85 protein-coding genes, 1 tRNA gene, 1 rRNA gene and 2 pseudogenes (1 of these 89 running past the window's edge) are annotated in these 115,343 nt (G+C 71.5%); 28 read left to right on the top strand and 61 right to left on the bottom strand.

Translation table 11 applies throughout. The features are described from left to right. Nucleotides 1–187, bottom strand: partial view of a M16 family metallopeptidase gene (locus tag ACH5AC_RS33625; RefSeq protein ID WP_398866077.1) — the beginning only. The gene continues 1,205 nt to the left of window position 1, outside the view; the window shows 187 of its 1,392 coding nt (coding positions 1–187); its start codon is at nt 185–187; its stop codon lies off the left edge, out of view. 268 nt (nt 188–455) lie between these two features. Between ACH5AC_RS33625 and ACH5AC_RS33620 the strand changes: the two genes are divergently transcribed. Beyond that, nucleotides 456–2,912: a DNA topoisomerase (ATP-hydrolyzing) subunit A gene (locus ACH5AC_RS33620; protein ID WP_398866076.1), complete on the top strand. Its 2,457-nt coding sequence runs from the start codon at nt 456–458 to the stop codon at nt 2,910–2,912. Here ACH5AC_RS33620 and ACH5AC_RS33615 read toward each other — a convergent pair. Beyond that, nucleotides 2,909–3,970 carry a CobW family GTP-binding protein gene (locus ACH5AC_RS33615; RefSeq protein ID WP_398866075.1) on the bottom strand — a complete coding sequence of 354 codons (1,062 nt, stop codon included), beginning with the start codon at nt 3,968–3,970 and terminating at the stop codon, nt 2,909–2,911. The genes ACH5AC_RS33620 and ACH5AC_RS33615 overlap by 4 nt on opposite strands. A gap of 147 nt (nt 3,971–4,117) precedes the next feature. Between ACH5AC_RS33615 and ACH5AC_RS33610 the strand changes: the two genes are divergently transcribed. From ACH5AC_RS33610 to ACH5AC_RS33595, 4 genes are all read left to right on the top strand, one after another. After that, nucleotides 4,118–5,380, top strand: a complete 1,263-nt coding sequence (locus tag ACH5AC_RS33610; protein ID WP_398866074.1) for a citrate synthase — start codon at nt 4,118–4,120, stop codon at nt 5,378–5,380. Nucleotides 5,381–5,469: 89 nt separating this feature from the next. Next, on the top strand, nt 5,470–6,414 hold the full coding sequence (locus tag ACH5AC_RS33605) for a sucrase ferredoxin (RefSeq protein WP_398866073.1): 945 nt from the start codon (nt 5,470–5,472) through the stop codon (nt 6,412–6,414). Between the two features lie 136 nt (nt 6,415–6,550). Continuing rightward, a complete protein-coding gene (locus ACH5AC_RS33600) occupies nt 6,551–8,218 on the top strand; it encodes an ATP-binding protein (protein ID WP_398866072.1) in 1,668 nt (555 codons plus the stop codon). Further along, nucleotides 8,218–8,898 carry a response regulator gene (locus ACH5AC_RS33595; RefSeq protein ID WP_398866070.1) on the top strand — a complete coding sequence of 227 codons (681 nt, stop codon included), beginning with the start codon at nt 8,218–8,220 and terminating at the stop codon, nt 8,896–8,898. Before ACH5AC_RS33600 ends, ACH5AC_RS33595 begins: the two co-directional genes overlap by 1 nt. Nucleotides 8,899–8,980: 82 nt before the next feature. Here the strand turns inward: ACH5AC_RS33595 and ACH5AC_RS33590 are convergent, their stop codons facing one another. The 3 genes from ACH5AC_RS33590 to ACH5AC_RS33580 form a co-directional block, all read right to left on the bottom strand. Then, nucleotides 8,981–10,576: a cation acetate symporter gene (locus ACH5AC_RS33590; protein WP_398866069.1), complete on the bottom strand. Its 1,596-nt coding sequence runs from the start codon at nt 10,574–10,576 to the stop codon at nt 8,981–8,983. Beyond that, nucleotides 10,573–11,133: a DUF485 domain-containing protein gene (locus tag ACH5AC_RS33585; protein WP_398866068.1), complete on the bottom strand. Its 561-nt coding sequence runs from the start codon at nt 11,131–11,133 to the stop codon at nt 10,573–10,575. Before ACH5AC_RS33585 ends, ACH5AC_RS33590 begins: the two co-directional genes overlap by 4 nt. Nucleotides 11,134–11,286: 153 nt before the next feature. Continuing rightward, nucleotides 11,287–13,410: a type IIA DNA topoisomerase subunit B gene (locus ACH5AC_RS33580; RefSeq protein ID WP_398866067.1), complete on the bottom strand. Its 2,124-nt coding sequence runs from the start codon at nt 13,408–13,410 to the stop codon at nt 11,287–11,289. A gap of 443 nt (nt 13,411–13,853) precedes the next feature. On the opposite strand from ACH5AC_RS33580, the gene ACH5AC_RS33575 reads away from it, so the two are divergent. Further along, nucleotides 13,854–14,084, top strand: coding sequence for a hypothetical protein (locus ACH5AC_RS33575; RefSeq protein WP_398866066.1), 231 nt, complete (start codon nt 13,854–13,856; stop codon nt 14,082–14,084). Between the two features lie 117 nt (nt 14,085–14,201). Here the strand turns inward: ACH5AC_RS33575 and ACH5AC_RS33570 are convergent, their stop codons facing one another. Beyond that, complete coding sequence (locus ACH5AC_RS33570; protein WP_398866065.1) at nt 14,202–15,068, bottom strand: S1 family peptidase; 867 nt, start codon at nt 15,066–15,068, stop codon at nt 14,202–14,204. Between the two features lie 177 nt (nt 15,069–15,245). On the opposite strand from ACH5AC_RS33570, the gene ACH5AC_RS33565 reads away from it, so the two are divergent. Then, nucleotides 15,246–15,437: a hypothetical protein gene (locus ACH5AC_RS33565; RefSeq protein WP_398866064.1), complete on the top strand. Its 192-nt coding sequence runs from the start codon at nt 15,246–15,248 to the stop codon at nt 15,435–15,437. A 59-nt stretch (nt 15,438–15,496) separates the two neighbouring features. Here ACH5AC_RS33565 and ACH5AC_RS33560 read toward each other — a convergent pair whose 3' ends face one another. The 7 genes from ACH5AC_RS33560 to ACH5AC_RS33530 form a co-directional block, all read right to left on the bottom strand. After that, nucleotides 15,497–17,035, bottom strand: a complete 1,539-nt coding sequence (locus ACH5AC_RS33560; protein ID WP_398866063.1) for an RNA polymerase sigma factor — start codon at nt 17,033–17,035, stop codon at nt 15,497–15,499. Nucleotides 17,036–17,461: 426 nt separating this feature from the next. Further along, nucleotides 17,462–18,349, bottom strand: a complete 888-nt coding sequence (locus ACH5AC_RS33555) for a FadR/GntR family transcriptional regulator (RefSeq protein WP_398866062.1) — start codon at nt 18,347–18,349, stop codon at nt 17,462–17,464. A 162-nt stretch (nt 18,350–18,511) separates the two neighbouring features. Next, entirely contained in the window at nt 18,512–20,371 is a 1,860-nt protein-coding gene (locus ACH5AC_RS33550; RefSeq protein WP_398866061.1) for an ATP-binding cassette domain-containing protein, read from the bottom strand. Nucleotides 20,372–20,430: 59 nt separating this feature from the next. Continuing rightward, nucleotides 20,431–21,189, bottom strand: coding sequence for an NUDIX domain-containing protein (locus ACH5AC_RS33545; RefSeq protein WP_398866060.1), 759 nt, complete (start codon nt 21,187–21,189; stop codon nt 20,431–20,433). A 141-nt stretch (nt 21,190–21,330) separates the two neighbouring features. Then, on the bottom strand, nt 21,331–23,250 hold the full coding sequence (locus tag ACH5AC_RS33540; RefSeq protein WP_398866108.1) for a glycogen debranching N-terminal domain-containing protein: 1,920 nt from the start codon (nt 23,248–23,250) through the stop codon (nt 21,331–21,333). 562 nt (nt 23,251–23,812) lie between these two features. Further along, on the bottom strand, nt 23,813–25,375 hold the full coding sequence (locus ACH5AC_RS33535; RefSeq protein WP_398866059.1) for a DUF4192 domain-containing protein: 1,563 nt from the start codon (nt 25,373–25,375) through the stop codon (nt 23,813–23,815). Nucleotides 25,376–25,503: 128 nt separating this feature from the next. After that, nucleotides 25,504–27,663, bottom strand: a complete 2,160-nt coding sequence (locus ACH5AC_RS33530; protein WP_398866058.1) for a RecQ family ATP-dependent DNA helicase — start codon at nt 27,661–27,663, stop codon at nt 25,504–25,506. A 290-nt stretch (nt 27,664–27,953) separates the two neighbouring features. On the opposite strand from ACH5AC_RS33530, the gene ACH5AC_RS33525 reads away from it, so the two are divergent. Then, nucleotides 27,954–28,574: a hypothetical protein gene (locus tag ACH5AC_RS33525; protein WP_398866057.1), complete on the top strand. Its 621-nt coding sequence runs from the start codon at nt 27,954–27,956 to the stop codon at nt 28,572–28,574. 274 nt (nt 28,575–28,848) lie between these two features. Here ACH5AC_RS33525 and ACH5AC_RS33520 read toward each other — a convergent pair whose 3' ends face one another. The 5 genes from ACH5AC_RS33520 to ACH5AC_RS33500 all read right to left on the bottom strand — a co-directional run bounded on the left by ACH5AC_RS33520 (nt 28,849) and on the right by ACH5AC_RS33500 (nt 33,060). Then, nucleotides 28,849–29,481 (bottom strand): hypothetical protein, encoded by a 633-nt coding sequence (locus ACH5AC_RS33520; protein WP_398866055.1) that lies wholly within the window; start codon nt 29,479–29,481, stop codon nt 28,849–28,851. Between the two features lie 68 nt (nt 29,482–29,549). After that, a complete protein-coding gene (locus ACH5AC_RS33515; protein WP_398866054.1) occupies nt 29,550–30,251 on the bottom strand; it encodes a ribonuclease HII in 702 nt (233 codons plus the stop codon). Between the two features lie 478 nt (nt 30,252–30,729). Then, nucleotides 30,730–31,635 (bottom strand): ADP-ribosylglycohydrolase family protein, encoded by a 906-nt coding sequence (locus ACH5AC_RS33510; protein ID WP_398866053.1) that lies wholly within the window; start codon nt 31,633–31,635, stop codon nt 30,730–30,732. A 13-nt stretch (nt 31,636–31,648) separates the two neighbouring features. Further along, entirely contained in the window at nt 31,649–32,308 is a 660-nt protein-coding gene (locus ACH5AC_RS33505; protein ID WP_398866052.1) for a histidine phosphatase family protein, read from the bottom strand. A gap of 146 nt (nt 32,309–32,454) precedes the next feature. Continuing rightward, nucleotides 32,455–33,060 carry a YdbC family protein gene (locus ACH5AC_RS33500; protein WP_398866051.1) on the bottom strand — a complete coding sequence of 202 codons (606 nt, stop codon included), beginning with the start codon at nt 33,058–33,060 and terminating at the stop codon, nt 32,455–32,457. 157 nt (nt 33,061–33,217) lie between these two features. Between ACH5AC_RS33500 and ACH5AC_RS33495 the strand changes: the two genes are divergently transcribed. After that, complete coding sequence (locus ACH5AC_RS33495) at nt 33,218–33,751, top strand: TerD family protein (RefSeq protein WP_398866050.1); 534 nt, start codon at nt 33,218–33,220, stop codon at nt 33,749–33,751. A 141-nt stretch (nt 33,752–33,892) separates the two neighbouring features. Here ACH5AC_RS33495 and ACH5AC_RS33490 read toward each other — a convergent pair whose 3' ends face one another. After that, nucleotides 33,893–36,784, bottom strand: a complete 2,892-nt coding sequence (locus ACH5AC_RS33490; protein WP_398866049.1) for a vitamin B12-dependent ribonucleotide reductase — start codon at nt 36,782–36,784, stop codon at nt 33,893–33,895. A gap of 165 nt (nt 36,785–36,949) precedes the next feature. Next, complete coding sequence (nrdR, locus tag ACH5AC_RS33485; protein WP_398866048.1) at nt 36,950–37,519, bottom strand: transcriptional regulator NrdR; 570 nt, start codon at nt 37,517–37,519, stop codon at nt 36,950–36,952. A 594-nt stretch (nt 37,520–38,113) separates the two neighbouring features. Here nrdR and lexA point away from each other — a divergent pair. Beyond that, the gene (lexA, locus tag ACH5AC_RS33480) at nt 38,114–38,893 is read left to right on the top strand and encodes a transcriptional repressor LexA (RefSeq protein WP_398866047.1); all 780 of its coding nucleotides are present in this window, start codon (nt 38,114–38,116) and stop codon (nt 38,891–38,893) included. Nucleotides 38,894–39,013: 120 nt separating this feature from the next. On the opposite strand, the gene ACH5AC_RS33475 is transcribed toward lexA, so the two are convergent. The 4 genes from ACH5AC_RS33475 to ACH5AC_RS33460 all read right to left on the bottom strand — a co-directional run bounded on the left by ACH5AC_RS33475 (nt 39,014) and on the right by ACH5AC_RS33460 (nt 46,183). Continuing rightward, nucleotides 39,014–40,990: an ATP-dependent DNA helicase gene (locus tag ACH5AC_RS33475; RefSeq protein WP_398866046.1), complete on the bottom strand. Its 1,977-nt coding sequence runs from the start codon at nt 40,988–40,990 to the stop codon at nt 39,014–39,016. A 340-nt stretch (nt 40,991–41,330) separates the two neighbouring features. Then, nucleotides 41,331–42,116 (bottom strand): GNAT family N-acetyltransferase, encoded by a 786-nt coding sequence (locus ACH5AC_RS33470; RefSeq protein WP_398866045.1) that lies wholly within the window; start codon nt 42,114–42,116, stop codon nt 41,331–41,333. Nucleotides 42,117–42,186: 70 nt separating this feature from the next. Continuing rightward, entirely contained in the window at nt 42,187–44,106 is a 1,920-nt protein-coding gene (locus ACH5AC_RS33465) for an IucA/IucC family protein (RefSeq protein ID WP_398866107.1), read from the bottom strand. 286 nt (nt 44,107–44,392) lie between these two features. Next, nucleotides 44,393–46,183: a diaminobutyrate--2-oxoglutarate transaminase family protein gene (locus ACH5AC_RS33460; protein WP_398866044.1), complete on the bottom strand. Its 1,791-nt coding sequence runs from the start codon at nt 46,181–46,183 to the stop codon at nt 44,393–44,395. A gap of 1,112 nt (nt 46,184–47,295) precedes the next feature. Between ACH5AC_RS33460 and ACH5AC_RS33455 the strand changes: the two genes are divergently transcribed. Beyond that, complete coding sequence (locus tag ACH5AC_RS33455) at nt 47,296–48,522, top strand: trypsin-like serine peptidase (protein WP_398866043.1); 1,227 nt, start codon at nt 47,296–47,298, stop codon at nt 48,520–48,522. 209 nt (nt 48,523–48,731) lie between these two features. Beyond that, nucleotides 48,732–49,934: a hypothetical protein gene (locus ACH5AC_RS33450; RefSeq protein ID WP_398866042.1), complete on the top strand. Its 1,203-nt coding sequence runs from the start codon at nt 48,732–48,734 to the stop codon at nt 49,932–49,934. Nucleotides 49,935–49,998: 64 nt separating this feature from the next. Here ACH5AC_RS33450 and hflX read toward each other — a convergent pair whose 3' ends face one another. From hflX to miaA, 6 genes are all read right to left on the bottom strand, one after another. After that, entirely contained in the window at nt 49,999–51,495 is a 1,497-nt protein-coding gene (hflX, locus tag ACH5AC_RS33445; RefSeq protein ID WP_398866041.1) for a GTPase HflX, read from the bottom strand. Between the two features lie 188 nt (nt 51,496–51,683). Then, entirely contained in the window at nt 51,684–53,354 is a 1,671-nt protein-coding gene (locus ACH5AC_RS33440; protein WP_398866040.1) for a M1 family metallopeptidase, read from the bottom strand. Between the two features lie 686 nt (nt 53,355–54,040). Beyond that, a complete protein-coding gene (locus ACH5AC_RS33435) occupies nt 54,041–56,260 on the bottom strand; it encodes a RelA/SpoT family protein (protein WP_398866039.1) in 2,220 nt (739 codons plus the stop codon). A 297-nt stretch (nt 56,261–56,557) separates the two neighbouring features. After that, nucleotides 56,558–57,427, bottom strand: a complete 870-nt coding sequence (dapF, locus tag ACH5AC_RS33430) for a diaminopimelate epimerase (protein WP_398866038.1) — start codon at nt 57,425–57,427, stop codon at nt 56,558–56,560. Nucleotides 57,428–57,513: 86 nt separating this feature from the next. After that, complete coding sequence (locus tag ACH5AC_RS33425) at nt 57,514–58,041, bottom strand: hypothetical protein (RefSeq protein WP_398866106.1); 528 nt, start codon at nt 58,039–58,041, stop codon at nt 57,514–57,516. Between the two features lie 108 nt (nt 58,042–58,149). Continuing rightward, nucleotides 58,150–59,088, bottom strand: a complete 939-nt coding sequence (miaA, locus tag ACH5AC_RS33420; protein WP_398866037.1) for a tRNA (adenosine(37)-N6)-dimethylallyltransferase MiaA — start codon at nt 59,086–59,088, stop codon at nt 58,150–58,152. 282 nt (nt 59,089–59,370) lie between these two features. Here miaA and ACH5AC_RS33415 point away from each other — a divergent pair, with 282 nt between their 5' ends. Both ACH5AC_RS33415 and ACH5AC_RS33410 read left to right on the top strand, forming a co-directional pair. Next, nucleotides 59,371–59,604, top strand: a complete 234-nt coding sequence (locus tag ACH5AC_RS33415; RefSeq protein ID WP_398866036.1) for a gliding motility protein — start codon at nt 59,371–59,373, stop codon at nt 59,602–59,604. A gap of 24 nt (nt 59,605–59,628) precedes the next feature. Then, the gene (locus ACH5AC_RS33410) at nt 59,629–59,889 is read left to right on the top strand and encodes an antitoxin (protein WP_398866034.1); all 261 of its coding nucleotides are present in this window, start codon (nt 59,629–59,631) and stop codon (nt 59,887–59,889) included. Nucleotides 59,890–59,986: 97 nt separating this feature from the next. Here ACH5AC_RS33410 and ACH5AC_RS33405 read toward each other — a convergent pair whose 3' ends face one another. The 3 genes from ACH5AC_RS33405 to miaB form a co-directional block, all read right to left on the bottom strand. Next, nucleotides 59,987–60,700, bottom strand: a complete 714-nt coding sequence (locus ACH5AC_RS33405; RefSeq protein ID WP_398866033.1) for a class III extradiol dioxygenase subunit B-like domain-containing protein — start codon at nt 60,698–60,700, stop codon at nt 59,987–59,989. Nucleotides 60,701–60,746: 46 nt separating this feature from the next. Beyond that, complete coding sequence (locus ACH5AC_RS33400) at nt 60,747–61,139, bottom strand: hypothetical protein (protein ID WP_398866032.1); 393 nt, start codon at nt 61,137–61,139, stop codon at nt 60,747–60,749. Nucleotides 61,140–61,221: 82 nt separating this feature from the next. Continuing rightward, complete coding sequence (miaB, locus tag ACH5AC_RS33395) at nt 61,222–62,751, bottom strand: tRNA (N6-isopentenyl adenosine(37)-C2)-methylthiotransferase MiaB (protein WP_398866031.1); 1,530 nt, start codon at nt 62,749–62,751, stop codon at nt 61,222–61,224. Between the two features lie 100 nt (nt 62,752–62,851). Between miaB and ACH5AC_RS33390 the strand changes: the two genes are divergently transcribed. Beyond that, the gene (locus tag ACH5AC_RS33390) at nt 62,852–63,649 is read left to right on the top strand and encodes a VOC family protein (RefSeq protein ID WP_398866030.1); all 798 of its coding nucleotides are present in this window, start codon (nt 62,852–62,854) and stop codon (nt 63,647–63,649) included. A gap of 39 nt (nt 63,650–63,688) precedes the next feature. Here the strand turns inward: ACH5AC_RS33390 and ACH5AC_RS33385 are convergent, their stop codons facing one another. After that, nucleotides 63,689–64,171: a MarR family winged helix-turn-helix transcriptional regulator gene (locus ACH5AC_RS33385; RefSeq protein ID WP_398866029.1), complete on the bottom strand. Its 483-nt coding sequence runs from the start codon at nt 64,169–64,171 to the stop codon at nt 63,689–63,691. A 174-nt stretch (nt 64,172–64,345) separates the two neighbouring features. Between ACH5AC_RS33385 and ACH5AC_RS33380 the strand changes: the two genes are divergently transcribed. Beyond that, nucleotides 64,346–65,710 (top strand): pyridoxal phosphate-dependent decarboxylase family protein, encoded by a 1,365-nt coding sequence (locus ACH5AC_RS33380; RefSeq protein ID WP_398866028.1) that lies wholly within the window; start codon nt 64,346–64,348, stop codon nt 65,708–65,710. A gap of 10 nt (nt 65,711–65,720) precedes the next feature. On the opposite strand, the gene ACH5AC_RS33375 is transcribed toward ACH5AC_RS33380, so the two are convergent. The 5 genes from ACH5AC_RS33375 to ACH5AC_RS33355 all read right to left on the bottom strand — a co-directional run bounded on the left by ACH5AC_RS33375 (nt 65,721) and on the right by ACH5AC_RS33355 (nt 72,020). Then, the gene (locus ACH5AC_RS33375) at nt 65,721–66,665 is read right to left on the bottom strand and encodes a TIGR03619 family F420-dependent LLM class oxidoreductase (RefSeq protein ID WP_398866027.1); all 945 of its coding nucleotides are present in this window, start codon (nt 66,663–66,665) and stop codon (nt 65,721–65,723) included. Nucleotides 66,666–66,681: 16 nt separating this feature from the next. After that, a complete protein-coding gene (locus ACH5AC_RS33370; RefSeq protein WP_398866026.1) occupies nt 66,682–68,379 on the bottom strand; it encodes an amidohydrolase in 1,698 nt (565 codons plus the stop codon). An 81-nt stretch (nt 68,380–68,460) separates the two neighbouring features. After that, the gene (locus tag ACH5AC_RS33365) at nt 68,461–69,441 is read right to left on the bottom strand and encodes an ABC transporter permease (protein ID WP_398866025.1); all 981 of its coding nucleotides are present in this window, start codon (nt 69,439–69,441) and stop codon (nt 68,461–68,463) included. Next, on the bottom strand, nt 69,438–70,970 hold the full coding sequence (locus ACH5AC_RS33360; protein WP_398866023.1) for a sugar ABC transporter ATP-binding protein: 1,533 nt from the start codon (nt 70,968–70,970) through the stop codon (nt 69,438–69,440). Before ACH5AC_RS33360 ends, ACH5AC_RS33365 begins: the two co-directional genes overlap by 4 nt. Nucleotides 70,971–70,979: 9 nt before the next feature. Then, a complete protein-coding gene (locus ACH5AC_RS33355; protein ID WP_398866022.1) occupies nt 70,980–72,020 on the bottom strand; it encodes a sugar ABC transporter substrate-binding protein in 1,041 nt (346 codons plus the stop codon). A gap of 228 nt (nt 72,021–72,248) precedes the next feature. On the opposite strand from ACH5AC_RS33355, the gene ACH5AC_RS33350 reads away from it, so the two are divergent. Continuing rightward, nucleotides 72,249–73,283, top strand: a complete 1,035-nt coding sequence (locus ACH5AC_RS33350; RefSeq protein ID WP_398866021.1) for a response regulator transcription factor — start codon at nt 72,249–72,251, stop codon at nt 73,281–73,283. Between the two features lie 27 nt (nt 73,284–73,310). Here ACH5AC_RS33350 and ACH5AC_RS33345 read toward each other — a convergent pair whose 3' ends face one another. Together ACH5AC_RS33345 and ACH5AC_RS33340 are read right to left on the bottom strand one after the other, a co-directional pair. After that, nucleotides 73,311–74,636, bottom strand: coding sequence for an MFS transporter (locus ACH5AC_RS33345; RefSeq protein ID WP_398866020.1), 1,326 nt, complete (start codon nt 74,634–74,636; stop codon nt 73,311–73,313). Nucleotides 74,637–74,844: 208 nt separating this feature from the next. Next, on the bottom strand, nt 74,845–75,249 hold the full coding sequence (locus tag ACH5AC_RS33340) for a MazG nucleotide pyrophosphohydrolase domain-containing protein (RefSeq protein ID WP_398866019.1): 405 nt from the start codon (nt 75,247–75,249) through the stop codon (nt 74,845–74,847). Nucleotides 75,250–75,731: 482 nt separating this feature from the next. On the opposite strand from ACH5AC_RS33340, the gene ACH5AC_RS33335 reads away from it, so the two are divergent. Next, nucleotides 75,732–76,730 (top strand): TAXI family TRAP transporter solute-binding subunit, encoded by a 999-nt coding sequence (locus tag ACH5AC_RS33335; protein ID WP_398866017.1) that lies wholly within the window; start codon nt 75,732–75,734, stop codon nt 76,728–76,730. A gap of 42 nt (nt 76,731–76,772) precedes the next feature. On the opposite strand, the gene ACH5AC_RS33330 is transcribed toward ACH5AC_RS33335, so the two are convergent. Continuing rightward, entirely contained in the window at nt 76,773–78,182 is a 1,410-nt protein-coding gene (locus ACH5AC_RS33330) for a sensor histidine kinase (RefSeq protein WP_398866016.1), read from the bottom strand. 9 nt (nt 78,183–78,191) lie between these two features. Beyond that, on the bottom strand, nt 78,192–78,878 hold the full coding sequence (locus tag ACH5AC_RS33325) for a response regulator transcription factor (protein WP_398866015.1): 687 nt from the start codon (nt 78,876–78,878) through the stop codon (nt 78,192–78,194). 338 nt (nt 78,879–79,216) lie between these two features. On the opposite strand from ACH5AC_RS33325, the gene ACH5AC_RS33320 reads away from it, so the two are divergent. The 5 genes from ACH5AC_RS33320 (at nt 79,217) to ACH5AC_RS33300 (ending at nt 84,383) form a co-directional block, all read left to right on the top strand. Continuing rightward, nucleotides 79,217–79,993: an amino acid ABC transporter ATP-binding protein gene (locus ACH5AC_RS33320; protein ID WP_398866014.1), complete on the top strand. Its 777-nt coding sequence runs from the start codon at nt 79,217–79,219 to the stop codon at nt 79,991–79,993. A 79-nt stretch (nt 79,994–80,072) separates the two neighbouring features. Beyond that, on the top strand, nt 80,073–80,912 hold the full coding sequence (locus tag ACH5AC_RS33315; protein ID WP_398866013.1) for a glutamate ABC transporter substrate-binding protein: 840 nt from the start codon (nt 80,073–80,075) through the stop codon (nt 80,910–80,912). A gap of 117 nt (nt 80,913–81,029) precedes the next feature. Further along, on the top strand, nt 81,030–81,695 hold the full coding sequence (locus tag ACH5AC_RS33310; RefSeq protein WP_398866012.1) for an amino acid ABC transporter permease: 666 nt from the start codon (nt 81,030–81,032) through the stop codon (nt 81,693–81,695). Beyond that, on the top strand, nt 81,692–82,600 hold the full coding sequence (locus ACH5AC_RS33305; RefSeq protein WP_398866011.1) for an amino acid ABC transporter permease: 909 nt from the start codon (nt 81,692–81,694) through the stop codon (nt 82,598–82,600). The genes ACH5AC_RS33310 and ACH5AC_RS33305 overlap by 4 nt, the downstream gene beginning before the upstream one ends. 175 nt (nt 82,601–82,775) lie before the next feature. Then, on the top strand, nt 82,776–84,383 hold the full coding sequence (locus tag ACH5AC_RS33300) for an FAD-dependent monooxygenase (protein ID WP_398866010.1): 1,608 nt from the start codon (nt 82,776–82,778) through the stop codon (nt 84,381–84,383). A 244-nt stretch (nt 84,384–84,627) separates the two neighbouring features. On the opposite strand, the gene recX is transcribed toward ACH5AC_RS33300, so the two are convergent. From recX to ACH5AC_RS33280, 4 genes are all read right to left on the bottom strand, one after another. Continuing rightward, nucleotides 84,628–85,353: a recombination regulator RecX gene (recX, locus tag ACH5AC_RS33295; RefSeq protein ID WP_398866009.1), complete on the bottom strand. Its 726-nt coding sequence runs from the start codon at nt 85,351–85,353 to the stop codon at nt 84,628–84,630. A 5-nt stretch (nt 85,354–85,358) separates the two neighbouring features. Continuing rightward, nucleotides 85,359–86,486, bottom strand: coding sequence for a recombinase RecA (gene recA, locus ACH5AC_RS33290; protein ID WP_398866008.1), 1,128 nt, complete (start codon nt 86,484–86,486; stop codon nt 85,359–85,361). Nucleotides 86,487–86,759: 273 nt separating this feature from the next. After that, the gene (locus ACH5AC_RS33285) at nt 86,760–88,031 is read right to left on the bottom strand and encodes an AI-2E family transporter (protein WP_398866007.1); all 1,272 of its coding nucleotides are present in this window, start codon (nt 88,029–88,031) and stop codon (nt 86,760–86,762) included. 60 nt (nt 88,032–88,091) lie between these two features. Beyond that, a complete protein-coding gene (locus ACH5AC_RS33280; RefSeq protein WP_398866006.1) occupies nt 88,092–88,286 on the bottom strand; it encodes a DUF3046 domain-containing protein in 195 nt (64 codons plus the stop codon). Between the two features lie 79 nt (nt 88,287–88,365). Here ACH5AC_RS33280 and ACH5AC_RS33275 point away from each other — a divergent pair, with 79 nt between their 5' ends. After that, nucleotides 88,366–89,310 carry a hypothetical protein gene (locus tag ACH5AC_RS33275; RefSeq protein WP_398866005.1) on the top strand — a complete coding sequence of 315 codons (945 nt, stop codon included), beginning with the start codon at nt 88,366–88,368 and terminating at the stop codon, nt 89,308–89,310. 376 nt (nt 89,311–89,686) lie between these two features. Here the strand turns inward: ACH5AC_RS33275 and ACH5AC_RS33270 are convergent. Further along, nucleotides 89,687–89,941 (bottom strand): annotated as a pseudogene (locus ACH5AC_RS33270) (AzlD domain-containing protein); the annotation flags it as partial. Further along, nucleotides 89,940–90,281: pseudogene (locus tag ACH5AC_RS33265) on the bottom strand (AraC family ligand binding domain-containing protein); the annotation flags it as partial. The pseudogenes ACH5AC_RS33270 and ACH5AC_RS33265, both read right to left, overlap by 2 nt. Nucleotides 90,282–90,385: 104 nt before the next feature. Here ACH5AC_RS33265 and ACH5AC_RS33260 point away from each other — a divergent pair. The 3 genes from ACH5AC_RS33260 (at nt 90,386) to ACH5AC_RS33250 (ending at nt 97,040) form a co-directional block, all read left to right on the top strand. Continuing rightward, the gene (locus ACH5AC_RS33260; protein ID WP_398866004.1) at nt 90,386–95,332 is read left to right on the top strand and encodes an ATP-dependent helicase; all 4,947 of its coding nucleotides are present in this window, start codon (nt 90,386–90,388) and stop codon (nt 95,330–95,332) included. A gap of 76 nt (nt 95,333–95,408) precedes the next feature. After that, nucleotides 95,409–96,242: an Fpg/Nei family DNA glycosylase gene (locus ACH5AC_RS33255; RefSeq protein ID WP_398866003.1), complete on the top strand. Its 834-nt coding sequence runs from the start codon at nt 95,409–95,411 to the stop codon at nt 96,240–96,242. 33 nt (nt 96,243–96,275) lie between these two features. Further along, nucleotides 96,276–97,040: an SDR family NAD(P)-dependent oxidoreductase gene (locus ACH5AC_RS33250; RefSeq protein WP_398866002.1), complete on the top strand. Its 765-nt coding sequence runs from the start codon at nt 96,276–96,278 to the stop codon at nt 97,038–97,040. On the opposite strand, the gene ACH5AC_RS33245 is transcribed toward ACH5AC_RS33250, so the two are convergent. The 9 genes from ACH5AC_RS33245 to ACH5AC_RS33205 form a co-directional block, all read right to left on the bottom strand. After that, nucleotides 96,988–97,224, bottom strand: coding sequence for a hypothetical protein (locus tag ACH5AC_RS33245; protein ID WP_398866105.1), 237 nt, complete (start codon nt 97,222–97,224; stop codon nt 96,988–96,990). The genes ACH5AC_RS33250 and ACH5AC_RS33245 overlap by 53 nt on opposite strands. A gap of 225 nt (nt 97,225–97,449) precedes the next feature. Then, nucleotides 97,450–97,830, bottom strand: a complete 381-nt coding sequence (locus tag ACH5AC_RS33240; RefSeq protein ID WP_062700236.1) for a helix-turn-helix domain-containing protein — start codon at nt 97,828–97,830, stop codon at nt 97,450–97,452. A 109-nt stretch (nt 97,831–97,939) separates the two neighbouring features. Then, nucleotides 97,940–98,485, bottom strand: a complete 546-nt coding sequence (locus tag ACH5AC_RS33235) for a CinA family protein (RefSeq protein WP_398866001.1) — start codon at nt 98,483–98,485, stop codon at nt 97,940–97,942. Further along, complete coding sequence (pgsA, locus tag ACH5AC_RS33230; protein ID WP_398866000.1) at nt 98,482–99,201, bottom strand: CDP-diacylglycerol--glycerol-3-phosphate 3-phosphatidyltransferase; 720 nt, start codon at nt 99,199–99,201, stop codon at nt 98,482–98,484. Before pgsA ends, ACH5AC_RS33235 begins: the two co-directional genes overlap by 4 nt. Continuing rightward, a complete protein-coding gene (gene rimO, locus ACH5AC_RS33225; RefSeq protein ID WP_398865999.1) occupies nt 99,198–100,670 on the bottom strand; it encodes a 30S ribosomal protein S12 methylthiotransferase RimO in 1,473 nt (490 codons plus the stop codon). Before rimO ends, pgsA begins: the two co-directional genes overlap by 4 nt. An 85-nt stretch (nt 100,671–100,755) precedes the next feature. Continuing rightward, nucleotides 100,756–101,595 carry a helix-turn-helix domain-containing protein gene (locus ACH5AC_RS33220; RefSeq protein ID WP_398865997.1) on the bottom strand — a complete coding sequence of 280 codons (840 nt, stop codon included), beginning with the start codon at nt 101,593–101,595 and terminating at the stop codon, nt 100,756–100,758. A 256-nt stretch (nt 101,596–101,851) separates the two neighbouring features. Beyond that, the gene (locus tag ACH5AC_RS33215) at nt 101,852–104,578 is read right to left on the bottom strand and encodes a DNA translocase FtsK (protein WP_398865996.1); all 2,727 of its coding nucleotides are present in this window, start codon (nt 104,576–104,578) and stop codon (nt 101,852–101,854) included. Nucleotides 104,579–104,723: 145 nt separating this feature from the next. Continuing rightward, a complete protein-coding gene (locus ACH5AC_RS33210; protein ID WP_398865995.1) occupies nt 104,724–105,410 on the bottom strand; it encodes a two-component system response regulator in 687 nt (228 codons plus the stop codon). A 273-nt stretch (nt 105,411–105,683) separates the two neighbouring features. Then, entirely contained in the window at nt 105,684–111,140 is a 5,457-nt protein-coding gene (locus tag ACH5AC_RS33205) for a HAMP domain-containing protein (RefSeq protein WP_398865994.1), read from the bottom strand. Between the two features lie 384 nt (nt 111,141–111,524). Here ACH5AC_RS33205 and ACH5AC_RS33200 point away from each other — a divergent pair, with 384 nt between their 5' ends. Then, nucleotides 111,525–114,266 carry a SpoIIE family protein phosphatase gene (locus ACH5AC_RS33200; RefSeq protein WP_398865993.1) on the top strand — a complete coding sequence of 914 codons (2,742 nt, stop codon included), beginning with the start codon at nt 111,525–111,527 and terminating at the stop codon, nt 114,264–114,266. A gap of 63 nt (nt 114,267–114,329) precedes the next feature. On the opposite strand, the gene ACH5AC_RS33195 is transcribed toward ACH5AC_RS33200, so the two are convergent. The 3 genes from ACH5AC_RS33195 to rrf all read right to left on the bottom strand — a co-directional run. Further along, nucleotides 114,330–114,402 (bottom strand) — tRNA-Thr (locus ACH5AC_RS33195). A 75-nt stretch (nt 114,403–114,477) separates the two neighbouring features. Beyond that, nucleotides 114,478–115,155 (bottom strand): DegT/DnrJ/EryC1/StrS family aminotransferase, encoded by a 678-nt coding sequence (locus ACH5AC_RS33190; RefSeq protein ID WP_398866104.1) that lies wholly within the window; start codon nt 115,153–115,155, stop codon nt 114,478–114,480. Nucleotides 115,156–115,252: 97 nt separating this feature from the next. Next, nucleotides 115,253–115,343 (bottom strand): 5S ribosomal RNA (gene rrf / locus ACH5AC_RS33185); the annotation flags it as partial.

Genomic DNA, 115,343 nt, shown 5'->3' with positions numbered 1-115,343 from the left:
GGTGAGCCAGGCCGGTACGTCCCTTGACTTCGTGGCGCGAACCGACGTCGTACCAGAGGCACACCGCCGCGACGGGGGTCAGGTGGTCCTCGGAGAGCACCACGCGCAGGCCGTTGGCCAGGCGGTGCTCGGTCGCTGTCAGGCCCCCGGAGCCTGCCTGGGCTGTGGCCGTGTGACCCATGGGCATGTACGTCCCTTCGATCGCGGACGCGGTCGTCGAACCGCGGATTTCCTGCCGGTCCTGTCACTGTATGCAAGCGTGCGGACGGTCGGCGAAGTTCCCGCGGGACGTACGCCGAGAGCGGATCGCGTAGCCTGCGGGCAGCCGCGCGGAGGTGATCGCGCTGCGGGGCCGGGACGAGCGTGATCGGGTCCCTGCCCGCGTTGTCAGTGCCGCGGTCCACAATGGTCCGCGTCAGAACCCGTCACACGCTTCAGCAAGGAGCCAGGCAGCGATGGCCCGCCGCAGCACGAAGACCCCGCCGCCCGACGACTCGTACGAGGAGAAGATCCTCGACATCGACGTCGTCGACGAGATGCAGGGCTCCTTCCTCGAGTACGCGTACTCGGTCATCTACTCCCGCGCCCTGCCGGACGCCCGCGACGGGCTCAAGCCCGTGCACCGCCGCATCGTCTACCAGATGAACGAGATGGGCCTGCGCCCCGACCGCGGCTATGTGAAGTGCGCGCGCGTGGTCGGCGAGGTCATGGGCAAGTTGCACCCGCACGGCGACGCGTCGATCTACGACGCCCTGGTGCGGATGGCGCAGCCCTTCTCCATGCGCGTGCCGCTGGTCGACGGCCACGGCAACTTCGGCTCGCTGGGCAATGACGACCCGCCGGCCGCCATGCGGTACACCGAGTGCCGCCAGGCAGCGGCGACCAGCCTGATGACGGAGTCGATCGACGAGGACACGGTCGACTTCACACCGAACTACGACGGCCAGGAGCGGGAGCCGGTGGCGCTGCCCGCCGCCTTCCCGAACCTGCTGGTCAACGGCTCCTCCGGCATCGCGGTCGGCATGGCGACGAACATGCCGCCGCACAACCTGGGCGAGGTCATCGCCGCGGCCCGCCATCTGATCCGCTTCCCGAACGCGGATCTGGACGCCCTGATGAAGCACATCCCGGGCCCCGACCTGCCCACCGGCGGCCGGATCGTCGGCCTGTCCGGCATCCGGGACGCCTACGAGACGGGCCGCGGCACCTTCAAGATCCGCGCCACGGTGTCGATCGAGTCCGTGACGGCCCGCCGCAAGGGTCTGGTGGTCACCGAACTGCCCTTCACCGTCGGCCCCGAGAAGGTCATCGCCAAGATCAAGGATCTGGTCGGCTCGAAGAAGATCCAGGGCATCGCGGACGTCAAGGACCTCACCGACCGGGAGCACGGTCTGCGCCTGGTCATCGAGATCAAGAACGGCTTCGTGCCGGAGGCGGTCCTGGAGCAGCTCTACAAGCTGACGCCGATGGAGGAGTCCTTCGGCATCAACAACGTGGCGCTGGTGGACGGCCAGCCGCTCACACTGGGCCTGAAGGAACTGCTGGAGGTCTACCTCGACCACCGCTTCGACGTGGTGCGCCGCCGCAGCGAGTTCCGCCGTGGCAAGCGCCGCGACCGGCTGCACCTCGTGGAGGGCCTGCTCACCGCGCTCGTCGACATCGACGAGGTGATCCGGCTGATCCGCTCCAGCGAGAACAGCGCGCAGGCCAAGGAACGCCTGATGGAGCGCTTCTCCCTGTCCGAGGTGCAGACCCAGTACATCCTGGACACGCCGCTGCGCCGCCTGACGAAGTACGACCGGATCGAGCTGGAGGCGGAGAAGGAGAAGCTCACCGAGGAGATCGCCGAGCTGACCCGGATCCTGGAGTCGGACACGGAGCTGCGCAAGCTGGTCTCGGCCGAACTCGCGGCGGTGGCCAAGAAGTTCGGCACCGAGCGGCGTACGGTCCTGCTGGAGTCGGCGGGCGCCCCGGCCGCGGCCGTGCCGCTCCAGGTCGCCGACGACCCGTGCCGGGTGCTGCTGTCCTCGACGGGTCTGCTGGCCCGCACGGCGAGCGATGAGCCCTTCGCGGTGGAGGAGGACGCCAGACGCGCCAAGCACGACGTGATCGTCTCGGCGGTGCCGGCCACCGCGCGCGGTGAGGTCGGCGTGGTCACCTCAGCGGGCCGTCTGCTGCGGGTCGACGTCGTCGACCTGCCGCGGCTGCCGGAGACGGCCGCGGCGCCGAACCTCTCGGGCGGTGCCCCGCTGTCGGAGTTCGTCTCCCTGGAGGACGGCGAGAGCGTGGTCTGTCTGACGACGCTCGACGAGTCGTCGCCGGGTCTGGCGCTCGGCACCGAGCAGGGTGTCGTGAAGCGGGTGGTGCCCGACTATCCGGCCAACAAGGAGGAGCTGGAGGTCATCACCCTCAAGGAGGGCGACCGGATCGTCGGCGCGGTCGAGCTGCGCACCGGCGAGGAGGACCTGGTCTTCATCACGGACGACGCGCAGCTGCTGCGCTACCAGGCGTCACAGGTGCGTCCGCAGGGCCGCCCGGCAGGCGGTATGGCGGGCATCAAGCTCGCCGAGGGCGCGAAGGTCATCTCGTTCACGGCCGTCGACCCGGCGGCGGAAGCGGTGGTCTTCACGGTGGCCGGCTCGCGCGGCACGCTGGACGACTCCGTGCAGACCACGGCCAAGCTGACGCCGTTCGACCAGTTCCCGCGCAAGGGCCGGGCGACCGGTGGTGTGCGCTGCCAGCGGTTCCTGAAGGGCGAGGACTGCCTGGCCCTGGCCTGGGCGGGTGCGACGCCGGCGCGCGCCGCGCAGAAGAACGGCGCCCCGGCGGAGCTGCCGGAACTCGACCCGCGCCGGGACGGCTCGGGTGTGTCGCTGCCGAAGACGGTCGCCGTGGTGGCGGGACCGGTCTAGGCCGGCGGCTCCCGGGGGTCCTCCTCGGGATCGCGTACGTAGCGCAGGACGCCCCACATGCCGTGCTCGTCGGCGTGCGGGGCGCCGCTCTTGCACGCCTCCAGCTCCTTGCGGAGCGCGTCGGCGTCGATGCCGGAGCCGATGAGGACGAGCTCGGTGAGGCGTGCGCCGGCGTCCGGCCAGAGCTCGGGGCAGAAGCGCAGGAAGCGTCCGACGGCGTGCACGGCGTACCGGTTGCGGACGTCGTGCGGGCCGAAGTCGACGTAGCCCTTGATCCGGTACAGCCCGTCGGGCCTGCTGTCGAGGAACTCCATCAACCGGCGCGGGTCCAGCGGCACTTCGGAGACGAAGGACACGCTGTCGTAGGCGGTGTGCAGATGGCCGGCGTGGTCGTCGTCCTCGGTGTGGTCGTGCAGGTCGTCGAAGGAGAGCTGCCCGACGCGCTCCTCACCGGGCCGGCAGTCGAAGAGGAACTCGGGGTCGATACGGCCGTAGGTGGCGGGGACGACGGCGGCCCCGGCGGCCAGCGACCGCACCAGCCCGAGCACCCGCTCGCCGTCCTCGGCCCGGTCGAGCTTGTTGACCACCACCAGGTCGGCGAGCGCGAGATGCCGGTCGATCTCGGGATGCCGGCCGCGGGTGTCGTCGAACTCGGCGGCGTCGACGACCTCGACGAGTCCGCCGTAGACGATGCCCGGGTGCTCGCTGGCGAGCAGCATGCGCACGAGTTCCTGGGGCTCGGCGAGTCCGCTGGCCTCGATGACGATGATGTCGATGCCGACGGTGGGGCGGGCGAGCCGCTCCAGGTAGAGGTCCAGTTCACTGGCGTCGACGGCGCAGCACAGACAGCCGTTGCCGAGGGAGACGGTGGAGTCGCCGAGCGCTCCGGCGACGGCCATGGCGTCGATCTCGACGGCGCCGAAGTCGTTGACGATCGCCCCGATCCGGCTGCCGCCGCTGCGGTGCAGCAGATGGTTGAGCAGGGTCGTCTTGCCTGACCCGAGGAATCCGGCGAGTACGACGACCGGGATCTGCTGCGGGCTCTGGCGCTGCGCCAACGTGCGACCCTCTCTCACGACCGCGGATGTGCGTGCCGCCTCAGGATACGAGCCGGGAGGATCACCACGAGGCGTCACTGCACGTACTCAACCCGATGTCCACTGTTGATCCGATCAATGCATGTGTCCTGCCGATAGCGTGACCCCATGCGTGATCACGACCCCGGCCCGGGCCACCCCGAACGACGGCTGAGCACCAAGGAGGCCGCCGAACTGCTCGGCGTGAAGCCCGAGACGGTGTACGCGTACGTCAGCCGCGGTCAGCTCAGCAGCCGTCGGGTGCCCGGCGGCCGGGCCAGCACCTTCGATCCGAAGGAGGTGGAGGCGCTCGCCCGGCGCAACCGGCGGGAGAGCGCGACGGGTCCGGGCTCCGGCGGTGAGCTGTCCGTGCGCACCCGCGTCACGTACATCGGCAGGGACCGGTACTACTACCGGGGTGTCGACGCGACCGAGCTGGCGGCCCGCCACTCCTACGAAGAGGTCGCCGAGTGGCTTTGGACCGGCAGCCTGCGGCCCGGCGTCACCTTCACCGCGCCCGAGTCCTCCGTCGCGGTGGCCCGCCGCGCGGTCGAGGCACTGCCCGAACACACCGGCCCCACCGACCGGTTGCGGGTCGCCGCCATCGCCGCCGGGGCCGCCGACCCGTTGCGCTACGACCTCTCCGAGGGTGCCGTGCTCGGCACCGCGCGCACCCTCATCCCCACCCTGGTCGCCGCGCTGCCGCCGCAGGGCCACGAGCACCGGGACGACGGCCCGCTGGCCCGGCGGCTGTGGGGACGACTGACCGGCCGCGCCGTCGACGAGGCGGCCCTGCACGTCCTGGACACGGCCCTCGGCCTGCTCGTCGACCACGACCTGGCCGCCTCCACCCTCGCGGTCCGGGTCGCCGCGTCGGCCCGCGCGCACGCCTACGCTGCCGTCTCCGCCGGGCTGGGCGTGATCGAGGGGCCCCTGCACGGCGCGGCCAGCGGACTGGCCCACCGGATGCTGCTGGAGGTCCTCGACCAGGGCGACGCGGCCCCGGTGATCGCCGAGGAGCTGAGGGCGGGTCGGCGCATCCCGGGCCTGGGCCACCGGCTCTACCCGGGCGAGGACCCACGCGCGCGTGCCCTGTTCGCCCTTCTGGCGGACATCCCGCGCGCCCAGCCGGCCCTCGCCGCGGCCCAGGACATCGTCGCCACCACGGCCCGCCACGCCCCGCTGCACGCCAATGTCGACCTGGCGCTCGCCGTCCTCACCGCGTCCTGCGGCATGCCGGCCACGGCGGGCGAGACGATCTTCGCCGTCGCCCGCACGGCCGGCTGGATCGCCCACGCCCTGGAGGAGTACGGCGAGCGGCCCCTGCGGATGCGGCCCAGCGGGCACTATGTGGGCCCGCGGCCGCCCCAGCCCCTGCCGTCGTCGGAGTAGCGCGCAGCAAGAGGTGCTAAATCCGCCCGGAGCAGGACACACCGGCCCCCGGAGGTCGCCCTGCGCCAAGTCAGGTTAGGCTCACCTCTGTGAGTACGTGCGCGACCGTCTCGCGGGACCTCGACGAGCCCATTTCCGGAACCGCGGCCATGGCAAGTACCTGGATCCTGCTGGAGCAGCCCGGCCCCTGGGGTGCCGAGGCGCTCATCTCCAGTCACCTGGATCCGGCGGTCGGCCGCGCGCTGAAGCGGGCCGTCAAGGGCACCGGCGTGCGTATCGCGCTCATCCGCCGACCGGGCCGCCACGCGGACTTCGGCACCCCGCCGGTGCGCCGGGTTTTCGCGGCGCACACCGTGCCGGGCCGCGTCTGGCTGCGCAGCGCCTCGACCGGCGATCCGCGCCGGCTGCTGGACCTCGACTTCGGTGCGCTGGAGCGGGGCGACCACCGCTCGTTCGACGCCGTGCTCGGGGGCCGGGCGCACACCGGCGGCCCGCTGGCCCTCGTCTGCACCAACGGCAAGCGGGACCGCTGCTGCGCCCTTCTGGGCCGCCCGCTCGCGGCCGAGCTCGCCGCCTCGGGCGTGGAGGGCGCGTGGGAGGTCACTCATCTGGGCGGTCATCGCTTCTCGCCGACGGTGCTCGTCCTGCCGTACGGATACGCGTACGGCCGCGCCGAGGCGCACATGGTCAAGGAAGTGCTGCACGGCGCCCAGGAGGGACGGATCGTCGTGGAGGGGTGCCGCGGCAGCTCCGCCTGGGAGCGGCCCGGCCAGGCGGCCGAGCTGGCCGTGCGCACAGCGGCCGGTGAGTACGCGGCCGAGGCGCTCAGCGTCGTCGGTACGGTCGGGGGGGCACCGCGCTGGGAAGTGACGGTCGAGCACACGGACGGACGCCGGTGGCGGGTCGTCGTGGCCCATGGTGCCTCCCTTCCGCCGCGCCCGGAGAGCTGCGGGGCGTCGCTCCTGGGTTCACCCGCCCGGATGGACGTCGTCGAGGTGCGTGAACTGACGGCGGCTGCCGCACTGGCGAGTTGACGCCGCCGTAAAGCCCGTCCGGATCACCCAGCAATCAATGGATCCGATCAAGAGATCAAGTGATCCATGTCGCGTCTCAAGAGATCCATGCCACACCCCTACGGCAGATCCGGCCGGTGCACGTACCGTCGTGCCTATGAGCCCCGCTCCCCCCGCACGCCGTCTGCGTCTCGGTCTGCCGCGACGGGCGTTCTCCCAGGTGCTGTTGATGCAGGTGACGATCGCGGCGGGGGTCGCGGTCCTCGCGACCGGACTGTTCCTCGCCCCGCTCAGCGACCAGCTGGACGACCAGGCGATGCGCCGGGCGCTGGCGATCGCACAGACCACCGCGTCGGTGCCGCAGGTCGCCGAGGACCTCCACACCACGCCGCCGACGCCCGACGGCCCCGTGCAGCGGCAGGCGGAGCGCATCCGCAAGGCGAGCGGCGCCGAGTACGTCGTGGTCATGGACCTGGACGGCACGCGCTGGTCGCACACGGATCCCCGGCAGATCGGCGGGCATGTCTCCACCGACCCCAGGCAGGCCCTGGCCGGCAAGGAGGTCATGCAGATCGACACGGGCACCCTGGGCCGCTCGGCACGCGGCAAGGTGCCGCTGCGGGACCACGAGGGCCACATCATCGGGGCGGTGTCCGTGGGCATCGAGTACGACAGCGTCCGCTCGCGGCTGATCCACGCGATCCCCGGCCTGTTCGCGTACGCGGGCGGGGCCCTGGCCGTGGGCGCGCTGGCCGCCTGGCTGATCTCCCGGCGGGTCCAGCGGCAGACCAGGGACCTGGCCTTCTCGGACATCTCGGCGCTGCTCGCGGAGCGTGAGGCGATGCTGCACGGCATCCGGGAGGGTGTCGTCGCCCTCGACCGGTCCGGCAGGGTCCGCCTGCTCAACGACGAGGCGCAGCGTCTGCTGGGCATCGGGGACGAGGCGGTGGGCCGCTCCCCCGACGAGGCGCTGGGCGAGGGCCGCACGGCCGATGTGCTGGCCGGCCGGGTCGTCGGCACGGACCTGGTGACCGTGCGCGGCCAGCGCGTCCTGGTCGCCAACCGCATGCCAACGGACGACGGCGGCGCCGTGGCCACCCTGCGCGACCGCACCGAACTGGAGCAGCTCGGCCGCGAGCTGGACTCGACGCGCGGTCTGATCGACGCCCTGCGCGCCCAGGACCATGAGCACGCCAACCGCATGCACACGCTTCTCGGGCTGCTGGAGCTGGAGATGTACGACGACGCGGTGGAGTTCGTGGGCGAGGTGGTCGGCGACCACCGGGCCACCGCCGAGCAGGTCACCGAGAAGATCGGGGACCCCCTGCTGGCCGCCCTGCTGGTCGGCAAGGCGACCGTCGCGGCAGAGCGCGGGGTCGCCCTGTGGGTCTCGGACGGCACCCGGCTCCCGGACCGCCTGGTCGACCCGCAGGGCATGGTCACGGTCGTCGGCAACCTGGTCGACAACGCCCTGGACGCCGTCGCCGGCACGCGCCACGCGCGTGTGGAGGTCGAGGCGCACGCCGAGGGACGGACGGCCGTGCTCCGGGTGCGCGACACCGGTCCCGGGATCCCGGCCGACCAGCGTGAGCTGGTCTTCACCGAGGGCTGGTCCACCAAGAAGCCGCCCGCGCACGGCAAGCGCGGTATCGGGCTCTCCCTGGTGCGCAGGCTCGCCGAGCGGCAGGGCGGCAGCGTGTCGGTCGGCGCGGCGGACGGCGGGGGCGCGGAGTTCACCGTGGTCCTGCCCGAGGCCCTGGCCGAACCGGACCCGCGGCCCGCCCTGGCCGCGTCCGCGCGGAGTACCGTCGAGGAGGAGTCCTGATGATCGAGGTCCTGGTCGTGGACGACGACACCAGGGTCGCCCAGGTCAACGCCGCGTACGTGGAGAAGGTCCCGGGCTTCCACGTGGCCGGCGCGGCGCACAGCGCGGCCGACGCGCTGCGGCAGATGGAGCTGCTGCCCCATCTGGACCTGATCCTGCTCGACCACTACCTGCCCGACGAGACGGGCCTGGAGGTCGTCCAGGAGATGCGCCGGCGCGGCCACCAGACCGACGTGATCATGGTGACGGCGGCCCGGGACGTCTCCACGGTCCAGGCGGCGATGCGGCAGGGCGCGCTGCAGTACCTGGTCAAGCCGTTCGCGTTCGGGGGCCTGCGCGCCAAGCTGGAGGCGTACGCGGATCTGCGCCGCACCCTCGACGGCGGCGGTGAGGCCGAACAGGCCGACGTGGACCGCATCTTCGGTGCGCTGTCCGCCCCGTCGGAGCCCGGGCTGCCCAAGGGCCACTCCCCCACCACCGCGGAACTCGTACGGCAGGCCCTGATGAGCGCCGACGGGCCGCTGTCCGCCCAGGAGATCGCCGAGCGCACGGGGGTGAGCCGGCAGACCGCCCAGCGCTATCTGAAGCTCCTGGAGCGCACGGGCCGGGCACGGCTGACCCTCAAGTACGGCGACGCGGGCCGCCCGGAGCACCGTTACGTGTGGGCGACCCGCGCCTGAGGGTACGGCTGGGGCGGGGGTAGGGGCCGTACCCGATCTGGAGTACGCAGCAGGGCCGCGGTTGTCTCGACGGTCGCGTCTCCTACACGGCTCCCGCCCCCGTCAGCGAGCGCACCTCGGTCTCCGCGTGCTTGGCCTCGTCGGCGGCCTCCACCGAGGTGACCGTGCCCAGCCAGCCCGCGAGGAAGCCCAGCGGGATGGACACCAGACCGGGGTTCTGCAGCGGGAACACCTGGAAGTCCACATGCGGCAGGAACGATTCGGGGCTGCCCGACACCACCGGCGACAGCACCACGAGCAGTACGGCCGGGACCAGTCCGCCGTACACCGCCCAGACGGCGCCGCGTGTGGTGAAGTTCCGCCAGAACAACGAGTAGAGCAGGACGGGCAGGTTCGCGGACGCGGCGACCGCGAAGGCGAGGCCCACCAGGAAGGCGACGTTGAGGTCGCGGGCCAGCAGGCCCAGGCCGATCGCGGCCGCGCCGATGCCGACGGCGGCGACCCTGGCCACGGCGACCTCGCTGCGGGGGGTGCTCCGGCGCCGACGCCGGAGCGACGCGTACAGGTCGTGGGCCACGGACGCCGAGGAGGCGAGGGTGATCCCGGCGACGACCGCGAGGATCGTGGCGAAGGCGACGGCCGCCACCACCGCGAACAGAACCGTTCCGCCGGTGGAGTCCGCACCGCCGCCCAGGTCGAGCGCCAGCAGGGGAACGGCCGTGTTCCCGGCCGCGTTGGAGCCGCGCACGGTGTCGGGGCCGACGATCGCCGCCGCGCCGAAGCCGAGCACGATCGTCATCAGGTAGAAGCCGCCGATCAGCCCGATCGACCACACCACCGAACGCCGTGCGGCGCGCGCGGTCGGCACGGTGTAGAAGCGGGACAGGATGTGCGGCAGACCGGCCGTGCCCAGCACCAGCGCCAGGCCCAGGCTGATGAAGTCGAAGCGCGCGGTCCAGTCCTCGCCGTACTTCAGGCCCGGGGCCAGGAAGGCGTCCCCGTGGCCGCTGCGCTCGGCGGCCGTGAGCAGCAGCCGGTCGAAGTCGCCGTGGAAGCGCGCCAGGACGAGCACGGTCAGCGCGATGGTGCCGCCGAGCAGCAGCACCGCCTTGACGATCTGGATCCAGGTGGTGGCCCGCATCCCTCCCAACGACACATAGATCACCATGAGCGCACCGACCCCGACGACGGTCCAGCACTGCGCCGCCGCGCTCGTACGCCCCAGCAGCAGCGCGACCAGGCTGCCCGCTCCCACCATCTGCGCCACCAGATAGAGAACGGACACGGTGACCGAGGAGGTTCCCGCCGCGATCCGGACCGGCCGCTCGCTCATCCGTGCCGCGACCACGTCGGCCAGCGTGAACTTTCCGCAGTTGCGCACCAGTTCGGCGACCAGGAACAGCACCACCAGCCAGGCGACGAGGAAGCCGACCGAGTAGAGCAGCCCGTCGTAGCCGAAGAGCGCGATGAGCCCGGAGATGCCGAGGAAGGAGGCGGCGGACATGTAGTCGCCCGCGATGGCAAAACCATTCTCCATCGGCGAGAACAACCGCCCGCCGGCATAGAACTCCTCCGCCGAGCCGTGCCGTTTGCGGCTGACCCAGGTGGTGATCGCCAGCGTGACCGCGATGAAGGCGCTGAACAGCACCAGCGCCAGCGTCTGATGGTCGCCGGTCATGACGCACCGCCCCTCGCCCCGCGCGTCAGCTCCTGGGTGTCCCAGCGCAGTTCGAGCGCCGCACGGTCCCGGCGCAGCCGGGCGTGCCGGGCGTAGGCCCAGGTGAGCAGGAAGGTGGTGAGGAACTGTGCGAGCCCGGCGAGCAGCCCCACGTTCACCGATCCCGCGACGCGGTGCGCCATGAGGCCGGGCGCGGTCGTGGCGGTCACGACGTACGCCACGTACCAGAGGAAGAACCCGGTGGCGGCCGGGATCACAAACCTGCGGTAGCGGCTGCGCACCTCCTGGAAGGCCGCGCTGCGCTGCACCTCCAGGTAGATCTCGGCCACCGCAGGCGCGCCGTCCTCCCGCTCCCGGCGCGCGGCGGGAACCGCTGTCCCGGGGGCGGCGACGGGGCCCGGCTCACCCCAGCCGGCGGCAAGCGCGTCGTACCAGGGGTCGTCGTAGCGCACCTCCCCCTGAGCCCTGGCAGTGGCGGGGGCCCGGCCCCCGTCGTGGTCGCCCGATGTCTCGGGACCGTCCCCGCCGCCGCGAAGACGACCATTGCTGAAGTGCATGCCCAAGGATGGACAGAACGGGAAGATCTCCGACTCTTCTTCCCTGCCCTCTTCACCCCATCAGGTGACGTGACCGCTTGGATCGCCGCAGCCCGGGATTCTTCGCCCCATGAGGGGAGAAACCCGGGCCGCAGGCCGTACGGAGGTTCGGGGTCAGGCGTCGATGCGCGACCGGTCCAGGGTGGCGGCCGAGCTGGAGATGAACTCCTTGCGCGGAGCCACGTCGTTGCCCATGAGCAGGTCGAACACCTGCTCGGCGGCCTCCAGGTCGGAGAGGTTGATACGGCGCAGGGTGCGGTGGCGCGGGTCCATGGTGGTCTCGGCCAGCTGGTCGGCGTCCATCTCGCCCAGACCCTTGTAGCGCTGGATGGAGTCCTTGTACCGGATGCCCTTGCTCTGCAGCTCCATGAGCTTGTCGCGCAGCTCGCGGTCCGAGTACGTGTAGATGTACTTGTTCTGGCCCTTCTTCGGCTGGACGATCTCCACGCGGTGCAGCGGCGGCACCGCGGCGAAGACCCGGCCGGCCTCGACCATGGGACGCATGTAGCGCTGGAAGAGGGTCAGCAGCAGGCAGCGGATGTGCGAGCCGTCCACATCGGCGTCGGTCATCATGATGATCTTGCCGTAGCGGGCGGCGTCGATGTCGAAGGTCCGCCCGGAGCCCGCCCCTATGACCTGGATGATCGCGCCGCACTCGGCGTTCTTCAGCATGTCGGTCACGGACGACTTCTGGACGTTGAGGATCTTGCCACGGATCGGCAGCAGCGCCTGGAACTCGGAGTTCCGGGCGAGCTTGGCCGTACCGAGCGCGGAGTCGCCCTCGACGATGAACAGCTCGCTGCGGTCGACGTCGTCACTGCGGCAGTCGGCCAGCTTGGCGGGCAGCGACGAGGACTCCAGGGCGGTCTTGCGGCGCTGCGCGTCCTTGTGCTGGCGGGCCGCGATACGCGTGCGCGCGGCGGCGACCGCCTTCTCCATGACGACACGGGCCTGCGCGGCGGCGTCGCGCTTGGTGGACGTCAGGAACGCCTTGAGCTCCTTGGAGATCACGGTGTTCACGATCCGCCGGGCCGCCGAGGTGCCGAGGACCTCCTTGGTCTGCCCCTCGAACTGCGGCTCGGCGAGGCGGACGGTGACGACGGCGGTGAGGCCCTCCAGAGCGTCGTCCTTGACGATGTCGTCCTCGGCAACGCGCAGCAGCTTCTTGGCGCGCAGCACCTCGTTCATCGTCTTGGCGACGGCCTGCTCGAAGCCGGCGACATGGGTGCCGCCCTTGGGGGTGGCGATGATGTTGACGAACGACTTGACCGTCGTGTCGTAACCGGTCCCCCAGCGCAGGGCGACATCGACGCCGAGTTCGCGTACGACCTCGGTAGGCGTCATATGACCGCGGTCGTCCAGGACGGGGACGGTTTCCTTGAATGTGCCCTGCCCCTGGAAGCGGAGAACGTCGCAGACCGGCTTGTCGGTGGCCAGGTACTCGCAGAACTCACTGATGCCGCCGTCGAAGCGGAAGGACTCCTCGCCCTTGCTGCCGCCCTCGCCGAGACCGAATTCGTCGCGCACGACGATGGTCAGGCCCGGCACCAGGAACGCGGTCTGACGGGCGCGCTGGTGCAGGTTCTCCAGCGAGAGCCTGGCGTCCTTGAGGAAGATCTGGCGGTCGGCCCAGTACCGCACGCGCGTGCCGGTGCGGGTCTTCGGGATCTTCTTGGCCTTGCGCAGCCCGCTCGCCGGCTCGAACCGGGCGTCCGGCCCCGCGGCCGCGAAGGCGCCGGGGACACCGCGCCGGAAGCTGATCGCGTGCGTGTGCCCACCGCGGTCCACCTCGACGTCCAGGCGGGCGGACAGGGCGTTCACGACGGAGGCGCCGACGCCGTGCAGACCGCCGGAGGCGGCGTAGGAGCCACCACCGAACTTGCCGCCGGCGTGCAGCTTTGTCATGACGACCTCGACGCCGGACAGGCCGGTCTTGGGCTCGACGTCGACCGGGATGCCCCGGCCGTTGTCGCGGACCTCCACCGAGGCGTCGTCGTGCAGGACGACCTCGATGTGGTCGCAGTAGCCGCCGAGGGCCTCGTCGACGGAGTTGTCGATGATCTCCCACAGGCAGTGCATCAGCCCGCGGCTGTCGGTGGAGCCGATGTACATACCCGGGCGCTTGCGTACGGCCTCGAGCCCCTCGAGGACGAGCAGGTGCCGCGCGGTGTAGTTGGAACCGTCCCGGTCTGCTCCTGCCAGGAGAGCTGTGGACGGCACGGACGTCTCGGCGGTCACGCGGTTCGCTCCTCGCTGAATTTCAGGTGGGGCCCTGCTGGGTAAGGGCGCGGCGTCGGTTGCCGCTCCGAGGGTACCGATGCCTGGTAAAGCCGTTGTCACGCCACCCTCTTCCGGACTTCAGACTAGTCCAGAGTCGCATGCGTGTTCGATCCCTCGATGGAGTGAAGTACATATCACGTTCCCTTCCAGGCATGAACCATTTAGGCTCCGGGCACGTCCTCATGAACAAACCGGCAACCCGGCCGGGAGGACCGAGCCATGATCGACAGAGCGAAACCGTAGGCACCACAGAGACGCAATACGGCACATTCGCCGCCAAACCGGCAGCAGCCGGCCGCCTCGGAAGATTTTTTCGAGGGAAAGCCACGAGCGGGAACGTTTTGGGGCTGGTTGGATGTTGACCCTGGTACGACAGCTCGTCGAGCTAGAGAAGAGGCGACGTGACTACTGTTCTGACCCCCGCGAGCCCGCTGACGGCCGCTGATCGATGCGACCGCTGCGGCGCCCAGGCATACCTGCGCGTCGTGCTGCTCAGCGGCGGAGAACTGCTCTTCTGCGCCCACCACGGCCGCAAGTTCGAGCCGGAACTCAAGAAGATCGCCGCTGAGATACAGGACGAGACGGAACGGCTGACGGCCGTTCCCGCATCCGCCTCGGACGAAGAGCGCTGACCCGAAGAGCGACCCTTCGCATCCACGACGAGCCAGATCCGGCACAGGCCGGCAAGCGGGCGGCCGCCCCTGCTCCCAGGGGCGGCCGCCCGCACTCGTGACGCGGCGGCCCCGCCCTCAGTCCCCGCCTGGCCCAGCCGTACGACCGCCCCGGGCCGCAGACCCACCCAGTACGCGGACGACGTCGGACACACGCGTGTAAACGCCCGGGCTCCCGACCCGCCCGCACCCCCTCCCCCACGACACCAGGCCGATCAGCCGCCCGTTCGCCACCAGGGGACCACCGCTGTCGCCCTGGCAGGCGTCCGGCCCGCCCCGCTGCTCCCCGGCGCACAGCATGGCGTCGGCGCGATAGACGCCGTCGGCGGAGCCCGGGTACGCCCGCTCGCAGAGCGCGTCGGGCAGTACCCGCAGGCGTGCGGCGCGCAGGCTGTGCGCGTACCCCCCGGTCCCGGTGGCGTCCCCCCAGCCATAGACCATGGCCTGCGTCCCCGGCGTATACGCCGGGTCGCCCGCCGCGGCCATCCGGATCACCGCCGATTTCGGCACGGACTCACCGAGGGTGAGCACGGCGAAGTCCCCGGCGTTGCTGACGCTGTCGTAGCCCGGATTCACCCGGACCCCGCGCACCGGGATCTCACGCCCCTGGGTCGAGTGCAGGTTCGTGCGCCCCACGACGACCTTGAGGTCGCGTGCGCGGTGCGGCGGCACCCCCAGGACCTCCTCGGCCATGCAGTGGGCCGCGGTGAGCACCATGGTCGGCGCGACCGCCACGCCCCCGCAGAACTGCCCCGAGCGCGTACCTCCGAACCGGTCACGGCTGGACAGGGCCACGGTCCAGGGACTGTCGGAGACATCCACCGGGAAACCGCCCACCACGACGCTGTCTGAGGCCGCGGGGGCGGCGGACACCAGCGGTATCGTCATCGCCGCGGCCACCAGGACCAGCGGCCGGGCCAGCGCCCGGACAAAGAGACGACGCATGCGCGCTCCTCACTCTGGGTTGATGATGTAACACCCAGAGTGATTCGGTGGAGGTCGCCCCGCACCCGCGAAACACCGCGCTCACACACGACCGCGACCTGGTCGAGGCAGTCGCGCACTATGGATGGGTGAGCGCTGTGCTCGAATACGTGGATACCTGGATCGAGATGACCCGCCATGACTCTCCGCACGATCGCCCACCACCTCGGTCTGCCTGTCCGGCGCGACCCGCAGGAGGTGGCGAAGATCATCGAGGGACTCCAGCCCACCCTGGACGAGCTTCCTGACGACAAACGGGAGCACCTCGCCGCTCAGTGGACGAAGGTCCTCAGCGAACGCCACTGGCACCGGCCCTACCTCCGGGACTGAGCAGCAAAGCGCCCCCGACCCGCGTGACAGCGGGTCAGGGGCGCAAGGGCACGCTCGCCCTAGTCGAGGTAGTCGCGCAGCACCTGCGAACGCGAGGGGTGGCGCAACTTCGACATGGTCTTGGACTCGATCTGGCGGATGCGCTCACGCGTCACGCCGTACACCTTGCCGATCTCGTCGAGGGTCTTCGGCTGACCGTCGGTGAGACCGAAGCGCATCGAGACGACGCCCGCCTCACGCTCGGACAGGGTGTCGAGGACGGAGTGCAGCTGCTCCTGCAGGAGCGTGAAGCTGACCGCGTCGGCCGGGACGACGGCCTCGGAGTCCTCGATGAGGTCACCGAACTCGCTGTCGCCGTCCTCACCCAGCGGGGTGTGCAGCGAGATGGGCTCGCGGCCGTACTTCTGGACCTCGATGACCTTCTCCGGGGTCATGTCGAGTTCCTTGGCCAGCTCCTCCGGGGTGGGCTCGCGGCCCAGGTCCTGGAGCATCTGACGCTGCACGCGCGCGAGCTTGTTGATGACCTCGACCATGTGCACCGGGATACGGATGGTGCGGGCCTGGTCGGCCATGGCGCGGGTGATCGCCTGGCGGATCCACCAGGTGGCGTACGTGGAGAACTTGTAGCCCTTGGTGTAGTCGAACTTCTCGACCGCGCGGATCAGGCCGAGGTTGCCCTCCTGGATGAGGTCCAGGAAGAGCATGCCGCGGCCGGTGTAGCGCTTGGCCAGGGAGACCACCAGACGGAGGTTGGCCTCCAGGAGGTGGTTCTTGGCGCGGCGGCCGTCCTCGGCGATGATCTCCAGCTCGCGCTTGAGCTTGGGGGCCAGCTTGTCGGCGTTGGACAGCTTGTCCTCGGCGAAGAGACCGGCCTCGATGCGCTTGGCGAGCTCGACCTCCTGCTCGGCGTTGAGCAGGGGGACCTTGCCGATCTGCTTGAGGTAGTCCTTGACCGGGTCGGCGGTGGCACCGGCGGCGGCGACCTGCTGGGCGGGCGCGTCGTCCTCGTCCTCGTCGGAGAGCACGAAGCCGGCGCTCTCGGCGCCCTCGGGCTCACCCTCACCGGGCTTGGCGTCCTCGAGGACCTCGTCCTCGAGCAGCTCGACGTCGTCCTTCTTGGCCGTGGTCTTCTTCGCCGCGGTCTTCTTGGCGACTGTCTTCTTCGCGGCCGCCTTCTTGGCGGTCGTCTTCTTGGCGGCCGCCTTCTTGGCGGGCGCGGCTTCCTCGGCGGCGGGATCGGCCGCAGCGGGCGCGGTCGGGGCGGCCGTGGTGGCGGTGGCCTTCCTCGTGGTCACCGTCTTCGCCGCGACGGTCTTGGTGGCGGTGCGCTTGGCCGGACTCTTCGCTGCGACGCTCTTTCGGGTGCGCTTGGGCTCCGCGGCACTGACCATCAGCGTCACACCCTCTTCCTCGAGGATCTGGTTGAGGCTGCGCAGTACGTTCTTCCACTGAGTGGCCGGAATCTGGTCAGCTTCGAAGGCCCGACGCACATCGTCGCCGGCGATCTGCCCCTCAGCCTTTCCCCGCTCAATGAGCGCCATGACAGAGACGGACTCGGCGATCTCCGGCGGGAGCGTACGGGATGTGCTGGCCGACACGAACAACCTCTCGGAACGTTGGAAAACGGCTTCCGGCCCCGTCCACAGTGGACAGGAGCCGACCACCGGCCTGGGGATGGGCCGACGGTGCGGGCGGGGGCCGGGAAGATGCACAGCGCCTTGAACGGCGTCCGTATTCCCTCCGCGGCTGTCACCTCTTAGGTCATCGCGTTGTTCCCGCGAGCGTTACGCCCAATCTGCGTGGCCCGAGTCACACCCCGTAAGCACTCAAAAGTGGTCAGACGCGGTCAGAGGTGATCACCAGGGGCTTCGACCGGGACCGCCCGCAGTCCCCGGCGCGCCGCACCGTCGGACCCCGCAGGGCCCGGGACGGGTCTGCGGGGTCCGACGGAGGGGCGGGTCACCGGCCGAGAGATGACACAGGAGGGGGAAGACATCCCTGCCGGCACCGCCCTCGGGGCTCGGTCAGTGCTCGCGTGGCGCCGGCACCACGCGCTCCACCTCCGGGTGGACGGCGAGGAGCTGGCGCATGGCCGCCTCGGCCGCCGAGGCGTCGCCCGTGGCGAGAGCGTCGACGATCCTCGCGTGGTGTGCCAGCGACGCATCGTTGGGCCGGTCACAACCCGTGACCGGCCCACCGGAGACCTGGAGGGCCGCCGACACGATCCCCGACAGATGCTCCAGCATGCGGTTGCCGGCGACCTGGATCAGCAGGGTGTGGAACTCGGCGTCGGCGCGGGAGTAGGTGAGCGCGTCTCCCTGCCCCATCGCGTGCCCCATGATCTCGACCATGTCGCCGAGCCGCTGCTGGACGTCCTCGCGCCCGTGCCCGGCCGCGAGGCGGGCGGCGAGCGGCTCGATCGTCCAGCGTAGCTCGCTCAGCTCGCGACGCTGGTCGTCACGCTGCGGACCGAAGGCCCGCCACTCGATGATGTCCGGGTCGAGCAGATTCCAGTCGCTCACGGGACGCACACGCGTGCCGACGTTCGGCCGGGCGCTGACCAGACCCTTCGCCTCCAGGACGCGGAGCGACTCACGGACGACGGTGCGGGAGACCTCGAAGCGCTGGCCGATCTCCTCGGGGACGAGCGGACGGTCGGCACCCAGGTCGCCCGAGACGATCATCTGGCCGAGCTGCTGGACGAGTTGGCCGTGCAGCCCGCGCCCGCGGCTGCCCGCGGCGCGCCGGCTCACCCGGCCCAGCTCGGGGTCCGCGCCCTCCCAGGCGGGAGTTCCGACGCGCTCGGCGGCAGGGGCCTCGGCGTAGGGGTAGCGGTCGAGTTCGCCCGGGCCTGCCAGACCGGAGTCGGCGGAGCGGGCGGCGGTCATCATGGTGTGCGCAAGGGTACTCACGGATCCTTTGTCGGCGCCGTCCCCAACTCCCTTGAGGTCTTTGGTGAAAAGCACACGAAAGGGTGATCGCTCACCCCGTCGCAATTGACGCCTTATCGGAAAGAAACGGGCTTTCTGCGGGGAGTTGTGCGCAGGTGGGAACGCAAAGCGCACGGAAGGCCGTCATCGGACCCTGCTCCGCAAGGTCATGAACACATACGCGCTCAGCAGGACGGTCAGCGACAACGCCAGGGCCCCTCCCACAGGTTGGGCGAACACCCGCGCCACGTCCGCCACATGACGCTGACCCCCGAAGGGCCACTGCACCAGGAACACCTCCCGCAACCGCACCGGCAGCCCGGCCGCCGTCCGCACCGACGCCCCCTCCCACACCTCGCGCACCAGCGGTACGACGACGACGGGCACCCCCACCACCGCCGCGAGCCCGGCCGTGGCGGACCGGAACACCCCCGCGGCCAGCACCCCCGCCCAGGCACAGCCGACCACGAGCCCCGCCCAACCCGCACTCAGTGACAGCCAGTCCTCGGGAACTTTCGCAAGCTCCCGACCGTAGACGAGATAGAGAACCTCGGCGTCGCACCCCACCGTGAGAGCAGCCAGCAGCAGCGCGGTGACGGCGGCGACGAGCAGCTTCGCGGCGAGCAGTCCCAGCCAGCGGGGCACGGTGCCGCGATCGGCCGCCAGGGCGGGATGGCGGAACTCGTCCCCGAAGGCCAGCGCACCGAGCAGCCCCGCACCGAGCGCGGCGGGCGGCAGCGGCAGCTCGACCGGCCAGGCGGCCAGCAGCCGCGCCTGCGGGGTGTGCCCGATCCGCGCCAGGAGTACGGCGGTGAGGGCGGAGGTGACAAGCACCGCGGCACCGACGAGAAAGCCGGTGCCGATGCCGGTGGCGCGCCGGAGTTCGTAGCGGAGGGGACGGAGGGGGCTGGGGGCGGGGCGGACGGAGATGGGGGGCGGGAGGGTGGGGCGGGGGGAGGGGGGAGGGGACGGGCGAGGAGAGGCACCGCTCTCGGCATCCGACACCGCCCCGCCGTGCGCATCGCCCGGGGTACCAGTGCCGTCCGCCCGCTCGCCGGTGGGGCGCGGTTGCTCGCCGCCTGTGCTGTCGCCGCCGTTCTCGTCGTCCTGGCCGGCTCCGCCCGCCCCCGGTCCCATGTCCCCCACCTCGTCGGCGAGTTGGTGCACAAGGACGCCGTTGCGGAACGCGGTCTCGCCGACTTCGGCGCATGTGCTGCCGTACACGGAGAGCCGGTTGCCGCCCTCCTGCACGATCTCGACGGAGCGTTGTGCCGTACGTGCCTCCTTGGCCAGCAGGGCGGCGAGGCGGGCGGCGTGCGGGCTGCGGACGGCGACGCGTGGGCGCAGGCGGGTGCGGGCGAACTCGGCGGCCTCCTGGTCGGCGACGAGCCTGCCCTGTTCCAGGGTGACGACCCGGTCGGCCGTGCGTGCGGCTTCCTTGGGGTCGGCGGTGGTCAGCAGCACGGTGCCGCCGTGGGCCGCGTGGGCGCGCAGCATGCCGTACAGCCAGCGGCTCTCGCGGGCGGCGAGTCCGGCGACGGGGGCATCGAGCACGAGGGTGTGCGGGTCCGCGAGGAGGGCGCAGGCCAGGCCGAGCCGACGGTCCATGCCGCGGGAGAGGGTGCCGAGGCGTTCGTCGCGCAGGTTGGCGAGGCCGACCACTTCGAGGACTTCGTCGGCCCGCCGGACCGGGACGCCGGCGGCGGCGCACAGCATGCGCAGATGGCCGCGCACCGTACGCCCCGGGTGCCCCGGCACGTCCCCCAGCACCACACCGACCTCGCGCGACGGGTGGGCGATGCGGTGCAGCGGGCGCCCTCTGAAGTAGGTGATGCCCCGGCCCGGTTGGAGTTCGAGCATGAGTCTCAGTACCGTGGTCTTGCCCGCGCCCGGTGCCCCGAGCAGTGCGGTGACGCGGCCCGCGCGTGCCTCGAAGGAGATGTCGTCGACGGCGGGCGGAAGGTCCTTGCGGGGGTTGCTGGTCAGTCCGAGGGCCTGGATCACCCGCAGCAAGATAGCGCGCTATGTCCGGTTTTCCGGGTATCGCTGGGGCGTCTCGGGGCTCACACCTCGGGGCGAAGCATCGGCGGGTTGAGCAGCGTCGCCCCGCCCGCGCGGAACAGCTGGGCCGGGCGGCCGCCCTGGCGGGTGGTGGTGCCGCCGGTGGGGACCAGGAAGCCGGGGGTGCCTGTGACCTTGCGGTGGAAGTTGCGCGGGTCGAGGGCGACGCCCCAGACCGCCTCATAGACGCGGCGCAGCTCACCGACGGTGAACTCGGTGGGGCAGAACGCCGTGGCCAGCGACGAGTACTCGATCTTGGACCGGGCGCGTTCCACTCCGTCGGAGAGGATCTGGGCGTGGTCGAAGGCGAGCGGCGCTACGGGTTCCCCGTCGCGGCCGTATCCGCCCTGCTGCAGGAGTTCCTCGACCGGCGCCCACCGCGCGTTGCTGGCGTCGCCTCCGGCGCGCGGTGCGGGCAGGTCGGGAGCGAGTGCGAGGTGGGCGACGCTGACCACCCGCATCCGGGGGTCGCGCTTGGGGTCGCCGTAAGTGGCGAGCTGTTCCAGGTGGGCGCCGTTGCCCTGGACGGGGACGGCGGGGTCGTGGGCGCGCAGTCCGGTCTCCTCGGCCAGTTCGCGCGCCGCCGCCTGGGCCAGATCCTCGTCGGCCCGCACGAAACCGCCGGGAAGCGCCCACCGCCCCTGGAACGGTGGTTCGCCCCGGCGGACCGCCAACGCACACAGGGAGTGGCGGCGCACGGTCAGCACGACCAGATCCACGGTGACGGCGAAGGGCGGAAAGGCTGACGGGTCGTAGGGCATGCCGCGATCATAGTCGTCTGCCTGACGATAAACACTCCCTTCATCGGTCGCATCGGTGGCTGATCCACTTCGGTCCTGCGGGGCGTCCCGATCCTGTACGGACGGATGTCCGGTTCGCTGTCGTTCGATCGTTGTTCGAGGTCATACCCCCAGTTGCAGCCCGTCGGCCGCTTCCTCGACCATGGCGACACCCAGCCGGCTGACACGTACGGAGAAGGGGGCGCCGCCCACCCGTAGTCCGGTCAGTCCGATCTCGCCCAGGGGCGCGCTGCGCACGGGGCGCAGGGTGACTGTCCCGGCGGGGGCGTCGGGGCGGATACCGGCCAGGGTGGTCAGCAGCAGGACGCCGGCGGCCGCGGCGGTGGCGGCGGGGCGGCAGGCCGCCGGGTGAGGCAGGGGAGCGCTCCCCTCGGTGCGCGGCTCGCCGGCGTACATTTCGGGCAGGCGGTGTCCGAAGGCGTCGGCCGCCGCCAGGACACCCTTCAGCAGCGAGCCCGCCTCGCGTTCGTACCCGGCAGCCGTCAGGCCGGCGACCGCGATCGCCGTCTCGTGGACGCGCACGGCGCCGCCGCGGTGGCCGAAGGGGTTGTGTCCGGCTTCCTTGGTGCCGAGTCCGCGCAGGCCCCAGCCGGAGTCCATGGCCGGGCTGCCCAGCAGCCGCGCGAGGTGTTCGGTCTGCACCTTGTCGAGCAGGCCGGGCGCCGTCTCGCCACCGCCCAGCAGACCGGTGTCGAGGAGGTGGGCGGCGGTCGCCGCGAGGTGCGGTGCCATCCGGCCGTCGGGAAAGCGCGCGACCGCTGGACGGCCGCCGGAGGGATCGTCGATCCAGAAGTCCGCCCGGAACGCGGCCCGCAGCGTCCCCGCCCAGTGCCGAAGCCCCACGCTTCCCGGTCTGCCGCAGGCGTCGAGCAGGTCGGCGCCGAGCAGGGCGGCCCGGTGGGCCTGCGCCTGGGTCTCGCAGCGCACGGGTCCGCCGGGCTGTGGGTCGCACAGGTAGGGGCCCGTGTCCACGGAGGCGGTCAGCCAGGTCAGACAGCGTTCCGCGGTCGGCAGGAGTTCCTCCGTCTCGGTCTCGGAGAGGCCCCAGCGGCGGGCCTCCGCGAGGAGCACAGGGAAGAGGAGGGTGGCCTCGGTTCCGGCGCAGGCCGGCGGCAGGTGGGCGCCGGCGTCCCGGCGGGGACCGGGGATCATGCCGTATCGCGGTCCTTGGCCGGTGAGTTGGGTGCGGGCGAGGGTGCGCAGGGTGCCCGCGGCGAGGCGAGTGCCCAGGGGCAGGGCCATCCGGGCCGCGGCGAGCGCCTCGGCCGGGGCCAGGCCGCAGCGCCAGGGCGCTCCGGCCGCGAGGTGCAGGTCCGTCGGATGGGCGGGGTCGCGCACCAGCAGGGCCAGGAGGTCCTCGACGCTGGTCCGCAGGAGCGCCTCGGCCCGTGGGTCGTCGCCGCTCGCCCGGGCGTGGGCCAGGGGGCTGGTCGCCGTACGGCCGGCGGACCGGACGGGGCCGCTTCCGTCCAGGCGGATCCGCAGCTCCACTCCGGCGCTGCCACCGGGCGGGATGTCCAGCTCCCAGCGGAGCAGGCCCGCGGAGGCGAGCGCGTCGGTGGGCGACGGGTCGGCCGTGACGGACGAGGTCCCGGTGGGGCACGACCAGCGCAGCCCGGAGTCGTGAACGCTGGCGGGCAGCTCGGGGCCCGTAACGCCCGAGGCGATCGCCCCGAGGTCGGCGAGGTCAGCGCCGAGGGCCACCTCGACCGGCAGGCGCAGCGGGCGTGGGGCGAAGCTGCGCAGCGTGATGCGTTCCGTGCCGTCCGCTGCGCGGATCCGTTCCACGAGGACATCGGGGTCCGGGCCGCCCTGTGGGGAGGCGTGCACGGCGCCCATGAAGCGGGCCCGGTCGGCCGAGGTCATCCGGGCCTGGACCAAGAGCGGTTCGCGTCCGGCGACGCGCACCTGGCAGCGGGACAGGATACGGCGGCCGGACCGGTAGAAGCCCTCCAGCCCTCGGCCGGTCAGCTGACCCTCCCGCGGGGAGATGGCGAGGCCGGGAAGCGCCACGCAGATCATGGCCGTGTGCACGGCGGGCAGGTCCGCCGGGCGGCGCGGCGGCGCGGGGACGGTCGCGGTTGCCGCGGCCGCGGAGGCGGGGGCGGTGCCCCGGGACGGGGCTGCCGGGTGACGTGGCGCTCCCGGGCCGGGGACGGCGGCGCTGTCCTGCGCTCCCTCCCCTGAGGGACGGCGGCCGACGAGCGCGCCGGCCTGCCCCGTGCTCGGCGAGGAAAGTGGGGCGCCGTCCTGGCGGAACCGGTCCTGCGAGCTGGCGGTGCCCTCTGGTCCGGAACCTGCCGCCGGGGGCGGCCCGGACCGTCCGGGGGTGAGGCAGTCGCCGGAGGAGGGCGGAGTCGGCTGGTGCATGTGACTTCTTCTGCTCTCTGTGTGCCTCGGGCGGGGTTGGTTACCGGGAGACGGCGTCCGACGGGCGGATGCGGTGCTGCGGAGCACCCCGTGCGGGTGTTCCGCCACTCAGGTGAACGGGCCGGGACTCCCCCCGGTCACGCCCGTGCCCGGCCGTCCCACCGAATGGCGGTGGGGCCGCACGTCACGCGCTCGCCGCCCTGTCCCCCGTCACTCAGGCGTCCCGTCTGCCCGAGTCCCCATCACCGGCCGGACGCGCTCCCTCCTGGCCGGCGCCGCGGCGCCGTACGCCTCCCTTCCCCCTCGTGCGCGGCCTCGGGCCGTCGCCCCGCGCGGCTGACGCCGGGTGCGTCCCGGCCGTCGAGGGCGTACGAGGCCGCCGGCTCCGTCGAGGCAGCGGCGCGGCGCTCGGCGTACAGGTCGTGGCTTCCCTCGGTTCCGGGGCGGTCGTGTCCGTCGTCCCGCGTGAGTCGTCGGGTCCGTGACCCGACGGGCTCCTGCGCGGCTCGCCCGACGCATGTCCCTGTCCCTGCCGGCCCGTGCGTTCCGCCCGCAGGCAGCGGCGGACCGACTCCGGATCGAGGCCCTCGTTGCACGCCTGGTGCAGGAGGCGGGCGAAGAGGTAGTCGGGGTCCGCGCCGAGGGCCATGGCCAGGGCTTCCCTGGCTTCGAGTTCGTCGCCGCTCGACCAGGCGACCCAGCCGGCGAGGGTGAGGGGTGGGGCGGCGTGTTCGCCGTAGGAGCCGACGCAGCGGCGGGCCAGTGCTCGCCAGAGCCGGAGGGCGGGTCCGGCCTCGTCGCCCTCCATCCACTCGGCCGCGCGGTCGCGGGTCGTGCGGTCCTGGAGGCCGAGGATCAGAGTGGCTGCCTCCTCGGGGGTGAGCAGGTCGTCGTCGCGGTGGTCCGCGATGAGCGCGCCGGACACGGGCGGTGCGTCGGCGAAGCGCCGCAGGGCTCGGTCCGCCAGGTCCATCGTCTCCTCGGCAACCTCCGCGCGGCCGGTGTCGTCGAGAATCCTGGGGACGAGCGTCGCGTTGACGGCGTCGAGTGCGGCTTCCTGCTGCGGGGCCGCGGCGGTCTCCAGGGGCTGAAGCCTCGCCCGCAGCTCGCGCAGGCTGCCCCGGACCTGGATCCCGGCGTAGGTGGCGGCCGCGGCCAGCACCGATGTGCCCGGCAGGCCCATCGGCACGCCCTCGGGCGGGCAGCAGGCGCTGCCGCAGCAGTAGGACCAGAAGCGGCCGCCGGAAATACACAGTGCCTCGATCACGGGCACGTCGAGCTGGCCGCACTCGACCCGCAGGTGCTGGGCCAGCGGTCGCAGCCGCTCCATGGCGTCCCGGGCCGACTCGCCTTTCGCCGGTTCCTGGCAGAGGTAGGCGACGATCTGCTCGGGGCGCGCTCCCCTGCGTTCGCCACCCGTCACGAGTCCGTGCGCCAGCTGCCGTGCCACCGCCCTCCAGTCGTCGGGATTGGCGGGGATGCCCAGCCGGGCCCGGCCGCCGAACCGGCCGCGTCCGCCGTGGTCGTACAGGGAGACCAGGACGATGCTGTCCTCGGGGCGGTACCCGAGCAGATAGGGCAGGGCGTCGGCGAGTTCGGCCGGGGTGCGCAGGGTGACCTGGTGGGCGCCGCTGCCCGCGCCGAAGGTCGGCGCACCGTCGTACGGGGTGTTGCCCTCGTACACGTACGGCGTGCGTCCGTCATCGGAGATGTGCCCACCAGATCCTGACATGTCGGAGCTTTCGAAGGATCCGCTGTTTTCGCTGTGATGCGTCATACGTAGACGATCTCGCGGAATGCGAGGCTCCGCTTGGCCTGTGGATAACTTCAGTCAGGAGCACGTCATATGAGGCCGTGACAGGCCCCCTGTCGAGGCCGTTGGTATCAGAAGCGGGGGCGCATCGCTCAACCCGCCAGCGCGAGGACCAGCGGAAGAACCTGCTCTGCGCCTGCCCGGCGCAGCAGGCGGGCGACGACGGCGAGGGTCCAGCCGGAGTCGGTGCAGTCGTCCACGAGCAGGACTGGGCCCGGCGACCCGGCCAGGGCGGCCGCCAGGTCCTCGGGCACGGCGAAGGCGCCGGACAGCGCTCTCAGGCGCTGCGCCGAGTTGCTGCGGTGTGCCGCGTGGGTGCCGCTCGGGCCGGTGTACGTCAAGGTGCCGAGAAAGGGGAGGCGACCGACGGTCGCGATGCCCTGGGCCAGAGAGCCCACCAGGTGCGGTCGCGTCAGGGACGGCACGGCGACGACCCCCACGGGCCGGGCGACGGCGTCCGGGGCGTCGGAGGCCCAACCGCCCGGGGAGCGCGCCCAGTCCGCGAGGACCGCCACCGCGGCCCGCAGGACGTCGTCGGGCACGGGGCCGTCGGGTGCGCTCTCGGCCAGCAGCGGGCGCAGACGGTTCCCCCAGCCGATGTCCGAGAGCCGTCCCAGGGCGCGCCCGGTGGAGCACTGCTCCTTGGCCGGGATGCGTCCCTTGAGGTCGATGCCCAGTGCGGGCATGCCCGTGGGCCACATCCGGCGCGGCTCGACCTCCACTCCCGGGCGGTCCAGTTCCTTCGTCGCCCCGGTCAGCGCCTCCGCCGTGACGGAGGGATCGGCCCAGGGCCCGGCACAGTTGTCGCACCGGCCGCACGGGGCGGCCCCTTCGTCGTCCAGTTGCCGGCGCAGGAACTCCATCCGGCATCCGGCCGTGCCGACGTAGTCGCGCATGGCCTGCTGCTCGGCCGCGCGCTGCCGGGCGACCCAGGAGTACCGCTCGGCGTCGTAGACCCACGGCTCACCGGTGGCGACCCAGCCGCCCTTCACGCGGGTGACCGCCCCGTCCACGTCGAGGACCTTGAGCATGGTCTCCAGGCGGGTGCGCCGGAGGTCGACCACGGCCTCCAGGGCCGGCACGGACAGCGGCCGCCCCGCGTCCGCGAGGGCTGCCAGGGTCTGCCGGACCTGTGCCTCGGGCGGGAAGGCGGTGTCGGCGAAGTAGCGCCAGATCGCCTCGTCCTCCTTGCCCGGCAGCAGCAGCACATCGGCGTGCGCCACCCCGCGGCCCGCGCGGCCCACCTGCTGGTAGTAGGCGATCGGTGAGGACGGTGAGCCGAGATGGACCACGAAGCCGAGGTCCGGCTTGTCGAAGCCCATGCCGAGCGCCGACGTCGCCACCAGCGCCTTGACCCGGTTCGCCAGCAGATCCTCCTCGGCCTGCAGCCGGTCGGCGTTCTCCGTGCGCCCGGTGTACGAGGCCACCTGGAGGCCACGCTGCCGCAGGAAGGCCGTGGCCTCCTCGGCCGCCGCCACCGTCAGCGTGTAGATGATCCCGGATCCCGGCAGCTCGTCCAGATGCTCGGCGAGCCAGGCCAGGCGGTGCGCGGCGTCCGGGAGCCGCACCACCCCCATCCGCAGGCTCTCGCGCTCCAGCGGGCCGCGCAGCACCAGGGCCTCCCCGGCGCCCGTGCCCAACTGCTCGGCCACGTCCGCCGTCACCCGGGCGTTGGCGGTCGCGGTGGTGGCCAGCACCGGTACGCCGGGCGACAGCTCGGCGAGCATCGCCCGCAGTCGACGGTAGTCGGGCCGGAAGTCATGCCCCCAGTCGGAGATGCAGTGCGCCTCGTCGACCACCAGCAGACCGGTGGTGGCCGCGAGCTTGGGCAGCATCTGGTCGCGGAAGTCCACGGAGTTGAGACGCTCCGGGCTGACGAGGAGAACGTCGGTCTCGCCCCGCTCGACCTCCTCGTGGATGGCGTCCCACTCCTCCGGGTTGGCCGAGTTGATGGTGCGCGCCCGGATACCGGCCCGCGCCGCCGACTCGACCTGGTTGCGCATCAGCGCCAGCAGCGGAGAGACGATCACCGTCGGACCGGAGCCGCGTCGGCGCAGCAGGGCCGTGGCGACGAAGTACACCGCCGACTTGCCCCAGCCGGTGCGCTGCACCACCAGCGCCCGCCGACGCTCCCGTACCAGGGCCGCCACCGCCTGCCACTGGTCCTCCCGCAGCCGCGCCGAACCCTCCGAGGCCCCGACCAGCTCGGCAAGGATCGCGTCGGCCTCGGTGCGCAGCTCCACAACGTCCATGCCTCCATGCAACCGGATGGCACTGACAATCAGCGAACTCACCCAGCGTGACCATCGGTCTCCCGGCGTCCCGGGCATCACGTCCAGCCACTCTGGGTAGTGATATAAGCCGCGCACCACTACATACCCCTCAGTGGCCCCAATTGCTCGTTGCCGCATCCCAGTTCGACAGGAAGAATTGAGTTCCGCTCCCCGCGCGGCTCGTCCGTGGTCCGGTAGGGCTCTGTTGCGGTGTGCGGTCCCCCGAATCCGACCCGCCCGCTGTGTGGGCCGTAGCCGAAGGGAGGATCGTGACCTTCGGATTCGCTCCGTCCTCGGTGGCATCTTTGTCGACGTCCTCGTCCGACGCTTCCGCCACCCGCCTGCTTGAGCCCGCCGAGTGGGCCGCGGCCGGCATTCCGCTGCTGCGCAACCCACGGGACGTGGTCAGCGGGCTGCACGCGCGGCACCGCCCAGGGCCGGCCACCGCGATCGTGGCCGTGCTCGATCCGGACGAGCGGTTGCGGGCCAGCGCCTCGTTCGTACGGCGCCAGGCACCGGCCGACGGGTGGATATTCCGCAACGCGCTGCTCGCTCAGCTGCGCCGGGTCGTCCCGCACGACCTGAGGCGCCGCACCCCGGTGCGCACGGCCGTGTTGCTCTACTGCCGCGAGGGCGATGCACGCTGGACGGAGGAGGACGGTGCGCTGATGTGGGGGCTGCGCGACGCCTGCACCCTGCATGGGCTGCGCTGCGGGGCGTACATCACGCTGACCCGCGACGGCTGGCAGGTCCTCGGCGAGGGCCGGGGCGGCCGCCGTCCCCACGTGGACTCGGCCCCGGAGCCGCTCGCGCTGTCCGAGGCGCCACCGCCACTGCCGCGCACCGGCGGCGCGGCGTCGGACGTTCTGCGCCGCGTGGCGGCCCGCTGAGGAGCCGCCGCGGAGCCGCACGGGCAGGGCGCCACCGGTCACACGAGCGGGCTCGCCTTCGGCGAGTGGCGATCATGACAGGGGAGGGCGGTGTACGTCTGTCCCGGCGCCGTGCCCGTACGGCGGCCGCACCCCCGGCGAGCCCGCGGGGACGGACCCGGGCACGCCGAAGCTCGCGTACGGCATGTCCCCGTCGCCGCGCACGCGACAGTGCCCTCGCCTGACACCCCGGCGCCGGCACCGGGGTCGCCCGCGTCCTGCTGCCGGAGTCGGCTCAGACTCCGGCGCCCAGCACCGCGTTGATCTGCTGCGGGTCACCGCAGACGATCAGCAGGGCACCGGCCCGGGTGTGGGCCAAGGGCAGAGCGGTGGCGGCGACGGAGTCGGGACCACCGTTGACGGCGACCACGACGACGGGGCGCTCGGCAGCCCGGCCCGCGGCGGCGGCGTCCAGGTAGAAGACGTCGTCCCCGGCATCGTGCTGCGCCCAGTAGGACGCCTCGCCGAAGGACAGTTCATGGGCGGCCCACGGGTGCTGTTCGCCGGTGGTGATCACCAGCACGTCACCAGGGGAACGGCCTGACTCCAGAAGCAGGTCGACCGCTTCCTCGGCGGCGTCCAGCGCGCCCTCGGCGGATGCCGGGATCAGCTGGATCTGCGGAGCCGTCGCGTCGGCGGCGGAAGGGGCCGGGGCCTGCGGCCCGGGCTTCGCGGTGGTCATGTCACGGGCCATGCGCTGCACCGGAGGCGTGGGCCGCAGAGGACCGGGACGACCGGGACGCGACGGAGCCGCAGGACGGGGGCCGGGTACGGGGCGGGGGGTCGACGCGGTGCGGCCGCTGGCCGGAGTGGCGCGGGGACCCTGGGCACTCTCGTGAATCTGAGGCTCCTCGGGAATGAGAGGCATGAGCTGATATTTATCAAACGGTGGTGCGGCTCGCGCCAGCGGGTGGCACTGCAGTGCGAGTGGTCGCGTCAGAAATCGAAGCCGAGTTGGCCCTCGATCTCCGGAACGCTTCCATCCGCCCAGCTGCGGGCCTTCTTGAGGTGCCGCCACTGGGGCAGCGCATCAAGATACGCCCACGACAACCGGTGGTACGGGGTGGGGCCCCGCTCCGCCAGTGCGGCCTTGTGCACGGGAGACGGATACCCGGCATTGTCCGCGAAACCGAAGTCTGCATGGTCGATACCCAGTTCGGCCATCATTTTGTCGCGCTGGACCTTGGCGATCACCGAGGCCGCCGCGACCGCCACGCACGACTGGTCACCCTTGATCACCGTGCGGACCTTCCAGGGCGCGCCGAGGTAGTCGTGCTTGCCGTCGAGGATGATCGCGTCCGGGCAAACGGGCAGGGACTCCAGGGCGCGTACGGCCGCGAGCCGCAGTGCGGCCGTCATCCCCAGATCGTCGATCTCCTCCGGGGAGGCGTGCCCCAGGGCGTACGACGTCACCCACTTGCTCAGCTCCTCGGCGAGCTCCGTGCGTCGTTTGACGGTGAGCAACTTGGAGTCGGTGAGACCCGCGGGAGGCCGACGCAGTCCGGTGACCGCCGCGCAGACGGTGACGGGACCGGCCCAGGCACCGCGGCCCACCTCGTCGACACCGGCAATGATCTTCGCTCCGGTCGTGGCGCGAAGGGAGCGCTCGACGGTGTGAGTGGGTGGTTCGTACGGCATGGCGCCCTTAGCCTACGCCGCCAGGATCCGGGCGCGACACCCCGGTTGCCCCTCGTTCAACTCCCTGGCTGATGACCTCATGCAGCAAATCGACGATCAGTTGCAGCACACCTCCGACGATCAGCTCCTCCAGGCGATCCACCCAAGAGGGGTCGCATTCGTGAATCAAGGAGCGAAGCACGGCAGCGGGGCGGCGCGCGCCGCCACCCTTCGGCGTCGCGCTGGTGCCGCTGCGGCACGTACGTGATCACGCCCGGCTGCTCCACGCCACACAGCAGGTGGGGGGTTCCCCTGGCCTGGCGGTCATGACCACCGCGTTCGGCTCGGCCACCGAACCACATAACAAACCCCCCACACCGCTCGGGAACCATTCCCCACCGGCACCCCTACGTGGCACGGCGGATGTCACGAGAACGACCCACCGATCACGCAGAGTTCCCACCGAACACAGAGAGTTTCCGAAAAGCCCAGGGCGGCGTCATGAGGTGGCCGGCAGCCAGCGCGGCAGCGCCTCCGTCCGCTCGACCCACGCGGCGGGCGGCGCCCCCGTCTTTCCCGCGGCGAGCACTCCGCCCACGATGGCGCACGTCGTGTCCATGTCCCCGCCCGCCTGCGCCGTCGTCCAGAACGCCGCCTCGAAGTCGCCGAGGGCCCGGGCGGCCGACCAGAGCGCGAAGGGCACGGTGTCATGGGCGGTCGTACGCCGACCGCAGCCCAGCACGGCCGCGACGGTGGCCGCATCGCCGTAGTCGAGCATGTCCCGGGCGCGCCGCAGTCCGGCGCCGACCGCGCTGCGGGGAACCAGGGCGATGACGCCGTCCAGCAGCGTCTCGGCACTCGGCGGGCCACCGGGCGCACCGGCCAGCGCGGCGGCCGCGGCGACGGCCATGGCACCAACGACGGCTTCGCGGTGCTGGTGAGTGGGATAGGCGGAGATCTCGGCCTGGTGGGTGGCCTGTTCGGGATCGCCCGCGTACCAGGCGCCGAGCGGGGCGATCCGCATGGCCGCGCCGTTGCCCCAGGAACCCCGGCCGTTGAAGAGTGCGGCGGACAGCTCCCGCCAGTCGCCGCCCTCGCGGATCAGCCGCAGGAGTCGGTCGACGGCGGGGCCGTACCCGCGGTGGAGGTCATGCCGTTCCGCGAAGGAGCGGGCCAGCGCGTCCTGGTCGATCCGGTGATGGGTGGCCAGGACGGCGACCACCGAACAGGCCATCTCCGTGTCGTCCGTCCACTGCCAGTCGCCGGGCGGCAGTTCCCGGCGCTTGAGCAGCGGGTAGTTCTCCGGCACGAAGAACTGTGAGCCGAGCGCGTCCCCCACCGCGAGTCCGCGCAGGCTGGCCAGGGCACGCTCCAGGCGCCCGTGGGAGGAGGAGTCAGAGGTCATCGATCTGCCCACTCTATCCGGTGATCCCGTACGGTTCCGGGTCGCGCCAGCGGTCGAACGGCCTGTCCAGCGTGTACTTGCCGTCGTCCCCCAGAACGAGCATCCGCATCTCCGCGTTCCCCGGGTTCGACAGCGACTCGAAGTCGGCGACCGTCCAGTGGAACCAGCGCATGCAGAACAGCCGCATGGCGAGCCCGTGGGTGACGAGCAGGACGTTGGGCGGGTGGTCCGGGGCCTCGAAGCTGCGGAACAGGCTCTCCAGGAAGCCACCGACCCGGTCGTACACGTCCGCGCCGCTCTCCCCCTGGGCGAACCGGTAGAAGAAGTGCCCGTAGGCGTCGCGGTACGCCTTCTGCAGGCGCACGTCGTCGCGGTCCTGCCAGTTGCCCCAGTCCTGCTCGCGCAGCCGGGGCTCCTCACGCACGCGTATCAGCCCGGGGTCGAGGTGGAAGGCGCGGAGCGTCTCGTGCGTACGGCGATAGGGGGAGACGTAGACGCTGACGCGCTCGCGGCCGAACACTTCCCTGAGCCGTTTTCCGGTCTCCTCCGCCTGCCGCCAGCCCCGCTCGGTCAGCGCCAGCGCGTGGTCGGGTTCGCGTTCGTACACGGTGTCATCAACATTGCCCGTTGACTCCCCGTGGCGGACAAGGACGATGCGCCGTGGTCGTGCCATGCCAAAACCCTAGATCGGGTGGGGGCGTTTCGAGCACCCGTCCGGGCTCCATACGGCGTAGGTCACACAGATTGCGCACCTCAGGGCACGCAAGGGCACACAACATCACTGTGACGGGTCCGGAAATCAAACCGCCCAGACGGAGATCAAACCGTCCAGGTGGGTTCCAGCTCCACGATGTCGCCGGTGAGCGAGGCGATGTCCGCCTCGGTCTGAGCGCGCAGCGCGAGCCGCTCGACGCGCTCGGTCCGGTACTTTCCGTGCTCGGCCTCCGAGCGCCACATCGACAGCACCAGGAACTCATGCCCGGGCGCCTCGGCGAACAGCCCGCGGATCATGCCCGGCGAGCCGGCCATCGCGGGGTTCCACACCTTTTCCTGCATCAGGGTGAAGTGCTCGGCCCGCTCTTCGTGGACCCGGCACAGGGCCACCCGCAGCAGGTCGGTGTCCGTGAAGCGCGGTTCGAAGCCCGTCTTCACGTCGAAGCGGTAGTCGAAGAGCCTGACCTGGGCGTCCTTGTACGTGCCCGCCTGTGCCGACGCCAGCCGGTCGTGGGAGCGCGCCATGAACGAGTCGTAGAAGGCACGGCTCTCCCAGAACGTGAAGACGTGTGCCACGGAGGGGCGCCCCCTGCTCCAGCCCCCGCCTTGGCCGCGAAATCCCGGCTCCCCCAGAAGCCCCGCCCACTTTCGCTGCCCCCGCTCGAAACCGCGGCGGTCCACCACGGTGCAGCGAATCCACTTGACCAGCACCGCGCCATCGTAAGGCCACCGGGCGTGGCGTCGGTCACCCTCTGGCTCTCAGCGGGGGCGCGAGGGTGCACGCGCGCGTGGCAGGATGGACAACCTGCCCTGACAAGAGGGCAGTTCAGGCTGAGGGTCGACGGGGAGACGGGGAAGGGGAAGCCTGGTGAAGGGGCTCAGCAAGGGGATCGGCAAGGTCGAGATCGCGCTGAAGTGGGATCCGAGCCCGGCGGGGCAGGCGCCCACCGACCTGGACATCGTCGCCGCCACCTACCGGGCGGACGACGCACAGGGCGAGCCCGCCTATGTGGTGTATTTCGACAGCCGTTCTCCCGACGGCACCATCTATCTCAACCGGGACAGCAAGGACGGCAAGGGCTTCGGCTGGGACGAGGTCATGACGGTGGAGCTCGACCGGGTCGACGCCCGCTACGCGCGCGTGGTCATCGGCGTGGTCATCCAGCAGCGCACCGGGCGCCGGACGTTCGCCGACGTGACACGACCCGCGTTCCGGATTCGGGAGGGATACTCCGCCCTGTCCGAGGGCGACTTCGGCCATGTGCCCGGGGCCACGGCGGCGACGATCGCGGAGTTCGTACGCGATGCCTCCGGCGGGTGGTCCTTCGACGAGCGCGTACGGGGCTTCGAGGACGACCCGGCGGACTTCCCGAGGATCATGGGCCAGGCGCACGGGTCCTGACACCCGGACCACTCACGAGGGCGTTGGCCTGCCGACGCCCTCATCGTCGGTGCGGTGTGCCCCCACGCGCCGGGGCGGCGGAGTCCACGTCCGACTCCACCGCCCCGCCCGGGTCTCACACGCCCATGCGGCGTGCCGTGATCAGCTGCAGCCGCTCGTCGAGCCGCAGCCCTCGCAGATGTAGCAGGAGCCGGCCCGCTGCATCTTCGTACCGCAGGAGAAGCACAGCGGGGCGTCGGCCTGGATGCCCAGCTGCATCTCCACCAGCTCGGCGCTGGTGTGGGCCTGCTGCGGAGCGGGCTTGGCCGTCTCAGCGGCCGCCTTCGGCGTGGCGACGGCCTTCAGGTCCGTCTGGCGCGGGGCGGACTGGGCCAGGCCCTCGACGTCGACGTCCTCCTCGGCCGGCTCGTAGGAACCGGTCTCCAGGTGGCGCTGGCGCTCCTCGGCGGAGTGGATGCCGAGCGCGGAGCGCGTCTCGAAGGGCAGGAAGTCCAGCGCCAGGCGGCGGAAGATGTAGTCGACGATCGACTGCGCCATCCGCACGTCCGGGTCGTCCGTCATGCCGGCCGGCTCGAAGCGCATGTTGGTGAACTTCGAGACGTACGTCTCCAGCGGCACGCCGTACTGCAGGCCGACCGAGACGGCGATGGAGAAGGCGTCCATCATGCCCGCGAGGGTCGAGCCCTGCTTGGACATCTTCAGGAAGACCTCGCCGAGACCGTCGTCCGGGTAGGAGTTGGCGGTCATGTAGCCTTCGGCGCCGCCGACCGTGAAGGACGTGGTGATCCCGGGGCGGCCCTTGGGGAGGCGCTTGCGGACCGGGCGGTACTCGACGACCTTCTCGACCTTGGGCTCCACGGCGGCCGCCGGCTCCTCGGCCTTCTCGTCCTTGGAGTCCTTGGTCTTGGCGGACAGCGGCTGGCCGACCTTGCAGTTGTCGCGGTAGATCGCGAGCGCCTTGACGCCGAGCTTCCACGCCTCGAAGTAGATCTCCTCGACCTCCTCGACGGTCGCCGTCTCCGGCATGTTGACCGTCTTGGAGATGGCGCCGGAGATCCACGGCTGGATCGCGGCCATCATGCGGACGTGGCCCATCGGGGAGATGGCGCGCTCGCCCATGGCGCAGTCGAACACCTCGTAGTGCTCCTGCTTGAGACCGGGGGCGTCGATCACATTGCCGTGCTCGGCGATGTGGGCGACGATCGCCTCGATCTGCTCCTCCTGGTAGCCCAGGCGGCGCAGGGCCTGCGGGACGGTGCCGTTGACGATCTGCATCGAGCCGCCGCCGACCAGCTTCTTGAACTTGACCAGGGCGAGGTCGGGCTCGACACCGGTGGTGTCGCAGGACATCGCGAGGCCGATGGTGCCGGTGGGGGCGAGCACGGACGCCTGGGAGTTACGGAAGCCGTTCTTCTCGCCGAGGCGGAGCACGTCCTGCCACGCCTCCGTGGCGGCGGCCCAGACCGGGGTGTCCAGGTCGTCCATGCGGACGGCCAGCCCGTTGGCGTCGGAGTGCTGCTTCATGACGCGGTTGTGCGCGTCGGCGTTGCGGGCGTAGCCGTCGTACGGGCCGACGACCGCGGCGAGCTCGGCCGAGCGGCGGTAGGCCGTACCGGTCATCAGGGAGGTGATGGCACCGGCGAGGGCGCGGCCGCCGTCGGAGTCGTAGGCGTGGCCGGTGGCCATCAGCAGGGCGCCGAGGTTGGCGTAGCCGATGCCGAGCTGGCGGAACGCGCGCGTGTTCTCGCCGATCTTCTGGGTCGGGAAGTCGGCGAAGCAGATGGAGATGTCCATCGCGGTGATGACGAGCTCGACGACCTTCTGGAAGCGCTCGGTCTCGAAGGACTGGTTGCCCTGGCCGTCGTCCTTCAGGAACTTCATCAGGTTCAGCGAGGCCAGGTTGCAGGACGTGTTGTCCAGGTGCATGTACTCGCTGCACGGGTTCGACGCGGTGATCCGGCCGGACTCGGGGCAGGTGTGCCAGTTGTTGATGGTGTCGTCGTACTGGATGCCGGGGTCGGCGCAGGCCCAGGCGGCCTCGGCGATCTTGCGGAAGAGGGACTTGGCGTCGACCTCCTCGATCACGTCGCCGGTCATCCGCGCGCGCAGTCCGAACTTGCCGCTCTGCTCGACGGCGCTCATGAACTCGTCGTTGACGCGGACCGAGTTGTTGGCGTTCTGGTACTGGACGGACGTGATGTCGTCGCCGCCCAGATCCATGTCGAAGCCCGCGTCGCGCAGGACGCGGATCTTCTCCTCTTCCTTGACCTTGGTCTCGATGAAGTCCTCGATGTCCGGGTGGTCGACGTCGAGGACGACCATCTTGGCGGCACGACGGGTGGCGCCACCGGACTTGATGGTGCCGGCGGAGGCGTCGGCGCCGCGCATGAAGGAGACCGGGCCGGAGGCGTTGCCGCCGGAGGACAGCAGCTCCTTGGAGGAGCGGATGCGGGAGAGGTTCAGGCCGGCGCCGGAGCCGCCCTTGAAGATCATGCCCTCTTCCTTGTACCAGTCGAGGATCGACTCCATGGAGTCGTCGACGGACAGGATGAAGCAGGCGGAGACCTGCTGGGGCTGCGGCGTGCCGACGTTGAACCAGACGGGGCTGTTGAAGCTGAAGATCTGGTGCAGGAGTGCGTAGGCCAGCTCGTGCTCGAAGATCTCGGCGTCGGCGGGCGAGGCGAAGTACTTGTAGTCCTCACCGGCCTTCCGATACGTCTTCACGATGCGGTCGATCAGCTGCTTGAGGCTGGTCTCGCGCTGGGGGGTGCCGACGGCACCGCGGAAGTACTTGCTGGTGACGATGTTGACCGCGTTCACCGACCAGAAGTCGGGGAACTCGACGCCACGCTGCTCGAAATTGACCGAGCCGTCGCGCCAGTTGGTCATGACGACGTCACGGCGCTCCCACTCCACCTCGTCGTACGGGTGCACGCCGGGGGTGGTGTGGATGCGCTCGATGCGCAGCCCCTTGGTGGCCTTGGTGCCCTTGGCTCGGGAACCTCGTGCCGGGCCGCTCGCCGTCTCTGTCATGCCGCCTCCCTGTACGGGCGAAAACGCCCTGAAATGCCACGATGTTCCGTGGCACGGTGTTCTGTCTTGTGTCGCGGGCGCCCACTCGCTACCACCCGCGACAGGTCTTCTCCTCGCCGCCGCCCGGCCGGACCCGGGGCCTTCAGCCCGCGCCCGGCCCGCCGGTCAGTCGGCGGCGTGCGCGGGCTCGGGGACCTGGGCGGTCCCCCCCGGCCCACGTGCGTCTTCCTGGCTCCCCGAGGCGGCGCCTGTGCCGTCCGCGCGGTCGTCGTCGTCCGCGGCGGGGTGTCCCGTCTGTTGTCTGAGTTCCGCGATGGCCGCCTCGAAGTCCTCGAGCGAGTCGAACGCCCGGTAGACGGAGGCGAACCGCAGATAGGCGACGAGGTCGAGCTCCTGCAGCGGGCCGAGTATGGCCAGCCCCACGTCGTGGGTAGTCAGTTCGGCGCTGCCGGTGGCCCGCACCGCCTCCTCGACGCGCTGGCCGAGCTGGGCAAGCGCGTCCTCGGTGACAGGCCGTCCCTGGCATGCCTTGCGCACGCCGTTGATGACCTTGGTGCGACTGAAAGGCTCGGTGACTCCGGACCGCTTGATCACCATCAGTGAGCACGTCTCCACCGTCGTGAAACGACGGGAGCAGTCAGGACACTGGCGGCGCCTGCGGATGGATGTGCCGTCGTCGGTCGTACGGCTGTCGACGACACGGCTGTCGGGGTGCCTGCAGAAGGGGCAGTGCATGAACTCCCAACCCTCCTCACAGCAGACTCAATAGCCTCACGGGCCTCAGCGGCCCCTCGAAGCAGCCCCAAGCATAGGCGATCCCGGAACGTCCGAATGCACGGGGGACCACAACTTCTGGGCCGCTGTTGCCATCCAACCACTAGATATAGGGCTTGGCCCATACACCCAGGCCGAAGCGCGTGTCGCACCCCACACCCTCACCGCACGCGATTCCGCCGTCACAGCGAGCACCTGAGCAGGGCACCCCGCACGCGCGCGTGCGGGGGCGTGCGAGCATGCCGACGCGCCCGTACGGAGATCCCGTGAGCGCCACAGGGAGGTGCGGTGGGACTCCCGCACAGAGCCGGGGGTCGATGCGCTGGGAGCGGGACGGCGGATGGCAGACTGGGCGACGACCCAAGAGGTCGGTGGTCCCGGCGGTGAAGAGTACAACAATGGACGCTTTTGTCCGTCAGGCGCGGCGCTAGCCAATACACCCAGACCCATGATCAAGTCAGGCGAGACACGCTTTTTCACTCGAACGTGTGTTTGGCGCAACCTTTCGAAAGCAACTACCGTTGTCCAGCAGGGAGACCATCGAGAGGGGCCGACGTGACCACCACCGCAGACAGTGCCACCATCACCGCCCAGGACCGCTCCCAGGGCCGACTCGAGCCGGTGCATGCGATGAACGAAGCCACGAATCCCGAGGGACACAAGCGCTCCCTGCCGGGCCGACCTCCAGGCATCCGGGCCGACAGCTCGGGGCTCACCGACCGGCAGCGCCGGGTGATCGAGGTCATCAGGGACTCCGTCCAGCGACGCGGCTACCCGCCGTCGATGCGGGAGATCGGCCAGGCGGTCGGCCTGTCGAGCACGTCCTCGGTCGCGCACCAGCTGATGGCACTGGAGCGCAAGGGCTTCCTGCGCCGCGACCCGCACCGCCCGCGCGCGTACGAGGTGCGCGGCTCCGACCAGGCCGCCCCGGTCCAGCCCACGGACACCACCGGCAAGCCCGCGGCGTCGTACGTCCCCCTGGTCGGCCGGATCGCCGCCGGTGGCCCGATCCTCGCCGAGGAGTCCGTCGAGGACGTCTTCCCGCTCCCCCGCCAGCTCGTCGGCGACGGTGAGCTGTTCGTGCTCAAGGTCGTCGGCGACTCGATGATCGAGGCCGCCATCTGCGACGGCGACTGGGTCACGGTCCGCCGCCAGCCGGTCGCGGAGAACGGCGACATCGTGGCCGCCATGCTCGACGGCGAGGCCACGGTCAAGCGCTTCAAGCGCGAGGACGGCCATGTCTGGCTCCTCCCGCACAACTCGGCGTACGAGCCGATCCCGGGCGACGACGCGACCATCCTCGGCAAGGTGGTGGCCGTACTGCGCCGCGTCTGAGGACGGCGGCGGGCGGGCTCACCTCCTCCGCCCCCCTGACTGGGCCCCGGGATCCCTGCGCCGGTTCCGGGGCCCTGTGCTTTTGAGCGGGGGCTGTCCCGGCGCTGGGACAGCCCCCGCTCAGTCCGCCTCGGTCTGCTTCGCCACCGCGTCGATCGCCGCGAGCGACTTGCGGACCTGGTTGGGGTCCGTGGTGTACCAGAAGTCGGGCATCGACGCCTTCAGATAGCTCCCGTAGCGCGCCGTGGCCAGCCGCTGGTCCAGTACGGCGACGACGCCGCGGTCCCCCGACGCGCGCACCAGGCGGCCGGCGCCCTGGGCCATGAGCAGCGCGGCATGCGTGGCTGCCACGGCCATGAAGCCGTTGCCCCCGGCGTCCTCCACCGCCTTCTGACGGGCACTCATCAGCGGGTCGTCGGGGCGCGGGAACGGGATCTTGTCCATGACGACCAACTGGCAGCTGGCCCCCGGGACGTCGACGCCCTGCCACAGCGACAGCGTGCCGAAGAGACAGGTCCTCGGGTCCGCCGCGAAGTTCTTGATGAGCTCACCCAGGGTCTCCTCGCCCTGGAGGAGGATGGGGAACTCAGGGATACGGACCCGGAGCTCCTCGGCCGCGATCTGGGCCGCCCGCATCGAGGAGAACAGGCCCAGGGTGCGGCCACCGGCGGCCTGGATCAGCTCGGACAGCTCGTCGAGCATGTCGGCGCGGTCGCCGTCACGCGCGGGGCGTGACAGATGTCGGGCCACGTACAGGATGCCCTGCTTGCGGTAGTCGAACGGCGAGCCCACGTCGATGCCCTTCCACGGGGGCACGTCCTCGCCCTCGGTGCCTTCCGGGGCGAGGCCCAGGGACGCCCCCACGCCGTTGAAGTCACCGCCCAGCTTCAGGGTCGCCGAGGCGAGCACCACGGAACGGTCCGCGAAGAGCTTCTCCCGCAGCAGGCCCGAGACGGACATCGGGGCCACGCGCAGCGAGGCGCCGAAGCGGTCATGGCGTTCGTACCAGACGACGTCCCACTCGGAGCCGTTCACGATCCGCTCCGCCACGTCGTGGACGGTCTCCACCGACGCGAGCGCCTGCTTGCGGACCGCGTCCTCGTCCTGCACGGACTTGTCGCGGGTGGCGCCGATGGCGGAGATGACCGTACGGGCGGCGTCGCGCAGCGCCATGAGGGCGTATGCGAGATCCTCCGGGATCTCCTCCAGACGGCCGGGCAGGGCCAGCTCCATCAGCCGCTCGAAGCCCTCGGCGGCGGTCTGGAGCTGGTCGGCGGCCTTCTCGTTCACAAGTTTGGCGGCGCGCCGCACCGCGCGGTTGACCTGGCCGGGGGTGAGCTCCCCGGTGGCGACGCCCGTGACCCGGGAGACCAGTTCGTGGGCCTCGTCGACGATCAGCACCTCGTGCTGCGGGAGGACCGGGGCGCCCTCGATCGCGTCGATGGCGAGCAGGGCGTGGTTGGTGACGACGACCTCGGAGAGCTTGGCGCGCTCACGGGCCATCTCAGCGAAGCACTCGGCGCCGTAGGCGCACTTCGACGCACCGAGGCACTCGCGGGAGGACACCGACACCTGGGCCCAGGCGCGGTCGGAGACGCCCGGTGTGAGGTCGTCGCGGTCGCCGGACTCCGTCTCGTCCGACCAGTCGCGCAGGCGCAGCAGGTCCTGGCCCAGCTTACTGGTGGGGGCCGCCGCCTCGAACTGGTCGAACAGGCCCTCCTCCTCGTCCTGCGGCACCCCTTCGTGCAGGCGGTGCAGACACAGGTAGTTCGACCTGCCCTTCAGCATCGCGAACTCCGGGCGGCGGCGCAGCAGCGGGTGCAGTGCGTCGACCGTGCGCGGCAGGTCGCGCTCGACGAGCTGGCGCTGGAGCGCCAGGGTGGCGGTGGCCACGACGACCCGCTCGCCGTGTGCGAGCGCGGGCACGAGATAGCCCAGCGACTTACCGGTGCCGGTGCCGGCCTGGACGAGCAGATGGGAGCCGTCGTCGATCGCTTCCGCGACGGCTTCGGCCATGGCCACCTGGCCGGGACGCTCCGTGCCGCCGACGGCGGAGACGGCGGCGTGCAGGAGTTCGGAGAGGGAGGGCTTCGTCATAGCGCGACCACCCTACGGCGAGGGACTGACAAACGAGTGGTCGAGGCGGTGAGGAGGGACTGGATCAAGACCTTGGGCTTCTCGGTGAAGGTGGGTGAAAGGGGAACGAGTGGGCGCGGGAGTAGGAAGGAGAGGGACGGGAGCGGGTGTGGGGCCGGTGGCAGAGGGACTGGAGCAAGTGGGGGAGCCGGTGGGAGGGGGGTGCAGGTGGCAGGAGGGTGGGAGCAGGTGGCAGAGGGCTTGGGGACGGGGCTGGGAAGAAAAGCGGCCGGTGTGGCGAGAAGTAGGAACCGAATCGAGTCGAGCGGTGTACCAGAAGTGACGGAGCCACCGCGGAGCGTCACATCAGGCCACGCAGGGGCCGGTCTCTGATCATGAGCGCGGCCCGCTTCGCCGGCAGATCGACCTCGGCGGAGAAGTGGAAACCGGCGCTCAGGAAGGCGGCGATGGAGGGGGTGTTGCGAAGGTCGGGTTCAGCGACGACCCGCGCACAGGCGGGTCTCCTGTCGAAGACGAGATCGGCGACGGCTCGGAGCAGGACACTGCCGAGTCCTCGCCCGCGGTCGGCGACACCGCCGATGAGGAGGTGGAGTCCGGTGTCGTGCGGTCGAGTCGGACAGTACCGGGCCAGTGGGTCCAGGTCGGCGCGGTAGATCTCCCAGTAGCTCATCGGCGTGCCCTTCAGCAGCCCCAGACACGGGACACTGCGGCCGTCGCCGGAGAGCTGGCGGCGCAGATACTCCTCGGTCACGGTCTCGGGTCCCGCCAGTTCCCAGAAGAACGCGACAGCCGGGTCGTTCATCCAGCGGGCCACGAGGGGCAGATCCCGCTCGACCCGGACGGGGAGGAGGTGGAACGCGCCCACGGGCGTGGCGACGGGTCCCCAGTCGCCCACGTCGTCGAGAAGGTCCGCGGTGGCTCCCACTGTGAGCGCCTCGTCCGCGACGGCGTGGAGGTACTCGCGGGGCAGGCGCAGCTCCAGCGTCTCCTCGCCGTCCGTGCCGTCGGCGTCATCGTTCCCATCGTCGGCCGGGCCGACGCCCGGTGCCGGGCCCACGCCGGTGTCGGTGACGGATCCGGCGTCGGGGGCGGTGCGGGCTTCGGCTCGGGCGTCGGCGGGGGGCACGGGACGCTCCTCTCAGGGGCGGGACAGGTTCCCCGCTGGCGAAGGGGCTTGGCGGTCGGTGTTCAGGGATTCAGCGATACAGGGGGTTGGCGATGGTGACGTAGACGGACTGGGTGTCCACCGGACCGACGAGTTCGTCGAGACCGTGCAGCCGGGTCAGCAGATTGGCCTTGCAGCGCAGGACGGGTGAGTCGAGCAGACGGGTGGGCAGCGAGCCGCGCAGCCGGTGCGGGCCGGAGGCGGTGTCCTGGAGGAAGCGGCGGAAGGCGGCGAGCAGCAGTTCCTCGTCGGCGAGCCGCTGGTACCCCAGGGCTCCGATCAGTCCCAGCACGTTGTTGACGCCGAGGTAGTACGTGAAACGTTCGTCGGTGACCTCGTCGGAGACGAAGGTGTCGCTGTGCTCGCCGATGCCGGACAGCCGGGCGTCGAGGTCCGTGCGACGGGACTCGCGGAAGTAGTAGCCCTGGTTGTCACGGTAGCGGCCACCGGCAGGCCAGCCGTCGGTGTCCAGCAGGAGGAGGGTGTTCTGCTGGTGGGCCTCCAGTGCGACGCCCGCCTCGCCGTCAAGCCACAGCACGGGACGGACCACCTCGCGGAGGTAGCGCAGGAACCACTCGGCGACCACGGCGCCTCGCGGGCGTCCGGTGCGCGCGGCGAGACGCGTGAGGACGGTGACCAGCCGGGAGCGGGTGACGGTCGCGCCGCAGGCGGCCGGGCCACGGCAACCGGTGTCGGACTCGGCGAACCCCGCGGCGGAGACGTCGGTGGGCGCCAGGGCGCTCGGCCGGGGCGAGACGAGCCCGGCGACGCAGGAGACGTCGTCGGTCGGCGCGAACGGGTTGTGCCGGACGACCACGTCCAGCCCGGTCACCGGGGTCCCGTCCGGCCCGTCGACGGCGAGCCAGGCCGGGTCTCGTACGAGGTCGAAGCCCGGGTGGGCGGCCCGCCACTGCTGGGACAGACCGGCGCGCAGCAGACGGTGGACCTCGACACCGCGATGGAGTTCCTTGCGGAGGTTCTCACGGCGGGAGTTGGTGATGCGCAGGCCCAGCGACAGCTTGAGCATCGCGGCGGCATCGGAACGGTAAACGGTACGGACGGAGGAGGTGGGGTGCCACGGCAGACCATGGGGTCCCAGGTCGCGGAGCAGCCCCGCGTCGAACAGGGCGGCGATCTCGGGGCGATGGCGGACCGCGCGCAGCTGCCACGGGTGCAGCGGCAGGGCGGCCCAGCCGTCGGGCAGGGGCAGCCTGGTCCCGGCCAGTCGGGACGTCAGCTGGTCCGCGCGAACGGGTCGACCGCGTTCCGTCCAGGCGGAGTCGGTGGCGAGAAGGGAAGGGGAGACGGCCAGCCAGTGCAAGGGGAAGGAGCCGCGCAACTCGGGTGAGTACAGCCGGGCCTCGGCGTCGGACAGGCCCTCCCGGCTCTTGGGGGTCGGGTGCAGAGGGTGGCCGAGCATCAGAGCCTGCTCGGCGGAGAGGAACAGGTCGGGCCCATCGGCGGGTCGGGCGCGGCGTTCAGCGATGAAGGTCGCGGTGCGGCTCACGGAGTCGGCGACCCGGGCGACCAGGGCGACGGTGTCGGCGGGGCCGGGCCCGCCGACGGTACGAGGTGTGCTGTCCGCACCGGGCGCATCGGCGCCGACGGTTGCTTCGTCGGCCTCGGGCGTCCCGTATGCCGACTCGCGCGCCAGCAGGGCCGCGACCGTGACCGCGTCGGCGGGCGGACACGGTGCCGGGGCGTCGGCCAGACGGGGCGGGCCGAAGCGGTGCCAGCCCGTCGGGGACCAGTAGTGGACCGGGACGAGTAGCGCCGTGCCGGAGGCCGGGAGGGAGATGCGGAGAACATCGTCCACGGGGGCGGGCAGGCCCGTCTCGCGGACCCAGCAGCGCAGGAGGTTCTCCACGGCGGCGGTCTGGGCCGCGGTGTGCGGGTCGGGGTGATCCAGGGCATCGAGGCCGGTGTCCCCGGGCGGCCGGAGGGACGGGATGGCCTGTGGCTGTCGGGGGACGGTGGCCGAGGCCGTTGGGGAGGACGAGGGAGCGGTGGGAGGAGTGGGCGTGCAGGGACGGGAGTTGGCGGACGGGGAGGAGGGGGTCAAGACGGTTCCTCAAGGGGTGGGGCACGGAGCGGTTGGGTCGGAGCGAGGACGAGGAGGTGCGGGAGAGGTGAAGGTCAGGGGCGGGAAAGGCCGCTTGGGAAGGGTGCCGCCGGATGCCGCTGGGACCTCGGCGGGTACGCCGTCGACGGCGGGGCTGGCACGTCGGTCGTGCGGTCTATGGCGAGCCTGCGCCGGGGTCGCGAGGCGGGTCGCTGTCGCCGTTGCCCGGTTGTCGGCGGGGCGGTTCTGCGCGGGGGCGTGTCCGGGCGCGTTCGCGTCGCGCTGGACGGCAGACCTGCTCGGGGTCCACCGCCGCCACCGCGTCGGCGAGCCGGTCGAGCACGGCCGCCGCCTGGTCCTCGGTGATCGTCAGGGGCGGCAGAAGCCGGACCACGCTCGCGTGGCGCCCGCCGAGTTCCACGATCAGACCCCGGCGGAGGCACTCCCGCTGGACGGCTGCCGCGAGCTCGGGGGCGGCGGGACGGGGGAAGCGGTCGGGCCATGGCCCGCTCGGCAAGGCCATCCCCAAGGCGCCCGCGTCGGCCGGACGGGCCTCGCCGTGGCCACCTTCGCCGCGGTGCGCGACGGTCGGACGAGCCCCGCCGTGGGCCCCATCGCCGGCACCCGCGCCGGTCGGCCCAGCCACGCCGTAGCCCCCATCGCCACCAGGCCCGCTGGTCGGGCCATCCCCGCCGTAGCCCCCATCGCCGGCACCCGCGCCGCTCGAATCGGCCCCGTCACGCCCGGTGCTGGAGTCGCCAGCGTCCGCGCCGCTCCCCCGCGCACACTTCCCCTCCGGGTCGACGATCTCCAGCCCGATCATCAGCCCTCGCCCCCGGACATCTCCGACATGGGCGAACTCGCCGGAGAGTGGCATGAGTTGGCGCAGCATGCGGTCGCCGAGGGCGGCCGCATGGTCGGCGAGGCGGTGTTCGCGGACGTGGGCGAGGGTGGCGGTACCGGCGGCCATGGCGAGTTGGTTGCCGCGGAACGTGCCCGCGTGGGCGCCGGGTTCCCATACGGCGAGGTCGTCGCGGTAGACGACGACGGCCAGGGGCAGACTGCCACCGATGGCCTTGGACAGGACCATCACGTCGGGGGTGATCCCGCTGTGCTCGACGGCCCAGAAGGCGCCCGTGCGGCCGACTCCGGTCTGGATCTCGTCGGCGATGAGCGGGACGGACCGGTCCGCGGTGATCTCCCGCATACGGCGCACCCAGGCGTCCGGAGCGGGGATCACCCCGCCCTCGCCCTGCACGGGTTCGAGGATCATCCCGGCGGGCCTGCGCACACCGGACTTGGGGTCGTCGAGGACGGACTCCGTCCAGCGGGCGGCGAGTTCGGCGCCCCGCTCGCCGCCGACGCCGAACGGGCAGCGGTAGTCGTACGGGTAGGGCAGGCGGGTGACCCGTACGTCCTCCGCGTGGCCGGAGGCGTCCAGGGCGCCGGCGGTCATGCCGTGGTAGGCGCCGGTGAAGGCCAGGGCTCCCGTCCGGCCGGTCGCGGCCCGCACCAGTTTGAGGGCGGCCTCCACAGCGTCCGTACCGGCTGGACCGCAGAACTGCACGCGCGCGTGGTCGGCGAGACCGGGCGGCAGGGTGCGGAACAGCTCGGTGACGAAGGCGTCCTTGACGGGAGTGGCAAGGTCGAGGACGTGCAGGGGCGCACCCGAGTCGAGGACTTTGCGGATCGCCTCCAGGACGACGGGGTGGTTGTGGCCGAGGGCCAGGGTGCCGGCGCCGGAGAGACAGTCGAGGTAGCGGCGGCCGTCCGCACCTTCGATGGTCAGCCCACGTGCCCGCACCGGCACGATGGGCAGGGCGCGCGCGTAGGTGCGAGCCGCGGACTCGCGCGCGGACTGGCGCCGCAGGATGCCCTCGTGCGCGGGGCGCACACCGATGCGCCCTCCGGCGGCTCCTTTCCGTTCCCCGACGCCCTCTCCGGACGCAGACTCGGTCACGGTCACGGCTCCCTGTCCTCCCGCTGTCCAAGGCGAGTTCGATCATCGCGGACTGTGCGCCCGTGGCCTGCGGGCTCCCGTCGCTGCTGTCCGGTGCACCGATCCGAACGGTCCCGGCCGATTCCTGGGCGACGCCGCCCCGCCCCTCCGCTGCTCTTCCGCACGGAGCCCGCCCGCAGGCACCAGGCTCCTCACCGCTACCAACCGCGAAAGGTCCCGCGGGTTACGGGTCAGCACAAGATCATCGCGGTGATCGAACCATCGCCGGGCCGGCGCGGTACGAGGCTGCCTGGCGGCCAAGAGATCCGCACGCTCTTCCCGCTGGCCCAGCGGGCGCCGGCGGCCCGTCAGCCTGCGGTCGCCCTCGCCGACGAGGCCGTCGCCGAGCAGGTGGGCACGGCGGCCGACGGCCTGCGGGACATCACGGCCTGCGGCGCCGAAGACGTCGTACGCGCGCGTGCCCGCGCCGTTTCGACGAGGCGGCCGTCGCGGCTCGCGCCCTGGTCCGGCTCACCGCGCCGCGCACGGCGCGCTGGGGCGACAGACCGCCGGTCGGCGGCCACCTCGCGGCCCCCTGGGCAAGGGGGCGAATTCCAGGGGCCGTTCCTCCCGACGAGGTGGACACGTCCAGCGCCGGCGCCTGGCTCGGACAAGCGGGCGCCGCGGCGCAGACGAGCACCACGGCCCGGCACTCGGGCAGCCGCGCCGCCGGCTCCAGCGAGGTGTCGAGCGTCCCGTCCGCGCCGCCGTCGATGACGGCCACATCGGGCCGCTGCGAGAGGGGCCTGTGCGGATGGTCTCGTTGCGGCACGGTGCCGCCGCGATCACTTCGATGTCCGCCTCATCGGTCAGCAGGGCGGCGAGAGCCCCCGCGCGCCAGGTCTGCCTCCTCAACGAGCCCGAACACGGATCGACATTGCTCCCACCCGGCCGTACGCGGCCTCGATCGCGAGGCTCCGGAGTCACCCGAAGTGCCGTAGGACCCGGTGATCTGGCAGGTCAGGCCCCTTGTAGCCGAACCGTTGCCGTTCCATGGGAAGTCCCCCACGGCGAACGCATATCGTGTGAGGCCGTTGCGCCTCAGCTCCAAGTTCACCGAAAACAGGGGGAGTAAAACCATGCGATCGATACGGCCGCCGTTCACCGCTCGTCGGGGAGGGAACACGGGCCGCGGAACGTCCCCCGCCCTCACCGCCGTTGCCCTCGCCTCCGTGCTCATGCTCACCACGACCGCCTGCGAGTCGGATGACACCGAGGCGAACGGCCAGGCGTCCGCGTCCGCTTCGGCCGCCGCGGGCGACGGGAAGATCCAGATCCCGCAGGACATCAAGGACCGGCTCAAAGAGCACGGGATCGACCTCGACAAGTGGAAGAACGGCGAGTGGAAGAACTGGAACAAGGACGACTGGCTGCGCGAGGCGCAGGACTTCGTCAACCCGATCATCGAGGGCCTGTGGGACCCGGACCGGATGCGGGACGCCGAGGACCCGGACCGCGGTGTCGACGACGGTGACCTGGCCGGCGACCAGGGCGTGACCGACCCGACGCCGCAGCCGGTGGAGGCGCGGGCGGTGCCGGCGACGTACCACACCAACGCGCCCGAGGCCGGCAAGGTGTTCTTCGACTCCCCCGAGGGCACGATGGTCTGCTCGGCGACGGTGGTCCAGGACCCGGCGCACCCGGGGAAGTCCAACCTGGTGTGGACGGCGGGCCACTGTGTGCACGCCGGCAAGGAGGGCGGCTGGTACCGCAACATCGCGTTCGTGCCGTCGTACAACGACTCGGTCCTGTCGACCGACAAGCTGGAGACCGCGACCCGGGAGCAGGTCGCTCCGTACGGTGTGTGGTGGGGCGACTGGGTGCAGACCTCGGACCAGTGGATCGAGCAGGGCGGCCAGACCGGCGGTGACGGCGCGGCCTACGACTTCGCCGTGATCCATGTGACGCCGGAGAAGGGTGCGTCCGGCAAGTCGCTGGAGGAGATGGTCGGTTCGGCGCTGCCGGTCGACTTCAACGCGCCGGCCGTGACGAAGGTGCCGAGCATCACGGCGACCGGCTACCCGGCGGGGCCTCCGTACGACGGCCAGAAGCTGTACCAGTGTCAGGACAGGCCGGGACGGCTGTCGTTGGCCTCCTCTGACCCGACGATGTACCGCATCGGCTGCACGATGACGGGCGGTTCGTCCGGCGGCGGCTGGGTCGCGGCCGGTTCGGACGGCAAGCCTGCGCTGGTGTCCAACACCTCGATCGGCCCGGCCGACGCCGGCTGGCTGGCGGGCCCGCGGCTGGGCGAGGTGGCCAAGGGTGTCTTCGACGCGGTGAGTGAGAAGTACGCCGGTCAGTGACTCGCGCCGGCACGGACGGCGGTGGGCGTCTCACGGAAACCTTCACCGGCTCACCGCCGTTCGTTCCGAATTCCGCGGGCATAGTGGGGTGTCGCCGCATAGTGGGGTGTCGCCACCGCGCTCCGCACACGAGGGCTCGCTCTCGGCTGACAAGCACATGATTTGCGCCAATTCAGGCATTCGCACGCTCACGGGGGTCATCGCACCACATGCGTTCCACACGTACGTCCATCGCGCCCGGATCCGGCCGACGGAGCACCCTGCTCGCGGCCACCGGTCTCGTCGCCGTCCTGGCCCTCACGGCCACCGCCTGCGGCGGCGGTGACGACGACAAGGCGGCCGACGGGCCCACCGCCACCGCCTCCCAGGCCGCCGACGGCAAGGTCAGCATCCCGTCCGACATCGCCGACCGGCTCGAGGAGCACGGCATCGACGTCGAGGACTGGGCGAACGGCGGCTGGCAGGACTGGGACAAGGACAAGTGGCTCAGTGAGGCCAAGGACTTCGTCAACCCGGTGATCGCGGGCCTGTGGCAGCCGGAGCGGATGAAGTCCGCGAAGGAGGCCAACAAGACGATCACGACGCAGGACGCCTCCGCCGACCAGGGGGTCAGCGACGCAGAACCCGCGCCCGTCGAGGCGACGGCGGAGAAGACGCCGTACCACGAGAACGCGGCCCCGGTGGGCAAGGTCTTCTTCGACACCCCCGACGGCCCGGCCGTCTGCTCCGGCACGGTCATCAAGGACGTGAACCACCCGGGCAAGTCCAACCTCGTGTGGACGGCCGGCCACTGTGTGCACGCGGGCGGCGACGGCGGCTGGTACCGCAACATCGTCTTCGTCCCGGCCTACAACGACCTCGGCAAGAGCGAGGCGCAGCTGAAGAACGCCACGTTCACCGAGATGGCGCCCTACGGCAACTGGTGGGCGGACTGGGCCTCGACGTCCGGCGAGTGGATCGAGGGCGGCGCGGAGACGGGCGGCGCGGGTGCCCCGTACGACTACTCCGTGCTGCATGTGCAGCCGGAGCAGGGCGGCAAGTCGTTGGAGGAGACGGTCGGCGCGGCGCTGGCCGTCGACTTCTCCGCGCCGTCCGCGACCGAGGTGGGCACGATGGGCGCCTGGGGATACCCGGCGGCAGCGCCCTACAACGGGCTGAAGATGTTCAAGTGCCTCGACCGGCCCGGCCGGCTGTCGCTGAACCCGACGCTGCCGACGATGTACCGCATCGGCTGCACCATGACCGGCGGTTCGTCCGGCGGCGGCTGGTTCCGAGTGGTGGACGGCGAGACCAGGTTGGTGTCCAACACCTCCATCGGCCCGGCCGACAACACCTGGCTGGCGGGCCCGCAGCTGGGCGCGCAGGCCGAGGCGATGTACCAGAACATGAGCAAGAAGTACGGCGGTCGGTGACCGACCGACGAGGCGGGGCCCGCCCCCTGTCGCAGGGTGCGGGCCCCGCCTCGTGGGCGCTGTGTCAGACGGCCGCCGAAGCCGGGACGTACGGAGCGAGGTCCGCCGCCAGTTCCTCGTGCACCCGCACTTTCAGCAGGGTGCCCTCCGCGGTGTGCTCCGTGGAGATCACCTCGCCCTCGGTGTGGGCGCGGGCGACCAGCTTGCCGTGCGTGTACGGCACGAGGGCCTCGATCTCGACGGACGGCCGGGGCAGCTCGCTGTCGATCAGGGCGAGCAGCTCGGCGATGCCCTGGCCGGTGCGCGCCGAGACCGCGATCGATCGCTTCTCGATCCGCAGCATCCGCTGCAGCTCCAGCGGGTCCGCCGCGTCCGCCTTGTTGATCACGACGATCTCGGGTACGTCGGTGGCGCCGACGTCCCTGATCACCTCCCGTACGGCGAGCAGCTGCTCCTCCGGGTTGGGGTGCGAGCCGTCCACCACGTGCAGGATCAGGTCGGACTCGCCGACCTCCTCCATGGTGGAGCGGAACGCCTCGACCAGGTGGTGCGGCAGATGGCGGACGAAACCGACCGTGTCCGCCAGTGTGTACAGCCGACCGCTCGGGGTCTCCGCCCGGCGGACGGTCGGGTCGAGGGTCGCGAACAGGGCGTTCTCGACCAGCACGCCCGCGCCCGTGAGGCGGTTGAGCAGGGACGACTTACCGGCGTTGGTGTAGCCGGCGATGGCCACGGACGGCACCTTGTGGCGCTTGCGCTCCTGGCGCTTGATCTCGCGGCCGGTCTTCATGTCCGCGATCTCCCGGCGCATCTTCGCCATCTTCTCGCGGATCCGTCGCCGGTCCGTCTCGATCTTGGTCTCACCGGGGCCACGGGTGGCGAGGCCGCCGCCCTTGCCGCCGCCCATCTGGCGGGACAGCGACTGACCCCAGCCGCGCAGCCTCGGCAGCATGTACTGCATCTGGGCGAGCGCGACCTGTGCCTTGCCCTCTCGGGACTTGGCGTGCTGGGCGAAGATGTCGAGGATCAGGGCCGTACGGTCGATGACCTTGACCTTGACGACGTCCTCGAGGTGGATCAGCTGGCCCGGGCTCAGCTCACCGTCGCAGATGACAGTGTCCGCGCCCGATTCGAGGACGATGTCGCGCAGCTCGTCGGCCTTGCCGGAGCCGATGTAGGTGGCCGCGTCGGGCTTGTCGCGGCGCTGGATCACGCCGTCGAGCACGAGAGCGCCCGCGGTCTCCGCGAGGGCGGCGAGCTCGGCGAGCGAGTTCTCCGCGTCCTGCACGGTCCCCGAGGTCCAGACGCCGACGAGGACGACCCGCTCCAGGCGGAGCTGACGGTACTCGACCTCGGTGACGTCCTCGAGCTCGGTGGAGAGGCCCGCCACGCGGCGCAGAGCCGCGCGCTCGGAGCGGTCGAACTGGTCGCCGTCCCGCTCTCCGTCGATCTCGTGGCTCCAGGCGACGTCCTCTTCCATCAGGGCATCGGCCCGAAGACCTTCGGGGTAGGCGTGCGCGAAGCGCTGGGTGTCCTGGGAAGGGGAAGAAGAGGAGGTCATTGGGTCCTTACGTCGTTGGGGATGCCGATTCGGCGGTCACACTGCACAACGCACGAGTGCCCCGGGAGATTCCCGTGTGCCCCGGAACCTGTGTGCCAGGAGATTCGCGTGCCCCGTGCCGCGCCGTCCCGACGATGGTCGCACGGGACGGCCCGTCTCGTCACCGCCTTATTTCGCGGGCGTCGCCCTTATTCCGCGGGGGTCCGCACCGACGCCGCCGGGGTCCAGTCCGGGTGGCCGGGCATGGGCGGGGTCTTCTCGCCGTAGAGCCAGCCCTGGAAGAAGCCGTCGAGGTCACGGCCGGAGATCCGGCCGGCCAGCTCGATGAAGTCGGCCGTGGTCGCCGTGCCGTCCCGGTGCTCCTGCACCCAGGCCCGCTGCAGCTGCTCGAAGGAGCGCCGGCCGATCGTCTCCCGCAGGGCGTACAGGACGAGTGCGGCGCCGTCGTAGACGTTCGCGCGGAAGATGCCGATCTTCTGGCCGGGCTCGGGGGCCTTGGGGGCGGCGGGCGGGCCGCCGGCGGTGCGCCAGCGGTCGGAGGCGCCGTACGCGGCCTTCATCCGCGCCTCCATCGACCGCTTGCCCTTCTCCTCCGCGTACAGGGCCTCGTACCAGGTGGCGTGCCCCTCGTTCAGCCACAGGTCGGACCAGACGCGCGGGCTGACACTGTCGCCGAACCACTGGTGGGCCAGTTCGTGCACCATGATCGACTCGACGTACCAGGCGGGGTAGGCGGGCTGGGTGAACAGGTCGCGCTCGAAGAGGGAGAGGGTCTGCGTCTCCAGTTCGAAGCCGGTGGAGGCGTCGGCCACGAGCAGGCCGTAGGTCTCGAAGGGGTACGGGCCGACCCGCTCCTCCATCCAGGAGATCTGCTCGGGCGTCTTCTTCAGCCACGGCTCCAGGACGGCGCGGTCCTTGGTGGGCACGACATCGCGCACGGGCAGTGCGTGCGGTCCCTCGCGGTGCAGCACGGTGGAGCGACCGATCGAGATCTGCGCGAGTTCCGTGGCCATGGGGTGCCGGGTGCGATACGTCCATGTGGTGGCCTGTCCTACGCGGTCGACGCCGGCCGGCAGTCCGTTGGCGACGGCCGTGTAGCCGTTCGGAGCGGTGATCCGCATGGTGAACAGGGCCTTGTCGGACGGGTGGTCGTTACACGGGAACACCAGGTGGGCGGCGTCGGCCTGGTTGGCCATGGCCAGCCCGTCCGAGGTGCGCACCCAGCCGCCGTCACGGTCGGGGCCGGAGACGGGGTCACTGGTGTGCCGCACGGTGATCCGCATCCAGCTGTCGTCGGGCAGGGGGTCCTTCGGCGTGACGACCAGATCGTCCCCGGCGACGGCGAAGGAGGCCGCCTCACCGTCGACCTCCACCGAGTCGACCTTCCCGTGGGCGAAGTCGAGGTTGACGCGGTCGAGCGGGGTGGTGGTCCAGGCGTCGATGGTCGTGACCGCCTGCAGCGGCTTGCTGTTGCTGCCGGAGTACGTGAAGGACAGGTCGTACGCCGCTACGTCGTACCCGGGGTTCCCTAGATACGGGAAGAGCCGGTCACCCACACCCAGCGGCTCCGCCGGGGCACTGGCGGCGACCAGAACGAGCGACACGGCGGAGGCGAGCAGCGCACCGACACGCAGCCGACGGGCTCGCCTCCCCCGGGGGCTGGGGGCTGCGGGGGGCGCCTTGAGGGTGCTGTGGGGCGGCGGAGAGGCAGGGCCGAGGGGCGGGGCGTCGGCGGCGGAGCGCCGGGCCTCGGGGGTGGCGTGCGGGGCATCGGCACCGGACTGGGGAGCCTCGGTGTGGGCCCGAGCAGTGGGCGCGGGGCCGTAGCGGTGGGCGTGATCGCGGGGGGTCAACGGCATGCACCACGGCTACCAGCGCGAACCTGCACCACGGCGACGACGCGCGCCCGGCCCACCCGAACGGGTTGCCCACGAGCACGTAGCGCTGACGGACGGTACGACGGCACCGTCAGGGCTCACGCGCGCGTGCCCCGCGCTCCTGACGCGGGAGAACTCGTACGGCGTCCTGGACGGATGGTGGCGGATTCCGGCGCCCACGCGTGCGTGGCCGGGCCATGCGCGGTGCATCTCCCCGATCCTGCTCCCACGCCCGCGCGGGCGGGCCCGTCGGCAGCGTGCTGGGCATCGCCGGCACAACTGCGCGCCCACGCGCATCCGGGGCGGCCCCACCGGGTGTCGATCTGGTGCGGATTCGCCTCTGCGCCCCCACCTGCGTGTGGCGCGGCCCGACAGCGGCCTGGGGACACCGCCAGCTCATCCCGGCGCCCACCCGCGTGGCCCGGCCCCACAGCAGGGCCATGAGCACCTTCCTGCGCCCACGCGCGCGGCCCAGTCCGGCCGCAGTGCGACGGGCACAGCCGGCGCGTCCCTGCACCACACGCACGTGGGTGCACCCGGCACCGGCAGGCGGGCAAGGCCCGCGCGTCCCTGGGTTCACGCGTGCGTGAGCCCGCGCGCGAGCCTCGGGCGTGCACGCCGACCCAACGCCCGGACTATGCCCGCGCGCGGCCCCGCCCCCGTCGTTCTCAGGTCGTCGGCACGTGGTGCTGGGCGCGGCTGACGTCGTACACGCCCGGGACGTTGCGCATCGCGCGCATCAGGGTCGGCAGGCCGGCCGCGTCGGGGAGGCGGACGGTGTAGCTGTGGCGGACGCGCTGCTGGGTCGGGGGCGCGACGGTGGCGGCGATGATCTCGGCGCCTTCGAGGGCCATCGCCTCGGTGAGGTCGGCCAGCAGATGAGGGCGGCCGAACGATTCAGCGACGAGCGTGACCCGGCACTCCGTGCTGTCCCCCCAGCGCACGTCGACCTCCGCGCGCCCCCCGTCCTTCATCCGCGCCACGGCGGCACACTCCACGCGGTGCACGGTCACCACTCCCCCGCGCACCGCGAATCCGGTGACCTCGTCGGACGGTACGGGCGTACAGCAGCCGGCGAGCCGCACGCTCGCGTCGGGCCGCCCGTCGACGGCGATCGCGGCACCGGCCCGGGCGGCGGAGACGCCGGCGAGGGGACGGCCGTACGTACCCTCCGAGGCCGCCAGGTCCGCGGCCGCCCGCCGCATGTCGTCCTGCGCCGGTACCGCCCCCGCGGCGGCACCGGACAGCACTTCCGCTCCTTCGCCGTCCTCGCCGCCTCCGTCCACGACGTCCGCAGCCCCCCGATGGGTGGCCAGCCACCTCTGGATGGCGATCCGGGCGGCAGGGGTGTGCGCGTGGTCCAGCCACTCTCTGGAGGGCTCGGAGGCCGGGTCCTGGCCCATGAGGAGCTGGACGGTGTCGCCGTCCCGCAGAACGGTGCTCAGGGTCGCCAGCCGACCGTTGACGCGCGCGCCGATGCACGCGTGCGCGTCCTCGCCGTACTGCGCGTACGCGGCGTCGACACACGTCGCCCCCTCGGGGAGCCCGAGTGTGCCGCCGTCGGGGCGGAAGACGGTGATCTCCCGGTCCTGGGCGAGGTCCTCCCGCAGGGTGGACCAGAAGGTGTCGGGGTCGGGCGCGGCCCGCTGCCAGTCGAGGAGCCGGGAGAGCCACCCGGGCCGGGTGGGGTCGACGCGCTCGCCGTCCCCCGTGGACTGCTCCTCCGCGGGGGCGGCGTAGGGGTTGCCGAGCGCGACGACCCCGGCCTCGGCGACCTTGTGCATCTGGTGGGTGCGGATGAGGACTTCGACGACCTGGCCGTCCTCGCGGGCGACGGCGGTGTGCAGCGACTGGTACAGGTTGAACTTCGGTACGGCGATGAAGTCCTTGAACTCCGAGACGACGGGCGTCATACAGGTGTGGAGTTCGCCGAGGACGGCATAGCAGTCGGCGTCCTCGTTCACCAGGACCAGCAGCCGCCCGAAGTCTGCGCCGCGCAACTGTCCGCGCTTGCGGGACACGCGGTGCAGGGAGACGAAGTGCCGGGGCCGGATGAGGACTTCGGCCTGGATGTCGGCGTCGCGCAGGACCGTGCGCATGGCCTCGGAGAACTCCGCGAGCGGGTCGTCCGCGCGGGAGGCGTTCTCGACGATCAGTTCGCGCGTGTGCTCGTACTCCTCGGGATGGAGGATGGCGAAGACCAGGTCCTCCAGCTCGGTCTTGAGCGCCTGGACGCCCAGCCGTTCGGCGAGCGGGATCAGGACGTCCCGCGTCACCTTGGCGATGCGCGCCTGTTTCTCGGGGCGCATCACGCCCAGGGTGCGCATGTTGTGCAGTCGGTCGGCGAGTTTGATCGACATCACGCGGACGTCGTTGCCGGTGGCGACGAGCATCTTGCGGAAGGTCTCGGACTCCGCGGCGGCGCCGTAGTCGACCTTCTCCAACTTGGTGACGCCGTCGACGAGATAGCGCACCTCTTCGCCGAACTCGGCACCGACCTGATCGAGCGTCACTTCCGTGTCCTCGACGGTGTCGTGCAGCAAGGACGCCGTCAACGTCGTGGTCTCGGCGCCGAGTTCGGCCAGGATCAGGGTCACGGCGAGCGGGTGCGTGATGTACGGCTCGCCGCTCTTGCGCATCTGGCCGCGGTGCGAGGACTCGGCGAGGACGTAGGCGCGGCGCAGCGGTTCGAGGTCGGCGTCGGGGTGGTGGGCGCGGTGGGCGTCGACGACATGGCCGATGGCGTCGGGCAGCCTGTCGCGTGAGGTGGGCCCGAGCAGGGCGGCGCGGCCCAGTCGGCGCAGGTCGATCCGGGGGCGGCTGCGCCTGCGGGTCGCCGCAGGCACCACCGGGCCTGGGGTCGCGGGATTCGTGGCCTCCGCACTCATGGGCACCTCCGGCTGCGTGGACCGGCGGACGGGGTGCCCCAGGGCGGGCACGGCTCAGGGGACTGACAACGTCCCCCGTCCGGGCCGGTGCTTGATGCTACCGAGCCCATCACGTGCGACCGACCGGCTCTCGCCGAGCGTGAAACGGATCACCCATTCGAGCGATGAAACGCAGGTTTACGGTTTCGAGCCATCAGAAGTGGAGCGGGTCGGCATCTCGAACCCGGATCCGGCGCTCGAGGGCGTGTTCATGCAGCGTGTGCACCACCGGACCTGCGATACGAAGCCTCGCCCCGCTCAGCCTGCGGCGGTTTCCAGCCACTCCGGGGCGATCTGGCCCTCGGCGACGATCACCGCCGGGCCGGTCATCTCGATCTCGCCGTCGGGCCGCTCGGTGATCACCAGTCGGCCGCCGGGTACGTCCACGGTGTAGGTGACGGGCGTACCGGTCATGGTCGGGTCGGCTCCGTCACGGCGGGCGGTGGCCACGGCGACCGCGCACGCGCCCGTGCCGCACGAGCGGGTCTCGCCGGCCCCGCGCTCGTGCACGCGCAGGGCGACGTGCCGGGGGCCGCGGTCGACGACGAACTCGACGTTGACCCCGTCCGGGTAGGCGGAGGCCGGGCTGAACGGCGGCGGGGAGTACAGGTCACCCGCGTGCGTGAGGTCGTCGACGAAGGCCACCGCGTGCGGGTTGCCCATGTTCACGTTCCGCGCGGGCCAGCTGCGCTCGCCGACGCTCACCGTGACCTCGCCCTCGGGGAGGACCGCGCGGCCCATCCCGACCGTGATGTCGCCCTCCTTGGCGATGTGCACGGTCTTCACGCCCCCGCGCGTGGCGATCGCGAGGTCGCCCTCGGAGACGAGGCCGACATGCTGGAGGTAGCGGGCGAAGACCCGGACGCCGTTGCCGCACATCTCCGCGATCGAGCCGTCGCCGTTGCGGTAGTCCATGAACCACTCGGCCTCGCCCGCGAGGTGCGCCGCCTCCGGGTGCGCGGCGGACCGCACGACGTGCAGCAGCCCGTCCCCGCCGATGCCCGCGCGACGGTCGCACAGCGCGGCCACGGTGGCGGGGGGCAGGTCGATGGCGTTCTCGGGGTCCGGGACGATCACGAAGTCGTTCTCGGTGCCGTGCCCCTTGAGGAAGGCGATCCGCGTGCTCATTCCTCGATCGTACGGGGTGGCTACGACACCGGTCCGACACCCGGTCCGGGGCAGGCGACGCACGGGCGGGTGCGCGCGTGTGGACGTCAGCGCAGGCGGGCGACTCTCCACACGGCCAGAGCGACCACCGCCACGACCACCACGGCGTACGCCAGGATCACTCGCCAGTCCGGTCGCCGCCCGGATCCCCGCGGGGGCAGGCCGGGCCAGGTGGAGCCCACGCGGCGGGCGGCCATCATGCCCCAGCCGGCCGCGCAGGAGCAGATCAGCAGGCCCAGCATGGCGGTCATCGCCCCGCTGTCGCCGAAGTCGAAGGCGAGCGGGAAGGCGAACATCAGGGAGCCGGCGGCGGCCAGCGCGACGATGGGCGCCAGCTGCCAGATCCGCATCCGGCGCTGCGGGCGCAGCTCGACCTCGACCTCCGGGCCGCCGGTGAACATCTCCTCGGGCTCGGGGCCGTCCTCGGTCACGCCGTCAGGCGTGTCGTCGTCCGGCCCGTCCGGGCTGAGGCGCTCTCCGGCCAGGTCCGGACGGACATCGTCCGGCTCCGCTTGGCCATGCTCGGCGGTGACGGGTTCGGTGCTTTGTGCGGTGTCGCGAGGGCCGGCCTCCATCGCCACGCGCCCTCCCAACTCGGACTCCACTTGGTCGATCGAAGCTTGATGATGGCACGGCGTCGGAGGCCCGGATGACGGCCTGGGCGTCCCGATGCCATGACGTGATCAGGCTGTAACCGGTCGTTCGACCAACGTCAGGGCGAGCCGTGGAAGTTCCCGGCGATCCGCCGCGGCCCCACTCAACCAGTGCACCCGCGGGTCGCGCCTGAACCATGAATCCTGACGGCGCGCGAAGCGCTTGGTGGCACGCACGGTCTCCGCGCGCGCCTCGTCCTCGGTGCACTCCCCGGCGAGCGCCGCGAGCACCTGCTGGTAGCCGAGCGCCCGCGAGGCCGTACGCCCCCCGCGCAACCCCTGCGCCTCCAGCGCGCGCACCTCGTCCACGAGCCCCGCCTCCCACATCCGGTCGACCCGGCGCGCGATGCGCTCGTCGAGCTCGGGGCGCGCCACGTCGACGCCGATCTGGACGGTGTCGTAGACGGAGTCATGGCTGGGGAGGTTGGCCGTGAAGGGCTTGCCGGTGATTTCGATCACTTCGAGCGCCCGGACGATGCGGCGGCCGTTGCCCGGCAGGATCGCCCGGGCGGCCTCGGGGTCGGCGGCGGCGAGGCGCGCGTGCAGGGCCCCGGAGCCGCGGAGCGTGAGTTCCTCCTCCAGCCGGGCGCGGACCTCGGGGTCGGTGCCGGGGAACTCCAGGTTGTCGACCGCCCCGCGCACGTACAGGCCGGAGCCGCCGACCAGGACGGGCCAGCGGCCCTCGGCGAGCAGGGCGTCGATCCGGGCGCGGGCCAGCCTCTGGTACTCGGCGACGGAGGCCGTGACGGTGACGTCCCAGATGTCCAGGAGGTGGTGCGGCACGCCGCCGCGCTCCCCGGGTGTCAGCTTGGCGGTGCCGATGTCCATCCCTCGGTAGAGCTGCATGGAGTCGGCGTTGACGACCTCGCCGCCGAGTCGCTGGGCCAGGAAGACGCCGAGATCGGACTTTCCGGCCGCGGTCGGTCCGACGACGGCGATGACGCGGGGGGCGGGGGGTGCGCTGCTCACCGGACCAGTCTCCCAAACCTCCGACCCTGCCCTCGAACGAGTTACGTGACGCCGCGGGTCCGGGGTCGTTGCCCGTTGCGAGGTTCCCGGCGCCAGGGCGGCGGCCGGCACCCGGGGAGGCGCGCGAACGGGCGCTCTCCGCGCTCTCTGCTTCGCCCGATCAGGGGAGCTTCACGGCAACGCGGGATGTCGCCCGCACGAGTAACGTATGGAGTTGATATGGGCGTTTTTGCGCGGCTTCTCCGGAGGTCGAAGGCCACGGAGGAGGCGGTCACAGAGGAAGTGACCCCGGCGGAGGCCCCGGCCACCGGCCAGGCACCGGCCGAATCGGCCGGGTCCGACGCGGCCGAACCGAAGGCGGAGCCGGCCACCGAGGCCGCGTCGGCGAAGGAGCCGACCGGAGAGACGGCCGAGCCGGCACCGGAGGCCGGGACCGACGACGGGGTCGGGATTCCCCGGCAGCAGTCCGCCGGGGAGGCGGCCGACAGCGAGGCCGGCGAGGGCGCCCGCACGTAACTGACCCACGAGGGAAGGTGACCCATGGGTCTTATGGACAATGTGAAGGCCAAGCTCGCCCCGGCGAAGGACAAGGTCTCGGGCCTCGCCCAGCAGCACGGTGGCAAGATCCAGCACGGTCTCGACAGAGCCGCGAAGGTCGTCGACGACAAGACCAAGGGCAAGTACAGCGACCGGATCCACACGGGCACCGACCGGGCGAAGCACGCCATGGACCGACTGGCGCACAAGGACGGCGGCGACCAGGCGGCCCCGCCGCAGGACTCACCCCCGCCGTCTTCCTGAGCGCCACGGCACACCACAACCACATTGATCGGCGGACGGCCGCGAAGCGCCGACCTCGCGGCCGTCCGCCGTGTCCGGGCACATGTGCCCGCAGCGGCTAGGACCAGGTCGCGACCAGGTAGCCGACGCCGTACGGCGCGTCCTCGTACAGCAGGGCTCCGGTCAGGTCCGCCTGCTCGGCGGCGCCCGCGAGGATCTGCCAGGGGGCGCGGCCGGACGCCTTGAGCTCACGGGCCAGCTCGGTGTCCAGCGCCTTGAGAGCGGCGATGTCCGCCTCCACCAGCGCACGGGCGACCGACGCGTCGAAGGGCGCCGCCCGCTCGTCCAAATAGCCGGGTGCCTTGAGCGTGCGGCAGGCGCTGGCGTCGCCCATCACCAGCAGCGCCACCCGCTCGGCCCTGGCGGCGATGTCCCTTCCGACTTCGATACACCGCTCGGCCGCCAGAGGTTCCCCCACCCCCAGTCCCTCGATCGGGGCATCCGACCACCCGGTGCGCTCCAGCAGCCACGCGGCCACGGCCAGCGAGGGCGGCAGCCGGTGCTCCGACGCCGCCGGGGCGGCACGGCCCAGCCGCACGTCGAGGTTCACACCGAAGCCGCGGAACGATCCCCAGGTGCCCTCCGGATACACCCCGCGCCGGTCCTCCTCGGCGGGCCCGACGATCACGAGCCGGTCCGGACGGGCGGCGGCGAGCACGCCGAGCGCGTCCACGCACGCGGCACGCGCGGGGTCCAGCTCCGGTGCGGCGCCCGCGGCCACCTCGGGCACGAGCAGAGGCGGGCAGGGGCAGACTGCGGCGGCGACAAGCATGATCGGCAGGGTAACCGGCCGGGCCGTCCGCCGCCGCGCGACCGCGTCAGACCCCCCAGCGTGACCGGCGCCGGTCGCGCTTGGCCGCCTTCTCGGCGGCCTTGCGCTGGGCGTCCGCCTGCCGCTGCGCCTCACGGGCGGCCGCGATCCGCTGCTCCTCGGCGACGCTGTCGTACAGCACCTCGGCGACCGAGAAACGGCAGCCGTAGGTGCGCATCGAGCCCTCCTTGACGAGCAGCAGGCCCTCGGCCGTCCGGTACAGGCGGGTGCTGATCGGATTCATCGGATGCTCGGGGACGTACGAGCGAGCGCACTCCTCGAGCCGGGCCATGGCCTGTTCGCGCGTGCCCGTGACGTGCTCCAGGACCTTGGCCGCGTACGCCTTGCGTTCCCCCATGCCGGTCGTCTCCTCGACGATCAGCCCCCACAACTGGTACACCGTGCTTCCCCCGTTTTCCGCAGACTCTTGTGACCTTTGTGCCCGCTGCGACTCGCCCTTGTGGCCTGGTGAGCGCCTTGTGTCAGTCGCAGCCGCAGGCCGGTGCCGTCGCCACCGGCAGTGGCGCGGGCACGCCGATCTTCGGCAGGCCCAGCATGACCCCGGCCGCCTTGGCGGCCTTCTCGGCGTTGCGCTTCTCCCAGGCGTCACCCGCGCGCGTGCGGCGCACGTCGAGGACGGCTCCCTCGGCGAGGAGGTGGTGCGGGGCGGCGTACGTGATCCCGACCGTGACCACGTCGCCGGGACGCACCTCCTGCTCCGGCTTGGTGAAGTGGACCAGGCGGTTGTCGGGGGCACGGCCGGACAGGCGGTGGGTGGCGCCGTCCTTGCGGCCCTCGCCCTCCGCGACCATCAGCTCCAGGGTGCGGCCGACCTGTTTCTTGTTCTCCTCCCAGGAGATCTCCTCCTGGAGGGCGACGAGACGCTCGTAGCGCGCCTGGACGACCTCCTTGGGGATCTGGTTCTCCATGGTCGCGGCGGGCGTGCCGGGCCGCTTGGAGTACTGGAAGGTGAACGCCTGCGCGAACCGCGCCTCGCGCACGACATGGAGGGTCTGCTCGAAGTCCTCCTCGGTCTCGCCGGGGAAGCCCACGATGATGTCGGTGGTGATCGCGGCGTGCGGGATGGCGGCGCGGACCTTCTCGATGATCCCGAGGTAGCGCTCCTGGCGGTAGGAGCGGCGCATCGCCTTCAGGACCGTGTCCGAGCCGGACTGCAGCGGCATGTGCAGTTGCGGCATCACGTTCGGCGTCTCGGCCATGGCGGCGATCACGTCGTCGGTGAAGTCGCGCGGGTGGGGGGAGGTGAAACGGACGCGCTCCAGGCCCTCGACGGTGCCGCAGGCCCGCAGCAGCTTGCTGAACGCCTCGCGGTCGCCGATGTCGGAGCCGTACGCGTTGACGTTCTGGCCGAGCAGGGTGATCTCGGAGACGCCCTCGGCGACCAGGGCCTCCACCTCGGCGAGGATGTCGCCGGGGCGGCGGTCCTTCTCCTTGCCGCGCAGGGCCGGGACGATGCAGAAGGTGCAGGTGTTGTTGCAGCCGACGGAGATCGACACCCAGGCCGCGTAGGCGCTCTCGCGCCGGGTCGGCAGCGTCGACGGGAACGCCTCCAGCGACTCGGCGATCTCGACCTGCGCCTCCTCCTGCACGCGCGCGCGTTCCAGCAGCACCGGCAGCTTGCCGATGTTGTGCGTGCCGAAGACGACGTCCACCCAGGGCGCCTTCTTCACGATCGTGTCGCGGTCCTTCTGCGCCAGGCAGCCGCCGACCGCGATCTGCATCCCGGGGCGCGACGCCTTCTTCGGGGCCAGGCGGCCGAGGTTGCCGTAGAGCCGGTTGTCGGCGTTCTCCCGGACCGCGCACGTGTTGAAGACCACGACGTCGGCCTCACCGTCCGAGCCCTCGGGCGCGCGCACGTACCCGGCGTCTTCGAGCAGCCCGGCCAATCGCTCGGAGTCATGGACGTTCATCTGACACCCGTAGGTGCGGATCTCATAACTCTTGGGTGCTGGAACGTCCACTGCGAGGCTCCGGTCGCTGCTGCTGGTCATGGGTCAAGGGTAGGCGGTCCCCGGAGAGCGGACGACGGGCGATTGTCAGTGGTCGGTGTCACGCTGGGTTCACACATGACCACGGAAGGGAATCACTGCCATGATCACCACGGATTTCGCTCCCGGTTCTCCCTGCTGGCTCGACCTCGGCGCTCCCGACGTCCGGGCCGCCGCGGCCTTCTACGGCGCCGTGCTCGGGTGGGACTACGAGTCCATGGGCGAGGGGGAGGACATGGAAGGCGGCATGTTCCGCAAGGACGGCAAGATCGTCGCCGGGCTCGGCAAGCTGACCGAGCAGGGCGCCCGCTCGGCCTGGATGATCTACTACAGCGTCACCGACGCGGACGCCACGACCCGGGCGGTGGAGCGCGCGGGCGGCACCGTGCGGGTGGCGCCGATGGACCTCGACGACTGGGGCCGGATGGCACAGTACAGCGACCCGCTGGGGGGCCAGTTCGCCGTCTGGCAGCCGGGGACGAACAAGGGCGCCGAGCTGGTGGACCGGCCGGGCTCGCTGTCCTGGACCGAGTTGTACACGAGCGACGCCGCGGCCGCGAAGGAGTTCTACGGCGGCCTTTTCGGCTGGCGGTTCAGCGACATGGAGCTGCCCGGAGGCGGCGGTACCTACGCCCTCATCACTCCCGAGGGGCTCCCGGAGGAGCGCATGCAGGGCGGCATCATGGAGCTCCCCGAGGAGAACCTCGCCCTGGCGAACGGACGGCCGTACTGGCACCCGGTCTTCGCCGTCGCCGACTGCGACGCCACGGTCGCCGAGGTCACCGAGAACGGCGGCAGCGTACAGATGGGACCGGAGGACGCGGAGGGCGTCGGCCGGCTGGCCGTCTGCCTCGACCCGTCGAACGCGGACTTCGTGGTACTCACCCCGGCCGAGAGCTGAGCCCGGCTCGAAGCGGTCACCGCTCTGCGCGGCGGTCGGTCAGCCGTCGCGCAGGGCCTGGTGGATCTGGCTGAGTGAGCTGGTCAGGCGGGCGTAGTCGTCCTGGGCGACCGGTGCGACGAAGTACCGCTCGACGACGCGCGCGTGGACGGCTGCGGCCTGGAGGAACGCCGTACGGCCATCCTGGGTCGACTGCACCAAGACGCTTCTGCGGTCCCCCGGGGCCGGTACACGTCGGACCAGGCCGGCCTCTTCCATGCGGTCGACGAGGCGGGTGATGCCGCTGCTGGTGAGCGTGAGGTCGTCGGCGAGCTCGCGTTGCGTGACGTTCTCGTCCGGTCGGCGGCAGAGCCTGATGAGGACCTCGAACATCGTGTGGCTGATCCCGCACTCCCGCCGCAGGTCGGTGTCGATCCGCTGTTCCAGGCGGGTGGCCGCCTTGATCAACAGCCCGAAGTCATGAACGAGCCGGCTGTTGGCTGCGCGGGCGACTTCCCCAACTCGCCGAGTGGCGGCATCCACGTGTCTGTGTCCTTTCCGTCCTGGGCGGTCCGAGACGGTCCACGACCCTTCGGGGAGTTTACTGCCTACTCACCTACCAATATCTCAACTACTGATCAATCAATTGCTGAGCAGTCAACAAAGTTCTATGGTGGCCAGCACCCGCAGAGAGAGTCGGACAGAGGAGAGAGATCAGTGGATCTGCAGCACTGGCTCGGCCGGGCCACCGACGCGATACAGCAGTGGGCCGACACCTTCGGCCCCCACCAGCCGCACCCGTCCCTCCTCGTCGACGACGACCGTTTCGCCGTCGCCTTCGCGGAGTTCACCGGGCGGCTGAAGGACAACTACCCCTTCTTCCACCCGCGGTACGTGGGCCAGATGCTCAAGCCCCCGCATCCGGCGGCCGTGGTCGGCTACCTCACCACCATGCTGATCAACCCGAACAATCACGCCCTGGACGGCGGCCCCGCCACCGCCCGCATGGAACGCGAGGCCGTCGCACAGCTCGCCGCGATGTTCGGCTACGACACCCACCTCGGCCATCTCACCACCAGCGGCACGATCGCCAACCTGGAGGCGCTGTTCGTCGCCCGGGAACTCCACCCCGGCAAGGGCGTCGCCTACAGCGCCGACGCCCACTACACCCACGGCCGTATGTGCCATGTCCTCGGCATGAAGGGCCACCCGATCCGCACCGACGACCGCGGCCGGATCGACCTCGACGCGCTGGAGGACACCCTGCGGACCGGAGAGGTGGGCACGGTCGTCCTCACCGCCGGAACCACCGGGCTCGGGGTCGTCGATCCGATCCACGCCGCCCTCCCCCTCAGGGACCGCTACGGCGTCCGCTTCCACGTCGACGCCGCCTACGGCGGCTTCTTCACCCTGCTGGCCGGCGCCGACGGCCCCGAGGGGCTCCCGGCCGAGCCCTGGCGGGCGATCGCCCGGTGCGACTCCGTCGTCGTCGACCCGCACAAACACGGACTCCAGCCCTACGGCTGCGGCGCCGTCCTCTTCCGCGACCCGGAGGTGGGCCGCTTCTACCTCCACGACTCGCCGTACACCTACTTCACCTCCACCGAGCTCCACCTCGGCGAGATCAGCCTGGAGTGCTCCCGCGCGGGCGCCTCGGCCGCCGCCCTCTGGCTCACCTTCCAGCTCCTGCCGCCCACGCCCGACGGCCTCGGCCGGGTCCTGGCGGCCGGTCGGCGGGCCGCCCTGCGCTGGGCCGACCTGATCACCGCGTCCGACGCCCTGGAGCTGTACCAGCGGCCCGAGCTCGACATCGTCAGCTACTTCCCGGCCGCGGCACCCACCACCCTCAGCGCCGTCGACGCGGCGTCGGCACGCGTCCTCGCGGACGGCATGGTGAGCGGCGACCCGGTGTTCCTGAGCACCTTCACAGCCGACCGCGAGGCGTTCACGGCACGCCACCCGAAGATCACCGCGGACGCCGACGCCGCACGCATCCTGCGCAGCGTCCTGATGAAGCCGGAATCCGAACATCACGTGGAAAGCGTCCACGACCGGGTCGAGCAGTTGGTCCGCTCTCACTGAGGCGGCGCTCTCAGTTCCGCGTCAGCGCCTCCACACGCCGCATCACCTCCCGGCAGAACGGCCCGACGTCGCCGGGGTCGTCGATGAATTGGTTGGGCTTGACGCAGAAGGTGGTGAAGCCCTGTTCCCTCTGCTCCGGCAGGGAGGCGAGGGCCGCGCCGAGGTCGGCCGGTGAACGGTCGTCGGGGAAGACGGCCCGGGTGCCGCCGATCATCTCCAGGTCGGCGACGTCCCGTCCGGCCGCGGCCATCGCCTCCCTCAGGGTGTGCAGTTCCTTCGGGGTCGGGCTGCCGAGCGGGTGGAAGCCGTGGCCGTACTCGACGAGACGGCGCAGGACGGGACCGTGGAGGCGTTGGCCGCCGAACCACAGCCGGGGGCCCTCGGGTCGGTACGCCTTGGGCTCGAAGTACACGTCCCGGAACGGGTAATGCTCGCTGTCATGGGAGATCGGTGACGGCCCCCACGCCTTCGCCCAGACCTCCAGATGCTCGTCGAGGAGCCGCCCGCGGCGCGCGAACGGCACGCCCAGGGCGTCGTACTCGTCCCTGCTCCAGCTGACCGTGGGCTGGACGATCAGCCGTCCCTCGCTGATCAGGTCGAGGGTGCCGAGTTCGCGGGCGAGCAGCAGAGGGTGCCGCAGCGGTGCCAGGACCGCCGCGGCGGCCAGCCGCAGCCGTGAGGTGACCGAGGCGATGGCGGCGAGCAGGAGCAGCGAGCTGGGCCAGGGGGTGTACGGGTCCTGGTTGCCGGGGAGCGCGTAGTCACGGGGGTTGCCCATGATGCCGGCGGCGGCCGCGTCGGGGCCCAGGACGATGTGTTCGCTGACCATGACCGCGTCGAAGCCGGCGTCCTCGGCCTCGCGGGCCCAGCGCACGGCCGTCGGAAGGTCGGCCCGGCCCCCGGTCAGCGTCCAGTTCTCGCTCAGCACGAGCAGCATGCGGGGATGAGATGCCATCCGGACGCTCCCGGGGTCAGCGCTCGTGGACGACACGGCCGTCGAAGACCGTGAGGTCCACCTGGACGTCGGTGATGTCGTGCGGGTCGAGGCCCAGCAGCGGGCGGTCCAGGACGCACAGGTCCGCCACCTTGCCGGGTTGGACGGTGCCCTTCCAGTCGTCGGCGAAGTCCTGCCACGCCGGGGTGGCGGTGTAGGCGCGCAGGGCCTGGGCGAGCGTCACGCACTGCTCGGGGCCGCTCGGCCGGCCGCTGGCCTTGGACTCGCGCAGCATCATCGCGGCCACGCCCTGCCTCCAGTCGGGCTCGGTGATCGGCGCGTCGGAGCTGGCACACACCCGGACGCCGGCCTCGACCGCGGACCGTACCGGCCACTGGTAGGCCGAGCGCTCCGGGCCGACGACCTCGTCCATCAGGTCCGAGACGGTCCACTTGATGGCGGGGTTCATGTTGACGCCGTAGCCGTGCGCGGCCAGCTTCGCCAGGCTGCCGGGGGTGATGAAGTCGCCGTGGATGACGTAGTGCCGGGCGTCCGGACGGGGCGCGGCCGCCTGAGCGGCGGCGAAGGCCGCCACGACCGTGTCGATGGCCCGGTCGCCGGTGACGTGCACGCCGAGCTGGAAACCGGCCTCGTGCGCGAGGGTGATCATCTCCCCCAGTTCCTCCACCTGGAGTGCGGGAGTGTCGCCGTGGACGCACAGGGAGCCGTGGCCGCCCTCCGGGTAGGGCTCGCTCATCCAGGCCGTGCGGTTCGGTGGCACGCCGTCGGCGAAGATCTTGACGCCGATGGCGTTGAGCAGCCGGGGGTCCGCCGACGCCGGGCGGCGCAGCTCCGCCAGTCCTTTGCGCAGGTCGTCGGCGGAGCCGCCCATGGGGGCGGGCAGCAGCAGGACGCTGACCCGGGCGTGGAGCTCACCGGCGGTCACGAGTTCGGCGTAGGCGGTCCAGTTGTCGGTGCTCAGGCCGCCGAAGAGGGTGTCGGTGCCGCCGGGGCCGAGTCCGGGTTCGGTGTAGCTGGTGATCCCGCGCGCGTGCAGTTCACGGACCACGCCCTGGATGGCCTGGCGGCGCTGGGCGATCGTCGGGGTGGGCAGGGCCGCCTGCACGAGCCGCTGGGCCGCCTCGCGCAGGATGCCGGTCGGCTGCCCGTCCGGGTCGAGGTCGATCACACCGCCGGGTGGGGGCGTGCTGCCTGCGTCGAGGCCGCAGCGGCGCAGCGCCTCGCTGTTGGCCCACACCATGTGGGAGGAGAAGTCCGTCAGGCAGACCGGGTGGTGCGGGGCGACCGCGTCCAGGTCGCGGCGGTGCGGGAAGCGGCGCGGGTCGGCCAGGCACTCGGCGAGATAGCCGGGGTCCCAGCCCAGGCCGACGATCCACTCGCCCGGGCGGGCGGCTCGCACCGCCCGCTCCACCGCGGCGGTGATGTCGGCGATCGAGCCCACGGCGGGGTGGCCGACGTCGATGGCGAAGGGCGGCTTGGTCATGCCGTAGGCCGCCCCGTGCAGATGGGAGTCGTTGATGCCGGGCAGGACGGTCCGGCCGCCGAGTTCGACGATCCGGGTGGCGGGGCCGGCCAGGGCGCGCATCTCGGCGTCGCTGCCCGTGGCGACGATGCTCCGGCCGCGTACGGCGACGCCTTCGGTGACGGTGAAGCCGCCGTCGACGGTGAGGACCTGACCGCCGGTCAGGACGAGGGTGGGAGCGGAACCGGGCACGGGGACCTCTTTCAGAAGGGGGCGGGGCAGCTTTCGGAAGGGGTGTCGGGGGGCGACTTCCCGAAGGGGTACGGGCGTGGGTCAACGGCTGGCACGGGGCGCGAAATACGCCAGCGCCGCGCCCGCCACCAGGGCGCTGCCCTGAGCCATCTGCTGCCAGAACGTGGGTACGTCCAGCAGGGTCAGGCCGTTCTGCAGAAAACCGAGGAACAGCACGCCGAGCAGGACACCGAGGATCGAGCCGGAACCACCGGTCAGCGCGACCCCGCCCACCAGGACGGCGGTGAGCACGGCCAGTTCGAACCCGGCGCCCGAGGTCCCGGCGACCACGCTGTCCAGCACCGACGCCTTGATCGCACCGGCCAGCGCCGCCGCGACGCCGGTGGCCATGAACAGCGCGAACGGGGTACGGCGGACGTCGATGCCCGAGAGGTGGGCGGCCTCCCGGTTGACGCCGACGGCGAACACATGCCGCCCGGCCGGGGTGAGGGCGAGGAACAGCGCGCCCGCCACCAGCACGAGCGCGGCGATGACGACCGGTGCCGCGACGCCCGCGATCCGCGCCCCGCCCAGCCAGGCGAACCCGGGCCCGAAACCGCTCAGCGGCAGCGGGAAGAGCTGCTGTGCCAGCCCTCGTACGGCGGTCAGCATGCCGAGCGTGACGATGAACGCCGACAGGCCGAGGTAGCAGCACAGGACGCCGTTGACCGCGCCCACCGCCGCTCCGGCGGCCAGCGCGCCCAGGACGGCGACGACGGGTGGCTGCCCCTGCCCGGCCAGCCAGCCCGCCACCAGCCCGCCGAGGGCGAGCGTGGAACCGACCGACAGGTCGAGGTAGCCGCTGATGACCAGCAGCGCCGCCGGCACCGCGACGATGGCCAGCGCGGCTGCGTCGGTGGCTATGCCGCGCAGGTTCGCCGGGTCGAGGAAGCTGCCCGTGGACAGTTGGAAGACCAGCACCATCACGGCGAGTACGGCGATCAGCGGCTGGCGCCGTACGGCGGTCAGCCCACCCGAGGCGAGGACGCGGGGGCGGGTGAGGACGGAGTCGGCGGTCGTCATGCTGCTCCTTCGGCGTACGGGGTGACGGCGGCGGCGTGATGGACGGCCGACAGCAGGGCCTGTTCGGTGAGTTCGGCGCCGGAGAGTTCGCCGACGACCCGGCCGGCGGCGACGACCAGGCAGCGGTCGGCGAGCGCCACGACCTCCTCGGGGTCGCTGGAGGCGAACAGCACGGCGGTGCCGCGGTCGGCCGCGAGCGAGGACACCACCTGGTAGATCTCCTGCCGGGCGCCGACGTCGACGCCCTGGGTCGGCTCGTCCAGCAGCAGGACATGCACGTGCCGGGCCTCGTTGATCCACCGGCCGAGCACGAGCTTCTGCTGGTTGCCGCCGGAGAACGCGGCGGCGGGCAGCCGGGGCATGGCCGGTCGCAGCCCCACCGCCTCGGCGAGCGCGCCGAACACCCGGTGCTCGGCGCCCAGTGCCCGTACGCCGGATCGGGCGAGGGCCCGGACGGAGGGCAGCATCGCGTTGTCCTGCGCGCCGAGCACCGGGAACAGTCCCTGGCGGCGCCGGTCGGCCGGGACGAGCGCGATGCCCGCGCCGAGCGCCTCGGCGGGCCGGGCCGGCGCCACGGGCCGGTCACCGACCCGAATCGTCCCGCCGGCGGCGCGGCGGCTGCCGTACAGGGTCTCCAGGATCCTCGTACGACCGGAGCCGATGAGCCCGAACAGTCCGACGCGTTCCCCTTCGTGGACCGTGAGGCTCACCGGGCCGAAGCCGGGGCCGCGCAGGCCCTCGACGGTGAACCGGGGCCGGCCGGGGGCGCGTACGGACTCACGGGGCTGCTTCCGGGCCTCCTGAGCAGGTCGGCCGGCGATCGCCTCGACCAGCTCGCGGCGTGTGTGTCCCGCCACCGCCGAGTGGTGGGCGACCCGCCCGTCGCGCAGCACGGTCACCGCGTCCGCGAGCCGCTCGACCTCCGACAGCAGATGGGTGACGTACACGATGGCCAGCCCCTGCGTGCGCAGGTCCTCGACGCGCGCGGCCAGCGCGTCGCTCTCGGCGGCGGACAGGGCCGCGGTCGGCTCGTCCAGCACGAGTACGGACGCGCTGCGGCTGAGCGCCTTGGCGATCTCCACCAACTGCCGCTGCCCCATGGGCAGGTCAGCCACGCGGTCACGCGGGGAGCAGCCGGCCGCGACCCGCTTCAGCAGTCCGGCGGCGACCTCTTCCTGGGCGCGCCGGTCGATACGGCCGTACCGGGTCCACTCCTGGCCGAGGAAGATGTTCTCCGTCACGGTGAGCGCGTCGACCACGCTCAGCGTCTGGAAGATGATCGCCACGCCCGCGTCGATCGACTCGCGCGGGCTGAGCCGGGTGTACGACGTCCCGCCGACCTCGATCGTGCCCGCGTCCGGCGCGAAGGCGCCGCCCAGGCACTTGATGAGGGTGGACTTGCCGGCGCCGTTGTGGCCGAGCAGGGCGTGGACCTGGCCCATCGGTACGGTCAGGTCCACGCCGTCCAGGGCCCGCACTCCGCCGAAGGACTTGCTCAGCCCGCGTATGCGCAGGTTCACCGGTGTCATGGCAGGTCCCTAGGCGTTCTGGGCGAGCAGGTCGTCGATCGTCGCGGTGTCGCCCGGCCCGACCAAGGAGATCGGCACCTGGACGCTGGGGTCGGCCTTGCCGGCGGCGACCGCGAGCGGCACGTCGACCACGGCGTTCGCGATGTCGTGCGGCGCCAGGGCCGCCGACGCGCGGTAGAACGTGCCCTGCTTGATGGCGAGGAGGGAGGGCACGGCGCCGTCCTGCCCGCCGACGAAGGTCTTCGCGTCGTCCTTGCCGCGGCCCGCCTGCTGGAGCGCCTTGAACCCGCCGTACGCGGCCGCGTCCGTGACGCCGAGGACGATGTTGAGGTCGGGGTGCTTGGCGAGGACGGCGTTGGATTTCGCGAGCCCGGAGTCCGGGTCGATGGCCTGCTCCTGCGCGACGACGTCGACCCCGGGAGCGAGCTTGGTGAAGGCGTCGATCATGCCCTGGGTGCGCTCGCGGCCCAGCTCGATGGTGTGGTCGGTGAGGAAGGCGACCTTTCCCTTCCCGCCGAGCGCCTCCTCGGCCCACCTGGCCGCCGCCTCACCGAGCAGGGTGCCGCCCTCGCGGAAGCTGAACCGGATGTCGGCGCTCTGGTGCTCCAGCGAGCCGCCGTACGTCACCCAGATCAGCCCCGCGTCCAGCGCCTGCCGGGCGATCGGTTCGGCAGCCTCGAAGACCATGGGGAACGACACGATCGCGGGGATCTCGCGGGCGACCCAGGTGGTGAGGTTGGTGGCCTGGGTGTCGGGGCTTGCCGCGTCGTTCGTGGTGAGCAGCGAGACGCCGTGTTTCTTGGCGGCGGCGGTGGAGAGCTTGACCAGCGTGGAGTAGAGCGGGAGTTGGGTGAAGGGGTAGTCCAGGCCGATCTTCGTCAGGCGCGCGCCCTTCGAGGGCGAGGGCGAGGACCCGGCCGTGGCCGACGCGCTGGGCGGCGCCGAGCAGCCGGCGGCGGTGAGCGCGGTGGCCGCGGCGGCGGCACCCGAGCGGGCGAGGAACCGTCTGCGTGAGAGCGCGGGGACGGCGTCGAACCGGGGTGTGATCATGGCAGGGCTCTCCGAGGGGGCGGGCCCGCTCCAGGCGGGCGTCCGGCTGTGCCGAACAGGAAAGACTTCGGCGCCCCGCTCCACCATCCGTACAAATACCGATCGGTGGGACGCGCGGATGCCTCACGCATCGCGTAATGGCGAACGCCTTGCCCGGCGCGGCCCCCCTCCCTATCGTTGGGCCCCAAACGAATCCTCGTGGTCCCGAGCCGTTCCCCGGAGGCTCGCATGCTCAGCCACCATCAGATCGCGGCGGCCGCCCGCATCGGCATGCTCACCCGCGAACGTGACATCGCCTCCGCCTGCGACCAGGCGCTGCGCGAACTCGCCCGCGTGCTGCCCCTCGACGCCGCGACCCTGCTCGCGATCGACCCGCTGACCGGCGCCCACGTCCAGGTCGCGGGCATCGGCTACAGCGCCGCGACCTCGCAGGCCCTGGCCGCCGAGTTCGTCACGACACCGTGGTACCGCAACGTCGTGGGCGGCGAACTGCCGCCGTCCATCTGCGAGGACACCGAGGACCCGGAGGAACTCGGCCCCCGCTTCCGCCAGGGCTGGTTCTACGCCGAGCGGGTCCGCCCGGCGGGCTTCCGCGACGGCGTCACCGGAGCGCTGCGGCACCGCGACCGCCTCGTCGGCCTGGTCCACCTGAACACGGAGAGCCCCGACGCCTACGACATCGAGGCACGTCGGCTGCTCGCCTCTGTCAGCCCGGCCCTCGCAGCCCTCGCCGACCCGGTGACACGCGCCGGCGAGACGCACGGCCTGCCGGAACGCGGCGCGGCGAACCTCGTGACCGCCGACGCGGTGATCGACCTGCCTGACCGTGACCGGGTCCGGGTGCTGCGGGACCCGGAGTTCCAGGGCCTGATCCGCGCCTTCGCCGACACCGGTGGGCGGCGGCTGCGGCTGCTGTGGCCGGCCGACGGCGCCTGGTACCGCGTCACCCTGCACCGGCACCGGCCGGGTCCGGGGCTCACGGCGGACGCGGTGCTGGTGCACGCAACTCCCACCGAGATGCCGTACGGGCTCAGCCCCCGGGAGCTGGAGGTGCTCACCCGGGCGGCGACGGGACAGACCAACCAGGCCATAGCGCAGGCGCTGTTCCTGTCCCCGCGAACCGTGCACAGCCATATCGAGCACCTGCTCCGCAAGACCGGCGCCGCCTCCCGAGCCGAGGCCACGGCCCTCGCGGTCCGCGACGGCCTGCTACGGCCGGCCCCGCACCACCTGGTCTTCTTCGTCGAGGGTGCCCCCGCGTGACACCCGCGCGGGGGCGCCGAGACTGAATCACGCCGTCGCGCGTGCGCTCGCACGGCCGTCAGCGTCGGCGGCGCGGCCCGCGGCCCGCATACGGCCGTACGCGTACACGCAGCCGGCCAGGGCGAGGTCGGACAGCAGCATGAAGCCGATGGAGTAGGACTCCTTTGCGCTGTAGACGGCGCCCATGACCAGCGGCGGGACGAAGCCGCCGAGGCCGCCGACGGCGCCCACGATGCCGGTGACGCTGCCGACCTGCGGCTGCGGGGTGACCCGGGCGACCAGGGCGAAGACGGCCCCGCTGGCGGTGCCCAGGCCGGCGGCCATGAGCAGCAGGCAGACCGTGGCCGTCGGGGTGAGCGAGGGGTCGAAGGACTGCACGACCGCGAGGAGCGCGACCGTGCCGAGCGCCCACGCGGTGACGACCGCCGGGTGGACCCGGTCGGCGACCCATCCGCCGATGGGCCGGAAGACGACGGTGACGAGGGCGAAACCGGCGGCCTTGGCACCCGCGTCGGTGGGGCTCAGGCCGTACCAGGTCTTGAGGTACGTGGGCAGGTAGACGCCGAACGCGACGATGCCGCCGAAGCCGATCGCGTAGAGCGCGGCCAGCTCCCAGGTCACGCGGAGCCGGCCGGCGGCGGCGAGGCGGGTGGTGAGCGGTGTGGTGGGAACCGGGCGGCCGGGCCGGTCGTTGATCAGGACGGCGGCGAGGACCGCGTAGAGCGCCAGCGCGGCGGCCAGAGCCAGGAAGGGGAGGCTCTCGCCGTGCTGGTAGAGACGGGGGGTGAAGTATCCGGACAGTGCCACTCCGCCCATGCCCATGCCGAAGACGCCCAGGGCGGCGCCCCGGCGGGCGGGCGGGAACCAGGCGTTGACCAGCGGCACCCCGATCGCGAAGGTCGTGCCGCCGAGCCCGAGCACGAAGCCGACCGCGAGCAGGGCGCCGTAGGAGGACTTGGCGGGGATCAGCAGCAGCACCGGGATGATTGTCAGCGCGCTGACCAGGGGGAACATCACGCGGGCGCCATAGCGGTCGGTGAGCGCGCCGACCGGGACCCGTCCCAGCGAACCGACCAGCACCGGGACGGCCACCAGCGCCGACTGTGCGAGGGAGGTCAGGTGCAGCCGGTCGTCGAAGCTGCCGGCCAGCGGGGCGATCAGGTTCCACGCCCAGAAGGTGAGCGTGAAGCCGATCGTGGCCACGACCAGGTTGCGCCAGGACGCGGGCGTCGGGCGGTCGGCGGGGGCGGTGGTGCCGGGGTGCGCGCCCGGCGGCGGAGGTGACTCGGACGTGGCCGGGAGCGGCGTGGTGTCGGCGCCCTGCTGTCTCTCGTCGCGGTGGTGGCCGGCCATGGGCGCCCCTCCTCCAGCCCCGCCGCGCGGGCGTCGTGCGGGGCCGTCCGCCATGCGCCGGGGGACCGGAGAGGTACGGCGCGGCCCCGTTCCTGCGGTGACCGCTCCCAGGATCGGCCGCCGGTGATCGGCCCGCACCCGGAGTGCGTCCCGCAGGTGAGCGACGCCGGGCCGTGGCTACGTCCGGGGCAGTGGCCGGCCGTGGTCGTCAGGCGCCGTCGGGTGCCCAGCCCTGGCGACGCAGCACCCCGGTCACGTCCGGCGCCTCGTAGTGCTCCCCCTTGAGGACCTTGCCGTCGGCGCGGCGGGTGACCTGGCCGTCGGGGCCCAGCTTGGTCATGTTGGAGCGGTGGATCTCGGCGATCACCGCGTCGAGGTCGATGCCGTGCACCAGGGCCGTGCCGTACGCGACATAGACCACGTCCGCCAGCTCGTGCGCCAGCCGGTCGAGCGGGCCGCTCACCGAGACCTCGGCGACCTCCGCGGCCTCCTCCGCGAGCAGCTCCCCACGGTGCGCGGCCAGCTCGGACGGCACCTGTGTCGGCGTACTGCGGGCGTCGAGACCGAAGGCGAGGTGGAACTCACGGACCATGCGGGCGGGCGAGGAACTCATACGGCCGACTGTATCGGCGCCTACTGACACTCCCGGCCCGGCTGCATCGGCGCCCCTGGCACTCCGGGACCCGACTGTATCGGCGCTTCTCACACTCCCGACCCGGCAGCATCGGCGCTTCCCGCACTCCGGGACCCGGCCGCATCGGCCCTTCCCGCACTCCCGACCCGGCAGCATCGGCGCTTCCCGCACTCCGGAACCCGGCCGCATCGGCCCTTCCCGCACTCCCGACCCGGCAGCATCGGCGCTTCCCGCACTCCGGGACCCGGCCGCATCGGCCCTTCCCGCACTCCCGACCCGGCCGCATCGGCCCTTCCCGCACTCCCGACCCGGCCGCATCGGCCCTTCCCGCACTCCCGACCCGGCCGCATCGGCACCACCTGGCGCCCGGCGCCCGACTGCATCAGCCCCCACTGACGCTCCCGGCCCGCTGTGAGCCCCGCCCTGTTCAGTCACCCGCACCGCCTGGCAGGATCGCCGCCATGTCCAGGTTCTCCCTCCGCGTCGGCAGGCGGCGCGCCCTGCAGTCCGCGGCCGTCGGTGTCGTCGCGCTCGGGCTGCTGCTGTGGTGGCTGCTGCCGCTGGGCGAGGAGCCGCCGACCGGGACGATCACCTTCAGCACCGGGACGACGGCCGGTGTCTACCAGGAGTACGGCAGCCGGCTGCGCAACGAGCTGGCCGAGGACATGCCGGGGCTCAAGGTGAACCTGCTGGACAGCAACGGCTCCGAGGAGAACGTCCAGCGGCTGGTCGGCGGGCAGGCCGACGTCACCATCGCCGCGGCCGACGCGGTGGCGGCGTACGAGGCCCAGCACCCCGGATCCGAGGCGCGGCTGCGCGGGGTCGCCCGGCTGTACGACGACTATGTGCAGCTGGTCGTGGCGCGGGACTCGGACGTCCGGTCGGTCGCCGATCTGCGCGGCAAGCGGGTGGCGACAGGGCTGCCCCGCTCAGGTGTGCGACTGATAGCCAACCGTGTGCTGGAGGCGGCCGGTCTGGACCCCGACCAGGACGTCACGGCGGTGTCGGAGGGCATAGACACCGGGCCGCAGCGGCTGAAGGAAGGCAGGATCGACGCGTTCTTCTGGTCCGGCGGACTGCCCACGGGCGGGCTGCGGGAACTGGCCGAGACCTTCACCTTCCGGTTCGTGCCGATCGACGCCGACCTGGTCGCCAAGATGCACAACAAGGACGACGTCACCAGCTACTACCGTGCGACGAACATGCCCGAGTCGGCCTACCCCACCATCCAGAACGGCGTCGCCGTGCCGACCATCGCGGTGTCCAACCTGCTGATCACCCGCGCCGACATGGACCCCCGGCTCACCGAGTGGCTGACCCGGGCGGTGCTCAAGAGCCGCGACGAGATCGGCGCGCACGTCCACTCGGCACAGCTGGTCGACCTGCGCACGGCGATCTACACCGACCCGCTCCCCCTGCACGAGGGCGCCCGCCGCTACTACCGGGCCGTGAAGCCGTAGACGCCCGCGGCCGAGGGCGGGGCCTCCACGGGCGGGCGCTTCCTACGTCCCGCCCGTCCTCGGCACCCGGACGGTCACCGTCAGGCCCTGCGGCTCGTGATGGCCGTAGGTGATCGTGCCGCCGCCCGCGGCGAGCAGGGCTCGGCTGATGGACAGGCCCAGGCCGGAGCCCTTGATGTTCTGGTGGCGGCCGCTGCGCCAGAAGCGGTCGCCGACGCGGCTGAGTTCCTCGTCGGTCAGGCCGGGCCCGCGGTCGCTGACGACGACGGTCGCGGTGTCGCCGTCGATGGCGACCTCCACCTCGACGCTCTCCCCCCGCGGGGTGAACTTCACCGCGTTGTCGATGACCGCGTCCAGGGCGCTGGACAGGGCCACCGGGTCGGCCCAGGCGGTGGTGGGCGGGCAGGTGCCGGCCAGGCGCACCCCCTTGGCCTCGGCGGTGGGCGCCCACGCCGCGACGCGCTCGGCGGTCAGCGCACCGATGTCGGTGATCCGCAGGTCGGCCTCGGTGTGCTCGGCCAGGGCCAGGTCCAGCAGGTCGTCCAGGACGTCGGCGAGGCGCTTGCCCTCGGCCTGGACCGAGGCGATCTCCTCATTGCCCTCCGGTAGTTCGTAGGCCAGTAGTTCGATGCGCAGCAGCAGCGCCGCGAGCGGGTTGCGCAGCTGGTGCGAGGCGTCGGCGACAAAGGCGCGCTGCTGCTCCAGCACCTCCTCGACGTGGTCCGCCATCTCGTTGAACGACCGGGCCAGCCGCTGGAGTTCCGGCGGGCCGCCGGCCGCCGCGACCCGGGACTTCAGCCGTCCGGTGGCGATGTCGTGGGTGGTGGCGTCCAGGATCCGCACCGGCCGCAGCACCCAGCCGGTCAGGCGCAGCGCGGCGCCGATGGCGAGCAGCATCGCGGCGCTCTCGCCCGCGCCGATGACCAGCCAGCCGTGCAGGATGCGCGAGCGCATGGGCCCGGTGGGTGAGTCGGTGACGACGACCGCGATGACGTCGCCGTCGCGAATGACCGGGGAGGCGACGACTAGGCGGCGGCGCTCCCAGGGCCACACCTGCTCGGGGTCGTGGCTGCGCCGGCTGAGCAGCGCCTCCTTGAACGCCTCGCGCACCTCGCCCGATTCGGGGAGGAACCAGTCCCGCGGTGCGTGGGCCATGGGGGTGTCGGTGCGGTAGAAGACACCGGCACGGATGCCGTAGACGTCGTGGTACTGGTCGAGTTCGCGACTGAGCGACGCGCGCCGCTCGTTCATGGACGTCGAGGTGGTTCCGTTGGCGTCCGTGGCGGCGCTGACGAACTGGGCGAGCGCGGCGAAGCGCGCGGTGTCGTCGATCCGGTCGACGACCACCTTCTGCTGCTGCGCGCCCGCGAAACTGATGGCGAGCGGGACGCCGAGGGCGAGCAGCACGGCCGCCATCAGGACGATGAGCAGCGGCAGGAGTCGTGTGCGCACCCGGCCCCGCTATGCGGCCGGGGCGACGAGGCGGTAGCCGACGCCGCGTACGGTCTCGATCAGGGCGGGCATGCGCAGCTTGGCGCGCAGGGAGGCGACGTGCACCTCCAGGGTGCGTCCGGTCCCCTCCCAGCTGGTGCGCCAGACCTCGCTGATGATCTGCTCGCGGCGGAAGACCACTCCGGGGCGCTGGGCGAGCAGGGCGAGGAGGTCGAACTCCTTGCGGGTGAGCTGGACGACCGAGCCGTGCACCGTGACCTTGCGGGTGGGCAGGTCGATCTCCAGGGGGCCGAGCCGCAGGGCGCTCTCGGCGCCGGTGACCGGCTCCTCCTGCACGGTGCGCCGGCTGACCGCGTGGATCCGGGCGAGCAGTTCTCCGGTGTCGTAGGGCTTCACCACGTAGTCGTCGGCGCCCAGGTTGAGGCCGTGGATGCGGGAGCGCACGTCGGAGCGGGCCGTCACCATGATCACCGGGGTGGCGGTGCGCTTGCGGATCTTGCCGCACACCTCGTAGCCGTCCTGGTCGGGCAGCCCCAGGTCGAGCAGGACGACGCCGAAGCCGGGCCCCTCGGGGACCAGCGCCTGGAGGGCCTCCTCACCGCTGCGCGCGTGGGTGACGTCGAACCCGTGCCGCTTGAGCACCGCGGTCAGCGCGGCGGCGACGTGGTTGTCGTCCTCCACGAGCAGCAGTCTCATCCGGGCCTCCTCCGGTTCATCGTGCGTACGGCCTGACGGGGTGGAACGTACATCCTGACGCGGCAGAAAGACGTACGGTTCGGGCGCGCCCTCGAACGCGGTGGCCACGCGCGCGTGCACGATGGCAGTCACGCTGATGGACGAGGACGCCGTCAAGGGGGTTCCGGTTGCGCGTGGCTACCGTTATCCGCCCGATACGCGCGCAGGTCACAAGTGCTACGACACGTGTCCGATTGCTATCGGATCGTGATGCTCAGATTCCCCTCAGATGTAATGACGCTGGTCGGGAGTGGTTACTACTGTCCTCCGAAACCCGAGGAGGACGGAGCCTGAGAGCGATGACCGAAGTATCGGTGGCCAAGGAAGACGTGGCCGCGACCGGCGATCTGGTCGTCCTGAAGAGCGTCAACAAGCACTTCGGCGCGTTGCACGTTCTCCAGGACATCGATCTCACGATCGCACGCGGCGAGGTCGTCGTCGTCATCGGGCCCTCCGGGTCCGGCAAGTCGACCCTGTGCCGCACCATCAACCGCCTGGAGACGATCGACTCCGGCACGATCACGATCGACGGCAGGCCGCTGCCGCAGGAGGGCAAGGAGCTGGCCCGGCTGCGCGCCGACGTCGGCATGGTTTTCCAGTCCTTCAATCTTTTCGCGCACAAGACCGTGCTCGAGAATGTGATGCTGGGCCAAATCAAGGTCCGCAAGACTGACAAGAAGAAAGCCGAGGAGAAGGCACGCGCCCTCCTCGACCGGGTCGGCGTGGGCACCCAGGCCGACAAGTACCCGGCGCAGCTCTCGGGCGGCCAGCAGCAGCGCGTTGCCATCGCGCGGGCTCTGGCCATGGGACCGAAGGTCATGCTCTTCGACGAGCCGACCTCGGCCCTCGACCCCGAGATGATCAACGAGGTGCTGGAGGTCATGCAGCAGCTCGCCCGTGAGGGCATGACCATGGTCGTGGTCACCCATGAGATGGGGTTCGCACGATCGGCCGCAAACCGCGTGGTGTTCATGGCGGACGGCCGCATCGTCGAACAGGCTGCGCCCGACCAGTTCTTCAGCAATCCGCGCAGTGACCGTGCCAAGGACTTCCTGTCGAAGATCCTCCACCACTGACGACGCGCAGCGCCGCCCCGACGACCTGCGTCACCCGCACCGACGGCCCGCATCAGACACCACCCAAAGGATGTTCACCATGAAGCTCCGCAAGGTCACCGCCGCCTCGGCAGCCGTACTCGCCCTTTCCCTGGCCGCCACCGCGTGCGGCTCCGACGACAAGGACGACACCGGCAGCGGGTCGGCCGGCGGCGACAAGATCAAGATCGGTATCAAGTACGACCAGCCTGGGCTCGGTCTGAAGACGCCGAGTGGCTACACCGGTTTCGACGTGGATGTCGCGACGTACGTCGCCAAGGAACTCGGCTACGAGCCGAACCAGATCGAGTGGATCGAGACCAAGAGCGCCGACCGCGAGAACGCCCTGTCTCGCGGTGACGTGAAGATGATCGCGGCCACCTACTCGATCACCGAGAAGCGCCAGGCGCAGGTGGACTTCGCCGGCCCGTACCTGCTGGCCCACCAGGACCTGCTGGTCAAGGCCGACTCGGACATCTCCGAGGGCACGGACCTCAACGGCAAGAACCTGTGCTCGGTGACCGGCTCGACCTCGGCGCAGAACGTCAAGGAGAAGATCGCTCCGGACGCCAACCTCAAGGAGTACAGCTCTTACTCGGAGTGCATCGCGGGTCTGCAGCGTGGCGCCGTGGACGCGGTGACCACGGACGACTCGATCCTCGCCGGCTATGCCGCGCAGGACCAGTACAAGGGCCAGTTCAAGCTGACCGGCCTGAAGCTCAGCAATGAGAACTACGGCATCGGTGTCAAGAAGGGCGACACCGAGACCGTCAACAAGATCAACGCCGCGCTGGAGAAGATGGTCAGCGACGGCTCCTGGCAGAAGGCGGTCGAGGCCAACTTCGGCCCGGCGAACTACAAGGCCGAGCCGGCGCCGAAGATCGGTGACATCGTCAAGTAGTCCGGGCCCGCGGGCCAGCCATGCGGGGTTCCACCGGCGCGCCGCCGTCCGTAGCGATCAGGGCGGCGGCGCGCCTCGCCCTCCCCATACGCCACACACCCGGAAGCGCGGGAGATCGTGTTCGACTTTCTTGAAGGTTACGACGTCCTAGGGGCGTTCTGGACAACGGTGCAGCTGACCGTGCTGTCCGCCGTGGGCTCCCTGGTCTGGGGCACCCTGCTGGCCGCGATGCGGGTGAGCCCGGTCCCGCTGATGCGCGGGTTCGGCACCGCCTACGTCAATATCGTCCGGAACATCCCGCTGACGGTCATCATCCTGTTCACCTCGCTCGGCCTCGCCGACATCTTCGGTGTCACCATGGGCACCGACAACTTCAAGGACCAGGGCTTCCGGCTCGCGGTGCTCGGCCTGGTCGCCTACACCGCCGCCTTCGTCTGCGAAGCGATCCGTTCCGGCATCAACACGGTGCCGCTCGGCCAGGCGGAGGCGGCGCGCGCCATCGGGCTGACCTTCACCCAGACGCTGTCGCTCATCATCCTGCCGCAGGCGTTCCGCTCGGTCATCGGCCCGCTGGCCAACGTGCTGATCGCGCTCACGAAGAACACCACGGTGGCGGCCGCCATCAGCGTCGCCGAAGCCGCCGCCCTGATGAAGACCATGATCGAGAACGAGGCTCAGACGGTGCCCATCGGCCTCGTCTTCGCTTTCGGATTCGTGGTCCTGACCCTGCCCACGGGCCTGTTCTTCGGCTGGCTCAGCAAGCGACTGGCGGTGAAGCGATGAGCTCGGTTCTCTACGACACTCCCGGGCCCCGCGCCAAGCGGCGCAATCTGATCGTCTCGGTGGTCTTCTTCGCCCTGCTCGCCGTGCTGGTGTGGTGGGTCTGGAAGACCCTGGACGATGAGGACCAGCTGACGTCCGCCCTGTGGAAGCCGTTCATCGAGGCCGAGGCATGGGATACCTACCTGCTCCCCGGTCTCGCCAACACGCTGAAGGCCGCGGCGCTCGCCATGGTGATCGCCCTGCCGCTGGGCGCGGTCCTGGGCATCGCGCGCCTGTCCGACCATCGGTCGGTGCGGATGGTGTCCGGCGCGGTGGTCGAGTTCTTCCGGGCGATCCCGGTGTTGCTGCTGATGCTGTTCGCGAACGAGTTCTTCGCCCGTTCCACGGATGTCAGCAGCGCTGACCGGCCACTGTACGCGGTCGTCACCGGCCTGGTGCTCTACAACGCCGCGGTGCTCGCGGAAGTCGTCCGGGCCGGCATCCTGGCACTGCCCAGGGGTCAGACGGAGGCCGCCTACGCGATCGGCCTGCGCAAGGGCCAGACGATGAAGAACATCCTGCTCCCGCAGGCCGTCACCGCCATGCTCCCGGCCATCGTCAGCCAGCTCGTGGTCATCGTGAAGGACACCGCGCTGGGCGGTGTGATGATCGGCTTCGCCGAGCTGCTCAACTCGCGCGGCACCCTGGCGGCGTTCTACGCCAACGTGATCCCCAGCTTCATCGTGGTCGCGCTCATCTACATCGTGCTGAACTTCATCCTCACCAGCTTCGCGAGCTGGCTGGAGGCCCGCCTGCGGCGCAGCAAGCGCAGCACGGGCGCGGTGCTCGGCGCCGAGGACGTCGACGACCTCAACGCGGCCGAGGTCGGCGGCACCCGCGGCACGGGGGCGGGCGGTACCGTCTGACGCCCGATCACATGGCATGAGCTGGACGGGGGCAGTGGTGCGCGCGCCACTGCCCCCGTCGCTTGACGCAAACAGCGCCAATGGGTTGCATACGTTCTGTGATCGTGCACCCTGCTCCCACCTTTAGTTCCCATACGTCCCTGAGGGCATCGTCACGGGCAGGGGGAGCCGCGCCGTGGACCCGGTGATCATCGTCGGAGCGGGGCCCGTGGGGCTGACGCTCGCCCTGGCGCTGGCGCGTCAGGAGGTCCCCTCGGTCATCCTCGACGAGGGCCCGGGCAAGGACGAACCACGGCTCGCCCGCACCGTAGTACTGCACGAGGACACCACCGCCCTCCTGGAACGGCTCACCGGACTCCCCCTCGACCAGGCCGGGGAGCGTTGGGCCGGATGGCGGTCGCTGCGACGCCGTCAGGTGATGCGCGAGATCACATTCGGCGACGACGCCGGGCCCGCGCCGCTGCACATCGCCCAGCATGTGCTCACCGGCGCCCTGCGCACGGCCCTCGCACGCGAACGGCTCGTCAGCATCGCCGTCGACAGCCGCCTGGACGCCGTCGAACAGGAACTCTCCGGGGTCACCGCCCACACGCGAGGCCCCGAGGGCACCTGGTGGCGCGGCAGCTACCTGGTCGGCTGCGACGGCCCGCGCTCCACGGTCCGCAAACTGCAGGACATCCGCTTCCCGGGCCGTACGGCGGTGGAGCGACACGCCGTGGCCGCGCTGCGCGTGGAACTTCCCTGGGAGGGCCAGGCGTTGCTCCATCGGATGCCGCCCTGGCGGACGTCCGGACCGTCGGCCGGAGAGGTGACCGCCCGCCCCCTCCCGGACCGCGTCTGGCGCCTGGACTGGCTGCTTCCGCCCGGCAAGGACCTCGTCACGCCCGAGCTGCTGCTCGCCCGGGTCCGCGAGACCCTCGACGGCTGGAGCGACGGCCCGGCACCGGCGTACGAGCTGCTCGACACCGGCGTCCACATCGTGCACCACCGGCTCGCGCGCCGGTGGCGCGCCGGACGGGTGTTCCTCGCCGGGGACGCCGCGCATCTGATGGGCGCGTTCGGCACCCAGGGGCTCGACGAGGGCCTGAGGGACGCCGACAACCTCGCCTGGAAGCTGGCAGCGGCCTGGCACCACGGACCGCGCGAGGCGCTGCTCGACAGCTACCAGACCGAGCGGCGCGCGGCGGTCGCCGCCAGGTTGCGCGCCGCCGACCAGGTGCTGCCGCTGCTGCGCGGGAGCGGCGGCATAAGGGCGTACGTCCCCGGCGCAGCCAGGGGTCATGACGCGCTGCTCACCGACGGCCACCTCGGCCGCGGCCCGCTGGGCGCGCCCGGCACGTACGCTGACTCCCCGCTGGCGCCCGGCCGGCTGGAGGCCGAGGTGCCGGTCGACACCGCGCCCGGCGCCCCGGTGACGGACGTACGGGTGACGGCGGAGGACGGCTCGTTCGTCCGGCTGCGCGAGCGGCTCGGCCGCGGTGCCCTGCTCGTCCTCCTCGTCGCGCCGGGCACTGGGGTGTGGGAGCGCAGGCACTGGGTGAGCGCCGGCCTCATGCCCCGGCTCGCCGCCGCCGTGACCGCCCTGCCGCACCCGGCCGAGCTGCTGGTCACCGAGAGCTACCCCGGCGCGGCCGCCCACACCGTCCTGCTGATCCGACCCGACGGCCATCTGATCACCGCCCTGAGCGGCGTCCGTCCAGCCGACCTGTACACGGCGGCGGAGGCGGCACTGGGCGGGGCAGCAGAGCGGACCGAGGCGGAGGCGGGCGCGGCCGCGCAGTAGGGCCCTCAGCGTCACCCTGTGTCCGCGGGGTGATGGTGACTGACCGTGCCGTACCGACGCACTGCACTCCGGTTTCTGGCCAGCACCTGTTGCACCTGAGGTGGAGGCGTGGAGGGTCCCGATGGCCTCGTCCGCCGGCTACCGTGCCCGGAGGCCGTTGAAGCCCGTGCCCGTGGCTCTGCGCTCAGCATCGGGCGGGCCGTCGGCATGGGTCGCCAAGCCCGTCCTCGGAAGCCTCGCCGTCTCAGAAGTCGTCGGCGTCGAGGAAGTCGGTGTCCTCGCCCTCCTCCTCCAGCGCCCGGCGGACCACCCGCAGGGCCATGCCCTCGGAGTAGCCCTTGCGGGCGAGCATGCCGGCGAGGCGGCGGATCCGTTTGTCGCGGTCGAGGCCGCGGGTGGAGCGCAGCTTGCGGGCGACCAGCTCGCGGGCGGTCGCTTCCTCCTGCTCGGAGTCGAGTTGTGCGACGGCCTCGTCGATCAGCAACGAGTCGACGCCTTTGGTGCGCAGTTCCCGCGCGAGCGCGCGACGGGCCAGGCCCCGCCCATGGTGCCGGGACTCCACCCAGGCGTCCGCGAAGGCGCTGTCGTCGATCAGCCCGACCTCCTCGAACCGGGAGAGGACCTCCTCGGCCACCTCGTCCGGGATCTCGCGTTTACGCAGGGCGTCGGCGAGCTGCTTGCGTGTGCGCGGGGTCCCGGTGAGCAGGCGCAGGCAGATCGCCCGTGCCCGCTCAGCCGGGTCCCCTGAAGACTCCCCCTGCTCGGCCCTCGACGAGGAGGAGGCGCCTTCGTCTTCACCGGGTGACAGCGCGGATCGGCGCCTGCGGCGGCCCGTCGCGCCGCGCGGCCCGCCGTCACGCGTGCCGCCAGGTGCGTCGTCCGTCCAGGCCGGGACCGGGTCGCCGTCGGTCGCCCGCTCCTGTGGGGCGTCGAGGTCGGCGTACTCGGCCCAGTCGGTTCGCCGTGTCATGGGGATCAGCTCTTGGCAGCCGCGGCCCTGGTCTTGGTGGCCTTGGCGGCGGGGGCGGGCACCGTCTTGGCGTCGTCCGCGGCCGCGCCCGCGGAGACGGCCGCGTCCGCGCCGGGCGCCGCGGCGGGCTCCTCGGTGCGCACGCCGACGCCCAGCTTCTCCTTGATCTTCTTCTCGATCTCGTTGGCGAGGTCGGGGTTGTCCTTCAGGAAATTGCGGGCGTTCTCCTTGCCCTGGCCGAGCTGGTCGCCCTCGTACGTGTACCAGGCGCCGGCCTTGCGGACGAAGCCGTGCTCCACGCCCATGTCGATCAGGCCGCCCTCGCGGCTGATGCCCTGGCCGTAGAGGATGTCGAACTCGGCCTGCTTGAAGGGCGGCGCGACCTTGTTCTTGACGACCTTGCAGCGGGTGCGGTTGCCGACCGCCTCCGTGCCGTCCTTCAGGGTCTCGATGCGGCGGATGTCGATACGCACCGAGGCGTAGAACTTCAGCGCCCGACCACCGGTCGTGGTCTCCGGGGAGCCGAACATCACACCGATCTTCTCGCGGAGCTGGTTGATGAAGATCGCCGTGGTCTTGGACTGGTTGAGCGCGCTGGTGATCTTCCGCAGGGCCTGGCTCATCAGGCGGGCCTGCAGACCCACGTGGCTGTCGCCCATCTCGCCCTCGATCTCCGCGCGCGGCACCAGTGCGGCGACGGAGTCGATGACGATGAGGTCGAGGGCGCCGGAGCGGACGAGCATGTCCACGATCTCCAGGGCCTGCTCGCCGTTGTCGGGCTGGGACAGGATCAGGTTGTCGATGTCGACACCGAGCTTCTTCGCGTACTCGGGGTCGAGGGCGTGCTCCGCGTCCACGAAGGCGACCTGGCCGCCGGCCTTCTGTGCGTTGGCCACGGCGTGCAGGGTCAGCGTGGTCTTACCGGAAGATTCCGGTCCGTAGATCTCGACGACACGGCCGCGCGGCAGACCGCCGACGCCGAGCGCCACGTCGAGCGCGGTCGACCCGGTCGGGATGACCTCGATGGGCTCCTTCGACCGCTCGCCCATGCGCATGACCGCGCCTTTGCCGAATTGCCGTTCAATCTGTGCGAGCGCGGCATCAAGGGCCTTCTCGCGGTCGGTTCCTGCCATGGGTTCCACCCGGTTTGCTGTAGTCGATCGCTTCACGTCAAAGACGCTAACGCCTGCCACTGACAATGCGCCCCGACGCCGGTCCGGCCTGTGGATAACTCGGGCACTTCCCGGCCCGAACCAGGACGAAATACCCGCCGAGAGCCTCGCCGGAGCCTCCATGAGAATGGATGTTCGATTTTTGTGTCAAGCGCACCACGAGGCACTCCCGAGGGTACGACCGCGAGCCCGCGCCCGGCCCGGATCACGGCCCCGCGCAGCCCGCCCGCCCCGTCAGTCGGAGCCCGCCTGCGGCTCCGGCGTCCGGGTCCCGGCCCTCGCCCCGGCCCCCACCCGCCACGCGCGCGCGAGCACACCCGTCCGGCCGCCCCGCTCCCCGCGGTCCCGGTGGCCGTGGACACGGGGGTCGTCGGTGACGTCGTACCGCTTCACGTACGCCCCCAGGAACGCCTGCAGGGTGGCGACCGCCGGGATGGCGATCAGCGCACCGACCGCGCCGAGAAGGGCGGTGCCGGCGACGACCGAGCCGAAGGCGACGGCCGGGTGGATGTCGACGGTCTTCGAGGTCAGCTTGGGCTGCAGCATGTAGTTCTCGAACTGCTGGTAGACCACGACGAAGACCAGCACCCACAGCGCGTACCAGGGGTCGACCGTGAAGGCGATCAGCATCGGCAGGGCGCCCGCGAGATAGGTGCCGATGGTGGGGATGAACTGCGAGACCACGCCCACCCACACACCGAGCACGGGCGCGTAGGGGATGCCGAGGGCCTGCAGGAGTATGTAGTGCGCGATGCCCGAGATCAGCGCCATCAGCCCGCGTGAGTACAGGTATCCGCCGGTCTTGTCGACGGCGATCTCCCAGGCGCGCAGCACCTCGGCCTGGCGCGCGGGCGGCAGCACCGAGCACAGGGCGCGGCGCAGCCGCGGCCCGTCGGCGGCGAAGTAGAACGAGAACAGCGTGACCGTCAGCACCTGGAAGAGCCCGCCGAGGACCTGCGCGGAGACGTCCAGGACGCCGGCTGCGCTGTTCTGCGCGTACCGCTTCAGCCAGTCGGAACGGAGCAGCCCCTCCTGGATGTCGACGCGTCTGAGGTCGCTGTTGAAGGTGGTGTTGATCCAGTTGATGACGGAGTCCAGATAGCCCGGGAACCCGTCGATCATCTTGATGATCTGATCCGCCAGCAACGAGCCGAGCAGGGTGAAGAACCCGGCGACCGTGACCAGCAGGAAGAGGAAGACCAGGAAGGTGGCGAGCCCCCTGCGCATCCCGCGCGCGGCCATCCGGCTCACCGCGGGCTCGATGGCGAGGGCCAGGAAGAACGCGATCAGGATGTTGATCAGCAGGCCGGTCAACTGGTGGAAGGCCCAGGTCCCCAGCTGGAACACGCCGAACAGGGCGAACACGAGCACCATGGCGCGCGGCAGCCAGCGCGGCATGCGCGCGCCCGGCACGGGGCCGCCTTCGGCGGAGGGCCCGACGGTCGTCGCCGTGCCGGGCGGGGAGGTGTGCCGGTCGATCTGCTCGGTGTCGTCAGTGGGTGCCACGGGCCAAGTCTCGCCGACGCCACCGGCATTCGGACGTGCTCCGGCAATCTCCGTCACCGATCAGCGCCTCTCCTGCGGAACGTTCATCACCGTGCAGACCACTCGCCACACGTCCTTCGCGTCCCAGCCGGCCGCCAGAGCCTCCTGCACCGTGCGCCCGCCGAGCTCCGACATCACGTGGTCGCGTGCGAAGGTTTCGGCGTATCCCGCACCGAAGTGCTCCGCCATCCGCTGCCAGAAGACCGTCAACCGCATGACATCAGTATCCCGCGCCCGGGGGTGGCCCCGGCCCAGGCCGCCTGCCGGGACCGCTTCGCACCCTACGGTCTGACCCATGGCCGAAAACGGAGCATCCCCACTCCCCCCGACGCCCCCGGCGCGCTCCCCGCTCTTCCGCGCCGAGCACTTCGTCTGGCTCACCGCGCGCGTGCTGGAGCAGCGCCTCTTCGCCCACCACTTCCTCCACGGCGGCGCGGATCCCGTCGAGACCGCACTCGACGCCTACCGCAACGATGACGGCGGGTACGGCCACGCGCTCGAACCCGATCTGCGCGGCCCCGTCAGCCAGCCCCTGCACACCGCGCACGCGCTGCACGTCCTGGACTCCATCGGACGGTGCGGCGGGCAGCGGGTGGAGCGGGTGTGCCGCTATCTGACGTCCGTCTCCACGGCGGACGGTGCCCTGCCGGCGATCCATCCCAGCCAGCGCGGCTATCCGGCGGCGCCGTTCATCCCGATCGTGGACGACCCGCCCAGCGAACTCCTGGCCACCGGGCCGGTGGTGGGCACGCTGCACCGCAACGAGGTGTGGCATGCCTGGCTCTTCCGGGCCACCGAGTTCTGCTGGCAGGCGGTGGAGTCCCTGGAGAGGTCCCATCCGTACGAGGTGGAGGCCGCCGTGGCCTTCCTCGACTCCGCGCCCGACCGCGCCCGCGCGGAGGCCGCCGCCGACCGCCTGGGCCGCCTGGTGCGCGAGCACCGGCTCGCCGCGCTCGACCCCGACCGCCTGGAGGACTACCCGGTCGCGCCGGGCTACGCCCCCGGCGAGCACCACTTCCCGCACGACTTCGCGCGGACCCCGCACTCCCTCGCGCGCGCGTGGTTCACCGACGACGAAATGTCCCGTTCCTTGGATTTCCTCGCCGCCGAGCAGCAGGAGGACGGCGGCTGGCCGATCCGCTGGCGCCGCTGGGCACCCGGCACCACCCTGGAGGCCCGCCCGATGGTGACCATCGAGGCTCTGCGCACGCTCAGGGCACACGGACGTTCCATCGGCTGACCGGACGTCCATCGGCGTTCCGCCGGCCGCCAGAACACGTGCCTGCCGGCCGGCGGCACAGCAGAGCGCCACCGGCCACGCGCGCGACACCCCTGGCGGGTTTCCGGTCCATCCCCAGGCGGCAACCGGCCACGCGCGCATATGAGACGGGGCCGCCGGACAGAGAGCCGACCCGATCAGCGGCCACACGCGCGTGCCCCGATGCGGGGCGGCGGTCCTCGTACGCCCTCACCGGCGACCGCACGCGCGTGTGCGGCGCAGCCGGGCACGCCGGCCGCCACCGTCCAGGTACCCGAGACCGCACACGCGGGACGGTGTCCGAGCGCCGACCGCCGCCGTGCAGGTGACGAGACCCCACGCGCGTGCCACCGTGTGCTCAGCCCCCGCCCAAGGCCCGCACCCCCGCCGTCACCACCACGGCCGCGGCGACGACCAGCAGGAACGGAGCCCGCAGGGCGAGCGCCACGGCGGCCGCCGCGAGGCCGGCCGCCCGCGCGTCCAGCACCAGCGCGTGCCCGTCGGCGAAGGTCTGCTGGGCGGTCAGGGCGGCCAGCATGGCGACGGGCAGCAGGGCAGCGAGCCTTCGCACGAGGGGCCGTTCGAGGACGCCCGCGGGGACGAGCAGCCCGGCTGACGAAGCCGGGCGTTCCGCGCAGCGTCGTCGTCTCGGCGGCGATGGCGGTCACGACCTCCGGCGACGGATACACCGCGCCGTAGCGCCACCCCTCGGGCACGCCGGCCCGTCCGGTGTGGGGGGTGTCCGGATTGACGAGCGCGAGGGCCCCGGCTCCGACGTACTGGTCGGCCCCGCGGTGCCGGAAGACCTCGGCGCCCTCGGCGACGGCGGCGATCACGAACTGCTCGTGCGTGTGGCGCACGAACGTCTTCCGGACATACCGGGCCCGCAGCAGGTCGACGTCCGGCAGTTCCGCGTACTGCCAGTGCCGCGCCCGCTCCGCCGAACCTCCCATGCCCCCCATTCTCCGCCACAGCGCCCGCCCGCCTCCTGCCGAGCCACCGGCCGGCATCTGCGCAGGTGCGGGGCATTGTCAGTGGCCGGGTGCAGGATGGACGCATGGTCAGCTCCGCACACCGAGCCCTCGACGGCTTCTCCCCCGCGACCCGCGGCTGGTTCACGGGGGCGTTCTCCGCGCCCACCGCGGCCCAGGCGGGCGCCTGGCAGGCGATCCGTGCGGGCTCGGACGTGCTGGTGGTGGCCCCGACCGGCTCCGGCAAGACCCTGGCCGCCTTCCTCGCGGCCCTCGACCGGCTCGCGGCGACGCCCCCGCCGGCCGACCCGAAGAAGCGCTGCCGCGTGCTGTACGTCTCGCCGCTCAAGGCCCTCGCGGTCGACGTGGAGCGCAATCTGCGCAGCCCGCTGACCGGCATCCGTCAGGAGGCGGTCCGCCTGGGCCTGCCCGAGCCCGAGGTGAAGGTCGGCATCCGCTCCGGCGACACCCCGGCCGCCGAGCGCCGCGCGCTGTCCACGCGCCCGCCGGACATCCTGATCACCACCCCGGAGTCCCTGTTCCTGATGCTGACGTCGGCCACCCGCGACGCGCTCACGGGCGTGGAGACGGTGATCCTGGACGAGGTGCACGCGGTCGCGGGCACCAAGCGCGGCGCGCATCTCGCGCTGACCCTGGAGCGGCTGGACGAGCTGCTGCCGAAGCCGGCCCGCCGTATCGGCCTGTCGGCGACCGTCCGCCCGGTCGACGAGGTCGCGCGCTATCTCTCCCCACGCCGCAAGGTGGAGATCGTCCAGCCGAAGTCCGGCAAGGAGTTCGACCTCTCGGTCGTCGTCCCGGTGGAGGATCTGGGCGAGCTGGGCGGCTCCCCGGTCGCCGACGGCTCGGAGGGCACCGAGCGCCCGTCGATCTGGCCGCATGTGGAGGAGCGGATCACCGACCTGGTCCAGGCCCATCGCTCCACGATCGTCTTCGCGAACTCCCGGCGCCTGGCCGAGCGGCTGTGCAACCGGCTCAACGAGATCGCCTACGAGCGCGCGACCGGCGAGACGCTCGACGAGCATCACGCGCCCGCCGAGCTGATGGGCGGCTCGGGCGCGGCACAGGGCGCCCCGCCGGTCATCGCGCGCGCCCACCACGGCTCGGTGTCCAAGGAGCAGCGTGCCCTGGTCGAGGAGGACCTGAAGGCGGGCCGGCTGCCCGCCGTGGTCGCCACCTCCAGCCTGGAGCTGGGCATCGACATGGGCGCCGTGGACCTCGTCGTCCAGGTGGAGTCCCCGCCCTCGGTGGCCTCGGGCCTGCAGCGGGTCGGCCGCGCGGGGCACCAGGTGGGCGCGGTCTCCACGGGCGTGGTGTTCCCGAAGTACCGCGGCGACCTGGTGCAGGCGGCCGTGGTCACCGAGCGGATGCGCACCGGCTCCATCGAGTCCCTGAGGGTCCCCGCCAACCCGCTGGACGTGCTGGCCCAGCAGCTCGTCGCGATGACGGCGATGGACACCTGGCAGTTCGACTACCTGCTCGCCGCCGTCCGCCGGGCGGCCCCCTTCGCCTCGCTCCCGGAGTCGGCGTTCACGGCCACGCTGGACATGCTCGCCGGCCGCTACCCCTCGGACGCGTTCGCCGAGCTGCGCCCGCGCGTGGTGTGGGACCGCGTCACCGGTACGGTCACCGGCCGCCCCGGCGCCCAGCGCCTCGCCGTCACCTCCGGCGGCACGATCCCCGACCGGGGCCTGTTCGGTGTCTTCCTCGCCGGCGCGGACCCGAAGAAGGGCGGCGGCCGGGTCGGCGAGCTGGACGAGGAGATGGTCTACGAGTCACGCATCGGCGATGTCTTCACGCTGGGCACCAGCTCCTGGCGCATCGAGGACATCACCCGCGACCGCGTCCTGGTCTCCCCCGCCCCGGGAGTCCCCGGCCGGCTGCCCTTCTGGAAGGGCGACCAGCTCGGCCGCCCGCTCGAACTGGGCCGCGCGGTGGGCGCGTTCCTCCGCGAGGTCGGCTCACTGTCCAGGGACGATGCCCGGCTGCGCCTGCTCACCGCGGGGCTGGACGCCTGGGCCGCCGACAATGTGCTCTCCTACCTGGACGAACAGCGCGAGGCATGCGGCCACGTCCCGGACGACCGCACCATCGTCGTGGAGCGCTTCCGCGACGAACTGGGCGACTGGCGGGTCGTCGTCCACTCCCCCTTCGGCGCCCAGGTACACGCCCCCTGGGCCCTGGCCCTCGGCGCCCGCCTGGCCGAGCGGTACGGCATGGACGCCCAGGTCATGCACGCCGACGACGGCATCGTGCTGCGCCTGCCGGACGCCGATCTGATGGGCCTGGACCTGCTCGACCAGGAGCCCCTCAAGGCCGGTGCCGAATACGACGCGGAGCAGGCCCCGGTCGGCGCCGCGGACGTCGTCTTCGACAAGGGCGAGGTCGACCAGGTCGTCACCGACCAGGTCGGCGGTTCGGCGCTGTTCGCGTCCCGGTTCCGGGAGTGCGCCGCCCGCGCGCTGCTGCTGCCGCGCCGCAACCCCGGCAGGCGCACCCCGCTGTGGCAGCAGCGCCAGCGTGCCGCCCAGCTCCTGGAGGTCGCGAGCGAGTTCGGCTCGTTCCCGATCGTCCTGGAAGCGGTCCGCGAGTGCCTTCAGGACGTCTTCGACGTCCCGGGCCTGGTCGAGCTGATGGGCGACCTGGAGTCCCGCAAGGTGCGCCTGGTCGAGGTGACCACCCCGGAGCCGTCCCCCTTCGCCCGGTCCCTGCTCTTCGGCTATGTCGCCCAGTTCCTGTACGAGGGTGACTCGCCGCTCGCCGAGCGCCGCGCCGCCGCGCTCTCCCTCGACTCCAGGCTGCTGGCCGAGCTGCTCGGACAGGCGGAGCTGCGTGAGCTGCTGGACGCGGAGGTGCTGGCCGAGCTGGAGCGCGAGCTGCAGTGGCGCACCGAGGACCGCCGTGCCAAGGACGCCGAAGGCGTCGCCGACCTCCTCCGTCTCCTGGGCCCGCTCACCGACGCCGAGCTGGCCGAGCGCGGCGCCGAGGCGCACTGGGCCCAGGAGCTGGCCGCCGCCCGCCGCGCCATCCGGGTGCGGATCGCCGGGGCCGACCACTGGGCTGCGATCGAGGACGCGGGCCGGCTGCGCGACGCCCTGGGCACCGCCCTGCCGGTCGGCGTCCCGGAGGCGTTCACCGAGCCGGTGAAGGACCCGCTCGGTGACCTCCTCGCCCGCTACGCCCGCACCCACGGCCCCTTCACCTCCGCCACGGCCGCCGCCCGCTTCGGTCTGGGTGTCGCGGTCACCGAGGGCGCCCTGCAGCGGCTCGCGGCGAGCGGCCGGATCGTCCAGGGCGAGTTCCACCCGGCGGGCATCGGCCAGGAGTGGTGCGACGCGGCCGTCCTGCGCCGCCTGCGCCGCCGCTCCCTGGCCGCGCTGCGGCACGAGCTGGAGCCGGTCCCACCGGCCGCCCTCGCCCAGTTCCTCCCCCAGTGGCAGCACATCGGCAAGGGCCACGCCCTGCGCGGCGTCGACGGACTCCTCCGCGCCGTCGAGCAGCTCCAGGGCGCATCCGTGCCCGCCTCCGCCCTGGAGAAGCTGGTCCTGCCCTCCCGTGTCACGGACTACGCCCCGGCCATGCTCGACGAGCTCACCGCCGCCGGAGAGATCGTGTGGGCAGGAGCGGGCGCCCTGCCCGGCAAGGACGGCTGGGTCTCCCTGTACCTGGCGGACGCGGCGCCCCTCCTCCTGCCCGCACCCCACCCCCTGGAGCTCACCGCGCTCCACCAGTCCCTCCTGGACGCCCTCTCCGGCGGCTACGGCCTGTTCTTCCGCCAGATCGCCGACCAGGTCCGCGCCACCACCCACCCCGAGGTCACCGACCCCCAGCTGGCCGACGCGATCTGGGACCTCGCCTGGTCGGGCCGGCTCACCAACGACACGCTGGCCCCCATGCGCTCCCTGCTGGGCTCCGGCCGTACGGCGGGTTCCACGGCCCACCGCGCCAAGCGGGCGGTCCCGCGCGGCCGCTACGGCTCGCTGACGGCCGCCGCCCGCCCGGCCTCCCGGACCGGCCCGCCGACCGTCGCCGGCCGCTGGTCCCTGCTCCCGGCCCAGGAGCCCGACCCCACGGTCCGCGCCCATGCCCTGGCCCGCGCGCTCCTCGACCGGCACGGCGTGGTGACCCGGGGCGCGGTCTCCGCCGAGGGCGTCGAGGGCGGCTTCTCGGCGACGTACCGCGTGCTGTCCGTCTTCGAGGAGAGCGGCCAGGCCCGGCGCGGCTATGTGGTGGAGGGCCTCGGCGCCGCGCAGTTCGCCATGGACGGCGCGGTGGACCGCCTGCGCGCCGTGGCCAACGCCCGTGAGCGGGGCGACGGCCGCCCCGACCCCGCCCACTTCGGCAGCGACACCGACAGCCGCCCCAACCCCGCCCCCTACGGCAACGGCACCGACGGCGCCTTCGGCCCGTCCCCGGACACCGGTGTGCCCGACTTCGGCTCACCCGCCCCGTACGAGACTCTGGACGGCTTCCCCGACCTCCCCACCATCCCGGGCGACCGCATACGTGACGTCGCCGCTCCCGGCGGCGGTGGCCCGCGCGGCGGCATGCGCGGCGGCCCTGCATCGCCGTACACCACGCCCTTCCCCCACCGTGGTCGTCACGGCTCCGCCGCCCCTGCCCGAGGTGTCGTCCTGGCCGCCGCCGATCCGGCGAACGCGTACGGCTCCGCGCTCCCCTGGCCGGAGCCCCCGGCGGGCGCCGGGCACAAGCCGGGCCGCAAGGCGGGTTCCCTGGTCGTCCTCGTCGACGGCGAGCTGACGCTGTACATGGAGCGGGGCGGCAAGACGCTGCTGGCCTGGCCCGCCCACCCGGGCGACGACACCCCGCCCGCCGACGACCGGCGTCTGCACGCCGCGGCCGAGGCCCTCGCCGCCGCGGCCCGCGCAGGCTCCCTCGGCACGGTCACGGTGGAGCGCGTCAACGGCGCCTCGGCCCTGACCTCCCCCCTCGGCGCTCTCCTGGAAGGAGCGGGCTTCATCGCGACCCCACGCGGCCTGAGACTGCGCGCATGACGATCCCCGACGCCCACGGCCACCCGACCGGACACCCCCGGAAGGCATCCCTCACCAGGCGTGCCACCCTTGACTCATGCCCGAAGGTGACACGGTCTGGCAGGCCGCGAGACGGCTGGACACCGCCCTCGCGGGGAAGGTGCTGACCCGCGCCGACCTGCGGGTGCCCAAGTACGCCACCGTCGACCTCGCCGGCCGCAGGATCCTGGACGTCACCCCGCGCGGCAAGCATCTGCTCACCCGCGTCGAGGGCGGCCTCACCCTCCACTCGCACCTGATGATGGACGGCGCATGGCAGGTCTACACGCACGACCAGCGCTGGAGCGGCGGCCCCGGGCACCAGATCCGCGCGATCCTCGGCACCGCCGACCGCACAGCTGTCGGCTACCGCCTCACCGTCCTCGACCTCCTGCGCACCGCCGACGAGGACCGGGCAGTCGGCCACCTCGGCCCCGACCTGCTGGGGCCGGACTGGGACCCGCAGCGGGCCCTCACGAACCTGCTCGCCGACCCCGCCCGCCCCCTCGGCGAGGCCCTCCTCGACCAGCGCAACCTCGCCGGCATCGGCAACATCTACAAGAGCGAACTGTGCTTCCTGCTCGGCGCCACCCCCTGGCTGCCCATCGGCACACTCCCCGCCGACCGCGCCGCGAAGCTGCCCGCGCTCGCCCAACGGCTGCTGGAGTCCAACCGCGACCGCCCGGTCCGCAGCACCACGGGCCGCCGCGGCCAGGACCTCTTCGTCTACGGCCGCGCGCCCCGCCCCTGCCTGCGCTGCGGCACCCCGATCCGCGCCGCCGACCAGGGCGACGGCTCCCGCGCCCGTCCGACGTACTGGTGCCCGACCTGCCAGACCGGCCCGGCCCCCGCCTGGCAGGCACCGCGCGGCCGCCCCCGTACCACTAATTGACGACCCGTCAGATTTCCTCGTACCGTCGAACCCATGGCCCTGAAGGCGTACGACCTCACCGGGCGCACCGTGTTCGTCACCGGCGCCGCCGGCGGCATCGGCCGCGCCTGCGCCGTACTGTTGGCCGAGGCGGGCGCCGTCGTGCACGGCGCGGACCATGACGCGCGGGGTCTGCGCGAGACGGCGGAGCTGATCCAGGCGCACGGTGGCACGGCCCGCACCCACGTCATCGACGTCACCGACCGGGCCCGGCTGCGGCAGGCCGTCGAGTCCTGCGGCGAACTCCACGCGATGGCCGCGATCGCCGGGATCATGCACCGCAGCCCCGTCCTGGAGACCCGGGACGAGGACCTGGACCGGGTGCTGGACGTCAACTTCAAGGGCGTGCTGTACGCGTGTCAGGAGGCGGCCCGCCTGATGATCGCGCACGGCACCCGCGGCAGCATCGTCACGATGGCGTCCGGCGCCGTCGACACGGGCGGTCCCGGCCTGCTCTGCTACTCGGCGGCCAAGGCGGCCGTGGTCCAGCTGACGAAGACCCTGGCGACCGAGGCCGGCCCGCACGGCATCCGCGTCAACGCCGTCGCCCCGGGCTGGATCCGCACCCCGATGACCGACCGCCATGATGCCGAGGCTCAGGCACGCACGGAGACCTCCATGGCCCGCCGCTCCCCCCTCGGCCGGGTCGGCGACCCGCAGGACGTGGCCCACGCCGTCCTGCACCTGGCCTCGGACGCGTCGGCGTTCACGACAGGTCAGATCCTCCGCCCGAACGGCGGCGTCGCGATGCCCTGGTAGATCCCTCGCTCCCCCCGCCCCAGGCCACCCGCCACCGCCCCGCCGCGAGCGCCCCGACGGCGCGCCCCTTCGGCACGCAGTGCACCGGCAGCAGGCTCAGTCCCCATCCCCCGGCCGCGACCGCCCCCTCCAGCGCTCCGGCCCCGGGCGCCACAGCGAGCCGCACCACGGCCCACCACCACATGACCCCGAGCCCCACGGTCACCCCCCGCCGCGCTATCCGACCCACCCGGTCACCGTTCCCTCCTACTGGCCAGCCCCTCCACGATGACCGCCCCACCACAGACCGGCAAACGCACAGGAGAACACCCACTCAGGGACGCAAGAAGGCCCCGACCGGACTCCCCCGGGGTCAGACCCGGAGCAGCCCCGGCCGGGGCCTCACACCTGTCGGCGTCGGTTCAGACGCTCACGCGGCGACCACGTCCACCGCTTCGCTGGGCGCCTTGATGGTCACCCGTTCCGGTGGCACGCCGGTCACCGACACGGAACCCAGCATCGGACGCACCGACGTGGGCACAGGTTCGCTGGGGGTGGCCGCTGCAGACTGAGCCAGCTCCGCGAGGGCGAGCTCGTCGCTCACTTCCCGCATGAGCTCGGACATCCGTACGTCCAGCGCGTCGCAGATGGCGGAGAGCAGCTCGGAGGAAGCCTCCTTCTGCCCCCGCTCCACCTCGGAGAGATAGCCGAGCGAGACTCGGGCGGACGAGGAGACTTCGCGCAGAGTACGGCCCTGGCGCTGGCGCTGCCGACGCAGCACGTCACCCAGCAGGCGACGGAGCAGAATCATCGGTGGCTCCCTCCTCGGACCGCGTAGCCGCATCCTTCTCGCCCCACCGTACCGCCTCGCGCCGCGGCCGTGCGGGGAGCGATGTCGTGTTCACTCAGGGCTGCAAACATCAAAACCCCCCGTTCTGTTCCGTATCCTGTGCCCGCTCATTCCCGGTGAGTTCGCCCGCAAGCTCCCTCAGGAGCAGGGCGAGTACGCTCCGTACACTCTCTCTACGGATTTCCGCGCGGTCGCCGTTCAACCGCAGGGCCTCCACTTTTCCGCCAGGGGCGGAACCGGAGCCAGGGCCGAACGGCCCGTCCACGGCCACGAAAACCGTCCCGACGGGCTGACCGTCCTGCGGCTCGGGGCCGGCCACCCCGGTCGTCGCGATCCCCCAGTCCGCACCCAGCGCCTTGCGCGCCCCGGCCGCCATCTGGGCCGCGACCTGCGGATCCACCGCACCACGCGCGGCCAGCAGCTCGGCGTCGACGCCGAGCACCGCGTGCTTCAGCTCGGTGGCATAGGCGGTCACCGACCCCCGGAACGCCTTGGACGCCCCCGGCACCGAGGTGATCTCCGCCGCCACCAGGCCACCGGTCAGGGACTCGGCCACAGCGAGGCTCTCGCCCCTGACCGTGAGTAGTCTCACCACGTCGGCGGCCATGGAACTCACGCTTCCGTCTCCTCCACCACTGCCTTGCCCTCGGTGATTCCACGCCTGCGCAGCACAATGGCCTGTCTCACATAGTCGAGGCCGCTCACCACCGTCAGGACGACCGCCGCACCCATCACCCAGAACCTCAGAGTCGCCAGCCACCCCGTCAGCGCCAGGATGTACATCCCCACGGCCACACCCTGGGTGAGCGTCTTGAGCTTGCCGCCCCGGCTCGCCGGGATCACTCCGTACCGGATGACCCAGAAACGCAGGAGCGTCACTCCGAGTTCCCGGCCGAGGATCACGATCGTCACCCACCAGGGCAGATCGCCGAGCGCGGAGAGACAGATCAGCGCCGCGCCCATGATCGCCTTGTCAGCGATGGGGTCGGCGATCTTCCCGAAGTCAGTGACCAGGTTGTACGTCCGCGCCAGATGCCCGTCGAACAGGTCGGTGATCATCGCGATGGCGAAGGCCGCCCAGGCGAACGCGCGCCACGCCGGGTCGTATCCGCCCTCGGCCAGCATCAGCGCGACGAAGGCGGGCACCAGGAGCAGCCGCAGCATGGTCAGCAGATTGGCGATGTTCCAGACACTGGCCTGGTTGACGGCGGCGGCCGCCAGCTTTCCGCCCCGGGCCGACCGGGTGGCACCGTCCTGGCCGTCACCGGCGGGGGGCGACGACTGACGGGCGTGCGAGGAGCCGCCCGCGGCCGATGCCGGTACACCCGTCATCTGCCCGCCTCCTGACCGGACCCGCCCGAGCCCGGCAGGGGCTCGGCCACCAGGTCGACACCCTCCGTGCCGACCACCTTCGCCTCGACCATACGGCCGACGCTCAGCCCCTCGCCGCTCGTGAGGAGCACTTGGCCGTCCGTCTCCGGCGCCTGGTGCGCACCCCGGCCGTACACACCGTCCTCGTCGTCGACCGACTCCACCAGCACGTGCACGGTCTCCCCGAGGCGCTCCTCGGCGCGCTGCGAGACCAGTTCCTCGGCCAGCCGCGAGATGTGCGCGAGGCGCTCGGCGACGACGTCCTCGTCCAGCTTGTTGTCGTAGGTCGCCGCCTCGGTGCCCTCCTCGTCGGAGTAGCCGAAGACGCCGATGGCATCCAGCCGCGCGTGGTTGAGGAACCGCTCCAGCTCGGCCAGGTCGGCCTCGGACTCGCCGGGGAAGCCGACGATGAAGTTGGAGCGCACACCCGCCTCGGGTGCCTTGCTCCGAACGGTGTCGAGCAGTTCGAGGAAGCGGTCGGTGTCGCCGAAGCGGCGCATCGCGCGCAGCACACCCGGCGCGGAGTGCTGGAAGGAGAGGTCGAAGTAGGGCGCGACCTTCGGGGTGGAGGTGAGCACGTCGATCAGGCCGGGTCGCATTTCGGCCGGCTGCAGATAGCTGACCCGCACGCGCTCGAGGCCGTCGACCTCGGCCAGCTCGGGCAGCAGGGACTCCAGCAGGCGGATGTCGCCGAGGTCCTTGCCGTAGGAGGTGTTGTTCTCGGAGACCAGCATGATCTCCTTGACGCCCTGCTCGGCCAGCCAGCGCGTCTCGTTGAGCACGTCGCTCGGGCGGCGAGAGATGAAAGAGCCCCGGAAGGACGGGATGGCGCAGAAGGAGCAGCGCCGGTCGCAGCCGGAGGCCAGCTTGACGGAGGCGACCGGGGCGCCGCCCAGCCGGCGGCGCAGGGGCGCACGGGGGCCGGACTGCGGGGCCAGGCCCTCCGGGAGGTCGGTCGGTGCGCCGTGGCCCGGAAGGGCCACCTCGCTCGCCGACTGCCGCTCGGCCGGGCTGATCGGCAGCAGCTTGCGCCGGTCACGCGGGGTGTGCGAGGCGTGGATGCCGCCGCTCAGGATGGTCTGGAGCCGGTCGGAGATGTCGGCGTAGTCGTCGAACCCGAGCACGCCGTCGGCCTCGGGGAGGGCCTCCGCGAGCTCCTTGCCGTACCGCTCGGCCATGCAGCCGACCGCCACGACGGCCTGGGTTCTGCCGTGGTCCTTGAGGTCGTTGGCCTCCAGGAGGGCGTCGACGGAGTCCTTCTTGGCGGCCTCGACGAAGCCACAGGTGTTCACGACGGCGACGTCGGCGTCCTCGGCGTTCTCCACGAGCTGCCAGCCGTCCGCCTCCAAACGGCCTGCGAGCTCCTCCGAGTCCACCTCGTTACGGGCGCAGCCAAGGGTGACGAGTGCGACGGTACGGCGTTCAGGCATGGGCTCAAGAGTACTTTGTCCCACCGACACCGAACGTCGACGGGGTTGGCGATCTTGGCCAACCCCGCACGAACGTCCGTATGCGTCAGCCGACCTGCGGGTCGCCCTTCGTGTACGTCAGGCGCTCCACCGTGCGCGGCTGCCAGTCCTCCTCGATCTTCTTGCCGTTGACATAGAGGTCGATCATGCCGGCGTCGCCGAGCACGAGATTGATCTTCTGGCTGTCCTGGAAGGTCTTGGACTCGCCCTTCTTGAGCAGTCCGTCGAACAGCAGCCGGCCGTTGTGGTCCTTGGCGGAGATCCAGCTGCGCCCGTCGGTGGCGCTGACCTGGACGGTCACCTTGTCCTGGGGCGCGGCGGCGATGGCGCTGTCGGAGGGCTCGGGCTTCTGTTCGGCGGGCTTCTCGGTCTTCGGCGTGGGCGAGGCGGAGGCGCTCGCCTCGGGCGTGGTGCCGCCCCCGGCTACCGGGTCCTTCGTGCCGTCGTCGCCGCCCTTGAAGGCGGTGAAGGCGACGAAGCCGATCACCGCGACGATCGCGGCGACCATGGCCGCCGTCCAGTTCGGCCCGCGCCGCTCGGGCCGGATGCGCTCCGCCTCGAACAGGGGTGCGGCCGGGGTGGGCGCGGGACGGCCGCCGTGGGTGGCGTCGAACTGCTCGATCAGCGGCGCGGGGTCGATGCGGACGGCCCTGGCCAGGGTCCGGATGTGCCCGCGCGCGTAGACGTCGCCCCCGCAGGGCGCGAAGTCGTCCGCCTCGATCGCGCGGATGATGGCGATGCGGACACGGGTGGCAGTACTGACGTCGTCGACGGTCAGCCCGGCCGCGATGCGCGCCTGGCGCAGCGCACGGCCGATGGAGGGGCGGGCTTCCTCGGACGCGTCTTCGAACGGACGCTCGTCTTCAGGGGAGTTGCCGATGGACACGGGGGCGCCTTTCGAGCGTGTAGCCACCTGTGCTGGAGGTTCAGTCTAGGGGGGGTACGAAAGGGTGGGGCAACCGGGCGGTAGGACTTTGTACGCCATCGGAATGGCCGGTCACGCCGACGGCTGGCCAGGTATGGACCCCAGAATGAGACCCGAACCTGACCTCTCGCTCAACTTGACGTGCGTCAAAGGGAAACGGTTGCCCTGTGTTCTCTAACGGGTGAGTCACGAACGCCCGTCTGCCGCGGTGACGCCTCTACCCTTCCGACTCCCCACGGATCACGGCCAGCACACCGTCCAACTCGTCCGGTTTCACCAGAACATCACGCGCCTTCGAACCCTCGCTCGGTCCGACGATGTTCCGCGACTCCATCAGGTCCATCAGCCGCCCCGCCTTGGCGAAGCCCACCCGCAGCTTGCGCTGCAGCATGGACGTCGACCCGAACTGCGTGGAGACCACCAGCTCGGCCGCCTGGCACAGCAGGTCGAGGTCGTCCCCGATGTCCTCGTCGATCTCCTTCTTCTGCTTGGTCCCTACGGTGACGTCGTCCCGGAAGACCGGCGCCATCTGGTCCTTGCAGTGCTGGACGACCGCCGCGACCTCGGCCTCGGTGACGAACGCGCCCTGCATACGGGTCGGCTTGTTGGCGCCCATCGGCAGGAACAGCCCGTCGCCCTTGCCGATGAGCTTCTCGGCGCCGGGCTGGTCGAGGATGACCCGGGAGTCCGCCAGTGAGGAGGTGGCGAAGGCGAGCCGCGAGGGCACGTTCGCCTTGATCAGGCCGGTGACGACGTCGACCGACGGCCGCTGCGTGGCGAGCACCAGATGGATGCCGGCCGCGCGCGCGAGCTGCGTGATGCGCACGATGGCGTCCTCGACGTCCCTGGGCGCGACCATCATCAGGTCGGCCAGCTCATCGACGATCACCAGCAGATACGGGTACGGCTGCAGCTCCCGCTCACTGCCCTCGGGCGGCTTGACGGTCCCCTCACGCACCGCGCGGTTGAAGTCGTCGATGTGCCGGTACCCATAGGCGGCCAGGTCGTCATACCTGAGGTCCATCTCGCGTACGACCCACTGGAGCGCCTCGGCGGCCCGCTTCGGGTTGGTGATGATCGGCGTGATCAGGTGCGGGACGCCCTCGTAGGCGGTCAGCTCGACGCGCTTGGGGTCGACCAGGATCATCCGGACGTCCTCCGGGGTCGCCCGCATCATGATCGAGGTGATCAGACAGTTGATGCAGGACGACTTGCCGGAGCCGGTGGCGCCGGCGACCAGCATGTGCGGCATCTTCGCCAGCGAGTGCATGACATAGCCGCCCTCGACGTCCTTGCCGAAGGCGACCAGCATCGGGTCGTCGTCCTCCGCGGACTCCGCGAGGCGCAGCACGTCACCGAGGTTGACCATCTCCCGGTCGGTGTTCGGGATCTCGATACCGACCGCCGACTTGCCGGGGATCGGGCTGATGATCCGTACGTCCGGGCTGGCGACTGCGTAGGCGATGTTCTTCGTCAGCGCGGTGATCCGCTCGACCTTCACGGCGGGGCCGAGCTCCACCTCGTAGCGCGTGACCGTCGGCCCGCGGGTGAAGCCGGTGACGGCGGCGTCGACCTTGAACTCGGTGAAGACGTTCGTCAGCGAGGCGACCACGGCGTCGTTGGCCGCGCTGCGCGCCTTGCCGGGGCCCCCGCGCGTGAGCAGGTCGAGCGAGGGCAGCGCGTACGTGATGTCACCGGACAGCTGCAACTGCTCGGCACGCGGCGGCAGATCGCGGGGGGCCTCCGGCGGGGCCTTGGTCAGGTCGGGGACCGCTCCGGCCCTGGGCTTGGCCTGCCTGGGCCGCGCGGCCGGGCTCGGCACGGGCGTCGGCGTGGTCGGCTCACGGTCGCCCACACTCACGCCCTGGGTGAGGTCGGCGACGATCGGCGAGGGCGGCATGCCGTGCAGGACGGCGCCGTCGAGGTCCGCGGCGGCGGCCGCGGCGATGTCCACGGCGTCCATCCGGCGGTCCATCGCGGGCTGCGGCACCGCGGAACGCCTCGGACGGCCGCGGCGCCGCGAGAGCGCCTCCTCCTCGGCGCTTTCGGGGTCGAACTCCTGCGGGGCGCCCGAGCGCCTGCGGGAGCGCGCGGGCAGCGCCTCGCGCCACTGCTCCTCGTAGCGCGCGTCGTCGTCGGAGTACTCGTCGTAGGTGTCCGCCTCGGGATCGTGTACGACACCCAACCGCACCCCGAGCTGCCGCAGCCGCTCGGGGATCGCGTTCACCGGGGTGGCGGTGACGACCAGCAGCCCGAAGATCGTCAGCAGCACCAGCAGCGGTACGGCGAGCACCGCCGTCATGGCGAACGTCAGCGGGGTCGCCGCGGCCCAGCCGATGAGCCCGCCCGCGTCCCTTATGGCCTGCATCCCGGCGCTGCGGGCCGGCGAGCCGCAGGCGAGGTGGATCTGGCCGAGCACCCCGATGACCAGTGCCGACAGACCGATCACGATCCGGCCGTTGGCCTCGGGCTTCTCCGGGTGCCGGATCAACCGCACGGCGATCGCCGCGAACAGGATCGGCACCAGCAGGTCGAGACGGCCGAAGGAGCCGGTCACCAGGATCTCGACGAGATCGCCGACCGGGCCCTTCAGATCGGCCCAGGTGCCGGCGGCGACGATCAGCGCGACACCGAACAGCAGCAGCGCGACGCCGTCCTTGCGGTGGGCCGGGTCGAGGTTCTTGGCGCCGTTTCCTATGCCGCGGAACACCGCGCCCACGGCGTGCGCCAGGCCCAGCCAGAGAGCGCGCACCAGCCGGTAGACGCCCCCGGTGGGGTTCGGTGCCGGTTTGGGCGCGGGCTTCTTGGCCGCGGCTTTCTTGGCGGGCGCCTTCTTCGCCGGGGCCTTTTTCGCAGCGGCCTTCTTCCCCGGAGCCTTCGGAGCCTTCGCCGGAGCGGCCGCCTTCTTCGCGGGCTTCTTGGCTGCGGAGGGACGTGAGGCCATAGGTGTGAGGTTACCGGTGGAGACGACAGCGGACACGTGTGCCCACTGCTTCACCCGTTCGTGTCGCCCTTGCCGGGGCGCCCGACTGACGCACGCTCATACGCCACGACGTCCGCGCTCGGCCCCAACAGGTCCGCCGCACACGTCAGTTCTGCGACGGTACCGAGGGCGCCCCGCTGCCCGTGCCCGGCTCCAGGGCGTCCAGCGCCCGTCGCAGGCCGGTGAGCTTGCGCTCCAGATGGGCGGCCGTGGCCACCGCCGCCGCGTCCGCCGACTCGTCGTCCAGTTGCTTGGACAGCGCCTCGGCCTGCTCCTCGACCGCGGCGAGCCGCGCGGACAGCTCCGCGAGCAGCCCGGCCGGCTCCTTGGCGCCGCCGGCCGCGGACTTGCCGCCACCGCCCTCCAACTGGAGCCGCAGCAGCGCCGCCTGCTCACGCAGCTGGCAGTTCTTCATGTACAGCTCGACGAAAACCGAGACCTTGGCGCGCAGCACCCACGGGTCGAACGGCTTGGAGATGTAGTCGACCGCTCCCGCCGCGTATCCCCGGAAGGTGTGATGCGGGCCGTGGTTGATCGCCGTGAGGAAGATGATCGGGATGTCCCTGGTGCGCTCCCGCCGTTTGATGTGTGCAGCCGTCTCGAAACCGTCCATTCCCGGCATCTGGACGTCCAGCAGGATGACCGCGAAATCGTCCGTCAGCAGTGCTTTGAGCGCCTCTTCCCCGGACGATGCCCGCACCAGCGTCTGATCGAGCGCCGAGAGGATCGCCTCCAGCGCCAGCAGATTCTCCGGCCGGTCATCGACCAGGAGGATCTTGGCCTTCTGTACCATGGCCCGCCCTCCTCGCCCCGGCAGTGCACCGGGCGCCGCCCCTGGGGACGACTCCTTTGCGCCGCCCTTCCTTGTGCCGGTCATGGTAGCCGCACCCCGACCGCCGCCACACCCTGTCACCGCGATGTCACTGTGCACATAGCAGGAACGCGGTGGGAGACCAGAAGGTTCCCCGAATCCCGCGCCTCTACACGGCGTCGGCCGCGGTCGGTCAGGGCCTCCTGGTGGGCGCCGGAGGTTCGCGCCCCTCCGGCCGCCCCAGGAACACGCCCGTCAGCGCTCCCGCATCCACTGCCGCATCACCGACAGCAGGTGATCGGGGTCGACCGGCTTCGTCACGTAGTCGGAGGCACCCGACTCGATCGCCTTCTCCCGGTCGCCCTTCATCGCCTTGGCCGTCAGCGCGACGATCGGCAGCCCCGAGAACTGCGGCATCCTGCGGATCGCCGTGGTCGTCGCGTACCCGTCCATCTCCGGCATCATGATGTCCATCAGGACGACCGCAACGTCGTCGTGCTGCTCCAGGACCTCGATGCCCTCACGACCGTTCTCCGCGTACAGCACGGACAGCCCGTGCTGCTCCAGGACGCTCGTCAGCGCGAACACGTTGCGGATGTCGTCGTCGACGATGAGGACCTTCTCGCCGCTGAAGCGAATGCCCACGCGCGCGTGCGACACGCTGTCCTGCTCGGCGGCCCCCCACTGCTCCCGCTGCTCGGACCCGGCCGCGGAACGGCGCCGCCGCCGGAAGAGGGCGGCCGCACCGTTCTGCGTCTCCTGGTACGACTTCACCTCGGCCGGCGTCTCGATCTGCGCACCGGCCAGCTCCACCGGACCGCCGCCGGCCCCGTTCTCCGACGCCAGCAGGTCGCCGGCCTCCAGGGCGGGCAGGTTCTGCTGGTAGCCCTGCGGCGGCAGCTCGCTCGGGTGCAGCGGCAGATACAGCGTGAAGGTGGAGCCACGGCCGGGCTCGCTCTGCGCGTGGATCTCGCCGCCGAGCAGCTGTGCGATCTCCCGCGAGATGGACAGCCCGAGGCCCGTACCGCCGTACTTGCGGCTGGTCGTGCCATCCGCCTGCTTGAACGCCTCGAAGATCACCCGCATCTTGCTCGCCGCGATCCCGATCCCGGTGTCGGTCACCGAGAACGCGATCATCTGCGCGTCCGGATCGCTCAGCGAACCGGCCTCCAGCAACTGCTCCCGGATCGACTGCGGCACATCCGCGCCGGCCGGCCGGATGACCAGCTCCACCGACCCGGAGTCGGTGAACTTCACCGCGTTGGACAGCAGGTTGCGCAGCACCTGCAGCAGCCGCTGCTCGTCGGTGTGCAGGGTGGCGGGCAGCTCCGGCGAGACCCGTACGGACAGGTCCAGGCCCTTCTCCGCGGTCAGCGGCCGGAACGTGGCCTCGACGTAGTCGACGAGCTGGACGAGCGCGATACGCGTCGGGGAGACGTCCATCTTGCCCGCCTCGACCTTCGACAGGTCCAGAATGTCGTTGATCAGCTGGAGCAGGTCGGAGCCGGCACCGTGGATGGTCTCGGCGAACTCGACCTGCTTCGGCGACAGATTGCCCTCGGCGTTGTCGGCGAGCAGCTTGGCCAGGATCAGCAGCGAGTTGAGCGGCGTGCGCAGCTCGTGCGACATGTTGGCGAGGAACTCGCTCTTGTAGCGCATCGACACGGCCAGTTGCTCGGCACGCTCCTCCAGGACCTGCCGCGCCTCCTCGATCTCGGTGTTCTTCACCTCGATGTCGCGGTTCTGCCGGGCCAGCAGCTCGGCCTTCTCCTCCAGCTCGGCGTTGGACGCCTGCAGCGCCTTCTGCCGCTGCTCCAACTCGGCCGACCGCTCCCGCAGCTGCTCGGTCAGCTCCTGCGACTGCTTCAGCAGTTGCTCCGTCTTGGTGTTGACGGAGATGGTGTTGACGCTGGTCGCGATCATCTCGGCGATCTGGTTGAGGAAGTCCTTGTGGATCTGCGTGAACGGCGTGAAGGACGCCAGCTCGATCACACCGAGCACCTTGCCCTCGAACAGCACCGGAAGGACGATCACCTGCGCGGGCGGGGCCTCCCCGAGCCCGGAGGAGATCTTCAGATAACCGGTCGGCGCGTCGGCCACGAGGATCGTGCGCTTCTCCTGCGCGGCCGTCCCGACCAGCGCCTCACCCGGCCGGAAGGATGTCGGCATGGAGCCCGACGAGTAGCCGTACGAGCCCAGCATCCGCAGCTCGTACTGCTCGCCCTCCTCGTCGGCCGACGGCATCGCGAGGAAGAACGCGCCGTGCTGCGCGGCCACCAGGGGCGGCAGCTCACTCATGATCAGCGAGGCCACGTCCACCAGGTCGCGCCGGCCCTGCATCAGCGCCGACACGCGCGCGAGGTTGCCCTTCAGCCAGTCCTGCTCATTGTTGGCGATCGTGGTGTCGCGCAGGTTGGCGATCATCTTGTTGATGTAGTCCTGCAGTTCCTGGATCTCGCCGGAGGCGTCGACGTCGATCTTCAGGTTGAGGTCGCCACGGGTCACCGCGGTCGCCACGCGCGCGATGGCGCGCACCTGCCGGGTGAGGTTTCCCGCCATTTCGTTCACGGACTCGGTCAGGTCGCGCCAGGTCCCGTCGACGTCACGCACGCGTGCCTGACCGCCCAGCTGGCCTTCGGTGCCCACCTCGCGGGCGACCCGGGTGACCTCCTCCGCGAAGGACGACAGCTGGTCGACCATCGTGTTGATCGTCGTCTTCAGCTCGAGGATCTCGCCACGGGCGTCGATGTCGATCTTCTTCGTCAGGTCGCCCTTGGCGATGGCGGTGGTCACCATGGCGATGTTGCGCACCTGACCGGTCAGGTTGGACGCCATCTGGTTCACCGACTCGGTGAGGTCCTTCCAGGTGCCTGCCACACCCGGCACATGCGCCTGACCGCCCAGGATGCCGTCCGTGCCCACCTCACGGGCCACCTTGGTGACCTGCTCGGCGAACGAACTCAGCGTCTTGACCATGGTGTTGAAGGTGTCGGCGAGCTGCGCGACCTCACCGCGCGCCTCGATCGTCACCTGCCGTGTCAGATCGCCGTTGGCGACGGCCGCCGCGACCTGCGAGATGTTGCGCACCTGCATGGTCAGGTTCTTGGCCATCAGGTTGACGTTGTCGCTGAGGTCCTTCCAGATGCCCACCACTCCGGGCACATGCGCCTGACCGCCCAGGATGCCCTCGGTACCCACCTCACGCGCGACCCGCGTCACCTGCTCGGCGAACGACGACAGCTGGTCGACCATCGTGTTGACGGTGGTGACGAGCTCCAGGATCTCGCCCTTGGCGTCGACGGTGATCTTCTTCGACAGGTCGCCCTTCGCGACCGCGGTCGTGACCTCGGCGATGTTGCGCACCTGGATGGTCAGGTTGTTCGCCATGAAGTTCACGGACTGCGTGAGGTCCTTCCAGGTGCCGGAGACCCCCTGCACCTCGGCCTGACCGCCCAGGATGCCCTCGGTGCCCACCTCACGGGCCACCCGGGTCACCTGCTCCGCGAACGACGACAGCTGGTCGACCATCGTGTTCAGGGTGTTCTTCAGCTCCAGGATCTCCCCGCGCGCGTCCACGGTGATCTTCTGCGACAGGTCACCGCGAGCCACGGCCGTGGCGACCTGCGCGATGTTGCGCACCTGGGCAGTGAGGTTTCCTGCCATGCCGTTCACGGAGTCGGTCAGGTCCCGCCAGACACCGGCGACGCCGGGCACCTGCGCCTGACCGCCGAGGCGCCCGTCGGTGCCCACCTCACGCGCGACCCGGGTCACCTGGTCGGCGAAGGCGGAGAGCTGGTCGACCATCGTGTTGATGGTGTTCTTCAGCTCCAGGATCTCCCCGCGCGCGTCGACGTCGATCTTCTGCGACAGATCACCACGGGCCACGGCCGTCGTCACCTGGGCGATGTTCCTCACCTGCGAGGTGAGGTTCCCGGCCATCGAGTTGACGGAATCGGTGAGCTCCTTCCAGGTGCCCGACACTCCGTCCACGCGCGCCTGACCGCCCAGCCGGCCCTCCGTGCCCACGTCCCTGGCCATCCGGGTCACCTGGTCGGCGAAGCTCGACAGCTGGTCCACCATCCTGTTCACGGTGTTCTTCAGCTGGAGCATCTCGCCGGACACATCGACGGTGACCTTCTGCGACAGATCGCCGTTGGCCACTGCCGTCGTCACCTGGGCGATGTTCCTCACCTGTCCGGTGAGGTTGCGGAACGCCGTATTGACGGAGTCGGTCAGATCCTTCCAAGTACCGGCCGCGCCCGGCACCTGCGCCTGACCGCCCAGCTCGCCCTCGACACCGACCTCCCGCGCCACGCGCGTGACCTCGGCACCGAAGGCCGACAGCTGGTCCACCATCCCGTTGACGGTGTTCTTCAGTTCCAGCATCTCGCCGGCCACATCCACCGTGACCTTCTGCGACAGATCACCGTTGGCCACCGCCGTCGTCACCGCGGCGATGTCCCTCACCTGGGTGGTGAGATTACGGAACACGGTGTTGACGGAGTCCGTCAGGTCCTTCCACGTCCCCGCGGCGCCCGGCACATTGGCCTGCCCGCCGAGCCGCCCCTCCGCGCCCACCTCGTTGGCCACGCGCGTGACCTCGTCGGCGAAGATCCGCAGCGTCTCGGTCATTTGGTTGATCGTCTCGGCGAGCTGCGCGACCTCGCCGCGCGCCTGCACGGTCACCTTCCGCGACAGATCGCCGTTGGCCACCGCGGTGGTCACCTCGGCGATCCCGCGCACCTGGGCCGTCAGATTCCCGGCCATGGTGTTCACCGAGTCGGTGAGTTCCTTCCACACCCCGTCGACGCCCGGCACCTGCGCCTGACCGCCCAGGATGCCCTCGGTGCCCACCTCACGGGCGACCCGCGTCACCTCCGACGAGAAGGCGGAGAGCTGGTCGACCATCGTGTTGACGGTGTTCTTCAGCTCCAGCATCTCGCCGGCGACATGAACCGTCACCTTCCGTGACAGATCACCCTTGGCGACCGCCGTCGTCACCAGCGCGATGTCCCGCACCTGGGCGGTCAACCGGTACGCCATGGTGTTGACGGACTCCGTGAGGTCCTTCCACGAACCCGACATACCGCGCACCTGGGCCTGCCCGCCCAGCTTGCCCTCGGTGCCGACCTCGACGGCCACGCGCGTGACCTCGTCGGTGAACGTCGACAGCTGATCGACAAGGTTGTTCACCGTCCGCCCGACCTTCAGGAACTCCCCGCGCAGCGGATGCCCGGCCCCTTCCGGCGTGTGCGCCCGCAGTTCCATTCGCGGCGACAGATCACCGTCGGCCACCGCCGACAGCACCCGGCCGACCTCGGAGACGGGCCGTACGAGATCGTCGACCAGCGCGTTGGAGTGGTCGATGGCGGCCGCCCAGGAACCCTCACAGGCACCCGTCTCCAGCCGTTCCGTGAGCTTTCCCTCACGACCCACGACCCGCCGCACCCGCGACAGCTCGCCCGTCAGATGCAGATTGCGGTCGGCGACCTCGTTGAAGACCGCCGCGATCTCGGACATCACGCCGTCGCCGGACACCGTGAGCCGCTTGCGGAAGTTCCCGTCCCGCATCGCCAGCAGGGCGGCCAGCAGACGGTTCAGGGCCGCCGTGTCCACCGTTGTGGTCCCGCCTCGTGGTGCTCGCTGCTTGCCCAGGGACTGTCCGCCTTTCGCGCGCGCCTTAGTGCTCCGCGTCGCTGCGCCAGACTCCACTGTGTCCCTCCCGCAGGGGTCGACCGTTACTGCTGTGCCCGGTGCTACTGCTCGCCGTTCCAGTTACTGCTGTTACTGCTGCGTATTCCTGCCCGATGTAAGCAGCCCCGTGCGAAGGCTGCTGCCCCCCGCACCCGGACGACATCCGGTCCGCCCGGACCTTCACAAGAAGCTTGCCCAGTGTTTCACCCTCACCGAACCAGGCCATAACAGTTCGGCAGCTTCGCACATCGTCCGCACACCACCGGGCGGAAACACTGCTGACCGGCATCCGCTCGGACCGGGAAGGTAAGTAACCTTGCATGCGGCTGTCCAGCCGCGCCGGTCCGACCGGCCTGGGCGGTGGCACGAGCACGAGCGGGCATCGGAGGGGCGGCCGCAGACATGACCACCGGACTGATCCCCGGGGGACAGCCCCCGGACCCCCGGCCGACCGGAGCACGCCCGCCCCACCAGCGGCGCGCCCCGGACAGCCACGGAGTCCAGCACGTCGACGACCGGCCGAGGAGTTCTGTGATCACCGCGCGCGCGGCTGCCAGTTTCGAGCCCGTAGGGCGATCGGTCGCGACCGCCCGCTCCTTCGTCCGCGACACCCTCCAGGGCTGGGGTTTCGCCGATATCGTCGACGACGCCGTCGTCCTCACGAGCGAACTGGTGACGAACGCGGTCGTGCACGCCGGCACCCACGCGGACGTCCTGTGCCTGCGCAGCGAGGACGGCGTCCGTATCGAGGTCTCCGACCGCTACCCCGAGCGCGAGATCCCCCTCCAGGGCTCCCCCTCGGACATGGGCAGCCCCGACCGCGAGGGCGGCCGCGGACTCCAGCTGTGCGCGGCGATCGCCGGCCGCTGGGGCGTGGAGTACACGCCCACCCACAAGAACGTCTGGTTCCAGCTCGCCCTCCCCGAGCGCCCGGTCGGCACCCGCGCGGCAGGCCCCTCCCTCCCGTCCGACCTCCTCCCGCTCGCCGACGGCCGCGTCCGCGTCGCGGTCGTCCAGATCGACCGCACGGGCGCCATCTCGGCGTGGAACGAGGACGCCGAGGAGCTCTTCGGCTACCCGGCCGACCAGGTCACCGGCAAACCCCTGACCGACCTCGCGGCCTGGCCGCACACCCCGGGAACCAGCACCGGCATCGCCGAGGCCCTCGGGCTCTCCCGCTGGGAGGGCAGCTACGGCATCAGAGGCTCCAACGGCCGCGTCATTCCCGTGTACGCCTCCCACCTCCGCGTCCGCGACACCGGAGGCGAACCCTCCACGGTCTGCCTCCTGGTCCGCGACCACGAACGGGCCGTCCTGCAGACCCCGTCCCGCATCCCGTCCTCCGACCCGGCGCCCGCGTCCGACGGCCAGAGCACCGACCCCTTCGAGGTCTTCATCGGCTCCCCCGCCCCGGACGACCTCGACGGCCTCCTCCAGCGCACGGTCGAACGCGCCCGCGACATGCTCGACGCCGACTCCGCCTTCCTACTCCTCGCGACCGACGACGAAACGGAGTTGGAGGTCCGCGCCTCCACCGGCCTGCCCTCCGCCCGGCAGCGCTTCGCGCGCGTGCCCGTCGAAGCGGGCCCCGGCCGCTACGGCTCTGCTCGCATGCCCGCCGTCCACGAGGACCTGCTCGCCGTACCCGGCGCCGTACCCCTCCTCAACGGCACGGGCATGCGCTCGGTCGTCACCGTCCCGCTCAAGGTGGAGGGCCGCCTCACCGGTTCCCTCGGCGTGGCGGCCGAGTCCCCCGGCCGCTACTCCAACGAGGAGGCGCTGCGCCTGCAGTTCGCGGCCGACCGCATCGCCCTGGCGGTGGAGTCGGCCCGCCTCGGCGAACTGGAGCGCCTGCGCCGCGGCTCGCTCAGCTTCCTGGTCGAGGCGTCCGACCTCCTCGCCGGCACCCTCGACCGCGACCAGACCCTGGCCCTGATGGCCCAGATGACCGTCCCCACCCTGGCCACCTGGTGCGCCGTCTACACGATCGCCGACCAGGCGTCCGAGCCCTACCTGTCGTACGTCCTGCACGAGGACGAGGAACTCATCGACGGCATCAAGTCGTTGCTCTCGAAGATCCCCCCGCCCGACCCGGTCCCCACCCCCGGCGCCCGGGTCTGGCCGGCCCCCGGCGAGGCCGCGCACGACGCCGCCCTGCGCAGCTCGATGCGCAGCCTCGGACTGAACGGCGGCCCGAGCCACCGGATCACCTCGGGCATCGGGCCGACCCTCGCCACCGCCTCCGCGGTCGGCGGCGAGACCGTCGTCCTGCCACTGGTCGCCCGCAACCGCGTCATCGGCATGCTGACGCTCGGCAAGCCCACCGACGAACACTTCCGCCAGGAGATCCTGGAACTGGCCGAGGACCTCTCCCGCCGGGCGGCCCTCGCCCTGGACAACGCCCGCCTCTACTCGGAGCGCACCGCGATCAGCCAGTCCCTCCAGCGCAGCCTGCTCCCTCCGGAGCTGCCGGAGATCGACGGCGTCGAGGTCGAGGTCATCTACCGCGCGGCCGGCGAGGGCAACGAGGTCGGCGGCGACTTCTACGACCTCTTCCCGATCAGCGACGGCGCCTACGGCTTCGCCATCGGCGACGTCTGCGGCACCGGCCCGAACGCGGCCGCGGTGACGGGCCTGGCCCGCCACGCCCTACGCCTGCTGGCCCGGGAGGGCCTCAGCGGCCCCGCCGTCCTGGAGCGCCTGAACTCCGCGATCCTCGACGAGGGCGCCCGCAGCCGCTTCCTGACCCTGCTCTACGGCGAACTCCGCCCGCAGGACGACGGAAGCGCCGAACTGAAGGTGGTCTGCGCCGGCCACCCGCTCCCGCTGCGCCTGCGCCAGGACGGCACGGTCGAGGCCGCCGCCGAACCCCAGCCCCTGCTGGGCGTGATGGAGGACCTGGAACTCTACGAGCAGACGATCACCCTGGATCCGGGCGATGTCCTCCTCTGCGTCACGGACGGCGTCACCGAGCGCCGCGAGGGCAGCCGCATGCTGGGCGACGACGGCCTCGCCGACGTCCTGACGACCTGCACGGGGCTTACGGCGGGGGCGGTGGCCGCCCGCATCATGCGCGCCGTGGAGCGCTTCGCCTCGGACGCCCCGTCCGACGACATGGCGATCCTGGCGATGCGAGTGGCCTGAGAGGGAAGCATGAGAAAGCCCCCGCCCGAAAGGGCGGGGGCTTTCTCATGGACTTCTTCTCTGAGCCCCCAAACGGAATCGAACCGTTGACCTTCTCCTTACCATGGAGACGCTCTGCCGACTGAGCTATAGGGGCTTGTCACTTTTCGAGGTTTCCCTCGCGGCAACGGAATAGATCATACCCCGAACAAACCCGAACTCCCAAACTCGTTCAGAGGGCCGGCTGGAGCAGCCCGCCGAGCGTGTTGCAGGCTGCCACTATTCGCCGCATGTCCCGCTTCGTCAGCGACCTGTCCACGGGCAGCGAGAGCGTCTCGTCCACGGCCAGCTCCGTCTCCGGCAGCGACACAGCCCGGCGGAACTCGGGCAGCCGGTGCACCGGCGTCTTCACCGGCACCCGACAGTCAACTCCCCTGGCTCGCAAGGCCCGTGCGAAGGCATCCCGATCCGGCCGCCCATTGCCCGGCACCCGCACCACGTACTGCTGATAGGTGTGCCCGTCCCCGCCTTCCGGCGGCCGCACTCCACGCAACCGCGCGTCCAGATAACCGGCCCGCTCCCGCCGCCCCGCGACCTCGTCGTACGACGCGTCACACTCCGCCCGCTCCAGCACCAACAGCCCGTACCGCCGCCCGACCTCGTGCAGAGTGGCGACGTCCGCCGGCCGCCCGAAGCGGTGCACGGCAACCACCCCCGCCGTCTGCGCAGTTACGACGGCTTCGACGGCAGCGGGGTCGAGGCAGTAGGTCACCGGATCGATATCGGCGAACACCGGCAGCGCACCCACGACAGTCACCGCCTCGGCAATCTCCACATTCCCGAAGGCCGGCACGATGACCTCGTCACCGAGCCCGACCCCTGCGGCCCTGAGCAGTGCGGCAGTACCCATGCCGTGATGCTGACCGCGGAACGTGAACTCGAGATTACGGAAAACAAAAAAGGGTGGAACCCTGAACCGAAGTTCGGGTTCCACCCTTTGAAGAATTGTTCGGCGGCGTCCTACTCTCCCACAGGGTCCCCCCTGCAGTACCATCGGCGCTGTGAGGCTTAGCTTCCGGGTTCGGAATGTAACCGGGC

Origin of the sequence: Streptomyces sp. NPDC018693 (assembly GCF_044391385.1) — a bacterium.
Taxonomy (GTDB): Bacteria; Actinomycetota; Actinomycetes; order Streptomycetales; family Streptomycetaceae; genus Streptomyces.
The sequence above is the reverse complement of the archived record's forward strand: the minus strand, read 5'-3'. Positions and strand labels throughout refer to the sequence as shown.

Bases quoted from the DNA above. Each gene is read 5' to 3' on its own strand.
- ACH5AC_RS33620 (WP_398866076.1), top strand. From the start codon at position 456: ATGGCCCGCCGCAGCACGAAGACCCCGCCGCCCGACGACTCGTACGAG.
- ACH5AC_RS33610 (WP_398866074.1), top strand. From the start codon at position 4,118: ATGCGTGATCACGACCCCGGCCCGGGCCACCCCGAACGACGGCTGAGC.
- ACH5AC_RS33600 (WP_398866072.1), top strand. From the start codon at position 6,551: ATGAGCCCCGCTCCCCCCGCACGCCGTCTGCGTCTCGGTCTGCCGCGA.
- ACH5AC_RS33595 (WP_398866070.1), top strand. From the start codon at position 8,218: ATGATCGAGGTCCTGGTCGTGGACGACGACACCAGGGTCGCCCAGGTC.
- ACH5AC_RS33590 (WP_398866069.1), bottom strand. From the start codon at position 10,576: ATGACCGGCGACCATCAGACGCTGGCGCTGGTGCTGTTCAGCGCCTTC.
- ACH5AC_RS33585 (WP_398866068.1), bottom strand. From the start codon at position 11,133: ATGCACTTCAGCAATGGTCGTCTTCGCGGCGGCGGGGACGGTCCCGAG.
- ACH5AC_RS33570 (WP_398866065.1), bottom strand. From the start codon at position 15,068: ATGCGTCGTCTCTTTGTCCGGGCGCTGGCCCGGCCGCTGGTCCTGGTG.
- ACH5AC_RS33565 (WP_398866064.1), top strand. From the start codon at position 15,246: ATGACTCTCCGCACGATCGCCCACCACCTCGGTCTGCCTGTCCGGCGC.
- ACH5AC_RS33545 (WP_398866060.1), bottom strand. From the start codon at position 21,189: ATGCCCTACGACCCGTCAGCCTTTCCGCCCTTCGCCGTCACCGTGGAT.
- ACH5AC_RS33540 (WP_398866108.1), bottom strand. From the start codon at position 23,250: ATGATCTGCGTGGCGCTTCCCGGCCTCGCCATCTCCCCGCGGGAGGGT.
- ACH5AC_RS33535 (WP_398866059.1), bottom strand. From the start codon at position 25,375: ATGACGCATCACAGCGAAAACAGCGGATCCTTCGAAAGCTCCGACATG.
- ACH5AC_RS33530 (WP_398866058.1), bottom strand. From the start codon at position 27,663: ATGGACGTTGTGGAGCTGCGCACCGAGGCCGACGCGATCCTTGCCGAG.
- ACH5AC_RS33520 (WP_398866055.1), bottom strand. From the start codon at position 29,481: ATGCCTCTCATTCCCGAGGAGCCTCAGATTCACGAGAGTGCCCAGGGT.
- ACH5AC_RS33515 (WP_398866054.1), bottom strand. From the start codon at position 30,251: ATGCCGTACGAACCACCCACTCACACCGTCGAGCGCTCCCTTCGCGCC.
- ACH5AC_RS33510 (WP_398866053.1), bottom strand. From the start codon at position 31,635: ATGACCTCTGACTCCTCCTCCCACGGGCGCCTGGAGCGTGCCCTGGCC.
- ACH5AC_RS33505 (WP_398866052.1), bottom strand. From the start codon at position 32,308: ATGGCACGACCACGGCGCATCGTCCTTGTCCGCCACGGGGAGTCAACG.
- ACH5AC_RS33490 (WP_398866049.1), bottom strand. From the start codon at position 36,784: ATGACAGAGACGGCGAGCGGCCCGGCACGAGGTTCCCGAGCCAAGGGC.
- nrdR (WP_398866048.1), bottom strand. From the start codon at position 37,519: ATGCACTGCCCCTTCTGCAGGCACCCCGACAGCCGTGTCGTCGACAGC.
- ACH5AC_RS33475 (WP_398866046.1), bottom strand. From the start codon at position 40,990: ATGACGAAGCCCTCCCTCTCCGAACTCCTGCACGCCGCCGTCTCCGCC.
- ACH5AC_RS33455 (WP_398866043.1), top strand. From the start codon at position 47,296: ATGCGATCGATACGGCCGCCGTTCACCGCTCGTCGGGGAGGGAACACG.
- ACH5AC_RS33450 (WP_398866042.1), top strand. From the start codon at position 48,732: ATGCGTTCCACACGTACGTCCATCGCGCCCGGATCCGGCCGACGGAGC.
- hflX (WP_398866041.1), bottom strand. From the start codon at position 51,495: ATGACCTCCTCTTCTTCCCCTTCCCAGGACACCCAGCGCTTCGCGCAC.
- ACH5AC_RS33440 (WP_398866040.1), bottom strand. From the start codon at position 53,354: ATGCCGTTGACCCCCCGCGATCACGCCCACCGCTACGGCCCCGCGCCC.
- ACH5AC_RS33435 (WP_398866039.1), bottom strand. From the start codon at position 56,260: ATGAGTGCGGAGGCCACGAATCCCGCGACCCCAGGCCCGGTGGTGCCT.
- dapF (WP_398866038.1), bottom strand. From the start codon at position 57,427: ATGAGCACGCGGATCGCCTTCCTCAAGGGGCACGGCACCGAGAACGAC.
- ACH5AC_RS33425 (WP_398866106.1), bottom strand. From the start codon at position 58,041: ATGGAGGCCGGCCCTCGCGACACCGCACAAAGCACCGAACCCGTCACC.
- ACH5AC_RS33410 (WP_398866034.1), top strand. From the start codon at position 59,629: ATGGGTCTTATGGACAATGTGAAGGCCAAGCTCGCCCCGGCGAAGGAC.
- ACH5AC_RS33405 (WP_398866033.1), bottom strand. From the start codon at position 60,700: ATGCTTGTCGCCGCCGCAGTCTGCCCCTGCCCGCCTCTGCTCGTGCCC.
- miaB (WP_398866031.1), bottom strand. From the start codon at position 62,751: ATGACCAGCAGCAGCGACCGGAGCCTCGCAGTGGACGTTCCAGCACCC.
- ACH5AC_RS33390 (WP_398866030.1), top strand. From the start codon at position 62,852: ATGATCACCACGGATTTCGCTCCCGGTTCTCCCTGCTGGCTCGACCTC.
- ACH5AC_RS33375 (WP_398866027.1), bottom strand. From the start codon at position 66,665: ATGGCATCTCATCCCCGCATGCTGCTCGTGCTGAGCGAGAACTGGACG.
- ACH5AC_RS33365 (WP_398866025.1), bottom strand. From the start codon at position 69,441: ATGACGACCGCCGACTCCGTCCTCACCCGCCCCCGCGTCCTCGCCTCG.
- ACH5AC_RS33360 (WP_398866023.1), bottom strand. From the start codon at position 70,970: ATGACACCGGTGAACCTGCGCATACGCGGGCTGAGCAAGTCCTTCGGC.
- ACH5AC_RS33355 (WP_398866022.1), bottom strand. From the start codon at position 72,020: ATGATCACACCCCGGTTCGACGCCGTCCCCGCGCTCTCACGCAGACGG.
- ACH5AC_RS33350 (WP_398866021.1), top strand. From the start codon at position 72,249: ATGCTCAGCCACCATCAGATCGCGGCGGCCGCCCGCATCGGCATGCTC.
- ACH5AC_RS33345 (WP_398866020.1), bottom strand. From the start codon at position 74,636: ATGGCCGGCCACCACCGCGACGAGAGACAGCAGGGCGCCGACACCACG.
- ACH5AC_RS33340 (WP_398866019.1), bottom strand. From the start codon at position 75,249: ATGAGTTCCTCGCCCGCCCGCATGGTCCGTGAGTTCCACCTCGCCTTC.
- ACH5AC_RS33335 (WP_398866017.1), top strand. From the start codon at position 75,732: ATGTCCAGGTTCTCCCTCCGCGTCGGCAGGCGGCGCGCCCTGCAGTCC.
- ACH5AC_RS33325 (WP_398866015.1), bottom strand. From the start codon at position 78,878: ATGAGACTGCTGCTCGTGGAGGACGACAACCACGTCGCCGCCGCGCTG.
- ACH5AC_RS33320 (WP_398866014.1), top strand. From the start codon at position 79,217: ATGACCGAAGTATCGGTGGCCAAGGAAGACGTGGCCGCGACCGGCGAT.
- ACH5AC_RS33315 (WP_398866013.1), top strand. From the start codon at position 80,073: ATGAAGCTCCGCAAGGTCACCGCCGCCTCGGCAGCCGTACTCGCCCTT.
- ACH5AC_RS33305 (WP_398866011.1), top strand. From the start codon at position 81,692: ATGAGCTCGGTTCTCTACGACACTCCCGGGCCCCGCGCCAAGCGGCGC.
- recX (WP_398866009.1), bottom strand. From the start codon at position 85,353: ATGACACGGCGAACCGACTGGGCCGAGTACGCCGACCTCGACGCCCCA.
- recA (WP_398866008.1), bottom strand. From the start codon at position 86,486: ATGGCAGGAACCGACCGCGAGAAGGCCCTTGATGCCGCGCTCGCACAG.
- ACH5AC_RS33280 (WP_398866006.1), bottom strand. From the start codon at position 88,286: ATGCGGTTGACGGTCTTCTGGCAGCGGATGGCGGAGCACTTCGGTGCG.
- ACH5AC_RS33275 (WP_398866005.1), top strand. From the start codon at position 88,366: ATGGCCGAAAACGGAGCATCCCCACTCCCCCCGACGCCCCCGGCGCGC.
- ACH5AC_RS33260 (WP_398866004.1), top strand. From the start codon at position 90,386: ATGGTCAGCTCCGCACACCGAGCCCTCGACGGCTTCTCCCCCGCGACC.
- ACH5AC_RS33255 (WP_398866003.1), top strand. From the start codon at position 95,409: ATGCCCGAAGGTGACACGGTCTGGCAGGCCGCGAGACGGCTGGACACC.
- ACH5AC_RS33250 (WP_398866002.1), top strand. From the start codon at position 96,276: ATGGCCCTGAAGGCGTACGACCTCACCGGGCGCACCGTGTTCGTCACC.
- ACH5AC_RS33245 (WP_398866105.1), bottom strand. From the start codon at position 97,224: ATGTGGTGGTGGGCCGTGGTGCGGCTCGCTGTGGCGCCCGGGGCCGGA.
- ACH5AC_RS33240 (WP_062700236.1), bottom strand. From the start codon at position 97,830: ATGATTCTGCTCCGTCGCCTGCTGGGTGACGTGCTGCGTCGGCAGCGC.
- pgsA (WP_398866000.1), bottom strand. From the start codon at position 99,201: ATGACGGGTGTACCGGCATCGGCCGCGGGCGGCTCCTCGCACGCCCGT.
- rimO (WP_398865999.1), bottom strand. From the start codon at position 100,670: ATGCCTGAACGCCGTACCGTCGCACTCGTCACCCTTGGCTGCGCCCGT.
- ACH5AC_RS33215 (WP_398865996.1), bottom strand. From the start codon at position 104,578: ATGGCCTCACGTCCCTCCGCAGCCAAGAAGCCCGCGAAGAAGGCGGCC.
- ACH5AC_RS33210 (WP_398865995.1), bottom strand. From the start codon at position 105,410: ATGGTACAGAAGGCCAAGATCCTCCTGGTCGATGACCGGCCGGAGAAT.
- ACH5AC_RS33200 (WP_398865993.1), top strand. From the start codon at position 111,525: ATGACCACCGGACTGATCCCCGGGGGACAGCCCCCGGACCCCCGGCCG.
- ACH5AC_RS33190 (WP_398866104.1), bottom strand. From the start codon at position 115,155: ATGGGTACTGCCGCACTGCTCAGGGCCGCAGGGGTCGGGCTCGGTGAC.